Below are 113,263 nucleotides of genomic sequence, written 5' to 3' on the forward strand. Positions count from 1 at the left end.
CCCGCCGTCGTCGTCGAGGCGGATGAAGTTCCAGGAGAAGGCGCGGTCCCGGCCCGGGTCCGACAGCGCCCGGCCGACGCTCTCGTGGTTGAGCACCGGCACCCCGGTCGCCAGCACCCGGCGCATCAGCGCCTCGATCGGCTCCGCGTTCATGTGCGGCTGGATCTCCCCGATCCGCCGGCCGCGCCGCTGCTCGACGGTGCCGCCGCCGAACTGCTCCAGCGCCGCGTTGGCCCAGACGAACCGCAACTCGGTGTCGAGCACGGCCATCCCGACGGGCGACTGGGTGACCATCAACTCGAGGACGGCCCGGTCCATCGCAGGCCGCCCCGCGGCCGCCTCCACACCGACGGCCAGCACAAGCCAGTCCGTCACCCGCGCCCCCGGCCTTTGCCGCTCCTGTCCCGGCGGCCCTTGCCTCTGCCGCTCCTGTCCCTGCGGCCCTTGCCCCTGCGGCTCCTGCGCCTGCTGCTCTTGCCCCTGCGGCCCTTGCCTCTGCTGCTCCTGCCCCCGCGGCCCTTGCCCTTGCCGCCCCTGCCCCTGCCACCCCTGCCACGGCACGACCTGGGCCTCGATGGCGATGACCCGTCCGTCCCGGTGTCGTGCCGAGAGGCGGCCGGACCAGCCGCCGTCCCTGTGGCACCGCCGGGCGAGGCCGGGCACGCGGGCCGCGTCCTGGGGGGTGAGCAGGGCGGTGACATGCTGCCCGAGGGCGTCCGCGGCCGGGCGGCCGAACAGTTCCTCGGCGCCCCGGGACCAGTGCGTGACGACGCCGTCCGCGCCGAGCAGCAGCGTGGCGGCCCCGGCCGCGTCGGAGGACGCGGGCCGTGCGTGGAGACCGTTTCCCTTGAGCGCCGCCATGTCCAGCGACTCCCTCTCGCCGACTACCCGTCTCGCCCTGATTCTTCCCGATTATGGCGGCTTCTCCCGGACCGGGTCGGCTGAACCCCCTCTGGGGAGCGGACACCCCCTAGGCCGCGCCGGGGACGCCCAGGTCGCCCTCGACGTACTGGGCGCGGCCGAAGCCGAAGGACCAGTCCGCGGCGGTGTTCTCGGCGTACCCGATGAACACGTCCTCCCCGGCGACGCCCACCGTCGCCAGGGACGCGGCGATCGCGGCGTACAGCTTCTGCTTCACCTCGGTCGGGCGGCCGGCCTGCGTGAAGATCTGGATCATGACGAGACCGTCACCGCGGTCGAAGCCCAGCCCCGCGTCGAGCGCGAAGACCCGCCCCGCCTCGTGCTCGGTGACGATCTGGAAGCGGTCCCGTTCGGGGATGCCGAGCACGTCGACGAGGGCGGTGTGGACGGCGTCGGCGACGGCCCGGACCTGGGCGTCGTCGCGGCCCTTGAGCAGGTCGATACGGACCAGAGGCATGGCGGACTCCTTGGCTGTGCGGTGGGTTCGGCTGTGCTTCCAGCGTGCGCCGGAGCGGCCGATAGGGCAAAGACCTGGGTCTTCCCGCACCCATAAGGAATCGGAATAGAGTGTGGTCATGGAGGTCCGCACCCTGCAGTACTTCCTCGCGGTGGCCGAGGAGAGGTCGTTCACCCGGGCCGCGGCCCGCTGCCATGTCGCCCAGCCGGCGATCAGCCAGCAGATCCGCGCGCTGGAGCGGGAGCTCGGCGAGGCGCTGTTCGAGCGGGACTCCCGTACGGTCCGGCTCTCCGCGGCCGGCGCGGCGCTGCTGCCGCACGCCCGCGCGGTCACGGCCGGGGTCGCCGCCGCCAAGGCCGAGTTCGCCGCCCGCTCCGGGCTGCTCACCGGCAACCTCGCGCTGGGCGCCGCCGACGGCGTGGAGCACAGCAGCCTGCCGGCCCGGCTCGGCGCGTTCCACCGGCAGTACCCCGGCGTGAGCGTCCACCTCGTCGACGGCACCAGCGCCAGCCTGGTCCCCCAGGTGCGGCAGGGCTCCCTGGACGCGGCGTTCGTCGCCGTACCGCCCGGCGGCCTCGACGCGGGCTTCGGGCACCGGGTCCTGATCCGGGACGAGATCGTCGCGGTCGTGGCCGCCGGCCGCCCGCAGGCCGGGCGGCTGGAACTGACCCTGGCCGAACTCGCCGGCGTCCCCCTGATCACCTACGGCCCCGACAGCGGCCTGCGCCCTCATCTGCGCGCCGCGTTCGACACGGCGGGCGTGTCCTTCCAGCCGGCCTACGCCACCAACCACGTGGCCCTGCAGATCGAACTCGTCGCCGAGGGCGTGGGCATCGCGCTGGCGGGCGGCGCGGACCCCGCCATCGCCGGGGACCCCCGCGTCACGGCGGTCCCCCTCGCGCCGCGCATCCCCTACGCCAAGGCCCTCATCTGGCGCGCGGGACCGCATGCCTCGGCGCCGCTGCGGGCGTTGCTGACACTGCCCGGCCCGCCCGGTGTGTGACACCGGGCGGGCCTCAGGGGCGGGTCAGGCGCTCAGGCGCAGGTCAGTCGTTCGGCTCCAGCTGGCAAGGGCCGATCTTGCCCTGGAAGAAGGTGTAGGCGACCCCCTGGGCGTAGTTGTCGATCCGCACCGTGTCGCCCTTGTGCAGGGTCCGGTGCCACGGCAGCGGCTTCTGGTTGTCCGCCGGCGCACCGGGGCCGGGGTCGATCCTGAGGATCTGGGCAGCCGGCTGCACGACCCCGGAGTCGTGACACCGCTTCCCCGAGGGCACCTTGTTCACCTGGGTGTGCACGCCCGCGTCCGTCAGCTTCCGCACCAGGTCCTGCTGCTGGGGCCCGCTGAGGGCGACGTCCTGGAGAGTGAAGGTGACGGTGCCGTCCTGGTTCGTGCCGACCGCGTACGCGGTCGTCGTCCCCGAACCCGGCAGGGCGACGGCGACCGCCGCCGCGGCCCCGCAGGCGGCCAGCGCCAGGCCCACCCGGCGCGGGGTCACCACACGGCGCGGGACGACGGCCACGGGCCCGGTCTCGGCCGCCCGCAGCACCACCTCCCCCTTGAGTTCGTCCAGCAGCCGGTCCTCGAACGTCGCGTTCATGCGTTTCCCCTCACGTAGGAAAGTGGATGGGTGTCGGAGCCGGACGGTCCGCCCGGCTGCTCGGTGTGCGGTGCGTGCTTGGCGGCGGCGCGGAGCGCCTTGCGGGCGCGGTGCATCCGGACCCGTGCCGTGACCGGGCGTATGCCGAGCGCCGCGGCGGCCTCCGCGACGGTCAGCTGGTCGACGACGACGAGTTCGACGACCGCCCGCTCACCCTCCGGGAGTCCGGCCAGCGCCGCACGGTGGTGCCGTGCGGCCGCCTCGGCGTCGATGCGTTCCTCCAGCCGTACGACGTCGTCCGGCTCCAGGAGCCGGCGTCCCGCGATACGCCGGGTGGCCTGTGACTCGCGGGCGGCCCGCCGCCACTCGACCGACACGACGTTGCGCGCGATGCCGTACAGCCAGGCCGTCTCGCTGCCGCGGCCGGGGCGGTAGGAGTCCGCGGAGTCGAGCATGGCCAGGAAGACCTCGGCCGTGAGGTCGGCGACCAGGTGCGGGTCGGCGATCCGCCGCGCCACGAACCGTGTCACGCCCTCGACATGGCGCCGGTAGAACTCCTCGAACGCGGCAGGATCCCTGGCTGCGTGCACGCGACCACCCTCTTCACTCATCGCTTCACCGGCCGTGCGGAGGTCCCGCCCGGCGGACGAAGACCGGCTCTGCCCGGGGTGCGCCGGCCTTCGTCCCTTACTTGTCGATGAGCGAATGAGCGTTACCGCTCCGGGGGTTCGGCACCATCACCTCGTCCGGCGGCGGAGCGCCCCGTCCCCGTGGTCTATAATCGATCTAGAGCTGGCCGACCGACTCCGGTCGCCCGGTGCTGCGTTGGTGGTCCAAGGAAAGACGCCCCGCTTCCTGCGGGGAAATGCAGGTGCAAGGCCTGCCCGGCGCTCCACAGACGAGGCCCGTCCGCATGTCGGACGGGCCTCGTACGTTTCCCCGTTCTCCCGAATCCGGCTCTTCGACAGCCTGGTGCACCACGACACGCGCCTGAATCCTCCCTGTGCTGTTCCTGAGTGGGTGCGTGGGCGACTCTCCTCCTCCAGATGACCAGGAGAACGCCTCACCGACGATTCGTACCGAGGCCCGCCGCCCACTTCCGCCTGAGCGAGGCCACCGTGAAAACCCACGTGGCCCGGATCCTCGCCAAGCTCCGCCTGCGCGACCGCGCCCAGGCGGTCGTCGTGGCGTACGAGACGGGACTGATTACACCGGGGAGTGCCCCGTAAGGGGCGCGGGGTTGTATTCATGTGCGGCTACCGCCGCGTGGGCGCGACCAGCCACGACGGCGCCGCAGCCGAACCACGGCGCATCGCGGCACTTCCAGCGGAGCGCCTAGTCGATGTCCACCGGGCCGTCCCCCGACTTGGTGGGCAGCTGCAGCAGCCCCTTGCCCCCGCTCTCCCCGGACCCGGACCGGCCGCCGTCGGGCCGCTGCCCGTCGGAGTCCTGGCCGCCGCCGAGGTTCTGGCGGACCGAGTCGAGGATCGTCAGGCCCTGGGACACCAGGCCCGCGGCGATCTCGCCGAGGCCGTCCGCGCCGTTGAGGACGTTGACGTTGGCGCCCGCGAGCCCGCCCGCGGCCTCCTTGACGATCTGCGGGAGCTGGTCGATCAGCATCCGGTCGAGCGCGACGCGGTCGTACGACGCCGCCGCCTCCGCCTGGATCTTCATCCGCTGCGCCTCGGCCGCCGCGAGGATCCTGACCCGCTCGGCCTCCGCCTCCGCGGGCCGCACGACCTCGGCGACCAGCTGCTCCTGCCGCAGCCTGGCCTGGCGCTGGGCCAGCTCGGTCTGGGCGGCGAGCACCTCCTGCTGGGCGTGCGCCTGCGCCAGCGGTCCGGCCTGTCCGGCCTGCGCCTGGGCGCGGTCCACCTCGGCCGAGTACTCGGCCTTGACGATCGCGGTCTGCCGGGCGTACTCGGCCTGCTTACGGGCCGCCGCCTGCTCCGCCTCGGCCGAGGCCTGGGTGGCCTGCGCCTGCGCGATCTGCGCCTGCCGCTGGATGGCGGCCTTGTGCGGCGCGGACATCGCGTCGATGTAACCGGTGTCGCCGTCGTCGATCGACTGGATCTGCAGCGAGTCGACGATCAGGCCGATCTTCGCCATCTCCGTCTTCGAGGTGTCCAGCACCTCCGCGGCGAGCTTCTGCCGCTCGGTGACGATCTCCTCGACGGTCATCGAGCCGATGATGGCCCGCAGATGCCCGGCGAAGATCCGGCCGGTGAGCACCGACATCTGCTCCTGGTCGGAGAGAAAACGCTGGCCCGCGTTGATGATGCTCTCGTGGTCGTTGCCGACCTTGAAGGCGATGACCGCGCGGACGTGCAATGCGATGCCCTGCCGGGTCACACAGGTCTCGGTGACCTCGGACTCGCACATGGACAGAGTGAGGAACCGGACCTTCCGGAAGACCGGCAGCACGAACTTCCCGTGCCCCGTGACCACTCGGAACGGCGCGCCCCCCAGTCCCCGCCTGCCCCCCGAGATCAACATCGCCTCGTCGGGAGCGGGTACGCGGTATCCGAACATTCCTGTTACTCCTCAGCCGGCCTCGGCGGCATCTCCGCCGAGCGCGTCCAATGGATCCACCCACTCGATGACGCCGACCTCACGGCATCCCCGTGATTCGATCACGAGCACCGTCGCGCCCACGGGCAGGGGCTCCTCCGACCAGGCGAGGAAGGTCTCGGAACCGCCTCTGACCCGGACGAGGACTTCGCCCGGGCCCGCGGAACCGCGAGTCCCGATGAGTACCGTCCCCATGCACCCGATCACGGCCTCGTCCTGCGGCATCACCGGCCGTCCTCCTCGTCCTGGCCCCATGATTCCGACGATAGACCCAGTCCGCCCGGGACCCAACGGGCAGGAGCACCTCGGCCTCCGGCGGGAGCGGCTGCTTCGAGGGCCTGCCGAGCGGACATGCCGGGGACGTGCGGCCGGTGTACGTTCGGGATACGGCGCAGGTGCGGATACCGCAGCCGGAGAACAGGCCAGCGGACGGGCCGGCGGACAGGCCGACGGACAGAACGGTGGCCGGGGTGGGGCCGGGACGCGCCGGGGAGTGCCCATGGCCCAGCAGACGAACATCGCCGCGCAGACCGCTTTCGGGGAGGCCGTCGTGGCCGGCGATCTCGACGCCCTCGACGAGATCGTCGCACCCGGCTCGGTCGACCACGATCCCGCCCCGGGCCAGATGCCGGGGCCCGAAGGGTACAAGGCCATGTTCGGCGAGCTGCGGACGGCCTTTCCCGACCTGCACGTCGAAGTGGAGCATCTGGTGGCCACCGACGACGAGTTGGCCTTCGCGTACGTCATCTCCGGGACGCATCTGGGACCGTTGAGGGGACGGCCGGCGACCGGCAGGAAGGTGCGCTACCGGGGCATGCAGATCAGCCGCTTCGACAAGGACGGCAAGCTCGTCGAACGCTGGGGCAGCAGCGACGAACTCGGCATGCTGCGCCAACTCGGCCTGGCCGAGGCGTGAGGCGGGCCCCGCGGGCGGACGGCCGCACGGTGTCACACGGGAACGACGGAGGGCCGAAGACCGTTCCTCGCGGTCTTCGGCCCTCCGTGGGGCTACAGGGTTGTGGCGGGCCACGCCGGCCATGACGACGGGGCGCGGAGGGTGCGGTCGGCCTCCGCGTGACGGCGCAGCCGCCGGGGCGGGCTAGCGGTGGCCGAAGTAGCGGTCGTGGTCCCGGTACCGGTCGTTGTCCCAGCCGTGGCGCCGGTCCCGGTCCCAGCCGCGGTCCCAGCCGTGGTGCCGGTCGCGGTCCCAGTTCCGGTCCCAGCCGTGGCGCCGGTCCCGATCCCGGAAGTGCCCGTCGTGGTCGCGGCCGTCCCAGCGGTCGTGCGAGTAGCTTCTTCCGAACCCGTGGTCATGGTCGGCTCCGACGGCCAGGGCCGGCAGGGCGGCTGCGCCGACGATGGCGCCCGAAGCCACAAAGGTGGCGATCAGGCGGACTGCCGTACGAGAAACAGACATGGATCTGTCACCTCACGTTCGTGCACACCGCCCCTGGTGGGGGCCTGGCGTGCCTTCCGGAATTCCCGGCTCGGTGCCGAGGTCCCTCACTCTGGTCCGCGGCGGCGACATCCGGCCAACGACATGATTTGCGTTACAAAGTGCAGATATATCCGTAACTCTCCCTTGTAGGGACCATCGATACCGGCGAGGGGTTCGGGCGCCGGCCCCGCCTGACCTGTGAACCACGCCGCGAGCAGGAGGAACGGCGACCGACGGTCCGTGACGGCCGCGGCGGTCCCGTCGCCTCGGTTCCTCCGGACGGCCCAACGCCTTCAGTAACGACGGGGGCGTCTGTTCGGGGGACCCGTAGGATCACCGGCATGGCGTTGCGACCCGTCATGGTGAACATCAAGGCTCTCGACGCCCCGGCGGTCGGCCGGTTCTGGGCGGAGGCGCTCGGCTGGAGTGCCTACAGCCCCGGCGTGACCACCTATGTCGGACCCGCCGGCGGCCTTGTCTGGCCGGACCCGGTCGCCCTCGGCATCGACGTCGTTCCCGTCCCGGAACCCAAGGCGACGACGAAGAACCGTGTGCACCTCGATCTCGCCACCACGTCCGCGGCCCATCAGGCGGAGCTGGTCGAGCGTCTCGAGGCGCTCGGTGCGACGCTGGCCGACGTGGGCCAGGGCGCGGTGCCGTGGACGGTCCTCGCCGACCCGGAGGGCAACGAGTTCTGCGTGCTGGAGCCTCGCGAGATCTACCGGGACACCGGGCCGATCGCCGCGGTGGCGGTCGACTGCGCGGATCCGCGGGCCATGGCCCGGTTCTGGGACGCGGCGACGGACTGGACCCTGCACGAAGTGGCCGACGATCACGCGGTGTTGCGCTCCGCGAAGGGGGTCGGCCCGTATCTTGAGTTCCTCCGCGTGCCGGACGTGAAGACCGTGCCGGACCGCGTCCATCTCGACCTGCTGCCGTACCCCGGTGACGACAAGGCGGCGGAGGTCGCCCGGCTGCGGACCCTCGGCGCCACCGACCTCGACCTCGGCCAGGGCGACGTCCCATGGACGTGCCTGACCGACCCGGAGAACCACGAGTTCTGCGTCCTCGCCCTGTCCTGAGGCCCTGCGACCGACACGGGCGCCGGGCGCCGGACCCTGGGTGCCGTGCCGTGCCGTGCCGTGCCGGGCGTCGGGCCCCGGGCCCCGGGCCTCGGACCCCGGACCCCGGGCGCCGGGTCTCGGGCGCCGGGTCTCGGACGCCGGGCGCCGGACCCCGGGCGCCGGACCCCGGGCGCCGGACCCCGGGCGCCGGACCCCGGGCGCCGGACCCCGGGCGCCGGACCCCGGGCGCCGGGCGCCGGGCGCCGGGTCTCGGACCCCGGGCCTCGGACGCCGGACCCCGGGCCTCGGACCCCGGACCCCGGACCCCGGACCGGGGCCCCGGATGCCGCCCCGCTCGGCCGCCTGCCGTCCGTCGTCCGTCGTCCGTCGTCCGGCGCCCGGCGTCCGTTGTCACATCCCGGTCGTGCCGGTGCCCGTGAGGCCCGGGGCCAGGGCCGGGAGCCAGAAGACGGCGATGGCCAGGGCGATCGAGGCGACCCCCACGGCGCGGGCCACCAGACGGCCGGCCGGAGCGAGTTTCTCGGCGGTGATCACGGCGGCCAGGACCACCATGGCCCACAGGTTCATCACCCCGAACGCCGCCAGCAGCACCATCAGCGACCAGCAGCAGCCCAGGCAGAAGGCCCCGTGATGGGCGCCGGCACGCAGGTCGCGCGAGGGCCCCGGATACGAGGTGTAGCGCAGCATCAGCCCGATCGGCGAGCGGCACCTCGCCAGGCAGCGGTCCTTGAGGGGCGTGAGCTGGTAGACGCCGTTGACCGCGAACACGGCCGCGGCCACCGCGGTGCCCGCCGCGGCGGGCAGGTCCGCCACCCGGCCCAGGCCGGCGGCCAGCCCGTACGCCGGCAGCCCGGCCGCGGCCCAGACCAGCAGGTAGGCGACGGTGAAGACGGCCATGCGCGAGGTCCGGCGCGTGGTGATGGTACGTGCATACAGCGCGGCGACGGGCGCCGTGGCGGGCAGCATCATCGCGGCCATCATCAGCGTCCACACGGCCAGGAAGGCGGGCAGGCCCAGGCCCATGGTGCCGGGCATCGCCGGCATGCCGCCCCAGCCCGTCACCACCCAGATCCAGGCGCCGGCCGCCGCGACCAGCAGCAGCCCGGCGGGGCCCGCCCCCCGGCGGACGGTGGCCGGCCCACCGGTCACGCGGACCACGCGAAGGGCGCCGAGTGCCCGTTGCCGCCGGTGAAGTCCCAGGACCGGCCGTACACGCCCGCGCCCGTGGCCCGGGTGGACCGGGCGATCGTCAGCGTGCTGTTCGCCGGGTGGAACATACCGGTCAGGCCCATGACCGGACCGTCGTCGCCGAACTGCGGGGCGACCTGGTCCTCGATCTCGATGTCGATGGCGTCGCCCACCCGCGCGGCGTGGCGGCGGCCGTCGTCGCGGAAGTCGATGGGGGTGCGCTGCACGCCGAGGACCTCGCCGATGAGGGGGGTGAGCGCCGCCATCGGCCCGCCGGCTCGGCCGGAGAAGACCTTGCCGAGGGCGTCCGCCTGGCCGTCGTCGGCCGAGGCGTCGATGTAGAGCGCCACCTGCCAGTCGCCGTCGGCCATCACCCGGGGCGCGTCGATGAAGACGGCGACGCTGCGGTCGGAGACGTCCACGCCGTCCACGTTCCCGCTGTCCACGTGGAAGGCGAAGGTCACCTGGCAGCGCTCGTGGTCGGCCGGTGCGGTGAGACCCGAGGTGGTGCAGGGGCACACCGTGTCGCAGTTGCAGCTCTCCAGGTACGTGCCGTTCAGATTCCAGGGCATGGCTCTGCCTCCCTGTTCCGCGTCCGCGCGGCGAAGGGAACGCATCGGCATGGTCCGTCCAACGTCCCGGTGCCGCTCCTCTCCAGGCTATTCCCGACGCCCCGCGTCGCGCAGATCCGCCGGTGGAGGAGGCGACGGGGCTGGTCAGGGGGGGCGCGGCTCTGCGTCCCAGGCCCCCGTCGCCACGGTCTCGTAGGCACAGGGCGTTGCAGGGGCGGGGTCGGCTTCACGGTCGCCCGGGTCGGCGGCGTCGCCTTCGGTCTCGCACCGCGCCGGTTCTCTGCCGTACCGCCGCCTGTGCCGAGTGCCTCGGCGAACTCCCCGCCTCCTTGGGCCTGTTGGCCCTCGGCATGGGGCCGTACTGCTCGGCCCTATGCCGAAGACCTGAGCCGGCGCAGGGCAGGCTCAGGTCCTCCGGGGAGTGGGTCAGGACGGGGGCTGGAGGATCGCGTCGATGACGTAGATGGTGGCGTGCGCGGCCTTGATGTTGCCGCAGACGATGTTCGCCTTGCCGTTGACCTTGAAGCTGGTGCCCGAGCCCGACGTGGTCAGTTTGCCGCCCTCCACCGTCGTGAAGGAGCCGTGCGGGAGTTCGTTCGGGGTGATCTGCTTGGCCACGACGTGGTAGGTCAGCACCTTCTTCAGCTGCCCCTGGTTGCTGAGCAGTGAGGTCAGCTGCGACGCGGTCATCTTCTGGAAGGCCTGCTGGTTCGGGGCGAAGACGGTGACGTCGGGCTTCCCGTCGAGGGTGCCGCCCAGCCGTGCCCTGACGACGGCCGAGACCAGCTGGCTGAGCTGCGGATACGCGGCCGCGGCCTCGACGACCCGGTCCTTCGCCGTGTTGGCCTTCTGGGTGAGTGCCGAACAGCCTGGACCGAACATCCCCGACGGGCCGGGAGGAGGCGCCGCCTGCGCCTGGCTCTGCGAGGCCAGACCTCCGAGCGCGAGCGGGACGGCGACCACGACTGCGGCGGCGGCCTTTGCGGTACGCATGCGGGTGAACCTCATCGCAACCTTCCTCCCGTGGAGGCGTGAACACTGAAGAGGTTGGGACTGCGGACGTCTTCGTTGCCGCTGGGCGGGGTGGGGCGGCTGCTCTGCCACGGCCCACGGCCCACGCCCTGGGCCGTCATCGCCATCGTCATCCGGCCACCCAGCGAGCGTATCCAGCAGGTGGCGGTGACCGCATCTCGAAGCCCGGACGCGATGCGGGCCCCGCCCCGCAGGACCGCGCCCGGCTCGCGCGGCTCACCTGCGCCGGGGTTCGGGCAGCTGCGAAGCCCCCGAAACCCGCCCCGAGTCTGTAGCGATCATGACAAAACGGGGTAGTCATGCCGACATGCCTTCACATCGGTTACATCGATCACGTTCGCGAACCAAACACCTCGCCGCGCTCGTCGCCGCCGCCGCTGCGCTGATCCTGGTGGGCTGTGACAACGGCGCCACACCGCACCCGGCCGACGGCCGGCAGCAGCTGACCGTGGCGGCGCTGCCGCTCACCGACTCCGCCGCCCTCTATCTGGCCCGGGACCGCGGGCTGTTCGCCAAGGAGGGCCTGGACGTGCGCATCCAGCCCGTGCAGCAGAGCATCCAGGCGCTGCCCGCGCTGCTCAAGGGCCAGGTGGACGTCATCGCGAGCGCGAACTACGTCACCTACTTCCAGGCGTACGAGAAGGGCACCCTGGACCTGCGGATCCTCGCCGAGGGCGTACGGATCGCCCCGCACATGATGGACGTCCGCGTGCCCGGGGACTCCGCCCTGAAGTCACCCGCGGACCTCGCCGGCAAGAAGGTCGCCGTCGCCGTCCTGAACAACATCCAGTCCCTGACCCTGAACGCGATCCTCGACGCCCGGCACATCGGGCGGCCCGTCTACCGGCAGATCCTGTTCCCGCAGATGGGCGCCGCCCTGCAGCGGGGGCAGGCGGACGCCGTACACGCGGTCGAGCCCTTCGACACGGCCATCCAGGGCGAGCTGGGCGCGAGGGTGCTGCTCGACGGCGGTTCGGGACCGGCGAAGGGCCTGCCCGCCAGCGGGTACATCACCACGGCCGCCTTCGTGAAGAAGAACCCCAAGGCGGCGGCGGGCTTCCGCCGTGCCGTCGAGGCGGCGTCCGAGCTGGCCGCGGAGGACCCGGCGGCGGTACGCGCCGAACTGCCCAAGTACACCAAGGTGACCGCGGACCAGGCCAGGTCGATCCACCTGCCGGCGTATCCGCCCACCGCCGATCCGGCCGCCCTGGGCCGGCTCGTCCGGCTCATGCGCACCCAGGGACTGCTGACGAAGGCCATCGACCCGGCACCCCTGCTGGTGAAATGACGCGGCGTGACATGACCAGGCGTCAGGAACTCCTGCTGGGCCTGCTCGGCGCGGCGGCGGCCTTCGGGATCTGCGAGGCGGTGGCCCGGGCCGGGATCGTCCGGCGCAGCTATCTGCCGCCGGCGTCCGAAGTCCTCGCCCGCGCCGCGAGGTTGGCGGGCGATCCCGCGTTTCTCGACGGGGTCGGGGTGACCCTGCGGGCGTGGGCGCTCGGCCTCGGGCTCGCCTGCGCGCTCGCCGTGCCGCTGGGGCTGCTGCTGGGCACGGTGCCGGTGGTGGAGGCCGCCGCCCGCGCGGTGATCGAGTTCCTGCGGCCCCTGCCGTCCGTCGCGCTGATCCCGCTGGTGTCCCTGCTGCTCGGATCGGGCACCCGGACGGAGGTGACGCTGATCGCGTACGCCTCGCTGTGGCCGGTGCTGTTCAACACCGTCTACGGCCTCGGCGAGACCGACCCGCTGGCCCGGGACACCCTGCGCGCCTTCGGGTTCGGCCGGCTCGCGGTGCTGCTGCGGGTGGACCTGCCGGCCACCGCCCCGTTCATCGCGGCCGGCGTGCGGATCTCGGCCGCGGTCGCGCTGATCCTCGCCGTCGCGACGGAGATCCTCTCCGGCTTCGGCCAGGGCCTCGGCATCTTCATCGCCCAGGCCCAGACCGAGACCGACGGCACCCGCGACGTCCTGGCCGGGGTGGTGTGGGCGGGCACCCTCGGCCTGCTGATCAACAGCGCCCTGACCGCCGCGGAACACCGACTGTTCGCCTGGACACACGAACCCCACCGGGCCCCGCCAAAGCGGAGCCACCCATGACACAACCGGAACGGCAACCGCAGCGGGAGCGGGAGCGGGAGTTGGGGTTGGGGCCGAGGTCGGAGCCGGAGCCCGGGCCGGAGTTGGGGCCGGGGCTGGGAGTGGGAGTAGGGCCTGAGGCACAGCAACCGCACCCGGAGCGGGAGTTGGAGCCGGAGCCCAGGCTGGGGGCGGGGCCTGGGGTACGGCCAGAGCCGCAGTCGGAGCTGGAGCGGGATCCGCAGTCGGAGCTGGAGCCGGAGCCGGGGCCGCAGCCGCAGCCGGAGCGGGAGTTGGATCCGGAGCCCAGGCTGGGGGTGGGGCCTGGGGTACGGCCAGAGCCGCAGTCGGAGCTGGAGCGGGATCCGCAGTCGGAGCTGGATCCGGAGCCGGGGCCGCAGCCGCAGCCGGAGCGGGAGTTGGAGCCGCAGCCCAGGCTGGGGGTGGGGCCTGGGGTACGGCCAGAGCCGCAGTCGGAGCTGGAGCGGGATCCGGGGCCGGGGCCGGAGCGGGATTCGCAGCCGCAGCCGCAGCCGCAGCCGCAGCCGCAGCCGGAGCCGCAGCCGGGGCCGGGGCCGGGGCCGCAGCCGCAGCCGGAGCCGCAGCCGGGGCCGGAGTCTCAGTTGGAGTCGCAGGTGTCGGGCTCCAGGCGGTCCGGGGCAGTGCCCGGCTCCGGGCGGCCCGTCGCCGTGCCGTTTCTGCTGCGGTGGTCCGTGTTTCTCGGTGCCGTTCTGTGCTGGGAAGTGATTGCCCGTGCGCAGCGCAGCGTGTACTTTCCGCCGCCGTTGCGGATCGCCCGGCACGCCCGTGAGCTGTGGTTCTCGGGCCCCGCCCGTCATCTGTTCCTCACCTCGGACGCTGTCGGCACCATCCTGCCGAGCCTCGGCCGGATGGCGGCCGGGTTCGCGCTCGCCGCCGTCGCCGGGATCGCCCTGGGGATCGCGGTGGGCCGCTCACGCCGGGCGTACGCGCTGTGCAACCCGGTGCTCCAGTTCGCGCGGGCCGTGCCGCCGCCCGCGCTGGTGCCGGTGTTCGTCGTCGTCTTCGCCGTCGGCACGCCCATGCAGGTGGCGTCGATCGCGTTCGGCGCCGTATGGCCGGTGCTGGTCAACTCGGCCGAGGGCGCCCGTGCCACCGATCCGCTGCGCCTCGAGGCGGCGGCCGTGCTGCGGCTGACGGCACCCGAACGGCTGTGGTTCCTCGTCCTGCCCTCCGCGCTGCCCCGGATCTTCGCCGGGCTGCGGCTCAGCCTCTCGCTGTGCCTGATCCTGATGGTGTTCTCGGAGCTGCTGCCGGGCAGCGCCGACGGCATCGGGTTCACCCTCACCGACGCCCAGACGCGCTCCGACCTGCTCACGGTGTGGTCGGCGCTGCTGCTGCTCGGCACGCTCGGGTATCTCCTCAACACCGGACTTCTGGCGGTCGAGAAACGGCTGCTCGGCCCCGTATCCCCCGCAGGGAGGACGGCATGACGACGGCCACGACGGTGCGGGAGGCGGTCGTACGACTCCTGCGCGACACCGGTATGACCACGGTCTTCGGCAATCCGGGCTCCACGGAACTGCGGATGTTCCGCGACTGGCCGGACGACTTCACCTATGTGCTGGGGCTGCAGGAGTCCGTGGCCGTCGGCACGGCGGCCGGGTACGCGCTCGGCACCCGGCGGGCCGCGTTCGTCGGCCTGCACTCGGCCGGCGGCCTGGGACACGCGCTCGGCGCCGTCTTCAACGCCTACCGCGACCGCGTGCCGCTGGTGATCGTGGCGGGTCAGCAGGCACGCTCCCTGCTCCAGCTGCGCCCGTTCCTCGGCGCCGACGAACCCGCCCTGTTCCCGCGCCCGTACGTGAAGTCCGCGCGCCAGCCGGAGCGCGCCGAGGATGTGCCGGCCGTGCTCGCCGAGGCGTACCGCATCGCGATGACGCATCCCCGCGGCCCGGTGTTCGTGTCCGTCCCCGAGGACGACTGGGACCGGCCCGCCGAACTCGTCACGCCCCGTACCGTGCACTCCGGGTTCACGGCCGACCCGGACGCCCTCGACGCGCTCGCCGCCCGGCTGGAGACCTGCGCGCGCCCGGCGCTCGTGGTGGGCCCGGGCGTGGACGACGAGGACGCGCTGGACGAGGCCCGGGCGCTGGCCGAACGGATCCGGGCCGGGGTGTGGATCAGCCCCCTCTCCGGCCGCTCCGGCTTCCCCGAGACGCACCCCCTCTTCCAGGGCTTCCTGCCGCCGGTCGCCCGCCGACTCTCCGCGCGGCTCGCCCCGTACGACGTGGTGGTCGCCCTCGGCGCACCCGTGTTCACCTACCACGTGGCGGACGCCGGCCCGCCGCTCCCACCCGGCACCGAACTGTTCCACCTCGACTGCGACCCCGCCCAGGCCGCCTGGCTGCCCACCGGCACCAGCATCGTCACCACCCTGCGCCCCGCGCTGGCGCGGCTCACCGGGCTGCTGAAGGCGGCGGCCGACCGCGACCCGCCGCCGCCCCGACCGGCACCGCCCCCCGCCCGCGCCGAGCGGGGCATCACCCCGGACCTGCTGTTCGACCTGCTGCGCGCCCGGCTGCCGCACGACCGGGTCCTGGTCGAGGAGGCACCGAACCACCGTGACGCCCTGCACGCGCGCGTGCCCGTCGCGTCGGGCGGCGGCTTCCTCACCACGGGCAGCGGGGCGCTCGGCTGGGGCCTGCCCCTCGCGGTGGGCCGGGCCCTCGCCGACCGGCACCGGGTGGTGTGCGTGGTCGGGGACGGCTCGGCGCTGTTCTCGGTGCAGGCCCTGTGGACCGCCGCCCGGCACACGGCACCGGTCACCTACGTCCTCCTGGACAACGGCGGTTACGGGGCCGTCCGCTCGCTGGGCCGCCGTATCGGCATCGCGCCCGTCCCCGGCACGGACATCACGGGCGTCGACTTCGCGGCACTCGCGGAGTCCTTCGGCTGCCCCGCCGCCCGCGCCGAGCACCCCGGGGAACTGCCGGCCGCCCTGGACCACGCACTGGGCCGCGCCGACGACACCGGCCCCTTCCTCCTGCACGTCACGGTGGCCGACAGCACGGCCACCCTGTACGAGGGTGAGTGAGCGATGCTGCGCCTCGACTCCGTCAGCCGGCACTTCGGCGACCAGCACGTCCTCGACGGCATCAGCCTGACCGTGCCCGACGGGCAACTCCTCAGCGTGGTCGGGCCCTCCGGCTGCGGCAAGTCCACGCTGCTGCGCACCATCGCCGGGCTGCTGCCCGCACAGGAGGGCACGGTCACGGTCGACGGGACACCGGTGACCGGCGTACCGGAGCGGCTCGCGGTGGTCTTCCAGGAGTACGGCCGCTCGCTGCTGCCCTGGCTCACCGTCCGCGACAACGTGGCCCTGCCGCTGCGCCGCCGGGGTCTCGCACGGGCGGCGCGGCGCGCCGAGGCGGAGACGTTCCTCGAACGCGTCGGCCTGCACGGAGCGGCCCGGCGCCACCCCCGTGAACTGTCCGGAGGCATGCAGCAGCGCGTCGCCATCGCCCGCGCCCTCGTCTGCCGGCCCTCGCTGCTCCTCATGGACGAGCCGTTCGGCTCCCTGGACGCGGGCACCCGGGAGGACCTGGAGGACCTCCTCCTCGAAGTCCATCGCACCGACGACACCACCATCGTCTTCGTCACCCACGACATCGACGAGAGCGTCTACGTCGGCGACCGCGTCGTCGTCCTCTCCCCGGGCCCCGGCTCCCGCGTCCTCCGGGACCTCCCGGTCGCCCTGCCGACCGAACGGGACCAGATCACCACCCGCAGCTCTCCCGCCTTCGTGACGCTGCGCACGGCGGTGGGACGAGCGGTGCGGGGCGCTCCGCCGGGAGGGCCGGGAGAGCCGGGTGAGCGGGGAGAGCCGGGTGAGCGGGACGGCCGGTGAGGGACGTCTCAAGCTGCGCCCCCCTGCTTGTGGTGAGGAAGCCGCCGCCCGCACCGTCTCCGCCCTGCTGCCGCCCGGCGCGGCCGTCCGTGCCGTGACCGGCTCCCGCCTGCGGCCCCGTCTGCGCCCCCGTCCGGGACCCCGTCCGGGTCGGCGGCACACGCGGGTGACCACCTGACGGGTCAGGGGTCGTGCCTGCGCCGGCGCCGGGTGTCCGGCCGTGGCGCGGGGCCCTGTTCGACGAGGCCGTGGAGGTGGGCGTAGGCGACGGCGTGGACGCGGTCGCGCAGCTTGAGCTTGGTGAGGATGCGGGAGACGTGGGTCTTGACCGTCTCGTCGCCGATGCCGAGACGTCCGGCGATCTCGGCGTTGGTGCATGCCTCGGCGAGCAGCAGCAGCACCTCCCGTTCCCGCGCGGTGAGCTGGTCGAGGTCGGCGGGAGCGGCCGCGGCGGGCGGCGGCGGGGCGACGCCGTCGGCGAGGCGGGTGAGGAGGCGCCGGGTGACGGAGGGGTCGATCAGGGCGTCGCCGCGGGCGGCCACCCGGACGGCGGCGATCAGCTCCTCCGGCGGGAGGCTCTTGAGCAGGAAGCCGCTGGCACCGGCCTGCAGCGCGCGGTGGACGTAGGCGTCCTGGTCGTAGGTGGTCAGCAGGATGACCCGGGTGGTGTTCCCGGGGTCGGCGAGGATGGTCTCGGTGGCGCGCAGGCCGTCCAGCAGCGGCATACGGATGTCGAGGATGGCGACGTCGGGGCGGAGCCGTCGTACCTCGTGCACGGCGCTGCGGCCGTCCGACGCCTCCGCCACGCACTCGATGTCCGGCTGGGTGTCCAGGACGGCACGCAGACCGGAGCGGAACATGGCGTGGTCGTCGGCGACCAGGACGCGCAGCGTCATGAGGGGTCCAGTGGGTCGGGGGGCGCCAGCGGGAAGGTGGCGGTGGTGGTCCAGGCGGTGCCGTCGGGGGTGGGGCCGTACGTGACGGAGCCGTGGAACAGGGCGGCACGGCTGCGCATGCCCTGCAGGCCGCGGTGCGGGGAGTCCGGGCGGACCCGGGGGCCGGCGGGGAGTGGGTTGGCCGTGGTGACGGTGAGCGCGCAGTCGTCGTAGCGGAGTTCGACCTCCGCGGTGCCGCCGGTCCCGTGGCGCAGCGCGTTGGTGAGCATCTCCTGTACGACGCGGTAGGCCGCGATGTCGAGCGACTCCGGCAGCCGGGGCGGGACGCCGTGGACGCTCACCCGGACCCGCAGACCGGCGCCGCCGACGGTGTCGAGGAGTTCGGCGAGGTTGTCCAGACCGGGCTGACGGTCCTCTCCCGTGGGGTCCGGGGCGTAACCGTGCAGGAAGTCCAGCAGCCGGCGCAGATCGATCATGGCGGCGCGGCTGGACGTCTCCACGGCGCTCAGCGAGCCCGCCAGGTCCCTGGTGTCGACGGTGCCCGGGGAGGCGGTCGCCTTGAGGCGGGCGACACCCGCGTGCACGCCGATCGCGCTGACGTGGTGGGAGATCACGTCGTGCAGGTCGCGGGCGATGCTGCTGCGCTCGTCCGCGATGGCCTCGGCCAGTGCCTGCTGCCGGCTGTGCCGCTCGCGCTCGGCGCGCTGCTCCAGCTCGGCGATGTAGGCGCGGCGGGCGGTGGTGTAGCGCCCGACGAGCCAGGGCAGCAGGGCGTTGGCCGTGGCGTCCAGCACGATACGTCCCTGTCCCATGCTCCCCTCGCCGAGGATCCGCCCGGCGACGGCCCCGACCGCGAGGAAGAGGAGGGAGACCACGGCGGGCACCCGGTCCAGCCAGGCACCGGCCCGGTAGGCGGAGATGAGCAGGCCCGCGTCGTTGAGCTGGCGCGGCGGACCGCCGCTGCCCAGGAGCAGCGCGGAACCGGCGATCGCGACCGCGGACTGGGCGACGGCCACCACCCCCGACATCCGCGCCGGGGTGGCCAGGGCCGCGTCCACCACGACGATCGCCGCGAGCACGGCCCAGCGCCACGGCGGCGGGTAGGAGGAGGCGGTCGTCAGCAGGAAGCCGAGGCAGTCCACGACCAGGGTGACCGCGGCGACGAGCAGCGACTGGCGGGCCAGCGAACCGCTGACGTCGCGGCCGGTCGCGGACGCCTGCCCCCGACGGCGCCCCTCGCTCTCGCGCACCCCGCGCTCCTCTCACTCTCCCGACCCTCCCCGGCCGGCCGCCCGAGTGGCTCATGATGCCTGGTCAGAGCCGCGCGCGAGTCCCCCGTCCGGGGGACCGGAAATCCCCTGTCGCCGTGACGACAACGGTAGGGGGCCCTTCCTAGCGTGGACCGCGATGAACGACACCGCCCTTCGTGCGGGGGACGGCCCACCTCCCCGCACGAATCCCCCCACCCGCCGCCTGCGCGCCGCACTGGCCGTCCTGCTGTGCGCCCTCGGCCTGCTGTTCGCCGCGAGCCCCCTGGCCTCGGCGGACTCCCCGTCCGCCGGCAACGACGTACAGGTGGCCCAGACGCTCGGCGACCGGGAACTCACCGTGATCCTGCGCCGGGTCACCGGCGTCCCCGGCCCGTTGCACGTGGACGTGATCACCCACACGGGCACCGCGGCCGGCCGGATCAGGCTCGGGGCGGTGCCCACCGGGGTCGCCACGTCCTCGTCCGCGGGCTCCTCCTCCGGTACGACCACCGACACGGCCGTCGTCACCCTGGGCGCCAGCCCCGGCACCTACTCCGCGCAGCTGGAGGTCGACGAGGTCGGCCCGTGGCAGCTGACCCTGGACGACGGGACGCGGACCGCGGCGATCCCCTTCGTCGTGTCGAAGCAGGTCACCTCGCCGGACGAGAAGGCGGTGTACGGCGGCTTCATCGGCGCCGGGCTCCTCATCCCGGTCACCGTCCTCGTCGCCGTCCGCGCGCGACGCGGCTGGTGGGCCGTGGTGCCGGCCGGCGGGATCGTCGCCGGACTGGCCGTCGCGGTCACCGGCGCGATCCTCTCCGCCACGCTGCCGCTGCCGGCGTCCCAGGGCGGGCAGGTCGACGCCACGATCGACGGCGTCAAGAACCCCTACTCCTCCGTCGGGCAGCAGACCAGCGACTACTCGCGCGAGCCGGCCACGCTGGGCATCCGCTCCTCGTCGGTCCGCGCGGGCACGGTCGACGACCTGACGTTCTCCGTGACCGACACCTCGACGGGGCTGCCGGTGGACGACATCGTCGTCCACGACGGGGCGCTCGTGCACCTGATCGTGATCGGCCCCTCCGGGCAGCTGTGGCATCTGCACCCCGTGATGACCGGCGCCGGCACGTACGAGGTCCCGCTGACCCTGCCCGAGGCGGGCCACTACGCGGTGTCGGCCGAGTTCGCCCGCCGGGGCGGCGGGGTCCAGCTGGTCCGGTCCGCGACCGGCATCGACGCGGCGAACGGCACGGACTCGGGCACGGGCTCGGGCTCGGCCTCGGGCTCGGCTTCCGCCTCCGCCTCGGCCTCCGGTTCGGCTTCCGCCTCCGCCTCCGGTTCGGCCGGGGCCGCCTCCACGGCCGTAGCCGCCGTGCACTCGGGACCCGGTACGCAGACGGTAGACGGCGTCCGGGTACGGCTGACGGCCTCCTCCCTGGTCGCGGGCAAGGCCGCCGTGCTCACCGCCCGCGTCGGAGGCGACGCGACGCTGCAGCCCTGGCTCGGCATGCTCGGCCACATGATCGTCGCCGGTCCGGTGCCGTCGAGCGGGACGGCGGTGGGGCAGGCAGCGCAGAACGCCGAGGTCTGGGCCCACTCCCACTCGATGGGGGCGGTGTCGGACGACATGGCGGGGATGGACATGAACTCCTCCACCGACATGTCGTCGATGAGCGGCCTGACCTCGGTCAACGGGGACAGCACCGCCGACGAGACGGTCGCCGCGTACGGCCCGGACATCTCCTTCGTCTACACGTTCCCCAAGGCCGGCTCCTACCGGATCTGGATCCAGGCGGAGCGGGACGACACCATCCTGACCGTCCCCTACCTGATCCAGGTCACCGGCGCCACGGGGAGCACAGGATGAGCCGGCGCACCCGACGGTCCCTCATCGCCGCAGGTGTCCTGGCGACCCTCCTGCTCACCGTGCTGACACTCGGGTTGATGTCGTCGTCCGGTACGGCGAGTTCCGGGTCCGGTGGCACCACCCTCACCTCCGGCACCGCCACGGACGTGGTGGCCCTGACGGTCCACCGGCCCGAGACCGGCACCACCGCGGTCGACGTCCTGCTGACACCCCGCCACAAGCCGACCTCGGCCTCCCTGTCCGTCACGGTCTCCGCGGTGATGCCCACGACGGGCCACGCCGTACCCGACTTCACCGCCGTGGCCGAGGCGGACCACCGCTACCACGTCGCCGGTCTCCCGCTGATGATGACCGGCCGCTGGGAGCTCCTCGTCGACATCGACGGCAACGGCCGCCACGACCACCTCGTCTTCCCGCTCACCCTCACCCGCTGATCCCGCGCGCTGCGGACCAGCGGACCAGCCGACACAGACCCGAAAGGCACCCGCCATGGCCTCCGTCCCCACCTCCACACTGGCCGGCTCCGGCCAGTCGTCCCCGCCGGGCCGCCCACCGCAACGCCAACTGCCCGCCGCCGCAGGGGCGTTCGTGGTGCTGATCGGCACCGCCATCTCGCTGGTCGGCATCAGCTGGGACATCGAGTGGCACGTCGACGTCGGCCCGGACACCTTCTTCACCCTCTCCCACCTCCTGCTCTACTCCGGCAGCGCGATCGCGGGCGTGGCCAGCCTGGTGATGGTGCTGCGCGCCACCGCCGCGCAGCGCGCCGGCCGCCCCGCCGACCCCGCCGTCGGCGGCAGCCCGGTCCGCGTCTTCGGCGGCACGTTCACCGCGCCGCTCGGCTACCTGGTCTCCGGGACCGGTGCCGCGCTGTTCCTGATGTACGGCCTGATGGACCTGTGGTGGCACTCGCTGTACGGCTTCGACGCCGTCCTCAACTCGCCGCCGCACGTGGCACTGTTCATCTCCATCAGCCTGACCATGGTCGGCAGCGTCATCGTCTTCACGGCGGCCCGCGAGCAGCTGTGGGGGCGGATCGGCGCGGTCGTCGCCACTCCGGTCCTGATGACGTTCTGCCCCCTGACCACCTACGCCTTCCAGGGGCTCTCGGGGACCATCGACCCGCAGCTCGCGGGCAACATCTTCTTCTCCGTCTGCCTGACGCTCACGGTCGCGATCGCCCTGCGCCGCCGGGGCATCGCGCTCGCCATCGCGGCCGTGCTCGGTGTGATGCAGCTGTTCCTGTGGTGGTTCTCGCCGTGGGCGGCCAAGTGGTACGCGGGCTACGTCGGCCTGCCGCTGCGCGACAACCTCATGAGCGCGCCCCCCGTACTGCCCTCCGGCATCCCGATGTTCATGCTCGGCGTGGCCCTGGTGATCGAGGTGCTGCGCCTGATCGGCCGCAGGCAGGGCTGGTCCGGCCGCTGGCTGCCGCAGCTCGTCGGGGCCGTCGCCGGCGTCCTGGTCAGCCTCTCCATGCTCCTGCAGACATCGCTGGTCAACGGCGGTGGGGGTGGTGGCGGGGGAGGCGGTGGCGGGGGTGGTCCGATGGGCCAGTCCGGCACCTCGGCGACCACGCTGATCACCGACGCTCTGCTGGGGCTGGTGATCGGCACCCTGGCCGGCTACCTGGGCTCCCGCTTCGCCGTCCTCCTCCAGCTCAACACGGTCTCCGCCGAGTCCGCCACCCTCACGGTCTCCACCACCTCCGCCGATCAGGAAGGCAGCTGACCGATGCGCCCTCAAGCACGCACCCCGCGCCGCTCGGTACCGCGCCGCGCCCGCGCCCTCGTCCTGGCCCTGTGCGCGATGGCGGGGACGCTCTTCCTCTCGGCCCCGGCCGCCCAGGCGTACGCACCGGTCGACATCGTCCACACCGAGAAGGTGAAGGTCGGCCCCTACAACCTCACGGTCGGCTTCTCCAAGTGGCCGCTGCGGGCCAACCAGTCCCTCGACTTCACCTTCGCCCCCGACGGCGGCATCAAGGGCAAGTCCGGCACCCTCTCCATGACCGCCCCCGGCCGGCAGGCCGGCGGCATGGGAGGCGGCGGAGGCGGGGGAGGCGGCGGCCAGCTGGCCCGCCACCCGCGCAAGCGGTCGGTCTGGGGCCTGGACGTCCAGTCCCTGTCCACGGCCGGCAAGTGGAGCTTCACCTTCACCATCAACGGCCCCCAGGGCCAGGGCACCGGAACCCTGAGCGACATCACCGTCCTCGACCAGCCCGGCCCGCCGTACGCCCTCAGCTGGAGCGTCTCCGCCCTCCCCGTCGTCGGCCTGATCGCCTTCCTGACCGTCGCCTGGCGCCGGCACCGGCCCTCGCGGCAGGTCGCGCTGCTGCGCATCTGACGATCCGGCCGGGAGGGCAGTCCAGGGCTTTCTCCGCTCTCCCGGCCAGTTCGCGGCCCGCGGTCCGACGAACCGCGAGATCGGGGAAGAACTCTTCCGGTGCCCCGGCAGCCGGTGCCGAACGGCGTCGCGGCCACCCTTCTTTTTGCTGAAACGGCATGAACCTTTGCCGTCGCGCGCACCCCGGACGCACGGTGGCGCCATGAGCGACTTCGATGTGACGCAAGCCGACGGGCAGACCTGGGATGTCGTGGTGGTCGGGGGCGGGGCCGCCGGTCTCTCGGCGGCCCTGACCCTGGCCCGGGTACGCCGGTCGGTGCTGGTGATCGACACGGGCGAGCCCCGCAACGCTCCCGCTGTCCATACCGGGGTCCACGGAATCCTCGGCCGTGACGGCATCTCCCCACTGGAGCTGCTGCGGCTGGGCAGGCAGGAGGTCCTCTCGTACGGCGGCCGTGTCGTCTCGGCCCGGGTCGCGCGGATCCACCCGAGCGCAACGGCGTTCTCGGTCGTCACCGAGGGCGGTGAACGCATACGGGCGCGCAGGGTGCTGGTGAGCACGGGTCTGGTCGACGAGCTGCCGGACGTGCCGGGACTGGCCGAGCGGTGGGGCCGGGACGTGGTGCACTGCGTCTACTGCCACGGCTGGGAGGCCCGCGACAGGGCGATCGGGGTGCTGGGCAGCTTCCACCAGGCGCTGCTGTTCCGGCAGATGTCCGAGGACGTCAAGCTGTTCCTGCACACCGGGGCGGAGTTGGCCGACGAGCAGTGGGAGCAGCTAGCCGCCCTCGGCGTCGCCGTCGTGGACGGTGAGGTGACCGGTCTCGAGGCGGACGGCGAGGACCGGTTGGCGGGGGTGCGGCTGGCGTCGGGAGTGGTGGTGCCGGTTCAGGAACTGGTGGTCGCCCCGCGGTTCGTCGCCCGTGCCGGTTTCCTCGACGGGCTGGGCCTGACCGTGCGCGAGCACCCCATGGGCGTGGGTGAGCAGGTCCAGGTGGACGGGTCGGGGTTCACCGGAGTGCCGGGCGTGTGGGCGGCCGGGAACGTCAGCGACGTGCTCGCGGGGGTGCCGGCCGCCATGGCGGCCGGGGTCACGGCGGCGGCCACGATCCACATGGACCTGCTGACGGCCGACGCCAAGTCCGCCGCGTCCCGCGCGGCGGCCGGAACCGCGTTCAGCGGACCGATGGAGGCCGAGGTGTCCCGACGCGTCCTGGGCGTCCGCGCACACGGCCTGGAGCCGCACGCCCACGGCGGACAGTAACGCCCGCCGCCGCGACGGAGCCCCAGGGGGATCCGGCCCTTGAGACGGGCCCGTTCCCCACTTGGCCGCCGAGGCCGGGCCCCCACCGCTCTTGCACGATCGGGTGAATCCCTCAGGTATGCGGCAACCGCATCCCATCTGTACATGTCACACATCTTGTTCTCGACAGCAGACACCTCAGGGGGACCCATGGGCAACCAGCAGCCGCCGTTCCAGCCGCAGCCACCGAAGGAGGGACCCGGCGCGGGGAAGGTCATCGGTCTCGGCTGTCTCGGCCTCGTCGGCGTGGCCGTCGTCATCGGCATCGCCGCCGTGGCCGTCAGCGGCAACAGTTCGAACGACTCCGGCAACAGCGCCTCGAAGCCCGCGTCCACCACCACGACCGGCGACAAGAAGGGCGGCGCCCCGAAGACCGTCGTCTTCAAAGTCTGGGGGACCGCCCCGGCCGGAGCGCTCGGCGGCCTCGACATCAACTACGGCTCCGACAGCGACACCCGCAAGGGCGTGTTCAAGAACGGCAGTTTCACGGCCACCCTGCCCCTGGAGAAGGGGGCGATGTACTACACGCTGAACGCCCAGCTGCAGGGCTCGGGGGACATCAACTGCAGCGTGACCATGGACGGGCAATCGACGTCAGCGCACGCGTCGGGCGGCTACAACATCTGCGCCGCCCAGCTCAGCAGCGACTTCACCGGCGGCTGGCGGTAGGACGGCCGCGGATTCCCGGCAGCCCGTCCTCGAACCGAACAACTGCCCCTGGGGGAACCATGACCGACACCGGCCCACCGCCGATGCCGTCGTACAGCCCGACACCACCGGCCAAGAAGTCCCGCACCAACCTGATCATCGCGGCTTCGGCCGCCGCCGTCGTCGCGACGGTCATCGGCACTGGAATCGTCGTCGTGCACTCCGGCAACGGCAGCAAGCCGGCCGCGACGGCCAAGCCGACGGGCGGCGCCGCGGGGGCGGCCGCCACGGAGACACCGACCCCCACGCCGTCGTACGACGATGTGACCGCCGACAGTTTCACCATCGAGCTGAGAACCACGAAGCGGCAGTGTTTCGGGACGGCCGGCTGCAATGTGACGGTCGAGCCGAGCCTCACCTACCTGGGGGACAGCGAGAGCATCGACCCGGACGCCGTGTACGAGATCACCTACGAGATCCGTGGCGACGAGTCAGGCCCGGTCATCGAGACAGCCGAGCTGTCGGACCGGACGAGCCTGAACTACACGCCGTCCATGATCAGCACTGCTTCGGCGGGCACGAACGTGTCCGTGGAGATCACCGACGTCACGGCCCAGAGAGGATGACGTGCGTCCCGTGCGCTCTGGCGCGAGAGCGGCACGGTCACGCCTCCTGCCTGAGGCACAGGAACTCATGAGCGGGAATGACGGGCTCCCCGGGTGCGGGATCGATGGCACCGATCTTGACGGCCACCCGCTCGACCTCGATCCGGCTGTACGCGGCCTTCCGGCTCATCAGCCGCCAACGGTGCTTGGGCGGCACCTGCTTCGCGGGCATGTCGAACATGGCCAGTTCAACCCAACGGTCATAGTTCGTCGGACAGCACCGCACCGGCGCATGGCAATACCGGCATGTACGGGGCTCGACCCACTCCACGTCATCCGGGTCGAACTCGGGCTCAGGTGCCGCCGTGGCGCCCTCGCACAGCGCAAGCTCGTTGGCGACCTCGTTCCAGCACCTGTCGCAGAGTTCGGCTGACAGGGGAATCATCCGCCCGCGCTCACGAACGTCGGACCCGTTCGAGGAGCACAACAGGCACTCAGGCCGGCCGACACTGTGGAGAACCGCCATTTTCCGAGTGTGAGTGTCCGGTACATCATTCAAACAGGGCGTCTTTCGGCCTTATTCGGCTAAGTCGCACTTCAATAGCCTGATCTACACCCAACTCCCCCTACTGCCTCAATCCATCCCCAGCTCCCCTCCCCTCCCCTCCTCATGTGTTCTGAGTCCGTCCTGGTGAGGGCGCGCCCGGTCGGCCGCTCCTCGGGCGCGGCCTCGGTGCGACCGGCGACTCCGCCTCGTCCTTCCCTGGAGGAGAGAATGGGGGCGGTTCGGGATCGGCGAGGTGGGAGACGGATATGGCGGGCGAGGGCGGTCCGGTGACACTGCGCGGGATCGCGGATCGGCTCGGGCTGCACGTCTCGACGGTCTCCCGGGTCCTCAACGGTCCGTCCGGGGAGCAGGGCCGCGCGGCGTCGGGCGAGACGGCGCGGCGGATCCGTGAACTGGCCGACGAACTCGGCTACCGGCCCAACCCGCATGCCGCCAGCCTGCGCACCCGGCGCAGCAACCTGGTCGGGGTGCTCTTCCCGCGGCTGTCGGAGATCGTCGTGGCCACCATCTACGAGGGCGTGGAGGAGGAGGCCACCCGACGGGGGCTCTCCGCCTTCGTCACCAACACCCACGACGATCCCGCCACCCAGCGCGAGCGGATCGCCATGGTCCTGGGGCGCCGCGTGGACGGCCTCATCATCGGCGACGCACACCTGGACGGGGCCGCGCTGGCCGACCCGGCCCTGGACGGCACGCCCTTCGTGCTCGTCAACCGCCGCACCGACACCGGCCACCCGGCGGTCACCTGCGACGACCGCCTGGGCGGGCGACTGGTGGCCGAGCACTTCCTGGCGCTGGGCCACCGCCAGGTGGCCGTCATCGCCGGTGAACCCTTCGCCAGCACCGGCACCGACCGCACCACCGGCTTCACCGACCGCTACCGCGAGGCCGGCCTGCCCCTGCCCGCCCACCGCGTGCGGCACTGCAGCTTCGACACGGCCGGCGGCCACCGCGCCGCCGTCGAGTTGCTGAGCGGCCCCGACCGGCCGACCGCGATCTTCGCCGTCAACGACCTCGCGGCGATCGGCACCATCGGCGCCGCCCGCGACCTGGGCCTGCGGCTGGGCGAGGACCTCGCGCTGGCCGGGTTCAACGACACCCCCCTCGCCGCCGAACTGCCCGTCCCGCTCACCAGCGTTCACTCGCCGATGGCCGAACAGGGCCGACGCGCCGTACGGCTGCTGCTCCGCCGTATCGCGGGTGAGTCCGTCACCTCGGAGGTGCTCAGGCCCGACCTCGTGGTGCGCGCCTCGACGGGCACACCGATCGCCCCGAGCCTGTACTGAGCGGGAAGCCGTAGCGCGGAACCCCTGATCACCAGTCAGTTCTCCTCCGCCCAAGCCCAGTCGGCATCGTTGCCCAAACGATTGGCGCAAACGATTGGGTAGGGCATACTGACCACTCGGCACGGGTCCGGCCACGGCTGTGGGGGTGGCGTGGTGGGGTGGTTCGGCAGACGACGCGCGACGGCATCGGATCCCTTCGAGGGTTCCCGCGAGGAGTTCGTCGCATCGCTGCGGGAGAGCAGCAGGACGGCAGAACTGACCGGCCGTCAGAGCGGTGCGGAGGAGACAGCCGCACGCTACGTCGTTCTGGTCGCGCGAGCGGAACGCGTCCTGGGCGCGCAGGACACCGACACCTTGGCGCTCAGGCACCACCTGGCCCACTGGACCGGCGAGTCGGGCCAGCCCGAGGCCGCGGTCCAGCTGTTCGTCCGCCTGTTGACCGACCGGGAGCGGATCCAGGGGCCACGCCACCCGGACACCGAACTGGCCAGGCACCAACTCGCCCACTGGCACGGCCGGTCGGGCCGCCCCGAGGAGGCCGTACGCCGCTACGAGGCCATGCGCCGCTCCGCCGAGCGCGAGAACCGCACCGAGAAGGCGCTCACCCTGCTGTGCGAGGTCGGCTACTGGCAGCAGAAGAGCGGCGACAACGCGGCGGCGCTCCGCGTGTTCTCCCAGATGCTGGGGACCGCCCAGCAGGAACTCGGCCCCGGCCACCAGCTGGTCACCATCGCCCGCCAGCGCTACGCCGAGGTCGCCGGCGTGCTGCCGTTCGGCAACGAGGACGGCCACGACGGGCTGCGGGACCTCCTCGCGACGGCCGCGGCGGTCGAAGCCGCCGGAGACTTCCCGCGCGCCGGCCGGATGTACGGGCAGATAGCCGTACGGTCCGAGGAACTCCACGGTCCGGCCGCCTCCCAGGTCCTCTCCGCGCGCGTCGCGCAGGCGAAGGCGGCGGTGGCGGCGGAGGACCACGCGACGGCCGTCGACTGCTTCGACAAGGTCCTCGCGTGCATGGAGCTCCAGGGCCACATGCCGGGCTCCTCGGCGGCGTACGACACCCTGCGCGCGCAGCGCGACGAGCTCGCCCGGATGGCCGCGACGGCCGCGACGGCCACCCGCACGGTGCTGCGCATCGCGGAACGGACCGCGACGCTGTTGGGCGAGACGGTGCAGGCGGCGCCGGACACGGCATGCGCGGTGCTGGCCCGCGAGACCGGCGCGGCCGACGCAGCCGCCGCGACCTGCCTCGCGGTCGTGAACGACGGCGGGGACAACGGCGCGAACGACGGCGCGGACGACCCGGCATGGCGCGCATGGACGGCGAGGCAGTGGAAGGACGTGCTGCTGCGGGACCTGACCGGGCAGGGGTACGAGGCGACGGCCCTGTGCTTCGCCCGTGGCGACCTGCGTCCGACGCCGGAAGAGGCCTCCGTGTGCGCGCAGTTGGGGCTGCCGGGCGTCTGTGTGTCCCGCCTGAGCGACGAGAACGTACAGCTTGAGGCGTACGTCTTCGAGGAGGGCGGACGCGAACCGGAGACGGCGCGGATCGTCGTGGTGAAGGACGAGCAGGGCGAGCGACTCACGGCGGCTGAACGGGACGTGCGGAATGAGACGTCCGCAGGGGCAGCGGGAACCGCGGGTGACGGCAGGATCGCGGTGCACCCTCAGGCCGTAGCCCTGGGGAACTGGCGGGAGATGGAGCGGGCGCGGCCCGCGGCCGGGGAGGACGGGGCGGATCGGCCACCGGCTTTCGGCACGTACGAGGTGCTGGAGTGCGTCGGCGAGGGCGGTTTCGGGCGGGTCTACCTGTGCCAGGACCCCGACGGGCTGATGGTCGCGGTCAAGACGCTGCACGCGCACCTCGCGGCGGCTCCCCCGGTCAAGAGGGGCTTCGCCCACGAGGTGCGGGCGGCCCAGCGGGTCGACGGACGGTTCACCGTGCCGGTGATCGCCGCGGACACCGAAAGCCCGACCCCGTGGATGGCGGTGCCGTACGTGGCCGCCCCCTCGCTGCAGGAACTCGTCGAGCGCTGCGGCCGCCTGGAGGCCGACCTGGTGCGCACGCTGGGGGCGGGCATCGCCGTTGCCCTGAGCGCCATCCACGCCGAGGGCATCGTGCACCTCGACCTCAAGCCGGCCAACGTGCTGCTGACCGAGGACGGCCCGCGCGTGATCGACTTCGGTATCGCCCAGATCGAACGGCTCACCGAGCCACGGCGTGGCTTCGCCGGCACCTACGCGTACGCCTCGCCCGAGCAACTGCGCGAGCAACCCACCTTCACCCCCGCGAGCGACGTCTTCTCCCTGGGCACCGTCCTCGCCCGCCTCGCCCTGGGGCGCAGCCCCTGGGGTCAGGACACCCCGTCCGTGGTCGCCGGCATCCGGGCCGGCACCCCCGATCTCGCCGGGCTGCCGCCGGATTTCGCGCAGGTGGTCCGGCGGTGCCTGCGCCCCGACCCGGAGCGGCGGCCGACGGCGGGCGAGGTGGCGGAGGCGCTGGTGCCGGGGGCCGGTGCGGGCAGGATCGATCCGCCGCGGCTGTCCGAGCAGGCACGGGCTCTCGTCACCGAGCACGCCACGGTGCCTGCCACCCGCCGGGACGAGACGCCGGCCTACACCCGAGCCCGTGCCGCCGAGGACACGACACGGGCTGTGCCACGGGCATCCCGCACGGGGACGCTCGACGAGACGGCCGAGGAACCTGCGGCCGAGGAACCGGCGGCCCGGGACCTTCGCTTGTTGTGAACGCCGCCTCCGTCCACCTCGGTGTACGCCCGTCCGGGTCACGACCGCGGTGCCGGAGGTTCTCCACCGGCCGCTGATCCCACCGACCGCTCGTTCGCGTGGTTAGGGTGCGGAGATCGCCCGGGTAGCAGCGGGTCCGTCGGCGGGTTTGTCGGCGGGTTTGTCGGCGAGCCCGGAATGGAGAGCAACGTGACATCCTCGTCGCCGGCCCGCGGGATCCGGTTCGCGTCCCTTCTGCTGGCGACGACGGTCACCGCTGCCTCCGTCGCCGGTTGCACCGCGGAGGCCCGCACCACGACACGGATCGAGGCAACCGCACAGGGCAGATCCTTGCTCGCCGAGGTCGCCCATCAGATCGCCCTGCCGGCGAGGACCTGGACGGCGTCGGGCACCCACACGGCCAAGGGGTACACGACCAAGGCGGCCAAGACCGTCAACGTCGAGGGTATGAAGGCCGACTGCGTCAACATCAACCTCAACAAGAAGCTGAGCGCCGCCTTCCGCAGCGATGTGTTCGGTCCTGGCGTGAAGGGGTTCTTCTACAAGTGCCGGCAGGTCCGGCCGGACACCAACCGGTACTGGTTCACCATCAGTTCCGGTGACCGTACCCAGATCGACCGGCTCTGCGATCCGGCCACCAGGTACCCGATCGTCTACGACGGGCAGTACGACACCTACTGGCTCGACGAGCCGTTCACGTGCACCACCCGGATCGGTCCCTCGTAGGACGTCGGCCCCCTCTACCGGGCCAAGAAACCTGTGGGCCCGGCAGCCCACGGAGTTCCGGTTCCGCGACGTTCATGCCCTGGACACCGGCGACGACCTGCGCGGATGCCACCCGGTGCGATCGTGGGCCACGGACCGCCGAACGCGCTCGCAAGCACACGGGCGCGTGATCCAGGTCGGTCCGGCACCGGCTCCGAAGAGGCCTGAGCGAGGGTGGGGAACCGATGAACCCGAGTGACGTCGACCGTACCGAACACACCACCGCCGAACCGCAGGCCGATGCCGGGGCCAAGCCGCTGCTCGACACCCCCCAGACGGCCGCGGCGGGGGTCGCGATGTGGATCTTCGTCTTCGCCCCGCCGATCTCCCTGATCGCCGTCGTGCCGTTCGCGTGGGGATGGGGCCTGTCCGCGCTGGACCTCGGCATGGCCGTGGTGTTCTACGTCGTTTCCCTGGCCGGTCTCACGGTCGGCTACCACCGTCTCTTCACACACCGTTCGTTCAAGGCACGGCGGGGCCTGCGGATCGCCCTGGCCGTAGCGGGTTCGCTGGGGATCGAGGGCTCGCCGGTCCAGTGGGTGGCGAACCACCGCCGCCACCATGCCTTCGCCGACCGCGAGGGCGACCCGCACTCGCCCTGGCGCTACGGCACCGACACCCGCGCACTGCTCAAGGGACTCCTCCACGCGCACATCGGGTGGATGCTGAAGCGCGAACTGAGCAACCGGGCCAGGTTCGCCCCCGACATCGCCGCCGATCCCGATCTACGGCTCATAGGGCAGCTCTTCGGACCCCTGACCGCCGTCTCGCTCCTGACCCCGGCACTGGTCGGCGGGTTCGTCACCGGCACCTGGACGGGCGCGCTGACCGGGTTCTTCTGGGCCGGCGTGATCCGGATGGCACTGCTGCACCATGTCACCTGGTCGGTGAACTCGATCTGCCACGTCGCGGGCAGCCGCCCCTTCGCCAGCCGGGACAAGGCCACCAACTTCTGGCCCCTCGCCCTGCTGTCCTTCGGCGAGAGCTGGCACAACTCACACCACGCCGACCCCACGGCCGCGCGCCACGGCGTGCTGCCGGGCCAGCTCGACCCGGCGGCCCGCCTCATCCGGATCTTCGAGAAGCTTCACTGGGCCCACGACGTGCGCTGGCCGAGCCAGGACCGCCTCAGCGCCCGGCTGCTGCCCAACCCGGCGGCCCCGCAGGGGACTTCGGGCTGAGGGCGAGGCTCGGCAATCCGCAGCCGGCCACAGAAAGCGGCCGGCCGACCTCTCCGGAGCGCTTGTCCACCCTCCACAAGAACAAGCAGATGGACACCAAGCCCCCGGTCCGCCATGCTGCCTTGGCAGCGACGGCCGGGGGGGACCGATATGGAGCAATCGCAGGTCGAGGTTGTGCCGCCGGAACGCGTCCGTTACCGGTTGACGCACCTCCAACACCTGCTGTCCCTGCTGCCTGCCATCATCGTCACGGGCTCCCAGTTCTTGTTCTGGTGGGGCGGAGAACCGTTCGCTCCCGTACGTGGCTCACTGCTCATCTGTTGTCTCCTGGTGCCCGCGGCGCTGATCGCCTCGTGGCCCTTCGGGGTCACGCTCACCCCGTCGGCGGCCATCGTGCACACCCTCCGCCGCAGGACCGTTCCGTGGTCGAACGTCCAAGCCATCCAGATCGAGTCCCTCCTCGGAAGCCGGACCGTCGTGATCTACGAAGCGGGCGGCCGCACCACCCGCCTGCGGGCGCCGATCACCGGCTTCCTCAACTGGGACCGCGGCTTCGAGGAGAAGTTCCACACCATCGGGCGGTGGTGGCTGGCCCACCGCGGCCCGGACTGGGTCCCCGTCCCGCCACCGGCGGCATGGTGGCACGTCCCCCTGACCCCCGACGGAAACCCGTACGCCCCGCCGTCGTAGCCGCACCCGATCCATGGGCGTTCGACGGTTTGAGGCGCGTCACGTGAGCCCGAGAAAGTGTGACCGCCAGGGCAGTCGAACCTCCCTCCCCACCCGTCTTTACAGGGGAACGAGGGAGGGCACATTGAACGCCGACGAGGAACGTGAGTTCCGCGAGTTCGTGACGGCGCGGTCGAGACCGCTGCTGCACACGGCATATCTGCTGACCGGGGACTGGGAGCAGGGCCGGGACCTGCTCCAGACCGCGCTTGCCTCCACCGCTCGACGTTGGTCGAAGCTGCGTGACCGGGAACAGCCGGAGATCTACGTGCGCCGGGCGCTCTACCACGCCCAGGTGGACCGCTTCCGACTCCTCAGCTGGGGGCGGGAAACGGTCACGGACACCCTGCCGGACCAGCCGTCCGGGCAGGCGGCCGCTGACTGGGCCGACACCGTGGTCCAGCGGCAGGACATCATGGCCGCGCTGCGGCGGCTGCCCAAGCGCCAGCGTGCGGTGATCGTGCTGCGTTACTTCGAGGACCGGCCGGACAACGAGATCGCCGCGATTCTGGGCGTCGCCCAGGGGACGGTCCGCAGCCAGACCCACAAGGCACTCGTCTCTCTCCGCACCACCCTAGCCGAGGCAGGGCCGCCGACCGCCTCCTCCACTGCCTCCGGAAGGGGCGTCGTCGCATGAACGACTCGACCGAACACCCGCTGCACGAAACGTTGCTGCACGATGCCTTGCACGCCCATGTCCGGGAGAGCGGCGCTGACGCCGTCGGTGCCCGTCTGGCCGGCCTGGCCGACGACGCGTTGCGGGTCGCCCGGCGGCGACAGCGGCTGACCCGGGCCGGGGTCGGCGTCGCCGCCGTCGCCGTGGTCGCCACCGCCTGGGTGTCCGTCGCGGACGGGGCGACCCCCCGCGCGCACGTGGTTCAGCCCGCCGCGGGGGGCGGCACGGGGAATTCGGTGAAGGCGGCCCCGGTCTCCCTCCTGCCGGTGACCTCGAACAGGGAGCACGCCTGCACCCGTGGCAGCGGCGGCTACACCGTGCACGCGACCGCGACCCAACCGGCGCTCTGCGTCCTTACCGACCGGACCAAGGGCATGACCGACGTCCATGCCACCTCCGCGAACGCCGAGAAAAGCACCACCGACGGCACCTGGCACGTCGAGGTGACCCTCGGCCCCGCCGACCGGACCCGTTTCGCCGCCCTCACCGGCTCCATCGCGACAGCCCCGGCCCCGCGCAACGAACTCGCCATCGTCATCGACGGCAAGCTCTGGGGCATGCCCTATGTGACCTCCTCGATCACCGGCGGCCGTTTCGAAATCGTCGGAGCCGCCGGGGACCTCACCAGCGCCACCGCCCACGACCTCGCCCAGCGGCTGGATCCCGGCAGATGAGCAATCAACTCCCGGGCGGGTTGGGTGTCCTCGCCGGTCTCTGGGTCAGTACGATCCGCCTGGCCATGAGTCGTTCAGCGGCCCAGGACGTCGCACTCGGGTTCGCCCCGATGCGGAAACCCCGGTTCGAATCCGGGCCATGACCACCTTTGGCGCCTCCACCGGAGACCCGCTCCGACCGTGCAGACCGGGCGGAGCGGCTCCGCCGTCAGCGGTTGCTCGTGGTGCCGATGTCGGAGATGTGGTTGTACCGCTCCACCAGCACGAAAAGCTTGATCTTCTGCGTCGTCTCCCCGCTGCCGAAGGTCAGGGTGACGATGACCTCCTGGGCGTTGCCCACGGCGCCGTTGTCGGTCACCGTCCACTTCCGCGGGACGTTTTGGGCACGCAGGACACCGTCCGCCCCGTTCTTCCTCTCCCAGGCCGCCAGTCGCCTGGCGAAGTCGGGCGTCAGGTAGTGCTTGCGGAGCACCGTTTTCAGCTTGGCGTCCGGGTCCGAGTAGTCGCCGATCGCGTCGATGTACGCGCCGTAGAAGTCGGCGACCCGGGTCACCACTTGGCCGCTCGTGCCGCTGACCGACCGCACTGCGGCGGTGGACGACTTTGCGGGGGCTTGGACGGATGCCTGTGCCGACACCTGTGTCGACACACCGAGCCCGACAGCCAGGACGAGGCCGGCGGCGACGGCCGCACGGCGGCCCGGACGACGGTGTGCGGGGGACTTCCTGTTCATGTGCATCTTCCTTTTCTGGTCCGTATGTGGTTGCTCTCGGCCCGGTGTCTTCGTGCCGGGGCCGTCGTGTGGCTATCGCCTTTTCGGGTCGGCGGGCGCCGCCCTCCCCACCCCCGTGGCGGAGGGCGGCCCCGGTCATGCGGCCGGCGGAGCTTGTCCACGGCCCGTGACGGCCGTCTTCTTGACGGCCGTGTTCTTGAAGGTCTTCACCGGCGCATCCCCGAAGTCGCCCGCCGCCCGCCGCCATGCGCAGCCAGCGGTCCCGTTCCACCGCCTCCGGTACGCAGGAGGTGACCTTGCCGACCGTTCAGGACGAGCCCGTGACGGCGAGTGCGAGGAGCGGGCCTGCTCGGGTGCGCTTGGGCATGGGTGTCCCCCGTGGATGAGTGCATGGGTGTCAGGTGTCGCCCGCCGCCGACTGGTCGGTCCGGTCCTGGTCGGTGCGACACCAAGAGCATCAGCCGTCCCGGCGGCGCGGCGCAACGCCGAACGCCCGTCCGGCGACGGTGGAACCATCCCATCCCGTCTGACGTGCAGGTATATGGACCGCCTGGGATACGGGGACACGTCGGAGGACGGGGGAACGGTGTCGACCGAGGACGATGTCGAGCAGTTCGCGGCGCTCCTGCGCCGGCTGAAGGACCGCACGGACAGGAGCTACGGCTCCCTGGCCCGCCGCCTCAACATGAACACCTCCACGCTGCACCGCTACTGCGCGGGCGAGGCGGTCCCGCAGGACTACGCCCCGGTGGAGCGCCTGGCCGCCTTCTGCGGGGCGACACCGGAGGAACGCCTCGAACTGCACCGCCTGTGGCTGCTCGCGGTGACGGCACGACAGCGGCCGAGGGCGGGTGAGGAGGCGACGGAGCCGGCAAAGACCGAAGGAGCACTGAAGCCGACAGGGGACGAGCGGGCTTCGGGTCCGCACAGCCGGACGGCGGGGCGTGCGGGTGGCAGCGCGCGCGGTGTGGGTGACGGCGCCGACGGCATCGGTGGTGACGGGGGCGGCACGAGCGGTTCACCACCGCGACTCGATGCGGGCGCACCCGACGCCGCGCTGCCCGCTCCCGACGCTCCCGGACCGGGCAGTCGCGAGTCGACGGCCCAGTGGGATGCGGTCCGCCCGCCTGGACGGCCCTGGTACCGCCGTCGCCGCACCGTCGTCGGCGCAGCCACGGCGACCGTCCTGCTGGTGACGCTGGGCAGTATGGCGGCGCTGTCGGCCGGCCGGTCTCACGACAACTCCGCCAAGGCTCCCGGCCAGTCCCGTACGACAGGAACCAGTACGTCGCACGACCCCTCGGCCACCGCGGCCAACCCCTCCCGCAGCGCTTCCTCGGCCTCTCCCTCCACAGGAGTACGGGCTTCAGGGAGCCCCGAGCCGAAGGGCGGATCGTCGGCGGAGACGAAGAGCGACGACCCCGTGCCGCTCGCCTGGACCGCCGACTCGCAGATCTGGGACGGCGGTTGCGGGCACGACTACGTCATCGGGAAGGAGCCGGCCCAGGTGCCCCCGCCGCCGGTACAGCAGGACGCCGGAGTGTGGGCAGCGACGCAGCAGGCGGTCCCTGGGCGGCAGACGATGGTGCAGATCTCGGTGCAGGGGAAGTCGTCCACGGCCGTCGTCCTCACGGCCCTCCGGGTCCGTGTCGTCAGCCGCGGCACCCCGGTCACCGGCAACGCGTACGCCATGGGCCAGGGCTGCGGCAGTGATCTGCCGCCCCGCAACTTCTCCGTGAACCTGGACGTCGACCGCCCGATCGCCCACGCGCGCCCCGGCAACGACAGCGGAAAGCCCGTCCCCGCGGTGCAGTTCCCCTACCGCGTCTCCGCCGAGGACCCGGAGGTGCTGCAGGTCACCGCGACGACCGAGGCCTACGACTGCAACTGGTACCTGGAACTCGACTGGTCGTCCCAGGGCCGCACCGGCACGATCCGCATCGACGACCACGGCCACCCGTTCCGCACCAGCAGCATCAAGGGCCTGCCCCACTACTGGTACGGCACCAACGACCACGGTGTGCGTCAGTGGGTACCCACCGACTCTTGAGGGGAACGTGCTTGCCAGTCACTGTCGCCACACTGGCAACGCGCCCCGACGCAGCCCTGGCCCGTGGGCCACGCGGGCACTCCAGCTCGTTCACGGCACTCACGCTGACCTCTGGCGCGGCAAACGTCTCCGCGCTGCGGCAGGCGGCATGCCGAGCAGGCAGGCGCGATCCTGCGGCCGGGCCGATTTGGCCGCTGCACACTGACCGCCCCTGACGAGCGGTCGGATCTCGTTCCCACGGCGTTCCCATTTCCGCGGGAAAACGAGTCCACCCAACTGCATCGCGGCAAAACCGCAGATCAAGCGTGCCCCCGGCAGGATTCGAACCTGCGACACCCGCTTTAGGAGTGGGATTGGATCTTTGCCAGGCGGTGCTCGGCACTGCCGCGGGGCACTGTTTCGCCTGATCAGCGCCACGCGGCTTCGTGCCTGATCCAGCTCGCGACACCTCGTGCCGGACTCTCCGCTCACGCATCGCTCACGCGTCGGGGTGCCTCTCGCCTACGGTGGATCGCGCACTGGTGCGTGCGATCCCAGCAAGATCTACAAGGAGCTGGCTAGCCGCGCTGACGCAGCTGTTGGACTACCGGCACCACCGCCAGACAGAGCAGCGCGGTTCCTCCGAACGCTCCACCTGCCGAGAGCAGGGCCCCCGAAGCCGGGGTGCCGTCGAGGACCTTGAGGAATCCGACGCATACCGCGACAAGGGCAGAGAACAGCACCATCACCAGGAGCCAGGGAATCCAGGCACTGTTGGCGGGCTCGGAGGCCGACGTGGAAAGGGCCGTCGGAGCGGACGATCGGTGCCGGGTGTTCACAGCGACGCTTCTTTCTCGAATCGGCGGCGAGGGAAGGTGTCAGGGGCGGGTTCGGAGGACGGGCCCAGCAGCGCAGCGGCCAGGGCGATGCGGGTGCGCTGCACCGACGCAGCGACGGTCCGATGGGCGTGGTCCAGCTTGTCAAGGCCGTTCAGCGCGGCCACGATCTCCTGTTGCTCGGCCAACTCCAGGAGCGGAATCCGCAGCGACCCGAGAGATTCGGACCTGAGCGACGGGGCTGCGGTGGCGGCGGCCCGGTCCCGCATCCAGGCGACGGACTCCTCCAGGCACAGGTAGTGGAGCAGGTACTCCGGTAGCACCCGGTCCTCCTGTTCATCCAGCACACGGAGCCGGATGACGTTGGGGCTCATCAGCCAGCCGGCCTGATGCTGCTGCACCAGCGCCGGCGGGACGATCGCGCCGGAGCGGATACACACGATGTCCTTGTGCCGCAGCTCGAAGTTCCGCAACCGACGGGCCGTCTCCTCCGTCACCCGCTCGTCCGCTTCGTCGCTGATACGCCGGTCCTTCAGATGCCGTGGGAACACGACGGGAACCGGGCCGTGGGTGCCGCGCTGCTTCTTGCCGAGCTTGGAATAGGACGGTCCGGCCTGGATCTCGCACAGTGAGTCGAGGTTGGCCATCGAGGTCGGCTGGTTCCTCCGGGGCAGCGGTCCGCGGTTTCCGGCGAACGGTAGCTGAGCGGTGGCTTCCTGTATGTCTCGTAGGTGCTCCTCAGCGTTGCTCAGCTGCTCCCAGGCGGACACGAGCTCGTGCTCGAAGCCCTCCCCTCCGCCGCTCCGGTGTTTGACATGGTCAAGAGGGTTGAGGGAGTAGTCACTGCGCCGTAGTTCTTCCCGGGATACCAAGGCGGCGGGCACGTGTGGCTCCGCGGTCGTAGTTCCGAGGAGAGGTGCGGCCCCTCCCGCGTTTCTGCGAACGCGGTAGGCGTCGAGGAGAGATTCGGCGTCCAGGGCGCTGAGGACTCGACGCGATCCGTTCTTCGCTCCCATGTGCCGTGCGTCGAGGAACAGTGTGCTCTCGCACGGGTTGTTGGGGTGGCGCAGTATCCACACGGAGACCGGTACGGCGGTGCCGGTGAACAACTGGGCCGGCAGGGCGATGACACAGTCGACGACTCCGTTCTCCACCAGATTCCGCCGGATGGCCTGCTCGGCCTTGTGACCGGAGTTGCCTGCCTTGTTGGGCATGATGATCCCGGCTCGGCCCGGCTCGCGAAGCTTGGCCAGGCAGTGTTGGACCCAGGCGAAGTTGTCGTTGTCGAGAGGCGGAGCCCCGAATGCCCACTGCCCCTCGTGGCGCTCTCCGCGGCCGGGGTCGCTCATGTTGAACGGTGGGTTGGTGAGCACGATGTCGAACGACTCCAGCGGAGCCCGCCCCGCGCCGTCGTGCCAGGGGACTGTGCGCTTGAGGTCGAGAGCCGGGGAGACGCCATGAAGAAGGAGGTTCATGGTCGCCAGTCGCCATGTGTCGGCGCGCCGGGTCTCGCCGTACGTCCGGAGCGTCTCGTCGCGCGGCAGACCGTCCTTGTCCAAGGCGCAGGCAGCCATGGCCTCGATGAGGAACCCGCCGTCGCGGGCGTAGGGATCGTAGACGGACTCCGGTTGCCCAGGACCGAACTCCGAGCAGGCCAGCCGCGTCATCAGCCGGACCACAGGGCGAGGAGTGAAGAACTCGCCGCTGCCCAGCGCGGCTCGTTGCTCGTACTCGTCGAGGATCAGCCCGAATACGTCCTCGGTGAGGCGGCTCATCGCATCCACGACACTGCGAAGGTCACGAGCGGTCCGCGGCTCCAGGCGCCCCAATGCCTCCTGCATGCTCGAATGAACGCCGAGGCCACGCAGGTCCTCGTCGGCCGCGCGGCCGACGTCCCGGAGCAACTGGGCCGCCTCGTCGAGACTGCTGAGGGCGCGGGCGCGGGCGGCCAATGTGTCGAAGCGCTCCAGGGCGGCGCCGCGGAGATAGTGGAGACAGAGCAGCAGATTCAGATAGTCGAGCACACTGGCCGCCCCCCGTACCCGGTCGACGGGGCTGCCCATCAGATCGGTTACGATCCGCCGGTTCTCGGGGTGGGGTTCATCGACAGCTCCGGTCGGGATGCGGTACGACGACCCGACGCCGAGATGGTGCCTCACTGCATCGGCTGGGGACTTCCCGGCTTCTTCTCCCTTCCGGACACGGTCCCCGTAGGTGGTGCCGACGGGCTCTCCTGCGACGAGCCGCCCGGACGGCACCGGCCGTCGGTCCAGCCAGTCCATGATTTCCGACCGTCGGAAGTAGTCCTGCCCGTTGGAGCGCCGCGGCGACGGGAAGTCGGTCTCCTGTCTTTCCCAGGCCGTTACGGTCGGTCGGCCTACGCCTGCGAGCGTGGCGATCTGTGCTCGTCCGAGCAGCGATTCGTCACCGGTCGGCGGATACGACATGAGCGCACGGCCCCCTTCAACTGCGCCATGAGCAATGGCTGATGAAGACTGACCTTAGAAGCGCGCGACTCTGCTGAACAACTGCGCACCCGAAGTGCGCAGTCCCGTTGGGGTTGTTTGACCTAAGAGCGTTCGTGGGGCATCGGCCCCTGCGGTAGCGGTCTTGTTGCCGTCTCAGAGGATTTGATCGCCGCGTACCTCTGAACAGGGTGTTATGATGGAGCTGTTCGCTCGCTCGCGCACATGGTGCCTGCCGGAGTGTTCGTCACCGGGTGAACTGCCTTTTGGTGACAGCGGCGCGTAGGCAAGACCCTGCTTCGTCCATGCCGGATGACCATGGGCGCTTCATGCTGACGTGATGGGGCTTTCGTCACCTGAACCGGCTGAACGAACGCGGTCACTGCGTCGTCCGACGAGTGCCCGGGTTGTTCGGGGAGCTGGCGAGTGGTCGGGGTGAGGCGCGGGCGGCTTCTCGTCAGACCTTCTCGACTCGCACGGAGTGTCCCGCGAGGAGTTGATTCATGTCGTCGGTGTCGGAGGTGAAGACGGTTGCCTGGGCTCCCTGCGCGGCTTCCCGTCCGGCCACAGCTGCCAGGACGGCGTCGATGGCGTACTTGTGCCCATGCAGGCCGGCCGCCTTCAGCATGTCGCGCGCCATGGCGATCACCTGGTCGTCCGTGTGCGCGATGCGGATCCGGGACAGCGTCCAGTTCCACAGTGCCTGCCTCGACGTTTCGCGAGGGTCCCATGCCTCCAAGGTCGTGAGCGCCGAGGTGACGATCGGGATGTCGAGCCGTGGAGCCGTCTTGATCAGCGCAGCCATCTCCCGATCGCCCTGAACCGCCTTGGACAGAGCCTCGGAGTCCAACACGAAGACGCGCTGCCGCGGCCGGTGCAGCTTCGCTCGGGTGGTGCCGCTCACGCGGCCTCGTCCGAATGTGATCGCTGCTCGTCGTGCCAGCCGTCGATGGCGGCGATGCGATCCAGCGCTGCTTGCTGCTCGTCGTCTGTTACGGCGCCGTGCTCTTCTTCGAGGCGTTCGGCCAACTCGCGCAGTCGGTCCATGGCGTCCTGATGAGCGGCGGCGGCCGCGATGTAGCCGGACACGCCGCGCGCGTCGACGCGTTCCCTGATCGATTCCACCAGCTCTTCCGGCACGGTGATGGTGATCTTCCGGGTTGCCATACTTTAAGTATGCCACGCGCGGTGTGGTGTGACCCGCTCTTCTCGGAGAGGTTGCCGCGGGGGTGCAGGAGGGTGGGAGATGCATCGTCCGATGCTGATCCGGTGGGTGATATTCGGGAGATCAGCTTCCCATCCGCTCACGCAAACGGCCCCGGACGAGAAATCCGAGGCCGAATAGAACCCCTCCCTGGGGGAGAAACCCCAGGTCAGAGCGGCAACGCGCAGTGCCCCCGGCAGGATTCGAACCTGCGACACCCGCTTTAGGAGAGAGTCTATTGATCACCCCGTCTGTCCTGATCTTGCCCTGGCTTCACTGTTTCTGCTGGTCAACAGGGTGGAGTCTTCCGGCTTCTTCCGATCGTTCCCTGTCTTTACTCGGCCTTCCGTTCCCATGACGTTCCCATGAGAGGCCGCGAAAGTCCGTGGGGACAGGGGGCCGGGAGTCACCCGAGGCTGGCCGCAGGGTTGGAAGTGGTTGAGCACCGCAGACCCTTTACGCGTCAGAGTCGCTCAGTGCGGTGAGCAGCGGCAGGGTGGACAGGAAGCGTTCCGGGCCGCTGCGTTCGAGGGCCACCCGGTGACCTGCCGCCAGCCGTCGCCGGGGCGGCCGAGCAGGGCGCCGTCGGTCAGTGCGACGCCGCCCAGGTGGACGCGGTTGAAGGTGTGCTCGCCGGTGAGCAGGCGGATCGGCTCGACGCGGACGCCTGGACCGCGCAGGTCGACGATGAACTGGCTGAGTCCGGCGTGCGGGTCCATGGTGTCGGCGGTGCGGGCGAGCACGATCGCGTGGTCGTTGACGTGTGCGCCGCCCGTCCACATCTTGGCGCCGGTCAGCCGCCAGCCGTCCGCGGTCCGCTCCGCGCGGGTCCGGTCTCAACGACAAGCGAACGTCAACCTGCCGTCATGGAGGTGGCGGTCCGGCGCGCAGAGGATGTGGTGCATCAGCGGGGGCGAGAGCAGGGACCATCCGGGAACCCGTCGCTTCCTGTCTGCAGAAGGGACAGCTCCCATGCAGTTCCGCACAAAACTCGCGGTGGCGGCGACGGCCGGTCTGATGGCCTCCGGGCTCGCATTCGCCGGTGAGGCACAGGCCTCCTCCGGGTCACCCTCCGCGCTCTATTCGAAGACGTGCTCCGCCAGCTACGGCTCCCTGCGGACCTTCTACTTCACCAACTACCAAGGGTCCTGCGACGAGTTCTGGGCCACCTGGCACGACACCTCCGGCCTCACCTTCGGCAACGGCGCCACCGTCAACACCGGTGGGGTCTCTAGCGCGGAGAACGACAACTGGCGCAACGCCAACATGTACTCCGCCCCCTGGGGTCAGGGGAACCTGCACATCCAGTACGCCGGAACCTCCAGCAACAACCTCAACGGCCTGGGCCTCCTCGGCTCGCTGAGCTGGACGCCCGACTGGAGCTGACGCCGGTGTCCTGACCCGGTATCGCGGACCGGCCGGCGCGGCGCGCCACGGGGGTGGGCGCCTCGCCGGCCGGTCACGCACCCGCCACCCGCACGTCATGAGGGAGCAGAGGTCCCGCCCGTGATCCCGAAGTCGAACCGCCCTGGCCGCGCCGTCGGCCTGCTTCTGCTCGCGGCCTTGCTGACCGGCGCCGCGACCGCCTGCGACGGCCCCTCGGCGGCAGGGCCCCGGCCCGCAGCCGGGCATGCCACAACCGACCCCACCGACATGCCCCTGCCGGCCCGGGTTCCGGTGACGCCGGTCGGCGCGTCACCGACCGCCTGGCAACTGCCCATGGACGCCTACCAGTACACACCGGCCCAGTCCGCCAAACTCCAGGCCGCCGTCTACTCACTGACCAACTCCTGTATGCGCGGCCTGGGTTACTCCGCCGACCTGCCCACGCGGCTGCGCCCAGGCCCCGACCACAACGCCTTCCGCTACGGACCGGTGACCAACGCCCAGGCGGCGCAGGGTTACCGCTGGATGCTGCGCAAGGCCGCGCCCGCCAGCGCCGGCACCCCGAACCCGACCCGCGAGGAGTACGGCGCCCTGCTCGGCAAGTCCGCGCGGGGGCGCAACGGGCGCCCCGTTCCCGAGGGCGGCTGTTTCGGCTCGGCTCACCGGGCCCTGGACAGCCGGGGCGGCCGCGTCGACCTCCCCGACGTGATCCGCGCCATCGCCGACAACAGTTACGCGCTCTCCCAGCGCACCTCTCAGGTCCAGTCAATCTTCCACGCCTGGTCGGCCTGCATGCGGCAGGCCGGATACCGCTATCCGGACCCGACCGCACCCGCCCACGACGCGACCCTCGTCGGCGCGGCGCCCAGCGGCACCGGCCCGGTCCCGGCGGCGAGCCCGCGCGAAGTGGCCGTGGCCCGCGCGGACGTGGCCTGCAAAAGCCGGGTCGGCGTCCTGCCGGTCTGGTACTCCGTCGAACGGACCCTGCAGACCGAGGCAGCCGCCCGCCATGCCGCGGAACTGGCTCCCGTCCCGGCCGCCATCGCCCGTACCATGCGCAACGCCACGGCCGCCCTCAACTCCGGTGCTCTTCCAGCGGTTTGACCGGTCCGGATTTTGACCGGACCATGCCCTGAACGACCGCTGGGCCGCCTTGCTTTCCCCGGCGGCCGGAACAACAGTTGAACCGGCGCAGCCCACCGGCCCGGAAACGGTCCCACCGGCCTGTGCCGTTTCGGCGGTTGACCATTTTCAGGGGGGAAAATGGGCGGTGGTTCCTTCGGGGAGCTTCTGCGCGCATGCCGGCTCGCGGCCGGCTGGACGCAGGACGAACTGGCCGACCTGTCAGGGGTGTCGGCCCACTCGATCAGCGTGCTGGAAGCGGGGCGAAGGCAGCCGCGGCTCTCCTCGGTGAGCCGGCTCGCCGATGCCCTCTCGCTCGATCAGCGCCGCCGCGAACAGTTACTCGCGGCGGCGCGCACCGTATCCGCCCCGCCCCGCGCGGCCGTCGCCGCGGAAGCAGGGCGGCCGCGTCCGGGCGCGCCCTGCCAACTTCCTTACGACACCCGGCTGTTCACCGGTCGCGCCCGGGAGCTGGACCAACTGCTCGCGCTGGCCCGGTCGGCGCCCGCGGGCAGTTCCTCCGGCATGGTGGTGATCTCGGCGATCGACGGCATGGGCGGCGTGGGCAAGTCCGCGCTGGCCATCCGCGCAGGGCACCGGGTGCGCGCCCAGTTCCCGGACGGGCAGCTCTTCGTAGACCTCCACGGGCACACGGCCGGGATCGCCCCGGTCACCCCCGCCGACGCCCTGGACTGGCTGCTGCGTTCGCTGGGCGTGGCGCCGCAGCAGATACCAGAGGAACTGAGCACCCGTGCCGCCCTGTACCGGGAGCGGCTCGCCGACACCCGCACCCTGATCGTCCTCGACAACGCGGCCAGCAGCGCGCAGGTGCGCCCGCTCCTGCCGGGCACGCCCGGCTGTCTGGTCCTGATCACCAGCCGCAAGCGGCTGACCGGCCTCGACGACGCGCACAGTCTCGCCGTCGACGTGCTCCCGGACGCGGACGCGGTGGCGCTGCTGCGCGAGGGCGCGGGCCCCGGTCGTGTCCCCGCCGGCCATCCGGCGGCCGACGAACTCGTCCGGCTCTGCGGCCACCTGCCGCTGGCGATCCGTATCGCCGCCGCGCGGCTGCGCCATCATCGCGGTCTGCGGCCGGAGGACCTGGTGGCCAGGCTCCGCGACGAGCACCAGCGCCTGTCCCATCTGACGGACGAGGACCGCAGCCTGACCGCCGTCTTCGCGACCTCCTTCGCCTCTCTCGCCCCTGACGAACAGGACCTGCTGCGGCTGCTGGGCCGCTTCCCCGGCTACGACGTCGACGCCTGCGCCGTCGCCGCCCTGGCCGGCGCCGACCGCCGCACCGCGGAACGGCTGCTGGAGTCCCTGCTCCACCACAACCTGCTGATCCAGCGCACCCCCGGGCGCTACCTCTTCCACGACCTCGTCGGTCTCTACGCCCGCTCGAAGGCGGGGGAGTTGACCGGTGAGAGGGACCTCGACGCCCCACTGCGCAGGCTGGCCGGGTACTACCAGCACGCCGCCGCGCGGGCCAACGAGCACCTGGCGCGCCGTACCCGCCCCGGCCGCCGCCCGGAGCCGGCGGCCCCACCCGCTCTGCCCGCACTCGCCGACCGGGCCGAGGCGCTGGCCTGGATGCGCGGCGATCACCGCAACCTGCTCTCGCTCCTCGGCCACCCCGCCCTCGCGGACGTCCCCGGGTTCACCGTGTCGATCTCCGCCGACCTGGCGGCCTTCCTCCTGCTGGAGGGCCACTGGAGCCAGGCCGCCGCGCTGCACGGGTCCGCGGTGACGGCGGCGGCCACCGGCGACCGCCGTGGCGAGGCGGACGCCCTGTGCGACCTGGGCCGGGTCCGGCACGCGACCGGCGACTACCGCGGCGCCGCGGAGCTGTACGAGAGAGCCCTGGCGATCCACCAGGAGCTGAACGACCGGCACGGCGAGGCCAACGACCTGCACGAGCTCGGCCGCATCCGGCTGCTGACCGGGGACATCCCGGAGGCGGCCTGGCTGCACGAACGGGCCCTTATGGCCTTCCGGGCCCTCGGCGACCGGCTCGGCGAGGCCCGCGCGCTGTGCGACCTCGGCCGGGCCCGGCACTCCTCGGGCGACTCCCCCGCTGCCATCGAGCTGACCTCGCAGGTGCTCGCCCTCTACCGGTCCATGGGAGACCGCCGCGGCGAAGCCGCCGCCCTGCACGACCTCGCGTACATCCTGGACGAGACGGGCGACCGGGACGGCGCAGGGAAGTTCTACCAGGAGGCGCTGACGATCTACGAGGACCTCAACAGCGTGCAGGGCGTGGCCAACACCCTGCGCGGACTGGGCCGGGTTCGGCACGCCGTCGGCGACCACACTGTCGCGGCCGAGTTGCATCAACGCTCCCTGGACGCCTGCCGGGAGGTGGGCAGTCGCCATGGAGAGGCCGACTCGCTGCTCGGCCTGGGCCGGGCCCGCGACGCGCTGGGGGACAGCCGCGATGCCGTCGCCCTGTTCCAGCAGGCGCTGGCGCTCTACCACGAGATCGGCAGCCGCCTCGGGGAGACCAGGGCCCTGCTCGACCTCGGGGCCCTGACCGAACGGAGGGCGGACCCGCGTTCGGCGCTGACGCTGCATCAGCAGGCCTTGGCGCTCGCCCGTGACACCCGCAGGCTGCTGGACGAGGCGCACGCCCTGGAAGGCGCGGCCCGCTGCGCCCTCGCTCTCGGCGACCGCGCGGCCGCCCTCACCGGCCTGGAGGACGCCGTCGCCCTCTACCGTCGGCTTGGCTCAGCCGCCACGGCGGAGGCCGCTGCCCTGCTCTCCGCCCTGCGGGCCGAGCCCGCGCGCCCTGGTGCGGGGCGCGGAGCTCGACCTCATGGGGCGACCGATCCGGGCACCCGCTCCTGAGGAGCGGCTACAGGGCCGGGTAGGCGGGGTCCAGCCGGGCGGCCGCTTCCTTATCTTGAGGCTTGGGACATATGAGCTAGGGCCTGCTATGGCAAAACAGCCCATCTCAGACGCCGCCCAGATCTTCGGGGCCCGGGTGCGCGCCCGCAGGAACGAACTCGGCAAGAGCCAAGAAGGCCTTGCCGACGACAGCGGCATGCACTGGACGTTCATCGGGCAGGTCGAGCGCGGTCAGCGCAATGTGAGCCTGCACAACATCCTCAAGTTGGCCGAGGCACTGGGTGTAGATGCGGCAGAGTTGGTGCGGGGGCTGAAGTCGCCAGACCGCGCCGATAGCGACAAGAACCGAGGGCTGCATGAAGAACAGAGTCGACTGGACTGACGAGCGGCTCGGATCCAACGTCTACGAAGACATGGTCTCTGTCCTCATCAGTCGACTTCATCCGCAAGCCCAGCGCATCGACGGAGCGGGCGGAGACAAAGGGCGCGATGTCCAGGTGCCTCTCCCCACGGGCCTGGAAATCTTTGAGCTCAAGAGCTTTACCGGGCGTCTCGATGAAAGGTCTGGCAGGAGACGTCAAGTTTCTGAATCCCTCAAAAACGCGGCTAAGCATAACCCCGTGGTTTGGTATCTCGTCGTACCCATCAATCACACCGATGGCGAACTCGCTTGGTTCAATGATCTGACTGCCAAGTATCCGTTCCCGTGTGTCTGGCGTGAGAAGGATTGGCTGGATAGCCAGATGGCCTCCCACCCGGAACTCCCACGTTATTATCTAGAAGGTAGTAACGACGAGATCGTCAGCATGATGCGGGAGATTAACCAAGAGCAAGCCGCCCTTACTCGCGGTGTTACTGATCTCGTAGATCGTGTGCGCACGCTTAAGGATCGCCTCAACTCGCTCGATCCGCACTACGAATTCAGCTTCAGTGTTCAGCCGAACGGCTCCGTAGACGTCACAACTCATCGTCGATACCCTGGCGCCGAGAAGGATCGCCCCATTCGGGTCGGTGGTATTTTTCGCTTCCCCGACACTGATGACGGGAAGAAAGCTGCGCAGGCACTACAGGACAGTTTTGACTATGGTACAGCCAGTGTCGTCCCCAGCGAGTTCGTGAAGAACTTTTCCATCGATGCACCCGCCAATTTCGGCGGTAGTTTCGAAGGCGGTGAACTCAAGCTAGGTGGTGCGATTGATAACACGCCGCTGGCAGATGCACGGTTTGCTCTCCGCATTCGGGACGATCAAGGTGTTATCAAAGCTCACCTCCCGCTTGAAGCCAAAGAACGGACTTCAGGCAGGAAGGGAATCGAGCTGAAGCTCGAAGACCTCGGTGGCACGGCGAAGGTCGTTGCGCGGTTTGACGTGTCTATCCATCACGCCAAAATCAACTATTCGTTCCACATGCCCGAGCGCAGCTTGCCCAGCATCCTGTTGCCAGTTGTCCGCTTTCTAGCAGAGGCGAGAGAAGGCCGTGGCGCAACCTTGGTTCTTAATGGCAAGGAAATCGGTCCGCCAATGGATCTCCCCGCCTCAACCCCAAACGTTGAGGAGTCGCTCAAACTTCTTCGTGCCCTCGACGACATTCAGCGCATCAGTGGCGTGTACTTTCCGATTCCTCAGGCCCTGACCGATGAAGAATTTGAGTCAATCAAAGAAGTTCACCGGTACCTAACGAGCGAGACGACCATAGAGCAATGGGATTACGTGTCCTTCACGATCCCGCGGGAGAGTCTGGGAACCCCTGAGCTTCAGCAGCTCCAACAGGGTGACATCCTCCAAAACCTCGTACTAAGGAATGAACTAGTCCTTCACTTGGGCGAGGATTCCTACGACCTGGGATTCCTCAACAGGACGTACGCCTCGGCAAAACTAGAATCCCTGACCGACATTGCTGGTGACTCCGATCTTGAAGATACGGTTGCTGTGAAAATCGTGCCCGGCGACAACACGTCTGCATCAGTTTCTCTGACGTAGCCGCTTCTCACTCCCGAAGCCTTGGCTGCCCTCTGTCGGCTATCGAACTGACCGCCCTACCCTTGAATGACTCACAAAGAGTGGACAGCGGAGCGAAAAGCTGACTCAGGCTGAGGATCATATTGCCCAATGGCGGGGCAATATGAAGAAGCCCGGTAACTTGCTTCAGTTCATGGACCTTTACAACATCCCTGCTTTCAGGCCGATCGAGTTCGTATATTGCCTCGTCTACGGAAGGAGGAAGGGCATATCTAGCACTTCTGCCATGGACAGGCGCAATTCACTGCGCACCGACCACACCGATGTAAAATGGATGACCTACGACCGTCTACGCCCCAACGAGGGTGCGCGCAATTTTCCATGCGTGAAAGTCTCCACGGACAAGGACCTTACGGCCCTGTCTTTCCCGCCGACGACCGAGATCGATCTCTGGAGTATCGCCAACTGGAATAAAATTCAAGGAAAGAGTAAGGCTGTTCTCGCAAGCCCACACTTTGATAAGACACGCCAGAGATTTCTAGCAGATCGCCTCGACTATTGGGATGAGATACTCGCCTCGGGTGTCCAGATTTCACCAGGCGACAACTCCGAAGGTGAATAAGCTGCTACTTCGGTAACTGCTCGGCCTTCATTCGTCAGCTCTCCTGGCTTACCAGAGGCTCTGTCGGCCATGTCCCGCCCGTCCTACCCTTGCCCCATGGCCACCAGCACTGAAGTAACAGTCCGTACCCTCGACGGTCTCCACCTCGCCGGCACCTTGGCCGAACCAGGACAGCCCGTCACCCGAGTCGTGGAGGGTGGTGAGCGTGCGCAGTTCGATGGCGGGCGCCGTGGTCATGCAGCCATCCTCCAGGTGGCGGTGTGCTTGGACGTATGCCAGTAGTTGTGGCCGCCCAACGTCTGAGTCAGGCTCGAAGCTGCCTGACCATGACGGCATACACCGGTGAGTCTGCGAACGGTTGCTGCTCGCCGGTCTTGGCGTACCCCCACGACTCGTAGAGCGCCTGCACCTTGGGGTGGGTTACGTCGACCAGGAGTACGGCGAGGTCTTCCGTCCGCTCCTTCAGGAGCGCTTCGTGGAGTCGTTCGGAGATTCCCTGCTTGCGCCAGTGGGGGCGGACCATGACCTCGGACACGGCGTAGGTGGAGGAGTAGCCGTTGTTCGGCCGGTATCCGGTGGAGCGCCACCATTCGCGGCCGGGCGCGAGCGGAGCGCCGTAGGCGAAGCCGGTCGGTTCTTCTCCGTCGTAGGCGACGACACAGGAGAAGCCGTCCATGCTGGACCAGTGGTCGGCGAACCAGGCGAAGCGTTGGTGGAAGGGGTCGTCCATCTGGTCGGCGTAGGCGTCGGCATGAACGTCGATGAGCATCTGACGGAAGCCCTCGGGGAGACTTCCGTGCTGGAAGTGACGCAGGTCGGTCACGCTCGGCTCCATTCGGTTCGCATGCGGTCTGCCCAGTCTCGTGCGTAGGCGGTGGAGGGAGCCCGGACGAACAGGCCACGGTGGAAGTCGCCGATGAGCGTGCGCATGCGGCCCGGCAGGGGATCACCGTCCATGATCGTGAAGACATCGGAGGCGGTCACCGTGGCCTGCTCGGCGTCGCCCTGGTGGAGCTGGGCGAGGGCGAGCTGCGCGGTGGCGAGGGCCTTGTTGCGCCGGAAAGCCGCCGGGATCTTGGCCAGGGCGCGGTGGGCCATGGCCTCGGCGTGGGCGGGGCGTCCGCTGTTGAATTGCACGATGGCGGCGAGGTGGTCGAGTTCGGCCTGGCCGTAGAAGGCCGTCCAGCGCGGGCGTTCGCGCTCCGCCGTCTTGGTGTAGGTGTCCTGGGCAGATCCCAGGGACCGCAGGCCGGCCCGTCCGTCGCCGAGGGCCGCGTAGGCGAGGGCGGCGCGAACTCGGCCCAGTGAGTCGAAGAAGGGGTCCCGGCGAGCTGCGTAGGAGGCTTGGGCCGCTTGTGCAGCCGCGAGCGCTTCGGGCCAGTTGTGCCGCTGGTAGGCGAGCATGGAGAGGTTGACCCACACCCGCATCTCGGTGGGGCCGTCCTGGGAGAGGCCGGCGTAGGTCGCTGATTCGTTCAGGTACTTCTGGGCCTGGTCGAGGTTGCGGGCGTCGATGCAGGACCAGGCCGCGATGGTGGTGTACTCGGCGGCCAAGGCGTACAGGGCGCGGCGGACGCGTTCGCTGGCGTTGCGCTGTTGCAGCTCCAGGACGCCGTCGCGGCCCGCGGCGGCCGCCCTTTCCAGTTCGAAGTGGCCGCCTTGGCGGTCGTCGGCTTCGACGAGTGCGTTCATTCCGGCGGCGGCGCGTGCCACGTCCGACATGCCGACGGCGCGGCGTTGGGCCACCAAGGGGACGGCTGCGGCTGCGGCTGCGGTCCCGGTGGCCGAGGCGATGAAGGTGCGACGCCGCACGGGATCCTCCTCCTGCGGGTGGTGCATAGTGCGTGGTGCGCTGAACCCTAAGTCCTCGACCGGACAGCCGAACACCCGCTCCAGAGCGGCGCATGTGCGTCCGATGGGTCGGCGCGAGGTTCCGTTCAGCAGGTTGCGGACCGTCCGGGCGGAGACGTCGCCGGGCCGGCCGATGATGTCCGCGAGTGCGGTGTTCATCCGACCTGCTAATTCCTCCTGCGTGAGCCCGAGTTCGTCCATCCGGCTCTTGAGGATGGTGTTCGCTGCCATGTCACCGACGGTAGACCGGCAGCATTGAGCGAACCAGCCCTCAGATCACGGGACCGTAAAGTCTTCCGGTTCGAGGCGACCGGCGAGGGAGCGACCTTTCCTGTTCCCCTCCCCTTCCGGGTCGTTGACTGGTCATCGCCCGTCGGGAGGTTCCGATTCCCCCTTCCTCTCGGCGGCATGGAGAAGAGCCCGTTCCGTCGTCACCCCGTCGGCGGGGCGGGCGTCCCACCCTCGGAGGGATGTTCTCGTGACCATGACCGCAGCCCGACCTACTGCGACCGGCGCGCCCGGGTACACCGAGACGATGCCGTGTGAGCCGGAATCCGCTCGCCGGGCCCGTCTGCTCGTCTCCGCTGCTCTGAATACCTGGGGCATAGGTGAGTTGGCTGGGGACGGTGCCCAGGTCGTCGCCGAGCTGGTCAACAACGTGGTCCGTCATACGCGGTGCCGTGTCGTTCGGGTCCGGGTCACGCGGCCGGCCGAGTGCGTGGTGCGCATCGATGTCGCCGACAGCTGCCGGGACACTCCCGAGCCGGGCAACCTTGATGACGACTCGGAGGGAGGGCGCGGCCTGCTCCTGGTCGAAGCCCTCAGCTGGAGATGGGGATACGACCGTAAGCGCTGGGGCAAGGTCGTGTGGGCCGAGCTGGAAGTGCCGGGCACGGAAGCCCCGGTCGCATGTTGAGGCCCCGCATTTCGTTACGGCTGATGCGGGCAGACGAGCTGGTGGACGATCCGGCCCCGGACGCCTGCGTGGAAGTCACACTCGGTCCCCTCCAGATGGCAGACGATTGCGATTCGTCGATGTTCGCCGAGCCGCTGCGCATCACACCGGCCGATCTCCTCCAGCTGCATATGGAGTCCGACCTGGCGCTCGGGGACATACGCGCCGAGGTCGTTCGAGCGGACAACGCATGGCAGAGGCATCTCGGCCACTGGTACGCCGAGGGCCGAGCCGCCGTCGAGTCCAGGGAGCCGGAAGTAGTCCTGCTCACGCGTGTGCTTGAGGGCCTTCGACGGCAAGTTCTCGCGCCGGTCTGATCCCGTATGACGCCGACCGGCACTCACCGCTCCCGCTGGGCACATGAAAGCCGCAGGTGGCCGGCGGGCAAGCAAGGCAGTCATCACACAGGTACTTCCACCACCGAAAGGAAGATTGTGTTCAACCACATGGATCGCTTTCCCACGGGCAGCCCGCTGCCGCAGGGACACCTGACCGCCGCTCCATGGGGCCTGTGCCGGATCGCCCCGTACCCACCCGTCGAGGATTCTGGTTACGCGACGGTGAAGTTGGACCCGGCGACGCAGACCGCCCGGTACTTCGACGCCTCCGGGGCGCCCACCATGTCCCCCGGCCACGGCACGTCCTCCGGTACGAACCCCAAGACCGGCACGACCGGCCAGGGGGACCGCAACAGCGACTCCCCGGACAGCGACACGGGCAACGACACCGACCAGTGACTGTGGTGACGAACGACGAGCGTCCGGTCCTGGTCGTCACCAACCTTGACGACCCGACCGCGGACTTCGTGATTGCCGAGCTGCACGACCGGGGTGTCCCGGTCGTGCGGTTCGACTCCAGTGACTTCCCGGCCACGCTGTCGTGCTCGGCCGCCATCGGCGGCGACACTGACGGCTGGCGGGGAAGCGTGCAGACCCCGAGCCGACATGCCGAATTGGGCGCCGTGCGCTCCATGTACTACCGGCGCCCCTCCGGGTTCGCCTTCCCCCACCTCGACAGGCAGGACGAACGGTTCGCCGTGGCCCAGGCCCGCTACGGGCTCGGCGGCATCCTGACCTCCCTGCCCGGCTGCCTCTACGTCAACCACCCCAACCGCATCGGCGACGCCGAGTACAAGCCCGCCGGGCTCGCGGCAGCAGCGGCGGCAGGCTTCAAGGTGCCGCCCACGGTCATCACCAACGTCCCGGACGACGCACGGGCCTTCATCAAGGAGTACGGCCCGGCCATCTTCAAGCCGATCTCGGTGCCGCTCTACCTGGTCGACGGCCAGGCCCAGACCGTCCCGGTGACCGAAGTGAGTGCCGACGAGATCGATGACTCCGTGACCGGCACCATGCACCTCTTCCAGAAGCGTGTGGACAAGGTCGCCGACATCCGGGTCACGGTGATCGGTGAGCAGATCTTCGCGGTGCGGATCGACTCCGGTCTCCTCGACTGGCGGACGGACTACAGAACTCACACGTACACGCCGCTTGCGGCCCCGCCCGCGGTGGAGCAGTCGATGCACGCCTACCTGAAGCACTTCGGGCTCGTCTTCGGGGCGTTCGACTTCGCCCTGACCGACTCGGGTGAGTGGGTCTTCATCGAGTGCAATCCTTCTGGGCAGTGGGCATGGATGGAGCTGCCCACCGGTCTGCCAATGACCGCCGCACTCGCCGATCTCCTGGAAGGAGGTGTCCATGGCCAGTGAGCCCGATATCGAGACGGCCGCTGCCGATCTACGGCTTCGGCTCGCCCGCCAGCTGGAGGAGGACGGCCGGCTGCGGTCGCCACAGTGGCGAGCCGCCGTTGAAGCGGTGCCTCGCCACGTGTTCGTCCCGCGCTTCTACCGGGAGAGCGACGCACCCGGCGTCACCACTTGGGAGCCCGTGACGCCCGAGACTGTCGACCAGGACGAGTGGCTCCGGCTCGTCTACACCGACGAGACATGGATGACCCAGTTCGACGGCCACGACATCGACTGGACCGACCCGAAACCGATCAGCAACGCGACCCCGACCTCGTCATCCACCCTGCCCAGCCTCGTCGTCCGGATGCTCGAAGACCTGGACGTGCGCGACGGCATGAACGTGCTGGAGATCGGCACGGGCACCGGCTACTCGACGGCCCTGCTGTGCCACCGGCTCGACAGCGGCAGCGTGACCTCGATCGAAACGGACGAGGGCGTGGCCCGACGCGCCCGTGAGGCTCTCGCCAGTGCCGACTACAGCCCTCACCTGCTGGTGGGGGACGGCCGCGCCGGCCACCCGGACGGAGCGCCGTACGACCGGCTGATCGCCACCTGCGGCTTCCGCAACATCCCACCCTCCTGGCTGGAACAGGTACGGCCGGGCGGCGTGATCTTCACCACCTTGCGCGGCTGGATGCGCTCCCTTGGCCTGGTCAAACTCATCGCCGCCGGCGACAGCGCGAGCGGCTGGTTCAGCGAGGACGACCCGAGCTTCATGATCGCCCGCCAGCAGGATGCGCCGGAGAGCCTCGGCATGGTCCCGGGACCCGCCGACGGAACGAAGCGGAAGGCCGCGTACGGACCGGAGGCACTCACCGACTCCGGGCCGGCGTTCATGGCACAACTCGCCGCACCGGACGCCCGATTCTTCTCCATGGCGGTCGACGGCAGCCTGCTCAGCACATTCGTACTGGACAGCGTCACCGATTCCTTCGCCGTACTCACCGCTACCGACAGCGGCTGGGGGGTCCGGCAGGGCGGCCCCCGACGTCTCTGGGACGTGATCGAGTCGGCCATCGCCACCTGGGAGGAGCACGGCGCACCGAGCACCGCCGCGTTCGGAGTGACCGTCTCCCGCGACGGACAGGTCGTCTGGCTCGGAAACCCGAGCGGCCCGCAGTGGCGGCTACCCTCCTGACACAGCCACCACCGCCGACGCGAGGAACGCAGGATGGACGACGAGCCGCTGAAGGACTGGGCGGAACGCCGCGACGCGAAGATCGGCCGACTCCGCGCCGTACCTGTCGTCTCAGGCGATGGCCCCAGGGCATCCCATCTGAACCCGGACGCACCCCGAGCCATCGAGCGCTGGAACGGACACACGTGGGAGCCGTACGGCTTCGTCGCCAACCTGGCGGAGGCCAAGGCCCTCCTGCATCCCGAGATCAATGAGCCGACGCCGACCGGGCCGGTGCCGAAGCCGCTCGGCTCCGGCACCGGCAAGCACCGCAAACCCCAGTCACCCACTTCAGACGGAGGGGGCCCAGCGCAGAGGTGATCAGCGCCGCCGAGCCCGAGACTGCTCCGGTCGCGGAGCCGTGGAAGGCGCTGCGGTGTGGTGCGCGTGGGCTGCTGCCTGCACGCGTGAGCCTGGCATGTGTCTGTCGGCGAGCTGCGAGTACGAAGGCCTTTCCGCCCGCTGGAAGGAAAGGCCTCTGAACAGGTGTTTCTCTGTGCCCCCGGCAGGATTCGAACCTGCGACACCCGCTTTAGGAGTTCGATCCGTGCCCGTTCCTGGGGCTGTCGACGACTGGTCCGACGGTCGCCCGTGGGTGCTGCTGTGTGCCGCCGTCCGGCCTCGTTGATGTCAGCGGTGGATGTCAGATGTCGGCCTCTGACATCGGCTAACGATTGCCATCGGGATACCTCATCCTTCCAGCACAGCGAAGCCCGCGACAGCCGTCAGGCCCCAACGTAACCCGCACCGTTTTAGGCGAGTGTTTCGTCCCCGGCTCGGCTTTGCGTGTAGCCGTTCGGGTTCCGCGCGTATCTCGCCGCGGACTTCAGCACGAGGGTCTTCACCAGCCGGGGCGCGGTGCCCGCAGGCCAGTCGCGGCCGTAGGTGGCCGCAAGGTCCGAAGCGTCGTCCAGTGCGCCGGCGGCGATGCGCAGCTTGTCGGGATCGAGGTCCGAGTCGAGGCGGCCGTTCAGCTCGTTGAGGGTGGCGTACGCCACCAATGTGCTCCAGGTGGACATGGACAAAATGGAAATAGCTATCAGGTGTGACGAAAAGATTTGACGCCCCCCCGTTCGGATGGACAGACTTTTTCCCGTGAATCTGCGGCACGAGTGGTTTCGCGAGGGCGCGCGCACCTTCCGCGCAGCTCAACGTCTTCTTGGTCAAGAGCACATGCTCCCGCCTGGAGAAGATCTCTATGCCTGCCCGCTGTGCCTGACGTCCATTTGTCGGATCGGGGCTGTCGAGTCCCGCTACCTGACGTTTGAAGACGCACCTCCAAAGTCAGTAGGAGGTCGGCCGCTGGCCCTTACCTGTCAGCCGTGCAACAACAACTCCGGTACGCACTTCGATGCCCACGCTGAGAAGGAGCACAGACTTCTGTCGTTTCTGACGAGTGAGGGCAGCAGTCCAATGAATGCCGAGTTTTCCGTCGGCGGCATTGTGAACCGTGGCAAGATGCATGGTGGGGGTGCAGGCGGGTTCTTCCTGGAGAATGTAGAGAAGAACAACAATCGAGCAGATGTTGAGCGCTTCGACCAGGAGCTGATTGCGGGCTTCACAGTCTGGCCGTGAAATCCGCTTGAGTATAATGCCGCGGGTGAAGTTCTCGCCGGATCGTGCCAGAATTTCATGGGTTCGTGCGGCTTATATCGTTGCGTTTGCTGCTTTCGGGTGGCGTTACACTCTCCAGACTTCACTGAATCCCGTCCGGGCGCAGTTTCAGAATCCCAGCGAAATTACGCTGCCTGACCTCACCCTCTACGAATCCGAAGCCGATCCTTCACGGCGTGAGTTGTTCGTGGTTGACGAGCCGGTCGACTGCCGTAGCGTTGTTGTGCGGTTTGGTCGCCGCACAATATTCCTACCCGCAATCGATAGCGTGCAGCCACTCGATGAGCTTGCAACCGCGCTGCGTGCGTATGCCCCCAATGGGGATAATCCAGAAGGTTATTCGATGTCGGGAACGTTCTTTCGATGGCCTGAGAAGCCCCGATATGCCCTGGATGTTTGTTGAGAAGGGCGGGCAGCGCATAGTTGCTGCCCGCCCAAATCGCTAAACGCGCAGAGGTCAGGCGTTGGCCGGGTCAGTCTCGGCCTTCATGCCGGTCGGGGGCCACACCTTTACGTCCGATACACCGGTGATGGCGGCCAGCTCGCTGCGCCATGAGCAAGCCCCGTGAGTGTCAACAACGCTCGTGACCAGTACACCTAGCGGTTGATCGGGATCTCATAGACGATCTCGCAGTGAGCCGCGGGTACCACGATGTCCGCCGTTTCCACGGGCCGTCCGTCGTCGCTGTAGTACGTCCGCCGGATGTGTGTAACGAGCGCGGCCTTCTGGATGCCCAGTAGTGACGCCTCCTCGGCGCTCGCCTGCCTCGGCTCCGGCTGTTCCACGGCATGGCTGACCGTGACGCCGATCGCGGCCATGCGGTTCACGACCCCGGTACCCGCGTGGGGCCCACCTTCGGGCAGTACGACGAGAGTGCCGGCCGTGAGGTCGTACGGCTCCCAACTCGTCGACAGCTGCACCGGCCTGCCGTCGGCCAGGAACTCATACGTCGTCCGGACGCACAACTCGCCCTCGGCGATTCCGAGTCGCGCCGCGATCTCCCTCGGCGCCAGCACCTTGGCGTCCGTCCGGCTCTCCCAATCCCCTTGCCTGCCGACGGCCTTCATGTCGGCCCGGAACGGCGATCCGCTGGGCTGCTCGCGGGCGGTTGACCGGACGACCCGCACCCGTTGCCGGGGCTCGGCGACGTAAGTGCCCGATCCGGCGCGGCCTTCCAGCACTCCTTGGGAGATCAGCAACTCCTGCGCCCGGCGGACCACGTTCTCACCTACGCCGTACTCCTGGCCGATCTGGGCGCGGGACGGCAGGCGGTCCCCCGGCTCCCATACTTGCTCCGCGATGCGCTGCCGAAGCTCGTCGGCGATGCGGAGATAGGGCGGCTGCTCAGGCATATGGAAAATCTAGTCCACTAGCTCTAATCTAGTTAACTAGCTTCACTCAAAGTGATCGCTGGTGACGGAGGCTGCCCTGTGCCCGCTTCGGGAGTTAGCGCGGCGGCCATCGCCGCCCGGCTGTCCGCTCTCGGGCTCCTCGCGCGGGTGGAGGAACACCCCCGACACACCTCGGTGGAAGCGGAGATACCGGAATCAGTCTCTGCCGAGACATGGCGGGAGGTCCTGGACGTGGTGGCGGAGGCCGATCGGTTCGGGCTCCTCGCCACCAGCTTGAACGGCCGCACCCTTTGGGCGGTCGTACGCAAAACGGTCCCCACGACGGGCGATGTCGGGGGACCGGGCCATCAGCGATAGGAGCTGAACAGCGTGCTCAACCGTATCCGCCGTGCCGTCTCCCTCACCAGAGCGCGGCGCTTCCCGAAGGGCAGGCACCGCCGCCCCTTAGCGCCCGCGCGGCCGTCTACCGCTTCCGCCTCTCCTGTGTCAGCTGACGCCTTGACCGTCGTTCTGAGTCGGGCTTCTGCGGGCCCGGACCACCGACACCCGCTCAGGGGTGAGGACACGGCGCTCGTCCGCCCGTACGTGCTGGCCTGGGAGGCGCGGGTACGGGGGCGCTCGGTAGCGGTCGCTTCCCATGTACCGACCGATACCTGGTCGGTCCTCGCGGGGGTTCGCTGATGTCTTCTCGCCAACAGCCTCGTATCGCGGACACCTCTGCCGCCCCGTACCGATCGATTGCCTGTCACATCGGCACCCATTCCGCCTGCGCGGAGTCCTCCCCGGCCTCACCGTCGGTCGACCTGCCGGTGATCTACGAAGTGTGTGACTGCTCGTGCCACACGGCGCGTGACCAGTCCGCGTGTGCGGAGGTGACCGGGTGAGCGAACGGGTCCCCGGTGGCGTTCTGATCTCCCACATCGAGGTCACTTCGACCACTGTCCAGTGTGGCGACATCATCCAACTCGGGGGCTGCGCCTGCCGGGTGAGAGACCTCCTCCAACTCCCTCACGGCGCCAAGCAACTCGTCTTCGAGTCAGGCGAGTCGCTGACCATACACAGCCGCACCCGACTCGCCGGCGTTCGAATGCTGAGAAGGCGGTGACGGGAATCGTGCCGTCTCGTCACCAAGACATCGCCGAGGACCTGCGGCGCCAGATTACGACCGGTCGGATCCAGCCTGGCGAGCGTCTTCCGTCCGAAGCCGGCCTGGCCGACCAGTACAAGGTCAGCACGGTGACTCTGCGGAACGCCCTCGCGGTGCTCCAAGGGGAAGGCCTCGTCGAGAAGATCCACGGCAAGGGCAACTTCGTCCGCCGCCCGGTGCGCAAGATCATGTACGTCGGCGGCTGGGGCACGCTGGACCCTTGGACCGCCGCCGACGCGCCCTTACGCGTCACCATCCGCAGCGCGACGGTGCAGGCTCACGGGCACCTGACGACCTTGCTGAAGGTGCCCACGGGCAGTCCCCTCGCCGAGTTCACCTGCGTCAGCCTCGAAGGAGACGCACCACACGGGCTGGCCCGTATCTACATCCCGCGTGACCTCGTACCGGCCGGGGTCCTCGACGACGAGTCCATCTGCCGGGAAACGGTCACGAGATTCGCCGTACTGGGCCCGTCGCCGGCCATCGTGAGGGAGACGGTGTGCGCCCGTCAGCCGACGCCGGACGAAGCCTCGGCCCTCCGCATCGGCTCCGTCCCGCCCGTCCTCGCGATCACAAGAGTCGCGACCGACCCCACCGGACGAGTCGTCGAAGCCGCACTACTGGCGTTCCCAGGGGATCGCGTCGACGCGGTCTTCACCATCCACCACATGACCGATGAGAGGCAGACGCAAGGATGACGCCACGGAACGAACTGCGGCTTCTCCCGTGGTCGGGGCCGGAAGGCAAGCCCTGCTACCTGAGTACCGACGACCCGGACGGCTCCATGTCCCGCCTGGCGGACAACATCGAGGCAGTCCAGCTCGGCACGGCGGCCAAGCTGCTGGAACGAGCCTCCGAAGCCCTCGGCGACCAGGGCACGAACCAGGAGGACATGCGGCGCCTGGCGAAGGAACTGACCGGCGCTCTGCGAGACGTCCTCCGAGTCGCGACCAGCCGCGGCCACCTCCTGGCGGTGAGCGAAAGGCAGGGCGAGTGAAAAGGAGCGGGCGAATGGGCACTTGACGATAACGACGGTCCTGGCGGGGAGGGGAGCCTGAGCACCAATCGGGCTCTCCTCCTCGTCGCGTTGTGCCGGCCCCTGTCGATACGCCGCGCATCGATGCGGAGCGGAATCTCTCTGCGACCGTCTGAGCCTCAGGTGACGACAGCCAGCCACAGCGGCGGGCCAGTCGACCAGGCAGGCGCGAGTGTGCCTCGCTGTGCCCCCACCGGTCTCAGTAGACGCTCACCTCAAGGAGGCTCGCGGTTGCGGTCAGACGCTTGGATGATGTGGGCGCACCTTGGCGAGCCGGTTCGAGGGCCTGTGCTGCCACCGTGCCAGGCTGCCGGACACTGCTGCCGTCTGACGTCGCTGCCGTCATTGCTTCGACGGCAGAGTTCTGTGAGCACCCCTTCGGGAGTTTGACGGCACACGGCATGGTAAACCCGCCTGCTTAGCTGGGGTTACACGGAATTTAAGTGCCTATTAATCGAAGGGGTCATCAATTGACGGCCCTTTTTCTATCCGCTTTGCGTCGCGCAACATTGAGAGCCCCCCTTCGCCCATGAAAAATTTCCAGTGCCCATCATTTGTGATCACTTCAGCTCTCAGTTCAGCGTTCCCTCCAAAACTCTCTAAGGTTATGTCCGGAAGTGTCAAAAATATGCTCACGCCCGCGCTTGCCCCGTCGTGTAAGATTTGCAGACACAGCATTGCCGCCTCGCTGCTCTGATTGAACAGGCGGTGGGCTTCCTCGATACCGATGACGATCGCCGGTTTTTCGGCTGTGGGATCGATATATCCACCCTTCCCCTTGCGGAACTCAATAATCCGAACAGCGGCGGAGAGCATATTAACGGCGCTATCCGTATTGTTCCCGACAAACCAATCAACGACTCCAGTGCCTTTCAGCGGCTCATAGTGCTTTTGCTCAGGGGACCAGTCCATGAGCCACAGCACGTATTTTCCGCTGCTCAGTGCGCCGAGGAGCACCAGAGTCATGCTATTGCTCTTGCCTACTGCCTTGCCTCCTGCGATCACGCCATGGCGCACTCCTAGGCCTGGTTTATGGATGGCAATCCGCAGCCGCTCACCATCTCGGGATTGACCGACTGTCACCTCTCCAGACTTGTTATCGTAAAGAGGCGCCGATGGGTCAACTGGAATGGTGACTGAATGGAAATCATCTTGAGATTCTATGTAGCGCCAATATCGAGCGGCCTCATGATCTCCCATCTCGCTGAATATCGCTGCAAGATTTGACGCGGCACTTCCGTTACCGCTCTCGGCAAGGGGCTCCCAGGCTGCAATAGCGAACTGACTCCTTCCCTCCATGTATGCGCCCATACCCATACGCCATAGATCATCGTCATCTGGGCAAAGATGCAGGGATTCTTCCCAGATAAAGTCAGGAATCTCGCCGTGGTCCTTTTTGTTACGTGAGGCGGAGTCGGGGAGATAATCAAAGGCGCGCCAAGTTCCTTCGTACTCGCCGGGAACCAGTAGCCCAGAAACGCCGTACCGAACTTTGGTAGCCCAAGCTACCGCTTCACTCCAAGTTTCCGGTCTCAGTGATGGATCCGGTAGATACCTGGTGTGCAGTTCCTCGAGAACATCGATATCAACAGCTCCGCGGAACCCTGCGCGAGCGAGGTCGACGCTAGCTTGAACTAGAGCTGCGCCTCGGGGGTTTCCATTTACTCGCTGAGCACTGAGCCACGATTGCAACAAGGCTGGTCCGGCCGCTAGGTATTCCGATACACCATATACGGCGCTATGGGTCACTGCGTCAGTCAGTCGCTCGTCGGATGCAGCAGATGCCCTGGCGATTTCGTTAGCACTCCAGAGGCGACCTATTCGGATTGGTTCTACTGCCCGAAGTAGGCGATTGCCTATCTGTCGAGATGCGTCATGCTCGGCATTCGTTTCGGGGGCTTGAATATTCGCATACGTCTCGAATAGATGATCTTGCATGGTTGCGACTATTGCGACGCCGAGCCTTTTGAGTGAATCCAGCAGGGAAGGATTCAGGCCGTCTTTCCCAAGGAAACCCTCCAAGTCGTCCAGCCAGAGAAGGAACGGGCCGTGACTACTGGATCGGATTGCTTGCGGTAGAGCGGATAAGGTGGTGCCCCGCGAGGGTGCATAGATCACGCGATCGGGCATACATCGCTGGATCCCGTGAAATGCCGTCCTGCTCTTACCGGAGGTGGAATCGCCAGTCAGTAGGACCATTCCTCCGTGGGCAGCGATATATTTTAGCTGCCGTGCTACCTCGTAGTCCACGTCGCGCAAAATGTACGGCGGAAGCGAAGTTGCATCAGTGATGGTTCGGGCCCGGTGAACCCCAAGAGTAAGTGCATCGACTTCATGGACTTTGGGCCAGTCGGCTGTATTCAGGGCCTCGGTTTCTTGCAACGTGACGTGTATCTGGGGGTTGGTTATGATAGGAGCCTGAACGTCACCGCCTACGGCAACCGATGCAAGTCCAGATGCTGTGGTGCTCTTCCGTCGCATAGCCTTGCTTAGTCCGTAGTTTCCACGTCTGTGGAGAGATCGCCGGTCGCCTCTCCGCCTATCGCTATACTCCCTGGACCTGCTGCCAGAATTCCTTCGGCGGGGCTTCCTGGTGGAATCTGTTGCGCAGGCCCGCGGGTGTGAGTACTTACGGCGCTACGGGTAGACCCGCCAACCGCTACGCTCCCGGCGCCGGCCGCCCGGATGCTCGCGCCTTGCCCTTCAGTGCTTGTAAGCCAAACCTGGGCTCCCACACCTATAACCAACAAGGTGCCGAGTGAAACCCACCAAGCCAAGCCAGCCTGATTCGTGGCAATGTTCGTGACGATCCCCGTCGCAGCTGCAACCACGACCGATGTTCCTGCCACAAGACCGCGCTTCATAGAAGTTGGCACAGGCCCCTCCCCATAAACCTGACGTCGTGTCGCATACTCACCGTAACTGCTCGGCTTCGCGTTTGACCACCGGCTGGGCATCATCCAAGCGACGAGGTTGGCGGAGCGGCTTTGGGGTGGCGCTGCTTTGGCGCGAGTGATCATGGCCCCGTAAGCTTCCGGCGCGTCGGGCAGTCTGTGGATCTGCCCGGTAAAGCACGACGTTGGGGCCATGATCTTCGAGGCTCGCGCCAAAGTGGCTCCGTAAAGCCGCGGAGCCGACCGCCCCAGCCACGACGTACCCCTTCTCTGGCATCAGGCGACTGATTGCCATGAGCGCGGCACGGGCGCCGGCCGGGCTGGAGCGGGACGAAGGCAGGAGCGCAGGCCCGGACGGGGGCCGGGCCGCGCGCGGGGAGCGGAGCGAGCCGCCTTGATGATGGAGAGAAGGTTTTATCCCGCTGGGATGAGGCGCTTGCCGTCGTGGCTGCGGACGTGGGGGCCGTTGCCGTCCAGGGCGTCGAGGAGTCTGACCGCGTACACCTCGGACATGCGGTCGCTGACCTCGTCGCGGGTGAGCCAGGAGACGGCGGTCGATTCGCTTGAGGTGCGTTCGGTGCCGCCGGAGGGCTTGCAGCGGAAGACCAGGGCGACGATGCCCCGGGTCGTGTTCTTGTAGACCCCGGTGAGTTCGTCGATCTCGACGTGGATGCCGGTCTCCTCCAGGACCTCGCGGGCGACGCCGGCTTCGGGGGTCTCGTTGAGTTCGAGGATGCCTCCGGGGAGTTCCCAGGTGCCGTTGTCGGCTCGGCGGATCGCCAGGAGGCGGCCGTCCTCGCGCACCACTGCTCCGGCTACGGACACGGAGTGCAGGGGGGAGGGTGTCGCTTCCTGTGGTTGACTCATGTAGAGGAGCATAGGAGGCAGGGAAGGACTATGGGAACTGCGGCGGGAGGGGTCGGTACCGGGCCTCGGTACGTGCAGATCGCGGATGAGATCGTGCAGCAGATTCGGGCGGGGGTTCTCAAGCCTGGTGACATGGTGCCGAGTGAGTCCGAGCTGGTGGACCGCTATGGCGTATCCGGCGGGACGATCCGTAAGGCCATGGTCGAGGTGCGGGCTAGTGGGCTGGTCGAGACCCGGCACGGCAAGGGATCGATCGTGAAGAACCGGCCTCCGGTGCGGCATCGCTCCTCCGATCGTTTCCGGCGCTCGCTCCGGCAGGGTGGCCAGGCGGCCTACCTTGCGGAGTCCGCGCAGTCCGGGGCCACGGCCAAGGTGAGCGTCCTCTACATCGGGCCCATGGAGGCGCCCGAGGATGCCGCCGAGCGCCTGGGCGTCCCCGCCGGTACGCAGGTGCTGGCTCGCCGGCGCCTGTACTTCCGTAACGGCACCCCGGTCGAGACCGCCACGTCCTACCTGCCCTGGGACGTCGTGAAGGACATCCCCGAGTTGTTCGCCGAGAACCCCGGCGGCGGTGGCATCTACGCCCGACTGGAAGACCACGGGCATGAGTTCGCGGAGTTCGTCGAGACGCTGCAAGCGCGGCCGGCCTCGAAGGCGGAGGCGTCGGAGCTCGCGCTGAGCCCCAGTGCGCCTGTGGTTCATCTGATCCGGGAAGCTCGTACGGCCGCGGGCCTCGTGGTCGAGGTGTGCGACACCCTCATGGCCGCTGACCAGTTCGTTTTCGAGTACCGGATCCCTGCCGGCGACTGACGCCCGCTCAACTTCTCACAGCCCGTCGCGAGTTCTTCTTCGTGGCGGGTTGACTCATGTACAGGAGTGATGCACTCTTCTTCATGTCACTCATGTACATGAGTGGCGGAGTTCAGCATCTATAGAGGAGTGATCTCTGTGCGTCAGATTCCCGTCGACACCTCCGGCGCGATTGTCATGGTCGCCAAGTCCCCGCAGGTCAAGGTGCGTGACCGCCGTACCGGCGAGATCGCCACCGACACCGAGACCGGAGCGAAGCTGATGACCGTGGACGTGATGTTCGCGGCGAACGAGGAGGTGGAGATCCTGTCCATCACCGTTCCGGAGCCGGGCATCTCCGGTGAGCTGGCCATGGGTACGCCGGTCGCGCTCACGGGGCTCATCGCCCGGCCGTGGGAGAACGACTTCAACGGCCAGAAGCGGCACGGCATCGCGTTCCGCGCGGTCGCGGTGACCTCGCTCGCCAGTGCTGCCGCAGGGTCCAAGGCGGCCTGATCATGAACGGGTTCACGGTCGCTCTGGTGCTGGTCGTCGCTGCCGTGGGTCTCCTGCGGTGGCGGCGCCCCGCCTGGTACTGGTTGACCTTCGGGGTCACGCTGGCCGTGGTGCGGGTCCTGGTCCGGTACAGCTCCGTGATGGACGCGTGCGGGCTGACCGTCCCGCCCGCCCGGTGGCGGCTCGCTCTTGCCCGTGCCGCCAACCGGCCGATACCGGAGCCGCGTCCGCCGCGCATCCTGCGGCTGCGGCCGACCCGTACGGGCCTGGTCCTGCGGCTCAAGCTCCGCCCCGGGCAGGACGCCTTCGACATCGCCGCCGCCTCGGACCGGCTCCGGCACTCGTTCTCCATGTACGGCGTCACCTCGCGGGAAGTGCGCTCCGGCGTCGTCGAGGTGCGGATGACCGGATACGACGTGCTCAAGCGGGTGCAGATGCCGGCCGAGACCGACCCGCGGCCGATGCGGGTGCCGGTCGCACTGCGGCAGGACGGCTCGGTGCACTATCGCGACTACCGTGCGATACCCCACGCCCTCACCCTCGGAGCCACGGAGTCCGGCAAGTCCGTCTACCAACGCAATCTGGTCGCCGGACTCGCCCCGATGGACGTCGCCCTCGTCGGCATCGACTGCAAGCAGGGGGTTGAACTGTTCCCGCTGGCCCGCCGGTTCTCCGCGCTGGCCGACGACCCCGACACCGCCGCCGAAGTGCTCGATGCCCTGGTGGCACGGATGGAGCGTGTGTATCGGCTCATCCGGTCACAGCAGCGGATCACCTCCGACGTACCGGATGCGGAGATCGCCGCCGACATCTGGGACCTGCCCGACGACCTGCGCCCGGTGCCGGTCGTGGTTCTGGTCGATGAGGTCGCCGAACTCGCTCTGTATGCAAGCAAGGAGGAGGAGAAGCGCCGGGATCGCATCGTCACCGCTTTGGTTCGTCTTGCCCAACTCGGCCGCGCGGCCGGCATCTACCTCGAAATCTGCGGGCAGCGCTTCGGCTCCGAACTCGGCAAGGGCATCACCATGCTCCGTGCCCAGCTCACCGGCCGTACCGCCCACCGCGTCAACGACGAATCGTCCGCCAACATGGCCTTCGGCGACATCTCCCCGGACGCCGTCCTCGCCGCCATCCAGATCCCGGCCGAGATGCGGGGCCTTGCCATCGCGGGAGACTCCTCCGGCGGGTGGCACCGCATCCGCGCCCCGCACACCTCGCTTCGCCAGGCCGTGAACATCTGCAACCGGCACGCCGACCGGACCCCGGACCTGCCCGAGCTGGCCCCGTTCCGGCCCGTTCTCCTCGGCTCCGACGCCGAGTCCGTGGCGCTGGTCAAGGCGTCCTCGGCCACCGCCTGATCTCTCACCGCTCCTCACGGTCGGCGTGACCGCCTTCGCGCCGCGTCCCTACCCCGCCATGCCCAAATGAACGGAGACCCGCCATGTGCCCGGACTGCGAGGACTTCGCCCGGACCGTTCTCCTGCTCGGCCAACTCGCCCTCTACGCCGACATGGCCGGCGCCGACCTCGACTTCGTGGACGCCGTCAGCACGTCCCTCGCCGTCTCGCTGCCCGAGCCGCCCGGCATGTTCCCGGACGACCAGGACCACGACCCCGACGGCGGCCGCCCTGCCTCCCCGGGCGACGTCTGATGGGCGCCCGTCACGGTCTCCGGGTCGACGCTGTCCTGATTCAGGCCGTGATCGCCGGTGCCCTGTCCTTCGCCCACCTGCACGACCTGGCCGCCGCTTCCGGACAGAACGGCTGGAAGGCCTGGGCCTACCCGGTCAGCGTCGACCTGCTCTTGGTCGCCGCTTGGCGGCGGCTACGCAGCGAAGGGCCGTCCCGGCTGGCGTGGTGCTGGTTCGTCGTCGCTCTGTTCGCCTCGCTCGGCGCCAACGTCGCCACCGCCGGGTTCCTCGACCTGACCGATCCGCCCGCCCTGCTCCGCCTCGGCATCGCCGGATGGCCCGCGCTCGCCTTCCTCGGCGGCACGCTCCTCGCTCACTCGTCGCCTGCCGAGCGGGAGTCGGAGCCGATTCCGCCGGCCCCCGTCTCGGACACGCCTGGCGCCGAGCAGTCCGCATCGGAAGCCGTGACCGCGCTCGACGTGGCCCCCGCGCCGGAAGTTACGACCGCTGCGGCGCCGGTGCCCCAGGTCCCCGCCGCCCTCGTCGACCACGCCCGCAAAGTCGCCGACGAGTACCGCGCCCGCACCGGATCCCCGATCGACTCCGAAACTCTCCGCTCCCGCCTCGGCGTCCCGCCCCACCTCGCCGACGCCATTGTCGCCCACCTCACCTGATCCCCGAGAGACACCGGAAGGAGGACAACGGATGACCCGCGACCCCGCTGCCCTGACCGCTGCCGACTACCTCGACAGCGCCCGCGAGATGGCCGTAGCCGGTCGGCCCTACCTCGCCCACCTGCTCGCCGAGGAGGCCGCCAAGCGCACCCCCGACCCGGCCACCGCCGCCGGTATCCGCGCCACCTTTCCCGACCCGACGGCCGCCCGAAAGGAGAACGACTGACATGCCCGCCCGCGACAACTTCCACTCCCTGATGCGGATCGGCCCCGTGCAGATCGGCACCCACCGTGACCGCAACGGCCGTACCACACACGCCGCCGTCTGCACCGCCGACCGCTGCGGCTGGTCCTCCGACTACTCCAGCCAGACCGCCGCCCAGCTCGCCGCCCGTACGCATCGCTGCCGCGTCGCCTAGGAGGCCACGGTCCATGCAAGTTCCGCTCTGGTTCGCCTTGTTGGCCGTCGGCTACCTCGGCGTCAAGCTCATCCGCCCGCCCTGGTGGCTGATCTGCGTGCTCCTCCTCGGCGGCTACCTCCTCGCCGACAGCGTCTTCGCCCCACTCATCAACACCGCCGTCAAGTAACCCGCCGCGAAAGGAGAACCGCCCATGCTCCGGCCCAAGCTCCCGACCATGCCCCAGCCCACCGGCCTGACCACCCCGACCGCCGTCATCCACCCGACCACCATCACCCCCGGCACCCAGGCCACCCCGGTCCCGCCGGCACCCGTCGCCGTTCCCGCACCGCCGTCCCGCCCGGTCGTCCAACTCACCCCCGGCACTGCCTTCGCCCTGGTCGGCGGCGGCACGGCCGTCGTCCTGGTCGTCGGTGCCGTCCTTGTCTCCCTGCTCCTGGCGGTCGCCATCACCGGCGCTTCTGTCGCCGTCTGCGCGGTCGTCCTGCGCTCCCTGCTCGCCTCCGAGGCCAAGCGCCGCTGACCGGCCCCCGGGCGGCCTCGATACCGCCAAGCATCCGCCGCCCGGGAGCCGTCCCCACCGATCGATCTCGCAACCGGAAGGAACCCCCAGCATGGCCCACCGGGCCTCACCCGCGACACAGAAGACGCACCCGCCCAACCCGCCGCAACTCGACCCGACCACCCTCCGGGACGTCCTCCGGGTCGCCTCGGCCACCGACTACACCCGCTGGGAAGACCAGATCCGCCGTACCGGCGGCTGCTCCGACCCGATCCACCTCACCGGCTGGACCCTCCACAAGGACAAGACCACCGGCGAGACCCTGCACCACTACTCCACCGCCACCGAACCGGGCGGACGCCTCCGCCTCGCCTGCGGCAACCGTCGCGCCTCCCGCTGCCCTTCCTGCGCCTGGACCTACGCGGGCGACACCTATCACCTGATCCGCGCTGGCCTCGCCGGAGACGACCGCCGCGATATCCCCGCCGCCGTCCGCGACCACCCGCGCGTCTTCACCACCCTCACCGCCCCCTCCTTCGGCCCGGTCCACAACCGCCCCGACCACGGCGGCACCTGCCGCTGCGGCACGCTGCACACCCCCGACGCCTCCGAGCTGGGCACTGCTCTCGACCCGAAGTCCTACGACTACGCGGGCGCCGTCCTCTTCAACAACCACGCCGGTCAGCTCTGGCAGCGCTTCACCACCCGCCTCCGTCGCGAACTCGCCGCCCGCGCCGGCCTGCCCCGCCGTGAACTCGCCGACCACCTCCGCGTCTCGTACGGCAAGGTCGCCGAATTCCAGAAGCGCGGCGCCCTCCACTTCCACGCCGTCATCCGACTCGATGGCCCCGACGGACCCGGCACGCCGCCGCCCGCCTGGGCCACGGTCGATCTCCTCACCGACGCGACCCGCGCCGCCGCCGCGCACTCGTACACGTCCGTCTCCGTCCCGGCCGCCGCCGACCAACCCGCCCGCACCTTCCGATGGGGCCGGCAACTCGACGTCCGTCCGGTCAAGGCCTTCGGTGACGGCTCCGACATCACCGAACAGGCCGTCGCCTCCTACGTGGCCAAGTACGCCACCAAAGCCGCCGAGAACACCGGCACCCTCGACCGCCGTATCGGCGAACTCACCGAACTCGACCGCCACCACGTCCCCGACCACGCCCGCCGACTCATCACCGCCTGCCGTGACCTGGACGCCCTCTACCCGGACCGACGTCTCTGGGCCTGGGCGCACATGCTCGGCTTCCGCGGCCACTTCTCGTCCAAGTCGCGCACCTACTCCACCACTCTCGGCGCCCTCCGCCAGGAACGCGCCGACTACCGCGCCGCCCAAGAGGCCTCCGCCCTCGGCCTCGACGACCGCGAGCCGGACACCGTTCTCGTCCTGACCGACTGGCAATACGCCGGCCACGGCCACACCCCGGGCGAAGCCGCCCTCGCCGCCACCATCGCCCGCGATCTCCAGACCAACCGCGAGACCGCGCGCGACGCCCTGCGCGACAAGCTCACCGAGGAGGGAGCCGCAGCATGACCACCGCCACCGCCGAACTCCTGACCGTGCCGGAGGTCATGGCCCGGCTCAAGCTCGGGCGCTCCAAGGTCTATGACCTCATCCGGTCGCACCGCCTCGTCTCCATCAAGATCGACGGCGCTCGTCGCATCCCCGCTGACGCCGTCCGGGACTTCGTCCGCGGTCAGTTGGAGGAGGCTGCCTGATGGCCACTCAGCGCAAGCGCAACCCGACGGCGCCGGCACCATCACCAAGCGCAAGGACGGCCGCTTCCAGTGCGCGGTCTATGTGCTTCAGCCGGACGGCACCACTGCTCGGAAGTTCGCCTACGGCAAGGACTGGGCGGAATGCGACGCCAAGCGCCGGGCGCTGCTCGACAAGGTGGATCAGGGCATCCCCGTACCCACCAAGTCCGCCAAGCTCTCCGAGTGGCTGCCGTACTGGCTGGACAACGTCATCAAGCCCCGACGGAAGCTCAGCACGTTCGACAAGTACGAGGCACACGTCCGCCTCTACCTGGTGCCCCGCCTCGGTACCAAGCGCCTCGAATCCCTCGGCGTTGCCGACGTCCGCCGCTTCCTCGTCCGCCTGGAGAAGGAGACGACCGCCGCAACTGCCAAGGAATCGCACCGAGTTCTGCGCTCGGCGCTGTCCTCCGCCTGCCGCGAGGAGCTCATCACACGAAACGTCGCCAAGCTCGTCGAGCCGCCCCGCACGGACACACCCGAGCTGCACCCCTGGACCCTGGACGAGACGCTCGACTTCCTCGCGGCTTCCCGCAAGGACCCGCTCTACGCTGCATTCGTCCTCGCCATCGCCATGGGCTTGCGCCGGGGAGAGATCGTCGGCCTCCGCTGGTCTGACCTCGACCTCGACAACCGCGTGCTCTACGTCCGCCACCAGGTCCAGCGCCGCCGTGGAGTCCTGTACGACGACGATCCCAAGAGCCGCCGTCGCCGAGCCGTCCCGCTGCCCGCCCTCTGCATCGCGCCCCTGCGCTGGCACCGCATGCGGCAGTCACACGCACGCGCAAAGGCAGGGGAGAGGTGGCAGGAGTCCGATTACGTCTTCGCCACCCGCACCGGCCGCCCCGTCGAGCCGCGCAACCTCTACCGCTCCTTCACCCGCGTCGCCGAGTCCGCCGGCCTCCGCGTCATCCGGCTGCACGACGCCCGCCACGGCACCGCCACCCTCCTCACGGCGGCTGGGGTCGCGCCCCGCGTTGTGATGGAGATCCTCGGCCACTCTCAGATCAGCATCACCATGGACGTGTACACGCACGTCGTCCAGGACACCCAGCGCGAGGCCATGAGCCACATGGACCGGCTACTGCGAAAGCGGCGTCCCGGTCGCGGCTGACCGCCCCCGTTGATGTCAAAACTGGATGTCAAAGGCCCCGGACCAAGATCGGTCCGGGGCCTTTTGCCTGGTGCCCCCGGCAGGATTCGAACCTGCGACACCCGCTTTAGGAGAGCGGTGCTCTATCCCCTGAGCTACGAAGGCGTGGGCTTGTGGAAAACCTTGGAGAAAACCCAGTGCGTGGATCTTCGGCCTCGGTGTACAAGCCCGCTGGTCAGTGGGGGTGCGCTGGTGCTCGCTTCGGATTCCCGGGCGGGCATCGGGCGCGACCTGACCGCTGACGGGAACAGCGTAGCGGATCGGGGCGGAGCGATGGGATGGAGCACGGGGGCAGCGCTGCTACGCGGTGCGTGACCTGCCGTTCTCCGAATCACGCTGAGGGGTGGGTCGCTTGTTTTCGGGATGAGCGGGGGCCTCTTATGTCCGTTCCGTCGCTGGTGCGGAGCTTGTGTGGTCGCAGGTGCCCGAGGGGTGGCCGTCGGCCGGTCGTGGGTAGTGAGTGGTTGGGTTGGATCTCCTGGTGTCTGGTTGCCGTGGAGGCGTGGATCGCTGCGGGGCCGGGCCAGAGTTGTTGTTGGTCGAGGGCGTTCTCCAGGTGGGTCAAGGGCGACCCGGTCGGGGCGCCGGGCGGCCCGCGCGCCGCCCCAAGCCCGTGCGGGGCACCGCCCCGGACCGCAAGGCCCCGATGCGTGACGCCGCGCCCGCGGTGCCAAGCCGGCCTACGACTACCTCAGCGGCACGACCATCGGTGCGGACGGCACCTTCCTGGGCCGGCTCGGACCGGACGCCCCCACCGGGTCCTTCGTCTCGCGGATCGGCGGCATCTGGCAGCACACCGCTACGTCACCGGCGTACAACCTGGTCACCACCCACGAGGGCGCCTTCTCCAACTGGTTGAACCGGATCTTCACCTCCACCCGGGGCACGGCGCCCCCCACTACGCCCTGCGTCAAACACCCTGGCGGGAGCCGGGGGTACCCCGATGGACTGGTGGTCCATGTCTCCTCCTCTCCGTCGTCGGCAGGACCCCCCTTCCACCGGCAGCGCTCGTGGCTGCCCGCACAACCGACCCGCCGTGCCGACCAGTTGGGACATCAGGACAGTGGCTCAGTCTTGTCGCTCGAAACACGGCACGACCGTCACTGTCCGCCTGTCCGCCTGTCCGCCTGTCCCTCTGTCCGTCTGTCCGCACTGCACGTCTGTCCGCACTGCACGTCCCGGGCATCTTCGCCCGGTGTACGGCGGCCTGGCAGAACGGCCTGGCAGAACGGCCTGGCAGAACGGCCCGGCAGAACGGCCCGGCAGAACGACCCGGCAGAACGACCCGGTCACCCCGCTCTCACCGCAGCGGCCGGCGCCCTGTCGGCTCAGTGCAACTCCGGTTCGGCGGCGGCCGTCTTCGCCTCGGGTGGCCCGGCGTCGGAGGTCAGGCGCAGGCCCCGTGTCTCGCGCGCCAGCGCGACGGCGGTGAGCGTCACCAGGCCGAGGAATCCGATGTAGACGTAGACCAGTGTCATCGAGTCGCCGTTCGCGCCGTAGAGCGCTGTGGCGATGAAGGGCGCGATGCCGCCGGCGAAGACCGCGCCGAGGTTGGCGCTGATGGCGGTTCCGCTGTACCGGAACTCGGTCGGGAAGAGCTCGGCGAACCAGGAGGGTTCCACCGACAGCATGGGGGCCATGCCGAACGCGTAGGAGAGCGCGAACGCCAGCCAGATCAGCGCGGTCCGGCCGGAGCCGATGAGCAGGAACAGGGGTATGTAGAAGGCCAGCAGGAAGCAGGCGCCGCCGGCGAAGACCCGCTTCCTGCCGATCCTGTCGGACAGGTGCCCCCACAGCGGGATCATCGGGATCGTCACGGCCGACGCGAAGACGACGCCGAGGGTGGTGACCGTCTCTGAGGCGTGGCCGGCCGACTGCGCGTAGGTGACGGCGAACGCGGTGATGAGATACGCGGACGCGTTCTCGAAGATGCGCAGGCCGACGACGGTCGCGATGCTCTTGCGCTGCGTCCGCAGTGACTCCCGCAGCGAGGGCGGTTCGATCCCTTCGCTCTGGGCGGCCCGGAACTCGGGCGTCTCCTCGACCGACCTCCGGATGATCAGGCTTGCGACGACCGCGACCATGCTGATCAGGAACGGGATCCGCCAGCCCCAGGACCTGAAGGTCTCGTCGGACATGGTGGCCGACATGAGGGCGAACAGGCCCGCGGCGGGCAGCGTCCCGATGTACTCGCCGGAGTTGATGAGGCTGGTGAAGAACCCGCGTCGACGTTCGGGGGCGTATTCCACGACGAGCACGGCCGAGCCGCTCCACTCGCCGCCGACGCCGATGCCCTGGACGACCCGCAGGAGGATGAGCAGGAGCGGGGCCACGATGCCGACCTGGTGGTAGGTGGGGAGCAGGCCGATCGCGACGGTGGCGAGGCCCATCACGAGGATCGTGATCACGAGCGTCGGGGACCGGCCGATGCGGTCGCCGAGCCTGCCGAAGACGAGACCGCCCACAGGCCTGGCCATGAACCCGACCGCGAAGGTGGCGAAGGACGCCAGCAGCCCCGCGAAGTCGGAGGCTCCGGGGAAGAACACATGGGGGAACACCAGTGCGGCGGCGAGCCCGTAGAGGGAGAAGTCGTACCACTCCAGGGCCTGACCGCTGACACTCGCGATCAGAGCCCGCTTGAACGGCCGCGTGGGCCGGTCTTCCGTCATTGTCAGCAACCGATCCGTCGTTCGGGATGGGGACGACCCGGGGACTGGCGGTCCGGGGAGAGACCGGGCGGGACGTCCACGCGTCCGCTCGTGCCGGGCCCTCGCAGGCGCGAGCCCGGCACGGGAACGTCGGCGAACGTGTCCGCACTCCTCCGGGATTGATCCTTCAGGGGATTGATCCTTCGTACGGGCTGGGAGGGCAGGGAAGGTAGAACATTACCGATAGTCGGTAACCATAGTCGTTGGGGTGTGGGTCGCCAACCCCCCCGTCGTCACTTGAGCGGGCATGCCCTTCGACGTGTCAGCGGGTCTGGAGATCCACCAGGTCCGACACCGTGCGGGCAGTGCCTGCAGAGAGCCGGCCGGCCAGCGCGAGAAAGACCTCGGCCGTGGTCATGGCGTCTCCCAGGGCGTGATGCGGCGTGTGCACGGGCATTCCGAGTGCGGATGCCGTGTACTCCAGGCTGATCGCCCAGCCCGGGCGCCGTGGGAGATCCAGGCAGCGGTACGCAAGGGCGGCGGTGTCGAGGACGGGCTCGTGCAGGGTTACCCGGGCCGGTCTCAGGGCCCGGCCCAGGAACGCCCGCTCGACCCAGGCCGAATGGGCGACGAGGATCCGTCCGGTCATGACCGTCAGCAGTTCCTCCAGGCACTCCTCCATACGGGGAGCGCCGTCCAGGTCGGCCTGGCGCAGGGCGTGGACGCGAGTGGCGGACTCCGCGATGGCGCAGTCGGGTCTGATCAGCTGGTAGAAGGCGTCGGCTGCCCGGATGCGGCCCTGCGAGACGGGCACCGCCCCGCAGGCGATGATCTGGTCGCGGCGCGGGTCGAGCCCGGTGGTCTCCACGTCCAGGACGCAGTAGTCGGCGGCTCGCCACGCGATGCCGGTGTCCGGTGGTGACGCCGCGTACCGGCGGGCCGCGGGGCCCGTGGGTCCGAGCAGGGGCAGTCTCACGCCAGGCCTGGGAGTCCGGCGCTGATGCGGTCCTGTACCTGGGTGATCGCGCGGAAGGCGTTGCGAAGGTGGCGGCGCTGCAAGGGGTCCAGCTGCGCCGACGCGATGAACGTCTCCGGGGCCCGGCCCGCGCGGAGGGCGGTCACCTCCTCCTCGACCAGGAGTGAGTAGCAGAGGGTGAACGCGCCCTTCAGCATGTCCGCCTCGCCGGTGGTCAGCAGTCCCGCGTCGGCCGCGCGGCCGAGCCGGTCGGGGGTCGAGCCGCTGGTGTCCCCCGCTTGCAGAGCCAGCGCCCGGGCCAGCGAGGTGACCGGACGCAGCCCGGCGCGCTTGAGGTCGAGGTGGCCGCGGCGTTCACCGAAGTGCTCCACCACGAAACCGCGGACGAATCCTGCCGGGGGGCGCTCGGTGAGGGCGAACCGCAGCATCGCCTTGAGCAGGTCCTGTCGGCCCGGCCCGGTCAGCAGCTGGGCCGGGACGGCCTGCCCCAGCGCGCGCTGCGTCATGGCGCGGCTGTCCAGCATGGCCGAGACGAGCAGCAGATGGACCGGATCCGCGGGATCACGGATCCACCCGGACACCGTCCTGCGCCAGGACGCGGCGGTCCTGTTGAACAGCGGATGCGAGGCGTTGGCGTCGTTCGGGCACAGGCGGAGACCGCATCTGACGAGGTCGCCCAGGACATCGTCGGCGGCGGACCGGACGGCGTCCTGGCCGGGGGGCTCGGCGGCCGACGGCCTGGGCCGCCACGACAGGGCGGTGTCGATGTCCGAGTCGGGCAACGGCTCCCGCCGCGCGAAGGAGCCCAGCACCATCCACGAGGCGACCAGGTCGGCGAGCGTGCGGTCCTGCGCGTGCAGCGCCACCGCCTTGAGCAGCACCGCGTCGACGATCGCGGTCAGCACCGCGCCGAGATGAGTGGCCGAGACGTCCGCGTCGTGCAGCTCCACGACGGTGGGGCGCAGCAGTTTGCACGCCTCGGCCAGCTCGTCGAGCGAGCGGGCCGACGCGATCGCGCTGCGGACCACCAGCGGGTGCCGTACCTCGGCCGAGGCCATGTCGATGACCCGGGCAACGCCCCGCACGCCGCCGTCGGCGCCGGTGACCACCACGTGGTGGACGCCGACCTCGATCATCCGCAGATACGCGGTGCTGACGCTGACATCGTCCGTCACGGTCAGCGCCGGGGAGCTGGCGATGGCGGAGACCGGCGCGTCCAGCGGCACCTCGCCGGTGGCCACCCGGCGGCGGAAGTCGTCGTCGGTGACGATGCCGAAGCTGTCCCTGAGCCGCATCAGCGCGCAGGACTGACCGGCCGCGGTGACGCGCACGGCGGTCTCGCGCACGGTGTCCTCCGGCCGGCACCACACGACCGGCCGGAGGAACTGGCCGACCGGGCGTTCCAGCCGGTCGGAGGCGCCGCCCGCCGCGATGAGCCGGTCCCGGGCGATCAGGGTCCCGTAGTGCGCGTACGTCAGCCGCTCCGGTTGCCGTACCACCGTGCGCGGGTCCGGGAGCCGGTAGCAGAGGGTCTCCTCGGCGGCGCGCACGGTCAGTGCCGGCGGGAGGCCGGACAGAACGGAGACGTGACCGAACGTGTCGCCCTGCCCCAGGACGTCGACCACCCGCCCCTGGCTGGTGACTTCGACGGATCCGGTGCGCACGACGTAGATGTGGTCCAGGCCCTGCGATCCGCTGGCGACGATGACCTCACCGGTGGTGAAGTACTCGACCTCGACCTCGTGCGCCAGCCGCTCCAGGTCGTCGGGTTCGAGCCGGTCGTAGGGCGCCTGAGCGCCCAGGAACTCGACGAACTCCCTCATGGGCCGTTCTCCTGCCCGTGCTCAGCGGTCGCGCAGGGAGGCGACGACCGGGGACAGCCGCTCCAGTACGGCCCCGCCGGCCGCCTTCATCGGTCGGCGTACCGGTCCCACGGGCCCGGACAGCAACGTCACCGCGGCCTTGACCGTCCCGGTGTAGGCGCTGTCCGCCAGTGCGCCGAACAGCGGTTCCAGGGAGCGGGTGGCGGTGTCGAGCGCGTCGGTGTCCGCGGTGCGGGCGGCGTTGTACGCGTCCGCCAACAGGCGCGGTGCCACATTCCCCGCGCCCAGGATGAACCCCTTCACTCCGGCGTCCAGCGCGGACCGGAACAGCGCCTCCTCCCCGCACCAGACACTCAGGCCCGCGACGGCGCCCGCCGCCAGGTCCAGCAACTGCCGCTCGTCGCCCGAGGAGTCCTTGACGAACCGGACGGCGGGGACCCGCCCGGCCAGCCTGGCAAGGAAGTCGACGCCGAGCGGCACGCCCGAGGCGGCGGGGAAGTTGTAGGCCATCAGCGGAAGGTCGACGGCCTCCGCGACGTCACCGTAGTAGGCGATGATGTCGTCCTCGTCGACCGGCCCGTAGTAGGGCACCGCGAGGAGCAGGGCCGCAGCCCCGTGTTCGGCCGCGTGGCCGGACAGCTCCAGGGCCTCGGCCGTCGACGGTGAACCGGTCTGCGCGATGACCGGGATCCGTCCGTCCACCACCTCGCAGGTGAGTTCCACGACCTCCTTGCGTTCGGCCGTGGACATGGTGGCGAACTCACCGGTGCTGCCGCAGGCCACCAGTCCGTGGATGTCGGCCTCGACCTGGATCTCGATCAGCTGTGCGAGCCGAGCCCTGTCGATCTTGGTGCCGTCCGGGCTGAAGGGTGTCAGCAGTGCCGTGTACACGCCCTCGACCATGTCGTCGTACCTCTCTGGTGCTCGTTGGTCCGGCGTTCCCGCGCGGGTTCCGGAGGGCGGTGTCCATGCACCGCGTACGGGGTGCATGGACATCGGATGCCGTCAGACGGCCGCGGTCAGGGCCAGTTCGACATCCTTGACGACCTGGGCGCGGGTCTCCTCGTCCAGGGGGAGCCGCGGGGGCCGGCACGGACCGCCGAAGCGCCCGGCGACCTCCTGGGACAGCTTGATCGCCTGCACGAAGGTGTGCTTGGTGTCCCACATGAACGCGGGCTGCAGCCGCTCGTACAGCGCGAGCGCCTTGCCGACGTCACCGGTCCGGGCCAGCTCGTAGATCTTGGCGCAGAGCTGCGGCAGCGAGTTGGAGAAGCCGCCGATCCAGCCGACGGCGCCCATGGACACCGCTTCGAGCACGACGTCGTCGGCGCCCGCCAGCACGTCGAGCCGGGGCGCGAGGCGCCGGATGGCGGTGATACGGCGGATGTCCCCGGAGAACTCCTTGACCGCGACGACCTCTTCGATTTCCGCGATCCGGGCGAGCAGCTCGGGGGTGAGGTCGGTGTGGGTGTCGAAGGGGTTGTTGTACGCGACGATCGGCAGGCCCGCCTCGGCTATGTCCGTGTAGTGGGCCACGACCTCCTCGTCGTTGGCGCGGTACGAGTTGGGGGGCAGCGCGAGCACCGCGTCGGCGCCCGCTGCCGCGGCCTGCTCGGTCCAGCGCCGCGACTCCGCCGAGCCGTAGGCGCCGACTCCGGGGATGACGCTGAAGCCCTCGGGAGCCGCCTCGACGGCGAGCTCGACCAGCTTGGCGCGCTCTTCCGCGGTGAGTACCTGGTACTCACCGAGCGAACCGTTGGGGCAGACGCCGTGGCAGCCGTTCTCGCTGAGGAAACGGACGTGCTCCTGGAAGCGGTCGTAGTCGATCGAGAGGTCGTCGTTGAGCGGGAGCGTCGTGGCAACCACGATGCCGTGCCATGGGCGCATGAGGTCTCCTTCGTTAATCTGTAATCGGTAATGTACTACCTCGAACTGTGGGGTGCAACGGGTCCCGTGCGGTCGCCGCAGGGGCGCTTGACAGGGGCGGATCGTCGCCATCTACTGGGGTGGTGGGTAACCGACTACCCATGCAGTGTTTGATCATCTACTGCGAAGGAACTCTCGTGACCTCGACTCTGCCGGCCGCGACGAAGGGCCAGGCTTTCATCAACGGGGCGTTCACCGACGCCCTGTCCGGGGAGACGATCGACTGCGTCTCGCCGGCCACCGGCCAGGTCCTGACCACGACCAGTGCGTGCGGACCGGCCGACATCGACCGTGCGGTGGGCGCCGCCCGTGCCGCCTTCGAGGACGGGCGCTGGAGCCGCCGGGCTCCGGCGGAGCGCAAGGCCGTCCTGCTCCGGTTCGCGGATCTGCTGGAGGCCAACCTTCAGCAGATCGCGCTCCTGGACTCCATCGACGCGGGCAAGCCGATCTCCGACTGCGAGAACCTGGACCTGCCGGACGTGATCGCGACCATCCGCTGGTACGCGGAGGCGGTCGACAAGGTCTTCGGCAGGATCTCCCCCACCGGTTCCGACGCTCTCGGCCTGATCTCCCGCGAGCCGGTGGGCGTCGTGGGCGCGGTCCTGCCGTGGAACTTCCCGGCCGCCACCCTGTCGTGGAAGATCGGGCCCGCGCTGGCCGCGGGCAACTCGATCGTCGTCAAGCCGGCCGAACTCGCCCCGCTGAGTACGATCAGGATCGCCGAACTCGCCGCCGAGGCCGGGCTGCCCGATGGTGTCTTCAACGTCGTACCGGGGCTCGGGCATGTGGCGGGCAAGGCCATCGGCCTCCACAACGACATCGACGTGGTCACCTTCACGGGGTCGACCCAGGTCGGACGGGCGTTCCTGCGCTACGCGGCCGACAGCAACCTCAAGCAGGTCGTGCTGGAGTGCGGTGGCAAGAGCCCGCAGATCGTGATGGCGAACAACGCCCACCGGCTGGAGCTCATCGCCGAGGACCTGGCGGACGCGGCGTTCTGGAACGCCGGCCAGAACTGCACGGCGGGGTCGCGGATCCTGGTGGACAACTCGGTCAAGGCGGAGTTCGTCGACCTGCTCACCGCGCTGGCGGCCGAGCGCAAGGTGGGCGACCCCTCCGACCGCTACACCGAAATGGGCCCGCTGATCGAGCCCTCGGCGCTCGACCGGGTGATGCGCTACGTCGAGCAGGCGCAGAAGGACGGCGCGACGGTCCGCTCCGGCGGCACCCGGCTGTTCGAGGAGACCGGAGGCAATTTCGTCGGGGCGACCGTGATCGACGACGTCGCGCCCTCGATGGCGGTGGCCCGCGAGGAGATCTTCGGCCCGGTCGTGTCCGTGCTCGGCTTCGACTCCGAGGAGGAGGCCGTTGCCCTGGCCAACGACACCGACTACGGCCTGGCCGCGACCGTCTGGTCCAAGGACATCGACCAGGCGCTGCGGATGGCCCGCGGGGTCCGCGCGGGGACCGTCGCCGTCAACGGCTACAGCGAGGGCGACATCACGACCCCGTTCGGCGGCTACCGCACCTCGGGCTTCGGCGGGCGGGACAAGGGCCTCGAAGCCTTCGACCAGTACACCGAGCTGAAGACGATCTGGGTGACGTTGCGATGACCGGCTCTGTGACTGATGCCTCGGCCGGCACGCTGACCAGCCGCAGCCCCCAGCGGCCCCACGAGGTCGTCTTCACCCAGCGGGCCCAGACCCCCGACGACGCCGCCGCGGCCGTGTCGTCGGCCCGTACGGCGGCCCGCGCCTGGGCCGTCGACGCACCCGCGCACCGCGCGGCCGCGCTGCACACCTTCGCGAACCTGATCGAGGAGAACGCCTCCGCGTTCACCGACCTCATCGTGCGCGAGGTCGGCAAACCCCTGGCCGAGGCGACCGGTGAGGTGGCGCGCGCCGTCGCCATCGTCCGCTACTACGCCCAGCAGGTCTTCGACCCCACCGGCTCGACCTTCCCGTCCGCCGGAGACACCCTGGCCTACACCCGGCGCAGGCCGCACGGTGCCGCGGCGCTGATCACCCCGTGGAACTTCCCGCTGGCCATTCCCCTGTGGAAGGCCGCGCCCGCGCTGGCCGCGGGCAACGGAGTCGTCCTGAAGCCGTCCCTCGACGCCCTCGGCGTCGCCGACGAACTGGCGCGTCTCGCCCGGGCGGCGCTGCCCGGCGACCTCTTCCAGGTCGTGGCCGGAGAACGAGAGACGGTCGAGGCGCTGATCGACGCCGCCGACGTGGTCTCCTTCACCGGCTCGACCCGGGTGGGGCGAAGCGTCGCCCAGCGTGCGACGGCGCGCGGCATTCCCGTACAGGCGGAGATGGGCGGCCAGAACCCGGCCGTCGTCCTCCCGGACGCCGACCCCGAGCACACGGCGCGCACCCTGCTGCCCGCGGTGGCCGGCTACGCCGGGCAGAAGTGCACCGCGACCCGGCGCATCGTCGTCGTCGGTCACGACAACCCTGTTCTCCCTGCACTGCGCACCGCTCTGGCGGGCATGGAGCCCGGTGATCCCGTGAAGCCGGACACCGCGGTCGGCCCCCTGATCGACGAACAGGCAGCGAAGACGTTCACCGCGGCGGTCGCCGAGGCGGCCTCCGACGGAGCCGAAGTGCTGCAGACGGCGCGCCCGCTCCCCGACGCCGGCTGGTACGTCCCACCGACCCTGGTGTTCGGCCTGCCCGCAGCCCACCGGCTGCTGCACGACGAGGTCTTCGGCCCGCTGGCCGCCGTCGTCACCGTCGATTCCGTCGAGGAGGCGGTCGCCGCCGCGAACGACGTCGACTACGGCCTCGTGGCGTCGGTGCACGGCCGGGACATCGAGGCGCTCCTGCGCGTGGCGAACCAGCTTGAGGCGGGCATGGTGAGGGTGAACGCCGCCACCACCGGCGTGGACTTCTACATGCCCTTCGGCGGGGACAAGGATTCCAGCGCGGGACCCCGTGAGCAGGGTAAGGCCGCACTCGACTTCTACACCGGGACGCAGACCGTGACCGTTGCCCCAGGCCCCCGCCAGACGTCCTAGATCTCCAGGCGCTGCCCGCCGCGAGGGTACGGAGCGGGCGTCCCGGTCGGGTCCGGTAGTATGTAATCCACCAGTAACTCGAACCCGAGGGGGCACGGTGCCGCAGGCGGTGGGTCGGCTCACACGTTCGAGTCTGCGTGACCAGGCACTCGTGATCCTGCGACAGCGCCTGGTCTCCGGTGATCTGAAGCCCGGAGAGATCTACTCGGCCCAGGCGCTGGCCGCGGAACTCGGCGTCTCGGGCAGCCCGGTGCGCGAGGCCATGCTGACCCTGGTGAACCAGGGGCTGATGGAGCCCGTGCGCAACCGCGGTTTCCTCGTCGTCTCACTCAGCGAAAAGGACCGCCAGGACATTCTGGAGCTGCGGGTCATGCTCGAGGTGCCGGCCATGGTCCGGCTCGCGGGCAGGGCCGAAGTGGCCGCGGCGCGAGCGGAGTACCAGGCGGTCGCGGACCTGATCGTGAGCGCTGCCGAAACCGGTGACGTGGTCGAGTACCTGGAGCAGGACCGGGTGTTCCACCTGGGGCTGATCGGCATGCTCGGGAACCCGCGGCTGACCCAGGCCGTGGAGAACCTGCGTGACCAGACCCGGTTGTTCGGTCTGCAGTCGCTGATCGAGAGCGGTACGCTCACGGCCTCCGCGCTGGAGCACGCCGAGATCCTCGCGGCCATGGTCTCCGGCGACCAGGCCGCCACCGAGGCGCTCATGTCCCGTCACCTCGAGCACGTCCGCGGCGACTGGGCCGGCTGAGGACCCATCAGCCGCCGGGAGCGGCCGTCCTTCGGGCGGCGCTGACTCCTGCGCTCCGTCCGGCCTGCCCCATCGCAATCGCATCACCAGAGGGTTTCCAGCTCTAGTAGTACGTAGTATGCTACCCACTACCTAATACCATGCCGCCAGGATGGCTCGTGCTGCCAGGACATCCCCACGAGGCGGGTCGGACGCTCATCAGCCTGTGAACCCGCATGCGCGACCGCCTTCTCCAGCTTCTCCAGCGGACGGCAGACGAAGGGAAACTTGACCATGAAGATCGACGCAGTCGACTGTTTCGGTTACGACCTGCGCTACGCGCACGGCGAGTACGTCATGTCGGGGAACCGCGCCGCCACCTCCGAGATCGGCACGCTGGTGCGGCTGCGCACCGACGCGGGGGCCGAGGGCTGGGGTGAGATCACTCCGCTCGGCAACCGCTACCTGCCGACGCACTGGGCCGAGGTGCGGGCCGCCCTGAACACCCTGGCGCCCGCCCTGATCGGTCAGGACCCGACCAACGTCAACGGGATCCGCCGCGTCCTCGACGACGTCCTGCTGGGCGGCGACTACGCCAAGGCCGCCATCGACGTCGCCTGCTGGGACCTGCTCGGCCAGTCCGCGGGACTGCCCATCTCGGCCCTGCTCGGCGGAGTCCTCCAGGACGACTTCCCCCTCTACGAAGCCGTCCCGCTGGCGGCCCCGGAAGCGATGGCCGACTTCGTGGTCCGGCGCGAGGCGGCGGGCATCAAGCGGTTCCAGCTGAAGGTGGGCAACGACCCCTTCGACGACGCCGTCCGCACGAAGGCCGTCGTCGACGCGGCTGCCTCCGACACACTGGTGGTCGCCGACTCCAACGGCGGCTGGAACCTGCGGGCGGCCCAGATCGCGCTGCGGGAGATGGCCGACCTGCCGATCTTCGTCGAACAGCCCTGCCGGGACACCGACGACTGCGTCTTCGTGATGCGCCACTCGTCGCTTCCGCTGGTGCTCGACGAGTCCATCCTGACCCTCAAGGACGTCTTCCGTGCCAAGTACGACGCCGGTGCCGTCTCGGTCAACATCAAGATCAGCCGGGTCGGCGGCCTGACCCAGGCCGCCCGGATGCGGGACCTGATGCAGGACCTCGACATGATGATCTCGATGGAAGACACGTGGGGCGGTGACGTGGTCAGCGCCGCGGTCAGCCACCTGGCGGCCAGCACCCGTCCCGAGAACTTCCAGAACGCCTCGTTCATGAACGACTGGACCGACGGCCACGTCGCCGGCTACCACCCGCGCTCGCAGAACGGCCGCGGCTCCGCGCCCACCGGACCCGGGCTCGGCATCACCGTCTCGACCTCCGGGCTCGAAAACGTCTTCACCGTCCGCTGACCGCCTTGTGAGCACCGCGAACCCGCAAAGGACCCACCTCATGCCGACCCGGTTCCAGAACATCGTCAACGGCAGACCGACGCCTGCGAGGGCCTCCGGCGATCGGGCGGTGCTCAACCCCTCGACGGGGGAGACCATCGTGGAGGTGGCGGACTCCTCACCGGCCGACGTCGCCGACGCGGTCGCCGCCGCCGACGCCGCCTTCCCCGGCTGGTCGCGGCTGACCCCGGCCGGCCGGCACAAGGTGCTGACCCGGCTCGCGGACGCGCTGGAGGACAACGCGGCGGACGTCGTCGACCTGGAGGTCGCGAACGCCGGCAAGCCCGTCTCCGCCTTCCGCGACGAGGAGTTCCCCGACTGCGTCGACGGCATCCGCCTCTCGGCCGCCGCGGGCCGCAGCCTCACCGCCAACGCGTCGGGGGAGTACCTCGACGGAGTCACGTCTTCCTTCCGGCGGGAACCCATCGGTGTCGTCGGTGCCATCACCCCGTGGAACTACCCGCTGCTCCAGGCGATCGCGAAGATCGTCCCGGCGCTGGCCGTGGGGAACACCATGGTCATCAAGCCGTCCGAGCTCACTCCGCTGAGCACGGTCCGGTTCGTCGAGATCGCGAACGAGATCCTGCCGCCCGGCGTGCTCAACGTGGTCATGGGCGACGGACCCGGCGCCGGAGCAGCCCTCACCGCCGACCCCCGGGTGGGCGTCGTCAGCTTCACCGGTTCCGTGGCCGGCGGGCGAGCCGTCGCCGTCGCAGCCGCCCAGGGGCTGCGCAAGTCGGTGATGGAACTGGGCGGGAACGCGCCGGCCGTCGTCTTCGCCGACGCCGACATCCCGCGCGCCGCCCGGCTGCTCGCCGCCTCGGCCCTGTTCAACACCGGCCAGGAGTGCATGGCCTCCAGCCGCATCCTCGTCGAGGAGTCCGCCCATGACGAACTCGTCGCCGGCCTGAAGGCCGAGCTGGAGAACGTACGGCTGGGCGACGCCCGCGACGAGGCGACGACGCTGGGCCCGATGATCTCGCAGAAGCAACTCGACCGCGCCCTGGGGCTCCTCGACCGTCGTTCCGGTACGGCCGAGGTCCTCACCGGCGGCAAGCGGCCGGAGAGCGACGGCTTCTTCCTCGAGCCGACCCTCATCACCGGGCTGCGGCAGGACGACGAACTCGTCCAGACCGAGGTCTTCGCGCCGGTCGTCACCGTCCAGCCGTTCCGGGGCGAGGAGCAGGCGCTGGCCATGGCGAACGGCACCCCCTACGGACTGTCGGCCTCGGTCTGGTCGTCCGACACCGGGCGCACCGCGCGCTTCGCCCGCGACCTGCGGGCCGGCATGGTCTGGGTCAACGAACACCTCCTGTTCGGACCCGACTGCGCGGTCAACGGATTCGGCGAGTCCGGATTCGGTATCGAGAACGGCCTGATGGGTGCCACCGAGTTCACCCGGCTCAAGCACGTACTCACCAGCCACCACTGAAACCGAAGGACGAGGACGCGGACGTGAACGCAACGACGCCGACACCGAGCTGGCGCAACTGGGGTCTGAACCAGAGCTGTGAACCGGCCAGGATCGCCGACCCCGCCACGCCTGACGAGGTCGCTCACGAAGTCCGGCAGGCCCTCGCGGCCGGCCGCACGGTGCGGGCAGCGGGCTCCGGGCACTCGATCATGCCGATCGTCCCCACCGACGGCCTGCTCATCGACCCGTCGCGGCTGAAGGGCATCACCAGCATCGACACCGACGGCCAGAAGGCCACCATGCTCGCCGGAACCCCGCTGCGCGAACTGGGCCCGAAGCTGTGGGAAGCCGGGCTGAGCATGGCGAACCAGGGCGACATCGACATCCAGACGATCACCGGCGCCACCAGCACGGGCACCAAGGGATCCGGGGTGAACCAGACCAACCTGGCGGCCCGGATCAGCATGACCGAACTCGTCGACGCCTCCGGCGAGCTCCGGCGGATCGACTCGGGCGACGAACTCGCCGCCGCGCAGGTCTCGCTGGGACTCCTCGGCATCATCACCCAGGTCGAAGTGCGGATGGAACCGCGCTACTTCCTGCGCGAGCAGTACCGGATCATGGCCTACGAGGACATCCTCGACCGGTGGGACGACCTCAAGGCGGCCCACCGGCACTTCTCCTTCTGGTGGATGCCCAACGAACGCGCCCACGCCCTCTACGGGTTCGACCCGGTGCCCACCGACCACGCCCTGGTCAAGCTTCTCGACAAGGTCGACATCGACGACTCCTACGAACTGCGCCACACACCCGAGGGCCGGATCGGACGCAGCTACCTCGTCTACCCCGACACCACCACGGACCCCACCTTCCACGAACTCGAATACATGCTCCCGGCGACCCGCGACAGGGACGGCTTCAGCGCCCTGCGCGACCTGATGCTGACCAAGCACCCCGACGTCGACTCGCCCGTCCAGATCCGCTGGCAGAAGCAGGACGACGCCTGGCTCTCCCCCCAGCACCGCCGCGAGACGGTCTCCGTGTCCGTCTCGGGACTCATCGGCACCGACTACACGCCCTTCTTCAACGAGGTCCAGGCACTCCTCCAGCCCATGGAAGCCCGCCCGCACTGGGGCAAGTGGAACTCCTTCACGGCCGAGGACATCGCCCACGTGTACCCGCGCTACGAGGACTTCCGCCGCCTCCGCGCCGAGTTCGACCCCGAGGGCCGGTTCGCCAACGACTATCTGCGCCGGCTCTTCGAGATCGGCCGGTAGCGGCTCGTTCCGCCCTGCCGGCCGGGTGACCGACTTGACGCGCTCTCAGGACCTCGGACCAGAGAGCGCGTCAGCAGGAGCCTTGTTTCCCATTTCTAAGACAGTTGACTTATTCGGTGATCCGTGCTGACATCGGCACATGGGTGTGCGGACCCGCCGGCACCCCGTTGCCGAGCAGGGAGCCGTATGGACACGTTGCGGAACGCGGTCGCCGTCATCACCGGCGCGGCCGGCGGGATAGGCCGCGCCACCGCCCACTCCCTGGCCCGGCGGGGAGCGCACATCCTCGTGGCCGACATCGACGCGCCCGCTGCACAGACCGTCGCCGAGGAGCTCGCGGCCTACGGAACCGGTGCTCTCGCCGTGTGGTGCGACGTCGCCGGTGAGACGGCCTTCGACGAGCTGAAGGCATCCGCCCTGGACCGTTTCGGCAGGGTCGACATCGTGATGAACAACGTCGGGGTGCTCACGCGCGGCCGTCCGGAGCACATCCCGGTCGAGGAATGGCAGCGCGTCATCGACATCAACCTCATGTCGGTCGTCCGCAGCAACGCCGTATTCCTTCCCTACCTCCTCCAGCAGGGGCGTGGACACATCGTCAACACCGCGTCCTTCGCGGGCCTCTACACCTACGCGTACGACCGACTGCCCTACGCGGCGTCCAAAGCGGCCGTCGTGCAGATCTCCGAAGGCCTGCGGGTCTACCTCCAACCCCAGGGGATCGGGGTGACGGTGCTGTGCCCGGGACCGGTGAAGACGAACATCGCCGCTTCGCTGGGCCCCGGCTTCGGCCCCGCCGTCGCCACGCGCGGCCCGGGTGGGCAGTTCGCCGTCCTGGACGCGGACACCGTCGGCGAGCAGGTGGCCGAGGCGGTGGTGGACAACACGTTCATGGTCTGCACGCACGAACACGTGCGTGACGTTCTCGTGGAGCGAGCGAGTGACTGGAACGCGTTCATCGAGCGGCAGACGGCCGCCATGACCGACCGCTGAGCAGCGGCGCACGACTCAGGAGGAGCGGGGAACGCCGTGGACGGAACGCACGGGAGCGGGCGGCCGGACCGTCGGCTCGCGGTGGTGGCCCGGCGGTTTAGTCATGGTCACCGGGTGCTGGTTGCGGACATCGACGGCGGGCGGGCGGAGTCTGTCGCCCGGGTGCTGTCCGAGGTCTTCGCCCGGACCCCGCTCGCCCGCCAGGGCACGATGCTGGAGATCGCGGACGCGGTGGAGTTCCTGGCTCTGGTGGTACTCAGGCCGTGGGGGCCTCGGGCGGGGCCGGGTCCAGGACTTCGCGGCCGACGGCTCCCGCGAGTGCGGCGGCCGGGAAGCCCGCGTAGGCGGCGGAGTGGAAGACGACCTCTTCGAGTTCCTCCCGTGTGAGGCCGTTGCGCAGGGCGGTGGGGAAATGGATCCGCAGCTCGCTGTCCGCGCGCAGGGCGATGAGGATGCCGAGGGTCACCAGGCTGCGCGCACGCAGGTCGAGCCCGGGCCGCACCCACAGCCGGCCGAACACGGTCTCCAGGCTCTGCTCGCCCAGGGCCGTGGCGAACCCCTCCCCGATCGTGAGGTCGTCGCTGTCATGGGCCGCCAGGTCCGGGATCATCCGGCGCAGGAGATCCATACCGTCATCACGTGCGCTGCTCATCGCTCTCCGATCACCAGATCCACTAGGTCCGTCAGGTCCGTCAGATGAAGGGCGGCCAGGCCACTCCGGCCATCTCGTCCTCGGTGAGGGGCACGAGCGACTCGGGGGACGGGGTCGCCAGGAGTGATCCGACGAGGCTGTCGACCAGGTCGGCGAGCTCAAGGCCGAAGGGCGGCACGGGCCGGCCCAGGGCCCGGGCACGCTCGCGGTCGGCTGCGGTTTGCACGATCAGGGTCATCGCCCGGGCCAGCCGGTGCGCCCGCAGGTGCACCGGCAGATGCGGCAGATGAACACCCAGCCGCTCGTGGAAGTCGTGCAGCACCGCCCGCACCTCCTCGGGCAGCCGGTCCAGGAGCTCCTGGTGTCCCTGCTGGCGCAGGGTGACGATGAAGCCCAGGTAGTGACTGCCGGGCTGGTCCCCCTGCTCCAGGATGGCCAGCGCCTGACACATCAGCAGACCACGCAGGTCACCGGGGCGGTGCCGCTCCAGCAACTGTGTCCGCCGCGCATGCAGAGCAGGCAGACGGAACTCGATGACCGCATCGATGAGCCGGTCCTTGGAACCGAAGTGATACTGGACCGCCGAATTGTTCCCGGCCCCCGCCTCGGCACCGATCTGCCGCAGGGACACACCCTCGATGCCGTGCAGTGCGAACAGGCGTTCGGCGGCCGTCACGATCTCGGCCTTGGTGGAGCTCAAACTCGTTCCGGTCACACACCCATGGCAACACGCTCAATCGACTAAGTCAATCGTCTTAGGGTTAAGCCGTCCATGGGCGGGTGCTCGACTCCTGAGGCCAATCGGGTGCCTATACGGAGTTGGAGTCGGCGGGCGTCTCTGAGGATGACGCGACCTCGGAGGCGTGCTCGGGCAGGATGCCGATCTTCTTGCGCTGGGTGAACCAGTACACCCCGAACGAGAGGGTCAGCAGGACGACGGGGAAGAGGAGGCCGCCCCACTGCAGGTACCAGTGGAAGGGCGGGGCGGGGTTGTACAGGACCCGGCGCGGCCAGACGACGTTGACGACCATGACGCTGGCCCAGACGAGCGCGGCGAGGCAGATCGGCAGGCCCAGCTTGCCGAGGCTGAAGTACCGCGGGTCGGGCCGGCCCCAGGAACCGTTCATCTTGGCACGGGTGAAGGGCGCGACGACCAGGATGTAGGAGACCAGGGCGAAGACGATGGTCGTGCTGGTGACGGTCAGGAAGATGGCCGGCTGCCCGATGTTGTAGACGAGGATGGCGACCGCCACCACGGCCACGATGATGGGCGGGATCACGGGAGTCTTGGCGCGTGCCGCCACCCTCGCCAGGCCGGAGGAGCCGGGCAGCGCGTTGTCGCGGGCCATCGCGAACATCATGTTGACCGCGCCGGTCTGGTTGGCGAGGCCGCAGACGAACACCGCGATCGCGGCGCAGACCAGCATGACATCGCCCAGGGTCTCGCCCAGGACGCTCTTGACCACGTACGCCAGGCCCTCCTTGGAGATCCGCTCGCTCTTCAGGTCGTCCACCGACATGACCGCGGTCAGGATGAGCAGGGCCCCGAACACGCCCGAGGCGACGACGGCGCGGATGATGGCGCGCGGGCTGGTCCGCTTCGGGTCGATGGTCTCCTCGCTGACCGAGCCCGCGGTGTCGAAGCCCCACATGACGATCAGGCCGAGCAGCATGCTCAGGAGCAGGGCCCCGAGGTAGCCGGCGCTGTAGTTCGCGCCCGTGCCGTTGGTCTCCAGTACGGCCGCCGGTCCGCGCTTGGTGTGGACGAGGAAGCCGACGATGAGGACGACCGAGCCGATCAGCTCGACCGACACCCCGACGTTGTTGACGAAGGAGCGGACCTTGCTGCCCGCCAGGCTGACCACGGTGGTGAGCGCGATCATGATCGTGCCGAGGATGACGCCGTTGATCGAGCTGTCATGAGCGCCGCTGCCGTCGCCGTAGATCCAGAACGCCGTTGATATCGCCGGGAGGATGGTCTGCATGGTCAGCGCGACGGCTGCCGTCGACATGACCAGGGCCAGGATCATCGAGACTCCGGCCATCCAGGAGACCCCGGTTCCGCGGGTGAGCTGCTTGGTCCAGTTGTAGACCGACCCGGCGAGCGGGTAGCGGACCGCCAGTTCGGCGAAGGCCAGCGCGAAGAGCAACTGCCCGACGACGGCGACGATCCAGGCCCAGATGGAGGCCGGACCACCGCTCCCGTACACGAAGCCGAACAGCAGGAACATGCCGGTCAGGATCGAGATGAAGGCGAACCCGGTGGCGAACGTCGAAAAGCTCCCGAGAGTCCTCGTGAGTTCTTGCTTGTATCCGAACGCGGCGAGCTCGCGATCGTCGGACGAGTCGTGGAGGCTCACACTGGACTCCCATCGATTGGCTACCGGTAAGCGGTAATGTGTTACTGAGCATGCTCGCGCCTATCGATCGTGTCAATGGCCGAAACGAGACCTTTCGCGAGGGGTAACAAACAGTGCATATCCGCACTTGACGGACGTCAAGGGACCGCTTCGGGTGCGGCTGTGCGGTCGCCTGCGGAGCGAGAGGGAATCAGACGCGGTGAGGAGCCTGGCCGGTCGGCCGACCGTTCTCGACGGCTCGACGGCTCGACCAAGAGGGCGCTCTCGTCGCTCGCCGCAGGGCCGGCTACGCGATCTTCGTCCCCGGCGGCCTCATCTTCGCGACCCGGGTCTCACGCAGGACGCTTCACTCGGCTTCCCGGTGGGCACGTCCGCAGCAGGTCATCCCGCCCACGCGGTCGACAGGGGCAGCGCGGTAGCGGTCTGCGGCTACGTGGCGTTCCTCGGCATATCGGCGCCGGCCGGTCCGGCGGCCCGGAAGCTCTCTGATCTCGTGTGGTCGACGACCAATACGGGTTTCGGCCGGACCGCCCGTCTGCGCAACGGCTTCCGCTCGAACGCCCGGGGCGGTGCCCTCGTTGATCGCGACGTCGAAGGGCCGAAGGTCCATCTGGCCAGGAAGAACAGTTACGCGCGCCGGGCCCGCCACGGGCGAGAAGCCCCATTGCAGGCCGGCCGCGCTGCTCGTGTGTTCGGCGCTGCCCTGGGACGGCGCCGAACACACGACGTGATCGCCCCACTCAAGGGACGTGGCGGCGGGCGCCGTGTGGCGGCCCGCCGCGTCACCCGGAACCGGTCAGGCGGTCGGCCTCGCGTGGCCCGAGCGGAGTGCCGCGACGACACCGCCGTCCACCAGCAGGTCGGTGCCGGTGATGAAGGTGGCGGCCGGGCCGAGCAGGAAGGCCGCCGCTTCGGTGATGTCCGCCGGGGTGCCGAGGCGCTTGGCCGCCGACGCGCCGATCATCGCGCGCATCGCCGTGCCGCTCTCGCCCGCCAGTTCCTCCTGGCCCATGGGGGTGGAGATGACGCCGGGGCTGATGGAGTTGATCCGTGCGCCTGACTCGCCCCACAGCACGCTCGCTGCCTGGACGCGCAGCTGGTTGGCACGCTTGGCGAGGCCGTAGGCGCCCTGGCACACCGTCTCCGGGGCGGTGAAGGGGAGCTTGAGCAGGTCGTCGGCCGGAGTATGGGCCAGGGCCTGCTCCTGCTCGGCGGTGAGCGGCGGGGCCAGGTGGCCGGCCATGCTGGAGATGACCACGCCCGCCCCGCCCGGGGCGACGACCCTGCCGAACTCCTCCAGTACGAGTGCGACGCCCAGCAGGTCGACGGCCAGGACCGCGGCGGGCGGTGCCTGGACCGGGGAGAGTCCCGCGGTGTGGACGACCTCGACGACGCTGCCGAGAGCCGCCGCCTCGTCGGCCAGGGCGGTCACCGAGTCACGGGAGGAGACGTCGACCGGGTGTACGGCTATGTCGTACCCCTCGCCGCGCAGTGTTGCGGCGGCCGAGTTCAGCAGTTCCTCGTTGAAGTCGGCGAGCAGGACCTTGCGGCCCACGCCCTGCCGCCGGGCGATGCTCAGGCCCATCCCGCCGACCCCGATCACGACCACCACGTTGTGGCTCATGGCGTACTCCCATTTTAATTACGTTCCGTTTCGTAATGTGAGCCTACACCTGGACCTAGGATGGGGGGATGGGAGAGGCGCGTCGGCGGGGCCGACCACGTGACGCGAAGGCGGACCTGGCCATCCTGGAGGCCACCCGGGATCTGCTGATCGAAAACGGATACGCCCGGCTTTCGATGGAGGGCGTCGCCGCGCGCACCGGAGTGGGCAAGCCGACCGTGTACCGGCGCTGGCCCTCCAAAGGCGCTCTCGTCGCCGACGCCCTGCACCACAGCCTCCTGGCCACGACGCCGGGGCACGCCGTCGCTCCCCCCGACACCGGCGACATCGAGCGGGACCTGAGGACCTGGCACGAGGCGTACACGCGGATCACCACGGATCCGCGCAACGTGCCCCTCGTCCTGGCGCTCACCGCGGCAGCGGCCGAGAGCCCGGACGACGCCGACGTGCTCTACCGGCAGCTCTCCGGCCCCCAGCACCAGGCGCTCACCGACCGGCTGCGCGCCGCGGCCGACGCCGGTCAACTCCGTGCCGACGTCGATCCGGAAGGTCTGGCCGCCGTCGCCGATGCGCTCGTCGGCGCCTTGCTCTACCAGCTCCTGACCGGCAACGCCGCGGTCGCCGAACGACGAGCCGCCGCGCTCGTCGGCATCCTTCTCGCGGGACTGCGCGGCTGAACGGCCCGCGCCGTGGCTGTCGCGGGCCTGACGGCTCCGGCCCGCGCGCTCGTGGAGATGGCCGTCCCGTCCGCGGCAGGGCCGGTGCCCGGCGAAGCTCCTCGGCGTCGGCGAGCAGCCTGTACGGGACCGGCAAGCTCCGTGAACGAACTCGGCAGACGGCGCGTGTGCCGGGCACGCGGCAGGTCGGCGACCGAGGACGAGGAGCCCAACCGTGGATCCGCGCACGGATGGTTCCACGTACGGCGCGAGGCCGGAGTCCTCCGGACCGTCGGCGATGTTGTGGAGGTCCGAGAGGAGCCGACCGATGTCCGCGGCCAACGTGGCGGGGGAAAAAAACCGGGCGACGTCCACCGTCGTCGCCCGCCGCGTCGCATCCGCCATGATCTCCACCTCACCCGGCCCGCCGACACCGCGGCATCACGGCGCCCTGCTAGTCCGCCGGCCGGCACACCCTCCGGTACGTCGCGTCCGGTAGGTACGTCCGCCATTGCGCCCTGGTCAGGTCCGCTCCCGCCCTGGCGCACACCTGTCGTACCGCCTGGGCGGGGTCGACGGTGTACCGGTGGAGGGGGACGTGGGTGCCGCTCGCGTACAGGGTGTCGGCGTCGGCGCCGAAGGCGAGGGAGGTGAGTGGTTCGCCCGGGGTCGGGAGGGGGCCGCCCAGGGGCTGCCGGGTCTGGACGTCCCAGAGCTGGAGGGTGCCCGCGTCGCCGCCGACGGCGAGGGTACGGCCGTCGGGGCTCAGGGCGAGCGCGGTGACCGCCTCCGGAGCGTCGGCCGAGGTGTGGAGGAAGGCGTCGTCCAGAACGGCCGCGCGGTCGCGGGGATCGCCGTCCCAGAGGGTGACCCGGCCGGTGAGGCCACCGGCCGCCAGCCAGAAGCCGTCGGAGCCGCCGGAGTCCCCGGAGTCCCCGGAGCCGCCGGTCGTGAAGGCGGTGGCGCGGATGCCGTCCTCCTGCGCCAGGGTCGGGGGGAGCGGGCGAGGCGAGGGCAGGCGGACGGCACGGTCGTCGCCGACCAGGATCCGGCCGCCGGGGCCGAGCGCCAGGTGCCTGCTCGCCAGGCCCTTCACCACGCCGGTCCTGCGGGCACGCGCCGTGTCCCAGACCTCGTCCACGGCCCCGCCGGCGTCCGTGGCACGGGCCGCGTAGAGGGTGCGGCCACCGGGGGCCAGGGCGAGGGAGAGCACGTCGTCGGCGGGGGCTGCGGGTGTCAGCGCCAGGGTGGCCGGCGCGCGGGCGCCGGTCAGGTCGCGGACGACGATCCGCCGGGCCGTGCCATAGGCGAACGTACGTCCATCGGGGCTGAAGGTCATCAACGGCGGCCCGGTGTCCGGGAGGGATGGGAGGGACGGGAGGGGGTGGGCCCGTTCGGTGTGGCCGGTGGAGCGCAGGGTGAAGTGGTAGGCGGCACCGGTGTGTTCGACGGTGGCCAGCGTGTCGCCGTCCGGGGCGAGCAGCGCGGCTGCCAGGGCGTGTGCGCGCCAGGACGATGTCGTCGGTGTCGTCACGTCGAAGGAGCGGACGGTGTTGTCCGAGAGGTGGCGGAGTGTGGGGCGGGCAGGGTCCCAGGACAGGGCGCCGTAGGCCTGCTGGTCGTCGAGGGTGTGGCGGAAGACGGGGGCGCCGGGGGCCGCCAGGCGCCACACCCTGATCTCCGTGGTGTCGGCGGTCGCCAGGAACGCCCCGTCCGGGCTGAACGCGGCGGAGTCCACCTGCGAGTCGTCCGGGGCGGCCAACTGCCGTCCCGTACGGGTGTCCCAGACGTGGACGCCCACCGCCGAGACGAGCGCGAGCCGGTGTTCGGCCACGTCGGAGCCCCGGCCGAACACCAGCCGTACGTCGTCGGCGGCGCACAGGTCCCGGGCGCCCTGCCAGGCGCCGGGGAGCCCGCGGTGCGCGGTCCGGTCCCATACCTCCAGTCCCCGGTCGGGGGTGCATACGGCGATCTGCCGGTCCTCCGGGTCCGGGGCGACGGCGGCCACACCGGGCGCCCGGGTCTCGTACAGCAGCCGGTCGTCGGCCACCGAGCGCAGTTGCAGGCGCCCGGAGTCCTGGTCGCTCAGCAGGTAGCTGCGGCCGCTGCCGCCGAAGGCGATGTCGGTGGAACGGCGCGGGAAGGGTTCGGGGGCGCCGGTCCAGCGGCGCCGCGCGGTGTCCCACAGCCGTATCCCGTCGGGGGTGGAGAGCGCGAGGACCCGGGCGTCGGGGGCGGCGGCGATCAGCTGGGCACCGGCCGGCAGCGTTCCCGAGGCGATGCCGGCGTGCGTGGTCACGTTCCAGGTGTGCCAGGTGGTGCCGTCGACGGTCAGCAGGGTGCGGCCGGAGTCGGCGAGGACGGGGCTCGGGCCGTCCGGCGTGGGGACCGTGAACGCGTCCAGTCCGGGCTGGGCGAGGGCGGCGAGCACGGCGCGGCGGGACTCGGGCAGCGGGGACAGCCGCCAGGCGGCGGCACTGAGCAGCAGCGCCGTGCGCGGGTCGGTCGTCCGCAGGGAGTCGGACACGGCGGCGATCCGGCGGGCGGCGGCCTCGGTGCGCTGGCGGCCGTTCGCGCTGTGCTGGGTCCAGGCCAGCAGCCCGGCCGCCAGCGCCACGGCGAGGACGGCGGACAGCGAGGTGAGCAGGAGCCGGGAGCGGCGGGCGGCCCGGGCGGCCGTACGGTGTTCCGCGTCCCGGGCCTCGCCGGCCCGCTCGATGAACTCCTTCTCGTTCCCGGTGAGTTCGGGGCCGAGCAGATCCTGTGCCCGGTCGAGGCGGGTGCCCCGCCACAGGGCGCCCGTGTCGCGGCCGGCCTCCCGCCAGGCGAGCGCGGCCTCGGTCAGGCGCCGGTGGTCGCGCAGCCGCTCGCGGTCCTCCTCCAGCCAGTCGGCGAGCCGGGGCCAGCAGGTGATCAGCGCCTCGTGCGCCAGCTGGACACCGTCCTCGTCCGCCGTCAACAGCCGGGCCCGGGACAGCAGTTCGACGACACGTGGCACCAACGGATCGGCCCACTCGTCGAGTTCCGCCCGGGGCAGCGGGCGGCGGGTGTCGGGCGTGCCCGCGCCCCGCCCGGGTTCGACCAGCCGCAGCAGCAGCCGTCGGGCTGTCGTCCGCGCCCGCGGGTCCAACTGCCCGTACACCTCCTCCGCACTCGCCGCGATCGCGCCGCGCACCCCGCCCGCCGCCTCGTACGCGGCCAGGGTGAGCATGCGGCTGCGGCGCCTGCGCCAGGTCTCCAGCAGGGCGTGCGAGAGCATCGGCAGCCCGCCGGGCTCGCCCTGGACCTCGTCGACGATGCGGGCGGTCAGCTCCCGCTCCACCAGCAGGCCGGTCGCGGCGGCCGGCCTGACCACCGCCTCCCGCAGTTCCTCGGCCGTCATGGGGCCGAGGGCCAGCGCGGCACCCCGCAGCGCGTCGGCCAGGCCCCGGTGTTCCAGGCAGCGGGCGTAGAAGTCGGCGCGGACGGAGACCAGCACCCGCAGCCCGCTGTCCGGCGCCCGCGCGGCCAGCAGCAGGTCGATGAAACGGGCCCGCTCGGCACGGTCCCGGCACAGCGTGAACAGCTCCTCGAACTGGTCGACCACCACCCAGCTCTCCGGCGCGCCGTCCGCCGCCGGGGCGAGCAGGTGCCCGTAGGCCGCGGCGGGACTGGGCCCGGGCGTGAGGATCCGCAGCACCGCCGGGCCCGTGCCGCCGGCGACCCGCTCCCGCAGCCGGGGGATCAACCCGGCCCGCAGCAGCGACGACTTGCCGCTGCCGGACGCCCCGAACAGCACCGCGAGCCGATGCTCCCCGACCAGCCGCTCCAGCTCCGCCAGCATCCGCTCCCGCCCGAAGAACAGCCCCCGGTCACCGGGTTCGAAGCGGGCCAGCCCCCGGTACGGCGGACTCGCGTCCCGCTCCTCCTCCCGTACGGCGCCGGCCAGCGCCGCCTCCGTCTCCTTCCAGCGGGTCTCCCACTCCGCAGGGTCCCCACCACAGGCGAGCACATATCCCCGTACGGCATTCCAGGTGGGCAGCTGTTCCCCGGCCGCCGCCCGGGACAGTGTGGTCGCGGACACCCCGGAGACCGCGGCCATGCTCCGGTACGACGGACCCCCGGCCGTCCGCCGCAGCTCCCGCAACTGATGCGCGAGCAGCGGCACGGGTCCGGCATCCGGATCGAGAGCACCCTCGGGACGCGCCACTTCGTCCACCTCCTGAGACACGGCGGCCTTCTTTTAGGGGCGCGGGGAACTGCGCGACCAGCCACATCCGTCCCGCAGCGAACCGACGACCTCAACCCACCTGAAAACCAGGCACCGCTCACCACACAAGAGACCGATCCGGCACGGACGGTTCCGGTTGTTTCGGCTGATCAACGGGGGCTGTGCATCAACCCCCGCCCCACAACCCTCGGTACCGACACTCCAACCGAGGGGGAAGCTTGCACAGAAACCTCAAACGCGCCGCGGCCACCGCCGTCGCGTCCGCCGCCGTCGCCGCCCTGGCCACGGGCCTGACCGACCCGCCCCCGGCGACAGCCGCACCGGCCGCGGTGAAGTCCGTCGAGACCCAGGGGAATCACGGCAAGGGCACGCACCTCGTCACCCTCATCACCGGCGACCGCGCCGTCCTGGACGCCAAGGGCCGTTTCCTCGGGCTGCAGCGGGCCAAGGGCCGCGACCGCGTCCCCGTACAGGTCCGCACCGTCGCCGGGCACACCCTGGTGATCCCGATGGACGCGGCCCGCATGGTCGCGAACGGCACGCTCGACCGGCGGCTGTTCGACCTCACGGAGCTCGACAGGGCGGCCGTCCGCGAGAACCAGCGGAACGGCCTGAAGGTCATCGTCGGCTACCAGGGCACCGCCCGCACCGCGAGGGCCGACGTCCGGGAGACCGGCACCCTCTCCGCCACCTTCGGATCCCTCGACGCGGATGCCGTGCAGACCCCGGTCAAGGACACCCCCGAGCTGTGGAAGGCGGTCACCGACGGGGACCGTACCGCCTCCGGCATCGCGCACGTCTGGCTCGACGGGGTCCGCAGGGCGAGCCTGGACAAGTCCGTGCCGCAGATCGGCGCACCCGCCGCCTGGGCCAAGGGCTACACCGGCAAGGGCGTCAAGGTCGCCGTGCTGGACACCGGCATCGACACCGGCCACCCGGACCTGAGAACCCAGGTGATCGCGGCCAGGAACTTCACCGCCGCCCGCGACACGACCGACCACTTCGGCCACGGCACGCACGTCGCGTCGATCATCGCGGGCACGGGCGTCAAGTCCGGCGGCACGTACAAGGGCGTCGCCCCGGACGCGAAGCTCCTCAACGCCAAGGTCCTGGACGACGAGGGCGGGGGCGACGACGCCGCCATCCTGGCCGGCATGGAGTGGGCCGCCGCGCAGGGCGCCGACATCGTCAACCTCAGCCTGGGCGGTGCCGACACCCCGGGCGTCGATCCGCTGGAGGCCGAGGTGAACAGACTGTCCGAGCAGAAGGGCATCCTGTTCGCCATCGCCGCCGGCAACGAGGGCGAGGGCGGCGACTCCACCCTGGACTCACCGGGCAGCGCGGCCGACGCGCTCACCGTCGGCGCGGTCGACGGCTCCGACAAGCTCGCGTACTTCTCCAGCCGCGGCCCGAGCGTCGACGGCACGCTCAAGCCGGACGTCACCGCGCCCGGCGTGTCGATCACCGCGGCGGCGGCCAAGGGCAGCGTCATCGACAAGGAGGTCGGTGAGAACCCGCCCGGCTACCTGACCATCTCCGGTACCTCGATGGCCACCCCGCACGTCGCCGGTGCCGCCGCGCTCCTCAAGCAGGAGCACCCCGACTGGACGTACGCCCAGCTGAAGGCCACGCTCATCGGCTCCGCGAAGGGCGGTGACTACACGCCGTTCCAGGGCGGGGCCGGCCGCATCCAGGTGGACAAGGCCGTCGACCAGACCGTCACCGCCGCACCGACGTCCGTCGACTTCCCGGTCCAGCAGTGGCCGCACACCGACGACACCCCGGTCACCCGGCAGCTGACGTACCGCAACAGCGGCACGGAGGACGTCACGCTGAGCCTGACCGCCCAGGGCTACGACCCCACGGGCAAGGCGGCCCCGGCCGGCTTCTTCACCCTCGGCGCGGACCGGGTCACCGTGCCCGCGGGCGGCACCGCGTCCGTCGGTGTCACCGTGGACACCAAGCCGGGCGGCAGCCTCGACGGCGGCTACTCGGCGCGCGTCACCGCCACCGGCGCCGGCCAGACCGTCACCACGGCCGTCGGCGTCGTACGGGAGACCGAGCACTACAACGTCACCCTCAAGTACGTGAACCGGCCCGGCCGGACCCCGAAGCACGTCGCCTCGCTGATGTCCGTCGACGGTCTGGGCCCGGCCGCCTGGCTGTCGTCCGAGTCGACCGCCGACACCACCGTCGTCCGGATGCCCCCGGGCAGGTACATGCTGGAGTCGGCCAGCGCGCAGGACCTGACGACGTACCAGGGCGGCCTCGACTGGCTGATCCAGCCCGAGCTGAACGTCACCAAGGACATGACGGTCACCCTCGACCTGAACAAGGCGAAGTCGCCCGACATCACGGTGCCGGACCCGGCGGCGAAGCCGAAGAACGCGTGGGTCGGCTACCGGTACTACCCGGGCCAGAACGGCGCGGACGGCAACGGCGTCCTCGTGCGTTCCTTCGCCGACATCCGCGTCGCACACGTCGGCCCCCCGGTCGACCACCTCGCCGAGACCTGGTCCGGCCAGTGGACCAAGGGCGCAAACGCCGAGTACGACACCGCGGCCGCCGCGCCGGTCAAGAGGATCACGGCGTACGTCCGCCACTACCGGGCGAGCGACTTCGCCACGCTGGACATCGGCCTGGGCGCCTCGGCCTCCGGCAAGACCGGCGCCGTCGCCCTCACCGGCTCCGTGCCCAACGGCTACGGCTTCATGTCCGCCGGCGCCGACGCCGTACCGCAGAAGCTGCCCGGCACCCGCACGTACCACGTGTCGGCGGTCGACGGCGTCCAGTGGCGGCCCGACTTCTACCAGTACTCCGGGAGGAAGGACGCCGAGGGCAACCCGGTCCCCGAGGCGGACCTGTGGGCCGACGACTATCTGAACCTCAAGGCGGGCCGCACCTACCGACAGCGGTTCGACACGGGGGTGTTCGGACCCCGGATGAACTCCTCGGAGGGCCTGTTCCGCGAGGGGAACCAGCTGTACGGCCAGCTCTTCCCCTTCACCGACGGCGCCGGGCACGCCGGTGACTCGGACCTCGCCTCGGCGACCACCACCCTCTACCGCAACGGCACGAAGATCGGCTCCAACAGCGACCCGGTCACCGGGAAGGGCCGGTTCAAGGTCCCGGCCGGCGACGCCGCCTACCGGCTGACCGCGTCGGTGCGTCGCGCTGCCGGGGTCGCGAGGGCCGGTTCGCGGATCGACGTGAGCTGGACCTTCCGGTCGAGGAAGCCGTCGGGCGGCCTGCCCGTGCAACTGCCGGCCTCCATGGTCCGTTTCGACGCGCCCACCGCCCTGGACAGCACCGTCCCGGCCGGCCGCACGGCCGTCTACCCGGTCACCGTCCAGGGCGCGGCCAAGGGCGCCAACCTGAGGTCGCTGGCGGTCTGGGCGTCGTACGACCACGGCCGGACCTGGCAGAAGGTCACCGTCACGCACGGCAGGGTGACCGTGAAGAACCCGGCGAAGGGGAAGTCCGTCTCCCTGCGCGCCGAGGTCACCGACAAGAAGAACAACACGTCGACGATCTCCGTCTACGACGCCTACTACGGCAGGTGAGTCTCACCCGCATGTGCGGCAGCCCCGGGCCGATGGCCCGGGGCTGCTGTCGGCCGGCCGGGCCCCCGGCGTACCGGCACGGGAGATCGGGCGTGACCTCTACACGCTCTACGTGCGGACGTACGGCTGGGACTGGCTCGCCCGACTCGCCACCCAGGACCCGCAGTTCGCCCGCGGCAGCTACACGCCGGGCGCGGCCGTCGCCGGCGGGCAGACAGCGGGCCGCGATCCTGAAGCAGGCCGAGAATCCTACCGCCGCCAAGCTCTACCCCAACTGGCGACTCTCCCCGGAACAGCAGAAGGCGGCCACCAACGGCTGGTCCGTCCGCACCGACGTCACCCCGCCGGCCGGACTCAAGCCCATCTGGGAATACCCCGACAACAACCTCGACGGCTTCCCGCGCTTCATGGCCGACCGCGCGGCGATCGAGCGCTGGAAGCAGACCTTCGCCCTGTACTCCGGCGAGGTCGAGGGAGCCCCGTCCCCGGGCCGGCTCGGACTGCACCCGGGAGCCTGATCCGACGGACGTGCCGGTCACCGGCTGGGTGTGAAGCCCGTCCCGGCCGTTCTCCCGCCGGAACGGCACCGGTCGGCTCCGCGCCGGGGACGGCGTTCGCGGCGCCGGCCGGTGGCCTACGCCCCGGTGACGACGCGTACGAAGACGACCGGCTGGGTGTCTTCGTTGCGGTAGGCGTACTGCTGGTCGCTGGCGATGACCGCGCTCTGTCCGGGCGTCAGCACGTGGGGACCGGACTCCAGTGTCAGGGTCAGGCGGCCGGAGAGCACGTGATGGATCTCCTGTGCGCCGGGTCTGTCGGGCTCGGCGGTGTAGGCGCCACCGGGGGCCAGGGTCCAGCGCCAGAGTTCGGCGCGCGGGTCCTGCGTTGCTCCGAGGAGGAGTGCCTGGCTGCCGTCGGGGTCCTGCCATACGAGCGTCCCCTCGACCTCCTCGTCCGCGGTGTCGCGTGCCGGGAGGGCGAGGGCGGCGAAGTCGGTGTCCAGGGCCCGCGCGGCCCGGTCGACGGTGCTGAGGCTCGGATTGGCCTGGCCCAGTTCGATGTCGGTGAGCATGCGCCGGCTCAGTCCGGCGGCCTCCGCCAGTTGCTGCACGCTCCAGCCGCGCTGTTTGCGCAGGACCCTGATGCGCCCGCCGATGCGGGTGACGAACTCCTGCGTGCTGCCGGCGGTGACTTCACTGCTCATGGTGAGCAATATAGTGCACAAAGAGCTTGCCGCGGGTAGGGGTGGGCAATATATTGCTCATCATGCGAGTGATAACCACTCCCCATGTCTCCGAGCGGGCCGTGCTGGCCGCGCTCCGCGAGGCGTTCGGGGATTCTTCCCACAGTGAGCCGGCCGGCCCCGGCCAGTTCGTCGTCGACCTGCCGGGCGGCGGTGACGTCATCCACTACCCGGCCGTACTGCCCGCCGCCGGTGTCCACGCCGTCAAGGTCTCCCCGTACCTGCCGCGGCCCGCCGGCCCCGCGGTGGTCACGGCCTGGACACTGCTGATGAGCCTGTCCACCGGAGAGCCGGTCGCCCTGCTCGACGCCTCCGCCCTCACCGCCGAGCGCACCGCGGCCACCACCGTGCTGGCCGCCGACCTCCTGCTGCCGCCGGACGCCCGCACCGCGGCCGTCATCGGCTACGGCCGTATCGGCCGCGCCCACTCCCGCTATCTGAGCCTCGTCCGCCCCGGCATGACCGTTCGCGCGTTCTCGCCCGTGGGGATCGACGAAGTCGAGGGCGAGGACAAGGCCGTCTCCTCCGTCGAGGAGGCGGTCGAGGGTGCGGACCTGGTGATGCTGTGCACCTCGGCCGCCGACGACGTACTCGATCCTCGTGACCTCGCCGCGGGGGCGGTCGTCACCTCGATCTCCACCAACGCCCCCGGTGCGCGCGAGATCCCGCCCGCGGCGGTGCCGGAACTGGACGTGTACGTGGACGCGCGCACCAGCCTGCGGGTCGCCGCCGAACTGCTCCAGGCCGCCGCATCGGGCTGGGATCCCGCCCTGGTGCGCGGCGACCTGGCCGACCTGGTCACCGGCAGTGCTCCGCGCCCGAGCGGTGAACGCCCCGTGTACTTCCGGTCCGTCGGGCTGGGCATCGAGGACGCGGCCGTCGCCTGGGCCGCCTACGAGAACGACAACGCGACGACCGAGGAACGGCACTGATGAAGATCCGCGAGTTCGAAGTCGAGCGCTGGATGAACGACTACGAGGAGACCTGCCGCTACAACCTGGCCGAGACCTGCGTCCGTTCACTGACCGCCGGCGAGCTGCTGGCCCTGTCCGGCCGGCGCGACGAGGTACTGGCCGAGCTGGCCGCCACCCCGCTCACCTACGGACCGATCCCCGGCAGCCCGCGCCTGCGCGGCCTGGTCGCGGGCCTGTACGCGACGCAGGGCCCGGACAACGTCCTGATCACCCACGGGGCGATCGGCGCGAACGCACTCGTGCACACCACCCTCGTCGAACCCGGCGACCATGTCGTGGCCGTGGTCCCCACCTACCAGCAGCACTACTCCATCCCCGAGAGTTACGGCGCCCGCGTCGACCAGCTGCCGCTTCGCGAGGAGCACGGCTGGCTGCCCGACCTCGACGCACTCGACCGCCTGGTCACCGCGGACACCAGACTCATCGCCGTCAACAACCCCAACAACCCCACCGGCGCGCTGATCGACGAGGCCGGCCTGAAGCGGATCGCCGAGATCGCGCGGCGGGCCGGGGCGTGGGTGCTGTGCGACGAGGTCTACCGAGGCGTGGACCAGGGCGGCGACGGCTTCACCGCCTCGATCGCCGACCTGTACGAGCGGGGCATCTCCACCGGCAGTATGTCCAAGCCGTACTCGCTGGCCGGACTGCGCCTGGGCTGGATCGTCGGACCGGCCGGACTGCTGGCCGACGTCTCCACGCACCGGGACTACACCACCGTCAGCGTCGGCCGCGTCGACGATCTGCTGGCGTCTGTCGCGCTGGAGAACAAGGACGCGATCCTGGCCCGCGCCCACCGGATCACCCGCACCAACCTCGCCATCCTGGACGAGTGGATCGGCGGCCGCGACGACATCGGCTACGTCAGGCCGTCCTCGGGCACCACCGCACTCCTGCGCTACCGCGCCCCGATCGGTTCCTACGAGTTCTGCACCCGCCTGCTGGAGCGGACCGGAGTCATCTTCACCCCCGGCGCCGCCTTCGGCATCGAACACACCGTCCGCATCGGCTTCGCCGACGACACCGAGACCCTGCGTACCGGCCTGGACCTCGTCGGTCAGTTCCTCGACCACCTCGCCCAGTCGTAGTCTTCGTCACCACTCACCGGTCACGGGGCATGTCCCGGTCGGCCGACGGTGCGCCGCTGGAGGAACAACTGTGTGAGCGCACGCGTCGCAGTCGAGGAATCGGCGGTGCGCACGGTGAGGTGGATGTCCCGGGCCACCCCCGCCGGCTCCACGATCTCCAGGTAGGTCACGCCGGCCCGTGGCACAGCCGCGAGCCCGGGAACGAGGGCCACGCCGAAGTCGGCGGCCACCATGTCGAGCAGCATCTCGTAATGGTCGGAGCGGAAGGCGATCTCCGGTTCGAAGCCCTCGGAGCGGCACAGGAGTTCGGTGACCGCTTGGAATCCCTCGCTCGGCACGGTCGACAGCCAGACGGCGCCGGCATAGTCGCGCAGCCGTGCCGTCGTCCGTCCCGCCCGGTGCAGATGCGGAGGAACGGCGAGCAGCAGCCGGTCGCGGTGGAGATGGAGCTGTTGCAGCCCGCGCAGATCGGGCCGCGGCAGTCGCTCGTACTGATGGGTGACGGCGAGGTCGATCTCCCCGGCCGCCACAGCGGGGATCGCCTCCTCGGGCTCGACCTCCCTGAACGTCAGGGAGACCTCGCCGTGCCGCTGCCGGAAGGCCATGAGGGCGGGCAGGACCAAGGTGGAGGCGGCGGTGGCGAACGCGGCGACGCGCACTCTGCCCCCGTGCAGACCGGAGACGGCGCGGACGGCTTCCTGGGCGGCGTCGAGTTCGGCCAGGACGCGGTTCGCGTGCTCGGCCAGGATGCGGCCCGCCTCGGTCAGGCGGACACTGCGCGCGGAGCGTTCCAGCAGGGCGACGTCCAACTCCTGCTCCAGGGCGGACAGTTGCTGGGAGGCGGCCGAGGCCGTGCACCCCGCGAGCCGAGCGGCGCCCGCGATGGAGCCAGACCTGGCGATGTCGCGCAGCAGGCTCAGCCTGCGAGGATCGAGCATAAGAAAAGCATAAGCTCAGATGAAGCAGAAGGATATTTCCTGATGCTTCCCGGCTGGGAGAACGTGACCGGACACCACGATGACCTCCAGGAGAACCATGTTGTCCACACCTCCCGACTCCCAGGCGGACCAGCCCGCCCCGCGCCTCGTCCGGCCGCCGTCGCCCGCTGACCTGGACCATGCGTGGCGGACGGTCAGTACCCGCCTGCCTCCCACCCCGGTCGACCTCGGTGCCGGATCCACCGGCAGCACGCACTTCGCGCTCAAGCTGGAGTCCCTGCAGCCCACGGGTTCCTTCAAGGTCCGCGGAGCGCTCGCCGCGCTCTCCGCTCTCCCCGAGGGCACCCGTGTCGTCACCGCGTCCGCCGGCAACCACGGGGCGGGCGTGGCCTACGCGGCCCTCGCGCTCGGCCGCCCGGCCACCGTCGTGGTCGCCGAGAACGCCTCCCCGGCCAAGGTCTCCCTGCTGCGCCGGCTCGGCGCCGACCTGGTGCAGGTCGGACGCTCCTTCGACGAGGCCGAGGCGCATGCTCTGGCCCTCGCCGAGCAAGGTGCCCACTATCTGTCCGGATACAACGATCCGCACGTCATCGCCGGTCAGTCGACCATCGGCCGGGAACTGGACACGCAGCTGGACGGCGACCTGACAGTGGTGTGCGGCGTCGGCGGGGGAGGGCTGGCCTCCGGCCTGGGGCTGTGGGCCGCGACCCGTCCCGGCGTCCGGGTGGTGGGCGTGGAGGCCGAGGTGTCCACGGCGGTGAGCGCGGCCGTACGGGCCGGTCGGCAGGTCACCGTGAGCATCGGGGAGACCCTCGCCGACGGCATGGCCGGCAACATCGAGCCCGGCTCGGTGACGCCCGGCCTGATCGCCCGGCACGTCGAGGCCATGGTGACGGTCACCGAGGCCGAGATCCGCGCGGCGATCCGCTACCTGGTCACCGAACGCGGCTACGTGGCCGAAGGCTCCGGCGCGGCCGCCGTCGCGGCCCTGCTCGCGGGCAAGGTGCCGGTCCACGGCCGCGCCGTGGCCGTCGTCTCCGGCCGCAACATCACCCTGCCGGCCCTCACAACAGCCCTGGAAACAGCCGCCTGACCTGCGCGACTGGCTCCCTCGCACGCCTGTGGGCCCAGGGGCACAACTCCTGGCGCTCCCCGGCGAGCATAAGTACCGCTTACGTACAGCGACAGCAGCACAGTCTCCTTGCCCGACCGGCGGGACCCCTACCCTCTTGCCACCAGTCGGCCGAGTTTCGGCCACAAGGCGCGAGTCCGACGACACCGCCGACCGCACCGCCGACCGCACCGCGGCCGGCGTCCGCAGCCCCACCGTGGGGACCACCGCCTTCCTCCGGTGCGCGCCCGACCTCCCGGCCGGCCCTCACCGCTCCGCTCATGCACTCCCCGCCCCGCGCAGTGCCCCCAAGGAGAAACCATGTCCACACGCACAGCCGCGTTGCCTCGGCGACGCACTCGCCCGGGTATCCGAGCAGTCCTGGCGACGGGCGTCGTCCTGGCCCTCGCCCCCGCCTGTGCCAACCCCGACGACGCCGGCACCGCCGCCTCCGCGTCGGCCGCCGGCCAGGCCGGGGCCCAGGTGTCGGTCAAGCGCGATCCCGCGCTGTACGCCATGGTGCCGGACAGCTACAAGAAGGCGGGCCGCATCCAGGTCGCCACCAACGCGCCCTTCCCGCCCTTCGAGATGTTCGCGGCGGAGAAGAAGCTCACCGGTCTGGAGATCGACCTCGGCCACGCCCTGGGCAAGCGGCTGGGGGTGCCGTTCGAGTTCTCCCAGCAGCCCTTCGACGGCCTGCTTCCCGGCCTGCAGGCGAAGAAGTACGACGTGCTGATGGCCGGTCTGTTCGACACGAAGGAACGGGAGAAGACCGTCGACTTCGTCGACTACGCCCGCTCGGGCTCCGCCATCCTCGTGGTCAAGGGCAATCCCGGCGGGATCAAGACGCTGTCGGACCTGTGCGGCAGGACGGCAGCGGCGCAGACCGGCGCCCAGCAGGTGGCCCTGTTGAACAAGCGGAGCCGCACGTGCAAGGCCGCCGGCAAGCAGGCTGTCACGGTCAAGACCTTCCCGCAGTTCTCGGACGCGTTGCTGGCGATCAAGACCGGCAAGGCCGACACGATCCTGGGCGACCTGCCGGCCCTGCGCTACTCCGCGCAGAAGGACGACTCGGTCGAGGTCCTCACGGACCCGGCCGCACCCAACGGCTATGACGCCGTGCCGATGGGCATCGGACTGCCCAAGGACCAGCCCGTCCTTCGCGAAGCCGTCCGCAGAGCCCTGGCCGGCCTGATCAAGGACGGTACCTACGGCAAGATCCTCGACGCCTACGGCGCCGGCCACATCGCGGTGAGCGCTCCCTCCGTCAACAAGGCGGAGGACTGACCCGATGACGTCCGTTCCTTCCACCGCCATGCCGTCGGCTGTTCACGACGCCGACCTCCCCGTCCGCAGACTCCGCAGGCCGGGCCGTACCGCCATGGCCGTCGCGGCCGTGCTCTGCGCCGCCGGCATCGTCTGGAGCTTCGCCACCAACCCCAACGTCGACTGGCACACCGTCGGCGCCTACCTGTTCGCCCAACTCACCGTCAAGGGCGTGTGGGTGACGTTCTACCTGACCGTGATCAGCATGCTGATCGGCGTGGTCGGCGGCACCCTGATCGCGGTCATGGCACTGTCCGACAACTACGTGCTGCGCGCGATCGCGGCCTCCTACACCGCGCTGTTCCGCGGCACGCCGGTCCTGGTGCAGATCATCTTCTGGGGCTTCATCGGGGCGTTCTTCCCCCACCTGACCATCGGGATCCCCTTCACCGACGTCGTCCTGTACTCGGCCCCGACCAGCAGCCTGGTCTCGGCGACCACCGCCGCGATCCTGGCGCTCGGCCTCAACGAGATCGCCTACGCCGCCGAGATCGTCCGCGGCGGCATCGACTCCGTGGACCCCGGCCAGCGTGAAGCGGCCTGTGCCCTGGGCCTGACTCCGGCCACGACGATGCGCCGCGTCGTCCTGCCGCAGGCGATGCGGGTGATCGTGCCGCCGATGGGCAAGGTCATCCCGCTCCTGGTGGTGGCTTCCCTCTGGTACCTGGCGCTCACCGCCCTGTTCACCCTCGGCCAGCGTCAGCTGGAGAAGTACTACGGCCGCGGCACCCTGCCGGGGTCCGCCCGCAAGGGGCAACCCTCCAAGAACTCCGAGCGGGCCGCAGCGGCCGGGAGGTCACGATGAGCACGCCCATGGTCAGCGCGATCGGCGTACACAAGGCGTTCGGCCACAACGAGATCCTCAAGGGCATCGACCTCACCGTCGAACAGGGCGAGGTCGCCTGCCTGATCGGCCCCAGCGGTTCCGGCAAGAGCACGTTCCTGCGCTGCATCAACCACCTGGAGCGCATCGACTCCGGACAGCTGTACGTCGCCGGTGAACTCGTCGGCTACCGCCGCCACGACGGCTACCTCCAAGAGCTCTCCGAGAAGGAGATCGCCCGTCGCCGCAGCCGCATCGGCATGGTCTTCCAGCGCTTCAACCTCTTCCCGCACATGACGGCGCTGCAGAACATCACCGAGGCCCCGCAACGGGTTCTGGGCCGCACCCGGGACGAAGCCGAGGAGGAGGCCCACACCCTCCTCGCCCGTGTCGGCCTCGCCGGCCGGGAGAACCACTACCCCTCCCAGCTGTCGGGAGGCCAGCAGCAGCGGGTCGCCATCGCCCGTGCCCTCGCCATGCGGCCGGAACTGATGCTCTTCGACGAACCGACCTCCGCCCTCGATCCCGAACTCGTCGGCGAGGTACTGCAAGTCATGCGGGACCTCGCCGAGTCGGGAATGACCATGGTGGTCGTCACCCACGAGATGGGCTTCGCCCGTGAGGTCGCCGACCAGGTCGCCTTCCTCGACGGCGGCTGCGTCATCGAGCACGGCTCCGCCAAGGACGTCCTGACCACTCCCGGCCACGAACGCACCCGCGCCTTCCTCGCCCAGGTCCTGTAGGAGGCCATCCATGATCACACCAGACGCCACGGCCGTGGAACCGGACCAGCGGGGACTCGACGAAGTGGTCGAGTTGTGCCGGGACCTGATCCGCATCGACACCAGCAACTACTTCGACGGCACCGGCCCGGGGGAACGGCAGGCGGCCGAGTACGTCGCCCACCGGCTGGACGAGGTAGGCATCGACAGCACCCTGCTCGAAGCCGGCCCCCGTCGCACCAGCGTGGTCGCGAGGATTCCCGGACGCGACCGCTCGCGCCCGGCCCTGCTCGTGCACGGACACCTCGATGTCGTGCCCGCCGACCCGCACGACTGGTCCGTCGACCCGTTCGCCGGGGAGATCCGGGACGGCTGCCTGTGGGGTCGAGGCGCCGTCGACATGAAGAACATGAACGCGATGATCCTGGCTGCCGTGCGACGGCTGGCCCGCAGCGGTGAACTGCCCGCCCGGGACATCGTCCTGGCGTTCCTCGCGGACGAGGAGGCCGGCGGTGACCTCGGTTCACGGTGGCTCGCCACCCACCATCGCGATCTCCTGGACGGCTGCGACCAGGCCGTGAGCGAGTGCGGCGGATTCTCCATCGACGTGCCCGGCGCCGACCGGCGCGTCTATCTCATCGAGACCGCGCGCAAGGGCGTCGCCTGGCTGCGTCTGAGGGCCCGCGGCACGCGCGGCCACGGCTCGATGATCACCAACGACAACGCCACCGCGCACCTGGCTGCGGCCGTGACCCGGCTCGCCCGGCACACCTGGCCGCTCGAGCTCACCGCGACCACCACCCGCATGACGAACGAGCTGCGGGATCTGACCGGGATCGACGTGACGGAAGACGACCTCGGCGGCACCCCCCTCGCCCCCGTCGCGGGGATGATCAGCTCCTCCCTGCGGCACGTGGCCAATCCGACCGTGCTGCGGGCCGGAGACACCGTCAACGTGGTCCCGTCGCACGCGGAAGCACTGGTGGACGGACGCTTCGTCCCCGGCCTTCACGAGGAGTTCCTGCGCACCGTCGCCGACGTCGTCGGACCCGGCATACAGGTCGACGTCATGGATTTCACGGCCGCGGACGAGGTGGACCCCAACGGCTCGCTGATCTCCGCCATGCACCAGGCCCTGAGTGCCGAAGACCCCACAGCGACGGTGATCCCGTACTGCTCTTCCGCCTCGACCGACAACGCCTCCTTCGCCCCGCTGGGTATCCAGGGGTTCGGTTTCGCCCCGCTGCAACTGCCCCCGGGCTTCAACTTCGCGGCCATGTTCCACGGGACCGACGAGCGTGTCCCTCTCGACAGCCTCCGCTTCGGAGCCCGCACTCTGCACCGGTTCCTCACCGACAACTGAAATCCGGACAACTGAAATCCGGACTGAAAGCCTCAGCACCCACAACCCACAGGTAGCCATGAACGAGTCCATCCCGAACGGATCCAGCATCCGTCGCCGCAACGGCGGCGACCTCGTCGTCGAATCCCTGGAGGCCCTCGGCGCCTCCACCGTCTTCGGCATCCCCGGGCAGCACGCCCTGGGGCTGTTCGACGCGCTCAGGCACAGCAGCCTGCGTTTCGTCTCCAGCCGAGTCGAGAACAACGCCGCCTTCGCGGCCGACGGGCATGCCCGTATCACCGGAGTGGTCACCCCGCTGCTGCTGTCGACCGGACCCGGCGCTCTCACGGCACTGGCAGGCCTGCAAGAGGCCATGGCGGCCTCGGCGCCGGTGCTCGTGATCAGTAGTCAGATTCCCTCCGCGGGACTCGGCGGCGCCCGGCGCGGCTTTCTGCACGAGCTGCCCGATCAACAGGCCATCGCGCGGGGAGTGGTCAAGTCCACCCGGATCGCGCGTACCGCCTCGCAGATCCCCTCGGCGATAGCCCAGGCATGGCAGGAGGCGGCAACCGCCCCCACCGGCCCGGTCTGGGTCGAAGTGCCGCAGGACATCCTCCTGGCGCCGGTCACCGTTCCGCCGGTCGACAACCTGACGGCACCGGCGCTGCCCGTGCGCCCGCGCGCCGAGGTCATCACGGAAGCGGCCCGCATCCTGGACGCGGCCGACCGCCCGGCGATCCTGGCGGGCGGAGGCGTGGTCCGTGCACAGGGTCAACAGGCCTTGCTGGACCTGGCAGAACGACTACAGGCCCCGGTGGCGACCACGTTCGGCGGGAAGGGAGCCTTCCCCTGGAACCACCCCCTGTCCCTGCAGTCCTGGCTGGAGGACCGCCACCTCACCGAATTCCTGGAGAACGCCGACGCCCTGCTCGTGGCCGGCACCGGCCTGGGTGAACTCTCCAGCAACTACCACACCTTCGCCCCCAAGGGCCGCCTCATCCAGATCGAGGCCGACCTGGGCAAGCTGGAGTCCAACCACCCCGCACTCGGTATCCACGCCGACGCGCGCACCGCCCTGGAACACCTCGGCACGGCCGTAGCCCCACGCGGCCGGCACGCCCAGCCCCAGGACGCGGTCGCCGACGTGCTGGCGCGCATCGGCGCACGCATCCGAAGCCAGGATCTCCGGTTCGAGGAGCAGGTCCTGGCCGCCGTACGCGAAGCCCTGCCCGATGACACCCCCAGCTTCTGGGACATGACCATCCTCGGCTACTGGGCCTGGTCCGCCTTCGACCCGCGCGGCGGCGCCTTCCAATCGGCGCAAGGCGCCGGCGGTCTCGGCTACGGACTGCCCGCCGCCATCGGCGCGGCCGCCGCTCTCGACGGCGCACCCGTCCTCGCCGTCAGCGGCGACGGCGGCGCCATGTACTCGCTGGCCGAACTCGCCACCATCCGCCAGCACAACCTGCCCGTGACCTGGCTGATCATCGACGACGGCGGCTACGGCATCCTCCGCGCATATATGGCCGACGCCTTCGGCCAGGCCACAGCCACCGAACTGGCGCGCCCGGACTTCGAGGTCCTGGCGCAGTCATTCGCCATCCCCGCGGTCACCACCACCCCCAAGCGCCTTGAGGCCGACCTCGCCAAGGCCCTCGCCTCCGGGCAGCCGCACGTCGTCGTACTCCCGGCCCGGCTGCGCATGTTCGCCCCCACCCACCTGGAGCCCGCATGACCGCCGTGCCCCAGCACGTCATGAGCGCGACGCGTTCCGCCTGACCCGACAGCCCCGGCCGCCGCGCGTTCCGGCCCCGCAACCGTTCCTCACCCCTCTGGGAGACACCATGTCCTACACGACCATCACCACAGCGGCAGCCCCCACGCCGGGCGGCGCCTACAGCCAGGGACGCCGCATCGGCCCCTTCCTGCAGGTCTGCGGCCAGCTGCCCACCGATCCGTCGACCGGAACAATGCTGGCAGCCGACGTGGCCGACCAGACCCGACGCGTGCTCGAACAGGTACACGCTGTCCTCGCGGCGGACGGTGCCGACTGGCAGGACGTCCTGATGGTTCGCGTCTTCCTGGCCGAAGACGACGACTTCGAGGCGATGGACGACGCCTACCGCAGCGTCCTGCCGACGCCGTACCCACCGCGCGCCACCGTCACCGCGGGCCTGGCGCCCGGCGCGCTCGTCGAGATCGACGTACTGGCCGTCCGAACCTGACGAAACCCAGGAGGACGTGTCCGAGCGGTTGTGAAGCAGGAAATGGAGCGGACGGCGCCGCTCGGTCGAACGTGCCGGTCGTCCGGTACCCGGGTACTACGCGCGCGGCCGTACATCGGCACGCCGGTACCTGGGTGCGTCGAAGATCGCCACTAGCTTGAACTTCGGTCGGAGCAAGGCGAGTTGACGGTGCGTTGTGGTTCCGCGGCCATGGTCGGCCGCCTCTCCGGCATGCGCTCGGCTCATCGATCGTACGGAGGTTTGGCCATGTCCCGGACAGCAATCCCGGCCCCTGGGCCCACGCGGTCCGCAAGCGCGGGCAAGGGGGAGGGGGACAAGTGACGGACAGGAGGATCCGGCGCCGCAGCCTGCTGCTCGCCGGAATGGCGATGGCCGCCGGGGTCGCGACCCAACGGCCGGACAGGGCGACGGCGGCCACCGCCGACGACACCGCCACGACCGGCGGCGACCAGAGCTACGACGATCAGTCTTACGACGACATCTACGACGCGT

General features: G+C 70.2%; 108 protein-coding genes, 2 tRNA genes and 3 pseudogenes (2 of these 113 running past the window's edge). 75 read left to right on the top strand and 38 right to left on the bottom strand.

Features of this window, described 5'->3' with window-relative positions; all coding sequences use genetic code 11:
• On the bottom strand, positions 1-861 hold the 5' end (the start) of the coding sequence (locus AB0D85_RS39470; protein ID WP_362331578.1) for a SpoIIE family protein phosphatase. Its footprint begins 1,797 nt before the window's first position; 861 of the gene's 2,658 nt are visible here — the first part of the coding sequence; its start codon is at positions 859-861; its stop codon lies off the left edge, out of view.
• Between the two features lie 109 nt (positions 862-970).
• Positions 971-1,378: a tautomerase family protein gene (locus AB0D85_RS39475; protein ID WP_362331581.1), complete on the bottom strand. Its 408-nt coding sequence runs from the start codon at positions 1,376-1,378 to the stop codon at positions 971-973.
• Positions 1,379-1,496: 118 nt separating this feature from the next.
• On the opposite strand from AB0D85_RS39475, the gene AB0D85_RS39480 reads away from it, so the two are divergent.
• Complete coding sequence (locus tag AB0D85_RS39480; protein WP_362331584.1) at positions 1,497-2,381, top strand: LysR family transcriptional regulator; 885 nt, start codon at positions 1,497-1,499, stop codon at positions 2,379-2,381.
• A 43-nt stretch (positions 2,382-2,424) separates the two neighbouring features.
• On the opposite strand, the gene AB0D85_RS39485 is transcribed toward AB0D85_RS39480, so the two are convergent.
• Positions 2,425-2,976, bottom strand: coding sequence for a hypothetical protein (locus tag AB0D85_RS39485; RefSeq protein WP_362331587.1), 552 nt, complete (start codon positions 2,974-2,976; stop codon positions 2,425-2,427).
• Complete coding sequence (locus AB0D85_RS39490; protein ID WP_362331590.1) at positions 2,973-3,587, bottom strand: RNA polymerase sigma factor; 615 nt, start codon at positions 3,585-3,587, stop codon at positions 2,973-2,975. The genes AB0D85_RS39485 and AB0D85_RS39490 overlap by 4 nt, the downstream gene beginning before the upstream one ends.
• Positions 3,588-4,073: 486 nt before the next feature.
• On the opposite strand from AB0D85_RS39490, the pseudogene AB0D85_RS39495 reads away from it, so the two are divergent.
• Positions 4,074-4,205, top strand: a pseudogene (locus AB0D85_RS39495) (LuxR C-terminal-related transcriptional regulator); the annotation flags it as partial.
• Between the two features lie 106 nt (positions 4,206-4,311).
• Here AB0D85_RS39495 and AB0D85_RS39500 read toward each other — a convergent pair.
• Positions 4,312-5,508, bottom strand: a complete 1,197-nt coding sequence (locus AB0D85_RS39500; RefSeq protein WP_362331593.1) for an SPFH domain-containing protein — start codon at positions 5,506-5,508, stop codon at positions 4,312-4,314.
• A 12-nt stretch (positions 5,509-5,520) separates the two neighbouring features.
• Positions 5,521-5,772, bottom strand: a complete 252-nt coding sequence (locus AB0D85_RS39505) for a hypothetical protein (protein WP_362331596.1) — start codon at positions 5,770-5,772, stop codon at positions 5,521-5,523.
• A gap of 274 nt (positions 5,773-6,046) precedes the next feature.
• On the opposite strand from AB0D85_RS39505, the gene AB0D85_RS39510 reads away from it, so the two are divergent.
• On the top strand, positions 6,047-6,463 hold the full coding sequence (locus AB0D85_RS39510; RefSeq protein WP_362331599.1) for an ester cyclase: 417 nt from the start codon (positions 6,047-6,049) through the stop codon (positions 6,461-6,463).
• 183 nt (positions 6,464-6,646) lie between these two features.
• On the opposite strand, the gene AB0D85_RS39515 is transcribed toward AB0D85_RS39510, so the two are convergent.
• Entirely contained in the window at positions 6,647-6,964 is a 318-nt protein-coding gene (locus AB0D85_RS39515; protein ID WP_362331602.1) for a hypothetical protein, read from the bottom strand.
• Positions 6,965-7,326: 362 nt separating this feature from the next.
• Between AB0D85_RS39515 and AB0D85_RS39520 the strand changes: the two genes are divergently transcribed.
• A complete protein-coding gene (locus AB0D85_RS39520) occupies positions 7,327-8,067 on the top strand; it encodes a VOC family protein (protein ID WP_362331605.1) in 741 nt (246 codons plus the stop codon).
• A 393-nt stretch (positions 8,068-8,460) separates the two neighbouring features.
• Here the strand turns inward: AB0D85_RS39520 and AB0D85_RS39525 are convergent, their stop codons facing one another.
• From AB0D85_RS39525 to AB0D85_RS39535, 3 genes are all read right to left on the bottom strand, one after another.
• Entirely contained in the window at positions 8,461-9,219 is a 759-nt protein-coding gene (locus tag AB0D85_RS39525) for a DUF2182 domain-containing protein (RefSeq protein WP_362331608.1), read from the bottom strand.
• Positions 9,216-9,830 carry a DUF1326 domain-containing protein gene (locus tag AB0D85_RS39530; RefSeq protein ID WP_362331611.1) on the bottom strand — a complete coding sequence of 205 codons (615 nt, stop codon included), beginning with the start codon at positions 9,828-9,830 and terminating at the stop codon, positions 9,216-9,218. Before AB0D85_RS39530 ends, AB0D85_RS39525 begins: the two co-directional genes overlap by 4 nt.
• A gap of 426 nt (positions 9,831-10,256) precedes the next feature.
• A complete protein-coding gene (locus tag AB0D85_RS39535) occupies positions 10,257-10,823 on the bottom strand; it encodes a fasciclin domain-containing protein (RefSeq protein WP_362331614.1) in 567 nt (188 codons plus the stop codon).
• 346 nt (positions 10,824-11,169) lie between these two features.
• Between AB0D85_RS39535 and AB0D85_RS39540 the strand changes: the two genes are divergently transcribed.
• From AB0D85_RS39540 to AB0D85_RS39560, 5 genes are all read left to right on the top strand, one after another.
• Complete coding sequence (locus AB0D85_RS39540) at positions 11,170-12,150, top strand: ABC transporter substrate-binding protein (RefSeq protein ID WP_362331617.1); 981 nt, start codon at positions 11,170-11,172, stop codon at positions 12,148-12,150.
• An 11-nt stretch (positions 12,151-12,161) separates the two neighbouring features.
• Positions 12,162-12,956, top strand: coding sequence for an ABC transporter permease subunit (locus tag AB0D85_RS39545; protein ID WP_362331620.1), 795 nt, complete (start codon positions 12,162-12,164; stop codon positions 12,954-12,956).
• A gap of 746 nt (positions 12,957-13,702) precedes the next feature.
• Complete coding sequence (locus AB0D85_RS39550; RefSeq protein ID WP_362331623.1) at positions 13,703-14,407, top strand: ABC transporter permease subunit; 705 nt, start codon at positions 13,703-13,705, stop codon at positions 14,405-14,407.
• Positions 14,404-16,011, top strand: coding sequence for a benzoylformate decarboxylase (gene mdlC, locus AB0D85_RS39555; protein ID WP_362331626.1), 1,608 nt, complete (start codon positions 14,404-14,406; stop codon positions 16,009-16,011). Before AB0D85_RS39550 ends, mdlC begins: the two co-directional genes overlap by 4 nt.
• A gap of 3 nt (positions 16,012-16,014) precedes the next feature.
• Positions 16,015-16,824, top strand: coding sequence for an ABC transporter ATP-binding protein (locus tag AB0D85_RS39560; RefSeq protein ID WP_362331629.1), 810 nt, complete (start codon positions 16,015-16,017; stop codon positions 16,822-16,824).
• A 182-nt stretch (positions 16,825-17,006) separates the two neighbouring features.
• Here the strand turns inward: AB0D85_RS39560 and AB0D85_RS39565 are convergent, their stop codons facing one another.
• Both AB0D85_RS39565 and AB0D85_RS39570 read right to left on the bottom strand, forming a co-directional pair.
• Complete coding sequence (locus AB0D85_RS39565; protein ID WP_362331632.1) at positions 17,007-17,720, bottom strand: response regulator transcription factor; 714 nt, start codon at positions 17,718-17,720, stop codon at positions 17,007-17,009.
• Positions 17,717-18,970, bottom strand: coding sequence for a histidine kinase (locus tag AB0D85_RS39570; RefSeq protein WP_362331636.1), 1,254 nt, complete (start codon positions 18,968-18,970; stop codon positions 17,717-17,719). The genes AB0D85_RS39565 and AB0D85_RS39570 overlap by 4 nt, the downstream gene beginning before the upstream one ends.
• Before the next feature lie 157 nt (positions 18,971-19,127).
• Between AB0D85_RS39570 and AB0D85_RS39575 the strand changes: the two genes are divergently transcribed.
• The 7 genes from AB0D85_RS39575 to AB0D85_RS39605 all read left to right on the top strand — a co-directional run bounded on the left by AB0D85_RS39575 (position 19,128) and on the right by AB0D85_RS39605 (position 25,760).
• Positions 19,128-20,837, top strand: a complete 1,710-nt coding sequence (locus tag AB0D85_RS39575; RefSeq protein ID WP_362331639.1) for a hypothetical protein — start codon at positions 19,128-19,130, stop codon at positions 20,835-20,837.
• Entirely contained in the window at positions 20,834-21,271 is a 438-nt protein-coding gene (locus AB0D85_RS39580) for a hypothetical protein (protein ID WP_362331642.1), read from the top strand. The genes AB0D85_RS39575 and AB0D85_RS39580 overlap by 4 nt, the downstream gene beginning before the upstream one ends.
• Positions 21,272-21,326: 55 nt before the next feature.
• Positions 21,327-22,568 (top strand): hypothetical protein, encoded by a 1,242-nt coding sequence (locus AB0D85_RS39585; RefSeq protein WP_362331645.1) that lies wholly within the window; start codon positions 21,327-21,329, stop codon positions 22,566-22,568.
• Between the two features lie 3 nt (positions 22,569-22,571).
• The gene (locus AB0D85_RS39590; protein WP_362331648.1) at positions 22,572-23,183 is read left to right on the top strand and encodes a hypothetical protein; all 612 of its coding nucleotides are present in this window, start codon (positions 22,572-22,574) and stop codon (positions 23,181-23,183) included.
• A gap of 202 nt (positions 23,184-23,385) precedes the next feature.
• The gene (locus AB0D85_RS39595; RefSeq protein WP_362331651.1) at positions 23,386-24,447 is read left to right on the top strand and encodes an NAD(P)/FAD-dependent oxidoreductase; all 1,062 of its coding nucleotides are present in this window, start codon (positions 23,386-23,388) and stop codon (positions 24,445-24,447) included.
• A 189-nt stretch (positions 24,448-24,636) separates the two neighbouring features.
• Positions 24,637-25,155 carry a hypothetical protein gene (locus AB0D85_RS39600; RefSeq protein ID WP_362331654.1) on the top strand — a complete coding sequence of 173 codons (519 nt, stop codon included), beginning with the start codon at positions 24,637-24,639 and terminating at the stop codon, positions 25,153-25,155.
• A gap of 59 nt (positions 25,156-25,214) precedes the next feature.
• The gene (locus tag AB0D85_RS39605; RefSeq protein WP_362331657.1) at positions 25,215-25,760 is read left to right on the top strand and encodes a hypothetical protein; all 546 of its coding nucleotides are present in this window, start codon (positions 25,215-25,217) and stop codon (positions 25,758-25,760) included.
• A 37-nt stretch (positions 25,761-25,797) separates the two neighbouring features.
• Here AB0D85_RS39605 and AB0D85_RS39610 read toward each other — a convergent pair whose 3' ends face one another.
• Entirely contained in the window at positions 25,798-26,265 is a 468-nt protein-coding gene (locus tag AB0D85_RS39610) for a DUF6083 domain-containing protein (RefSeq protein WP_362331660.1), read from the bottom strand.
• 287 nt (positions 26,266-26,552) lie between these two features.
• On the opposite strand from AB0D85_RS39610, the gene AB0D85_RS39615 reads away from it, so the two are divergent.
• From AB0D85_RS39615 to AB0D85_RS39650, 8 genes are all read left to right on the top strand, one after another.
• Positions 26,553-27,593 (top strand): substrate-binding domain-containing protein, encoded by a 1,041-nt coding sequence (locus AB0D85_RS39615; protein WP_362331663.1) that lies wholly within the window; start codon positions 26,553-26,555, stop codon positions 27,591-27,593.
• A gap of 150 nt (positions 27,594-27,743) precedes the next feature.
• Positions 27,744-30,341, top strand: coding sequence for a protein kinase (locus AB0D85_RS39620; protein WP_362331666.1), 2,598 nt, complete (start codon positions 27,744-27,746; stop codon positions 30,339-30,341).
• A 189-nt stretch (positions 30,342-30,530) separates the two neighbouring features.
• Complete coding sequence (locus AB0D85_RS39625) at positions 30,531-31,067, top strand: hypothetical protein (RefSeq protein ID WP_362331668.1); 537 nt, start codon at positions 30,531-30,533, stop codon at positions 31,065-31,067.
• Positions 31,068-31,291: 224 nt separating this feature from the next.
• Positions 31,292-32,287, top strand: coding sequence for a fatty acid desaturase (locus AB0D85_RS39630; protein ID WP_362331671.1), 996 nt, complete (start codon positions 31,292-31,294; stop codon positions 32,285-32,287).
• A 150-nt stretch (positions 32,288-32,437) separates the two neighbouring features.
• The gene (locus tag AB0D85_RS39635) at positions 32,438-32,977 is read left to right on the top strand and encodes a hypothetical protein (RefSeq protein WP_362331674.1); all 540 of its coding nucleotides are present in this window, start codon (positions 32,438-32,440) and stop codon (positions 32,975-32,977) included.
• A 124-nt stretch (positions 32,978-33,101) separates the two neighbouring features.
• Positions 33,102-33,653: a SigE family RNA polymerase sigma factor gene (locus AB0D85_RS39640; protein ID WP_362331677.1), complete on the top strand. Its 552-nt coding sequence runs from the start codon at positions 33,102-33,104 to the stop codon at positions 33,651-33,653.
• Positions 33,650-34,366: a hypothetical protein gene (locus tag AB0D85_RS39645; RefSeq protein ID WP_362331679.1), complete on the top strand. Its 717-nt coding sequence runs from the start codon at positions 33,650-33,652 to the stop codon at positions 34,364-34,366. The genes AB0D85_RS39640 and AB0D85_RS39645 overlap by 4 nt, the downstream gene beginning before the upstream one ends.
• 61 nt (positions 34,367-34,427) lie before the next feature.
• Positions 34,428-34,512, top strand: a tRNA-OTHER gene (locus tag AB0D85_RS39650).
• 62 nt (positions 34,513-34,574) lie between these two features.
• Here the strand turns inward: AB0D85_RS39650 and AB0D85_RS39655 are convergent.
• A complete protein-coding gene (locus AB0D85_RS39655; RefSeq protein WP_362331682.1) occupies positions 34,575-35,099 on the bottom strand; it encodes a hypothetical protein in 525 nt (174 codons plus the stop codon).
• Between the two features lie 541 nt (positions 35,100-35,640).
• Here AB0D85_RS39655 and AB0D85_RS39660 point away from each other — a divergent pair.
• Positions 35,641-37,149, top strand: a complete 1,509-nt coding sequence (locus tag AB0D85_RS39660) for a helix-turn-helix transcriptional regulator (RefSeq protein WP_362331685.1) — start codon at positions 35,641-35,643, stop codon at positions 37,147-37,149.
• Positions 37,150-37,963: 814 nt separating this feature from the next.
• On the opposite strand, the gene AB0D85_RS39665 is transcribed toward AB0D85_RS39660, so the two are convergent.
• The 4 genes from AB0D85_RS39665 to AB0D85_RS39680 form a co-directional block, all read right to left on the bottom strand.
• Positions 37,964-40,027 (bottom strand): N-6 DNA methylase, encoded by a 2,064-nt coding sequence (locus AB0D85_RS39665; protein ID WP_362331688.1) that lies wholly within the window; start codon positions 40,025-40,027, stop codon positions 37,964-37,966.
• Positions 40,028-40,886: 859 nt separating this feature from the next.
• On the bottom strand, positions 40,887-41,333 hold the full coding sequence (locus tag AB0D85_RS39670) for a hypothetical protein (protein WP_362331691.1): 447 nt from the start codon (positions 41,331-41,333) through the stop codon (positions 40,887-40,889).
• Positions 41,330-41,596 carry a hypothetical protein gene (locus AB0D85_RS39675; RefSeq protein WP_362331694.1) on the bottom strand — a complete coding sequence of 89 codons (267 nt, stop codon included), beginning with the start codon at positions 41,594-41,596 and terminating at the stop codon, positions 41,330-41,332. Before AB0D85_RS39675 ends, AB0D85_RS39670 begins: the two co-directional genes overlap by 4 nt.
• 510 nt (positions 41,597-42,106) lie before the next feature.
• Entirely contained in the window at positions 42,107-42,415 is a 309-nt protein-coding gene (locus tag AB0D85_RS39680; RefSeq protein WP_362331697.1) for a hypothetical protein, read from the bottom strand.
• A gap of 190 nt (positions 42,416-42,605) precedes the next feature.
• Between AB0D85_RS39680 and AB0D85_RS39685 the strand changes: the two genes are divergently transcribed.
• From AB0D85_RS39685 to AB0D85_RS39710, 6 genes are all read left to right on the top strand, one after another.
• Positions 42,606-43,019, top strand: a complete 414-nt coding sequence (locus AB0D85_RS39685; RefSeq protein WP_362331699.1) for a hypothetical protein — start codon at positions 42,606-42,608, stop codon at positions 43,017-43,019.
• Positions 43,020-43,139: 120 nt separating this feature from the next.
• A complete protein-coding gene (locus tag AB0D85_RS39690) occupies positions 43,140-44,123 on the top strand; it encodes a hypothetical protein (protein WP_362331701.1) in 984 nt (327 codons plus the stop codon).
• Between the two features lie 159 nt (positions 44,124-44,282).
• Positions 44,283-46,988 carry a tetratricopeptide repeat protein gene (locus tag AB0D85_RS39695; RefSeq protein WP_362331703.1) on the top strand — a complete coding sequence of 902 codons (2,706 nt, stop codon included), beginning with the start codon at positions 44,283-44,285 and terminating at the stop codon, positions 46,986-46,988.
• Between the two features lie 88 nt (positions 46,989-47,076).
• Positions 47,077-47,370, top strand: coding sequence for a helix-turn-helix transcriptional regulator (locus tag AB0D85_RS39700; RefSeq protein WP_362331706.1), 294 nt, complete (start codon positions 47,077-47,079; stop codon positions 47,368-47,370).
• Positions 47,345-48,967 (top strand): hypothetical protein, encoded by a 1,623-nt coding sequence (locus AB0D85_RS39705; protein ID WP_362331709.1) that lies wholly within the window; start codon positions 47,345-47,347, stop codon positions 48,965-48,967. Before AB0D85_RS39700 ends, AB0D85_RS39705 begins: the two co-directional genes overlap by 26 nt.
• A gap of 265 nt (positions 48,968-49,232) precedes the next feature.
• Positions 49,233-49,568 (top strand): hypothetical protein, encoded by a 336-nt coding sequence (locus tag AB0D85_RS39710; protein WP_362331712.1) that lies wholly within the window; start codon positions 49,233-49,235, stop codon positions 49,566-49,568.
• Between the two features lie 304 nt (positions 49,569-49,872).
• On the opposite strand, the gene AB0D85_RS39715 is transcribed toward AB0D85_RS39710, so the two are convergent.
• A complete protein-coding gene (locus tag AB0D85_RS39715; RefSeq protein ID WP_362331715.1) occupies positions 49,873-50,403 on the bottom strand; it encodes a GNAT family N-acetyltransferase in 531 nt (176 codons plus the stop codon).
• Positions 50,388-51,650 carry a helix-turn-helix transcriptional regulator gene (locus tag AB0D85_RS39720; RefSeq protein WP_362331718.1) on the bottom strand — a complete coding sequence of 421 codons (1,263 nt, stop codon included), beginning with the start codon at positions 51,648-51,650 and terminating at the stop codon, positions 50,388-50,390. The genes AB0D85_RS39715 and AB0D85_RS39720 overlap by 16 nt, the downstream gene beginning before the upstream one ends.
• 253 nt (positions 51,651-51,903) lie before the next feature.
• Between AB0D85_RS39720 and AB0D85_RS39725 the strand changes: the two genes are divergently transcribed.
• From AB0D85_RS39725 to AB0D85_RS39750, 6 genes are all read left to right on the top strand, one after another.
• The gene (locus AB0D85_RS39725) at positions 51,904-52,335 is read left to right on the top strand and encodes an ATP-binding protein (protein ID WP_362331905.1); all 432 of its coding nucleotides are present in this window, start codon (positions 51,904-51,906) and stop codon (positions 52,333-52,335) included.
• 23 nt (positions 52,336-52,358) lie between these two features.
• Complete coding sequence (locus tag AB0D85_RS39730) at positions 52,359-52,691, top strand: hypothetical protein (protein WP_362331721.1); 333 nt, start codon at positions 52,359-52,361, stop codon at positions 52,689-52,691.
• A 117-nt stretch (positions 52,692-52,808) separates the two neighbouring features.
• The gene (tgmA, locus tag AB0D85_RS39735; protein ID WP_362331724.1) at positions 52,809-53,111 is read left to right on the top strand and encodes a putative ATP-grasp-modified RiPP; all 303 of its coding nucleotides are present in this window, start codon (positions 52,809-52,811) and stop codon (positions 53,109-53,111) included.
• Between the two features lie 5 nt (positions 53,112-53,116).
• Positions 53,117-54,082, top strand: coding sequence for an ATP-grasp ribosomal peptide maturase (gene tgmB / locus AB0D85_RS39740; protein ID WP_362331727.1), 966 nt, complete (start codon positions 53,117-53,119; stop codon positions 54,080-54,082).
• On the top strand, positions 54,072-55,259 hold the full coding sequence (gene tgmC / locus AB0D85_RS39745) for an ATP-grasp peptide maturase system methyltransferase (protein ID WP_362331730.1): 1,188 nt from the start codon (positions 54,072-54,074) through the stop codon (positions 55,257-55,259). Before tgmB ends, tgmC begins: the two co-directional genes overlap by 11 nt.
• Positions 55,260-55,292: 33 nt before the next feature.
• Positions 55,293-55,619, top strand: a complete 327-nt coding sequence (locus AB0D85_RS39750; protein ID WP_362331733.1) for a DUF6087 family protein — start codon at positions 55,293-55,295, stop codon at positions 55,617-55,619.
• Positions 55,620-56,050: 431 nt separating this feature from the next.
• On the opposite strand, the gene AB0D85_RS39755 is transcribed toward AB0D85_RS39750, so the two are convergent.
• A complete protein-coding gene (locus AB0D85_RS39755; protein ID WP_362331736.1) occupies positions 56,051-56,317 on the bottom strand; it encodes a hypothetical protein in 267 nt (88 codons plus the stop codon).
• A gap of 76 nt (positions 56,318-56,393) precedes the next feature.
• Between AB0D85_RS39755 and AB0D85_RS39760 the strand changes: the two genes are divergently transcribed.
• Both AB0D85_RS39760 and AB0D85_RS39765 read left to right on the top strand, forming a co-directional pair.
• Positions 56,394-56,873: a hypothetical protein gene (locus AB0D85_RS39760; protein WP_362331738.1), complete on the top strand. Its 480-nt coding sequence runs from the start codon at positions 56,394-56,396 to the stop codon at positions 56,871-56,873.
• 25 nt (positions 56,874-56,898) lie between these two features.
• Positions 56,899-57,315: a hypothetical protein gene (locus AB0D85_RS39765; RefSeq protein ID WP_362331741.1), complete on the top strand. Its 417-nt coding sequence runs from the start codon at positions 56,899-56,901 to the stop codon at positions 57,313-57,315.
• 194 nt (positions 57,316-57,509) lie between these two features.
• Here AB0D85_RS39765 and AB0D85_RS39770 read toward each other — a convergent pair whose 3' ends face one another.
• Positions 57,510-58,265 carry a GntR family transcriptional regulator gene (locus tag AB0D85_RS39770; protein WP_362331744.1) on the bottom strand — a complete coding sequence of 252 codons (756 nt, stop codon included), beginning with the start codon at positions 58,263-58,265 and terminating at the stop codon, positions 57,510-57,512.
• 78 nt (positions 58,266-58,343) lie between these two features.
• On the opposite strand from AB0D85_RS39770, the gene AB0D85_RS39775 reads away from it, so the two are divergent.
• The 4 genes from AB0D85_RS39775 (at position 58,344) to AB0D85_RS39790 (ending at position 60,409) form a co-directional block, all read left to right on the top strand.
• A complete protein-coding gene (locus tag AB0D85_RS39775) occupies positions 58,344-58,622 on the top strand; it encodes a hypothetical protein (protein WP_362331747.1) in 279 nt (92 codons plus the stop codon).
• A 523-nt stretch (positions 58,623-59,145) separates the two neighbouring features.
• Positions 59,146-59,370, top strand: coding sequence for a hypothetical protein (locus tag AB0D85_RS39780; RefSeq protein WP_362331750.1), 225 nt, complete (start codon positions 59,146-59,148; stop codon positions 59,368-59,370).
• Positions 59,367-60,110 carry a GntR family transcriptional regulator gene (locus AB0D85_RS39785; protein WP_362331752.1) on the top strand — a complete coding sequence of 248 codons (744 nt, stop codon included), beginning with the start codon at positions 59,367-59,369 and terminating at the stop codon, positions 60,108-60,110. The genes AB0D85_RS39780 and AB0D85_RS39785 overlap by 4 nt, the downstream gene beginning before the upstream one ends.
• Positions 60,107-60,409: a hypothetical protein gene (locus AB0D85_RS39790; RefSeq protein ID WP_362331754.1), complete on the top strand. Its 303-nt coding sequence runs from the start codon at positions 60,107-60,109 to the stop codon at positions 60,407-60,409. The genes AB0D85_RS39785 and AB0D85_RS39790 overlap by 4 nt, the downstream gene beginning before the upstream one ends.
• Before the next feature lie 489 nt (positions 60,410-60,898).
• On the opposite strand, the gene AB0D85_RS39795 is transcribed toward AB0D85_RS39790, so the two are convergent.
• Both AB0D85_RS39795 and AB0D85_RS39800 read right to left on the bottom strand, forming a co-directional pair.
• Entirely contained in the window at positions 60,899-62,566 is a 1,668-nt protein-coding gene (locus tag AB0D85_RS39795) for a hypothetical protein (RefSeq protein ID WP_362331757.1), read from the bottom strand.
• 1,190 nt (positions 62,567-63,756) lie between these two features.
• On the bottom strand, positions 63,757-64,221 hold the full coding sequence (locus AB0D85_RS39800) for an NUDIX domain-containing protein (RefSeq protein WP_362331760.1): 465 nt from the start codon (positions 64,219-64,221) through the stop codon (positions 63,757-63,759).
• A gap of 18 nt (positions 64,222-64,239) precedes the next feature.
• Between AB0D85_RS39800 and AB0D85_RS39805 the strand changes: the two genes are divergently transcribed.
• The 12 genes and pseudogenes from AB0D85_RS39805 (at position 64,240) to AB0D85_RS39860 (ending at position 71,614) form a co-directional block, all read left to right on the top strand.
• Positions 64,240-65,019 carry a GntR family transcriptional regulator gene (locus tag AB0D85_RS39805; RefSeq protein WP_362331763.1) on the top strand — a complete coding sequence of 260 codons (780 nt, stop codon included), beginning with the start codon at positions 64,240-64,242 and terminating at the stop codon, positions 65,017-65,019.
• Positions 65,020-65,157: 138 nt separating this feature from the next.
• Positions 65,158-65,514 carry a hypothetical protein gene (locus tag AB0D85_RS39810; RefSeq protein WP_362331766.1) on the top strand — a complete coding sequence of 119 codons (357 nt, stop codon included), beginning with the start codon at positions 65,158-65,160 and terminating at the stop codon, positions 65,512-65,514.
• A gap of 2 nt (positions 65,515-65,516) precedes the next feature.
• On the top strand, positions 65,517-66,872 hold the full coding sequence (locus AB0D85_RS39815; RefSeq protein WP_362331769.1) for an FtsK/SpoIIIE domain-containing protein: 1,356 nt from the start codon (positions 65,517-65,519) through the stop codon (positions 66,870-66,872).
• Positions 66,873-66,955: 83 nt separating this feature from the next.
• Positions 66,956-67,165 carry a hypothetical protein gene (locus tag AB0D85_RS39820; RefSeq protein WP_362331772.1) on the top strand — a complete coding sequence of 70 codons (210 nt, stop codon included), beginning with the start codon at positions 66,956-66,958 and terminating at the stop codon, positions 67,163-67,165.
• Complete coding sequence (locus AB0D85_RS39825) at positions 67,165-67,818, top strand: DUF2637 domain-containing protein (protein WP_362331775.1); 654 nt, start codon at positions 67,165-67,167, stop codon at positions 67,816-67,818. The genes AB0D85_RS39820 and AB0D85_RS39825 overlap by 1 nt, the downstream gene beginning before the upstream one ends.
• 31 nt (positions 67,819-67,849) lie before the next feature.
• Complete coding sequence (locus AB0D85_RS39830; protein ID WP_362331778.1) at positions 67,850-68,044, top strand: hypothetical protein; 195 nt, start codon at positions 67,850-67,852, stop codon at positions 68,042-68,044.
• Between the two features lies 1 nt (position 68,045).
• The gene (locus AB0D85_RS39835; RefSeq protein WP_362331781.1) at positions 68,046-68,237 is read left to right on the top strand and encodes a mobile element transfer protein; all 192 of its coding nucleotides are present in this window, start codon (positions 68,046-68,048) and stop codon (positions 68,235-68,237) included.
• A gap of 13 nt (positions 68,238-68,250) precedes the next feature.
• Positions 68,251-68,406, top strand: coding sequence for a hypothetical protein (locus AB0D85_RS39840; protein WP_263209767.1), 156 nt, complete (start codon positions 68,251-68,253; stop codon positions 68,404-68,406).
• A gap of 24 nt (positions 68,407-68,430) precedes the next feature.
• Positions 68,431-68,760 carry a SpdD-like protein gene (locus AB0D85_RS39845; protein WP_362331786.1) on the top strand — a complete coding sequence of 110 codons (330 nt, stop codon included), beginning with the start codon at positions 68,431-68,433 and terminating at the stop codon, positions 68,758-68,760.
• A gap of 91 nt (positions 68,761-68,851) precedes the next feature.
• Complete coding sequence (repSA, locus tag AB0D85_RS39850; protein ID WP_362331789.1) at positions 68,852-70,276, top strand: replication initiator protein RepSA; 1,425 nt, start codon at positions 68,852-68,854, stop codon at positions 70,274-70,276.
• Positions 70,273-70,461, top strand: a complete 189-nt coding sequence (locus AB0D85_RS39855; protein ID WP_362331793.1) for a helix-turn-helix domain-containing protein — start codon at positions 70,273-70,275, stop codon at positions 70,459-70,461. Before repSA ends, AB0D85_RS39855 begins: the two co-directional genes overlap by 4 nt.
• Positions 70,461-71,614 (top strand): annotated as a pseudogene (locus AB0D85_RS39860) (site-specific integrase). Before AB0D85_RS39855 ends, AB0D85_RS39860 begins: the two are co-directional and overlap by 1 nt.
• 68 nt (positions 71,615-71,682) lie before the next feature.
• Here the strand turns inward: AB0D85_RS39860 and AB0D85_RS39865 are convergent.
• The 7 genes from AB0D85_RS39865 to AB0D85_RS39895 form a co-directional block, all read right to left on the bottom strand.
• Positions 71,683-71,758: transfer RNA gene (locus AB0D85_RS39865), tRNA-Arg, on the bottom strand.
• Positions 71,759-72,339: 581 nt separating this feature from the next.
• Positions 72,340-72,540 (bottom strand): hypothetical protein, encoded by a 201-nt coding sequence (locus AB0D85_RS39870; protein ID WP_362331796.1) that lies wholly within the window; start codon positions 72,538-72,540, stop codon positions 72,340-72,342.
• Positions 72,541-72,981: 441 nt separating this feature from the next.
• A complete protein-coding gene (locus AB0D85_RS39875; protein WP_362331799.1) occupies positions 72,982-74,322 on the bottom strand; it encodes an MFS transporter in 1,341 nt (446 codons plus the stop codon).
• Between the two features lie 301 nt (positions 74,323-74,623).
• Positions 74,624-75,277, bottom strand: a complete 654-nt coding sequence (locus tag AB0D85_RS39880) for a 3'-5' exonuclease (protein WP_362331802.1) — start codon at positions 75,275-75,277, stop codon at positions 74,624-74,626.
• On the bottom strand, positions 75,274-77,100 hold the full coding sequence (locus AB0D85_RS39885) for a putative nucleotidyltransferase substrate binding domain-containing protein (protein WP_362331805.1): 1,827 nt from the start codon (positions 77,098-77,100) through the stop codon (positions 75,274-75,276). Before AB0D85_RS39885 ends, AB0D85_RS39880 begins: the two co-directional genes overlap by 4 nt.
• Positions 77,101-77,121: 21 nt before the next feature.
• Complete coding sequence (locus tag AB0D85_RS39890) at positions 77,122-78,003, bottom strand: dihydrodipicolinate synthase family protein (protein ID WP_362331808.1); 882 nt, start codon at positions 78,001-78,003, stop codon at positions 77,122-77,124.
• Positions 78,004-78,105: 102 nt separating this feature from the next.
• A complete protein-coding gene (locus tag AB0D85_RS39895) occupies positions 78,106-78,987 on the bottom strand; it encodes a dihydrodipicolinate synthase family protein (RefSeq protein WP_362331811.1) in 882 nt (293 codons plus the stop codon).
• 176 nt (positions 78,988-79,163) lie between these two features.
• Here AB0D85_RS39895 and AB0D85_RS39900 point away from each other — a divergent pair, with 176 nt between their 5' ends.
• The 7 genes from AB0D85_RS39900 to AB0D85_RS39930 all read left to right on the top strand — a co-directional run bounded on the left by AB0D85_RS39900 (position 79,164) and on the right by AB0D85_RS39930 (position 87,896).
• Complete coding sequence (locus AB0D85_RS39900) at positions 79,164-80,639, top strand: aldehyde dehydrogenase (RefSeq protein ID WP_362331814.1); 1,476 nt, start codon at positions 79,164-79,166, stop codon at positions 80,637-80,639.
• A gap of 8 nt (positions 80,640-80,647) precedes the next feature.
• Positions 80,648-82,048: an aldehyde dehydrogenase family protein gene (locus AB0D85_RS39905; protein ID WP_362331817.1), complete on the top strand. Its 1,401-nt coding sequence runs from the start codon at positions 80,648-80,650 to the stop codon at positions 82,046-82,048.
• A gap of 151 nt (positions 82,049-82,199) precedes the next feature.
• Entirely contained in the window at positions 82,200-82,799 is a 600-nt protein-coding gene (locus tag AB0D85_RS39910) for a GntR family transcriptional regulator (protein WP_362331820.1), read from the top strand.
• A 273-nt stretch (positions 82,800-83,072) separates the two neighbouring features.
• Positions 83,073-84,173, top strand: a complete 1,101-nt coding sequence (locus tag AB0D85_RS39915) for a mandelate racemase/muconate lactonizing enzyme family protein (protein ID WP_362331823.1) — start codon at positions 83,073-83,075, stop codon at positions 84,171-84,173.
• Between the two features lie 40 nt (positions 84,174-84,213).
• A complete protein-coding gene (locus tag AB0D85_RS39920) occupies positions 84,214-85,644 on the top strand; it encodes an aldehyde dehydrogenase family protein (RefSeq protein ID WP_362331826.1) in 1,431 nt (476 codons plus the stop codon).
• A 23-nt stretch (positions 85,645-85,667) separates the two neighbouring features.
• Complete coding sequence (locus AB0D85_RS39925; RefSeq protein WP_362331829.1) at positions 85,668-86,903, top strand: D-arabinono-1,4-lactone oxidase; 1,236 nt, start codon at positions 85,668-85,670, stop codon at positions 86,901-86,903.
• Positions 86,904-87,089: 186 nt separating this feature from the next.
• A complete protein-coding gene (locus AB0D85_RS39930) occupies positions 87,090-87,896 on the top strand; it encodes an SDR family oxidoreductase (protein ID WP_362331832.1) in 807 nt (268 codons plus the stop codon).
• A gap of 256 nt (positions 87,897-88,152) precedes the next feature.
• Here the strand turns inward: AB0D85_RS39930 and AB0D85_RS39935 are convergent, their stop codons facing one another.
• From AB0D85_RS39935 to AB0D85_RS39950, 4 genes are all read right to left on the bottom strand, one after another.
• Positions 88,153-88,548 (bottom strand): carboxymuconolactone decarboxylase family protein, encoded by a 396-nt coding sequence (locus AB0D85_RS39935; RefSeq protein WP_362331836.1) that lies wholly within the window; start codon positions 88,546-88,548, stop codon positions 88,153-88,155.
• 40 nt (positions 88,549-88,588) lie between these two features.
• On the bottom strand, positions 88,589-89,263 hold the full coding sequence (locus AB0D85_RS39940) for a TetR/AcrR family transcriptional regulator (protein ID WP_362331839.1): 675 nt from the start codon (positions 89,261-89,263) through the stop codon (positions 88,589-88,591).
• A gap of 94 nt (positions 89,264-89,357) precedes the next feature.
• Positions 89,358-90,908 (bottom strand): amino acid permease, encoded by a 1,551-nt coding sequence (locus tag AB0D85_RS39945; RefSeq protein WP_362331842.1) that lies wholly within the window; start codon positions 90,906-90,908, stop codon positions 89,358-89,360.
• A gap of 796 nt (positions 90,909-91,704) precedes the next feature.
• Positions 91,705-92,532 carry an SDR family oxidoreductase gene (locus AB0D85_RS39950; protein ID WP_362331845.1) on the bottom strand — a complete coding sequence of 276 codons (828 nt, stop codon included), beginning with the start codon at positions 92,530-92,532 and terminating at the stop codon, positions 91,705-91,707.
• Positions 92,533-92,600: 68 nt separating this feature from the next.
• On the opposite strand from AB0D85_RS39950, the gene AB0D85_RS39955 reads away from it, so the two are divergent.
• On the top strand, positions 92,601-93,209 hold the full coding sequence (locus AB0D85_RS39955; RefSeq protein WP_362331848.1) for a TetR/AcrR family transcriptional regulator: 609 nt from the start codon (positions 92,601-92,603) through the stop codon (positions 93,207-93,209).
• A 433-nt stretch (positions 93,210-93,642) separates the two neighbouring features.
• Here AB0D85_RS39955 and AB0D85_RS39960 read toward each other — a convergent pair whose 3' ends face one another.
• Positions 93,643-97,398: a hypothetical protein gene (locus tag AB0D85_RS39960; protein WP_362331851.1), complete on the bottom strand. Its 3,756-nt coding sequence runs from the start codon at positions 97,396-97,398 to the stop codon at positions 93,643-93,645.
• A gap of 218 nt (positions 97,399-97,616) precedes the next feature.
• Here AB0D85_RS39960 and AB0D85_RS39965 point away from each other — a divergent pair, with 218 nt between their 5' ends.
• A complete protein-coding gene (locus AB0D85_RS39965; protein WP_362331854.1) occupies positions 97,617-100,961 on the top strand; it encodes a S8 family peptidase in 3,345 nt (1,114 codons plus the stop codon).
• Between the two features lie 97 nt (positions 100,962-101,058).
• Positions 101,059-101,479: pseudogene (locus AB0D85_RS39970) on the top strand (ABC transporter substrate-binding protein); the annotation flags it as partial.
• Between the two features lie 116 nt (positions 101,480-101,595).
• On the opposite strand, the gene AB0D85_RS39975 reads toward AB0D85_RS39970, so the two are convergent.
• Positions 101,596-102,165: an XRE family transcriptional regulator gene (locus tag AB0D85_RS39975; RefSeq protein WP_362331857.1), complete on the bottom strand. Its 570-nt coding sequence runs from the start codon at positions 102,163-102,165 to the stop codon at positions 101,596-101,598.
• Between the two features lie 62 nt (positions 102,166-102,227).
• On the opposite strand from AB0D85_RS39975, the gene AB0D85_RS39980 reads away from it, so the two are divergent.
• Both AB0D85_RS39980 and AB0D85_RS39985 read left to right on the top strand, forming a co-directional pair.
• A complete protein-coding gene (locus AB0D85_RS39980; protein WP_362331860.1) occupies positions 102,228-103,136 on the top strand; it encodes a hypothetical protein in 909 nt (302 codons plus the stop codon).
• Positions 103,136-104,263 carry an aminotransferase gene (locus AB0D85_RS39985; protein ID WP_362331863.1) on the top strand — a complete coding sequence of 376 codons (1,128 nt, stop codon included), beginning with the start codon at positions 103,136-103,138 and terminating at the stop codon, positions 104,261-104,263. Before AB0D85_RS39980 ends, AB0D85_RS39985 begins: the two co-directional genes overlap by 1 nt.
• Before the next feature lie 20 nt (positions 104,264-104,283).
• Here AB0D85_RS39985 and AB0D85_RS39990 read toward each other — a convergent pair whose 3' ends face one another.
• On the bottom strand, positions 104,284-105,201 hold the full coding sequence (locus AB0D85_RS39990) for a LysR substrate-binding domain-containing protein (protein ID WP_362331866.1): 918 nt from the start codon (positions 105,199-105,201) through the stop codon (positions 104,284-104,286).
• A gap of 97 nt (positions 105,202-105,298) precedes the next feature.
• Between AB0D85_RS39990 and AB0D85_RS39995 the strand changes: the two genes are divergently transcribed.
• The 8 genes from AB0D85_RS39995 to AB0D85_RS40030 all read left to right on the top strand — a co-directional run.
• A complete protein-coding gene (locus tag AB0D85_RS39995) occupies positions 105,299-106,294 on the top strand; it encodes a pyridoxal-phosphate dependent enzyme (RefSeq protein ID WP_362331869.1) in 996 nt (331 codons plus the stop codon).
• A 339-nt stretch (positions 106,295-106,633) separates the two neighbouring features.
• Positions 106,634-107,599: an ABC transporter substrate-binding protein gene (locus AB0D85_RS40000; protein ID WP_362331872.1), complete on the top strand. Its 966-nt coding sequence runs from the start codon at positions 106,634-106,636 to the stop codon at positions 107,597-107,599.
• A 4-nt stretch (positions 107,600-107,603) separates the two neighbouring features.
• Positions 107,604-108,443: an amino acid ABC transporter permease gene (locus AB0D85_RS40005; RefSeq protein WP_362331875.1), complete on the top strand. Its 840-nt coding sequence runs from the start codon at positions 107,604-107,606 to the stop codon at positions 108,441-108,443.
• The gene (locus AB0D85_RS40010) at positions 108,440-109,204 is read left to right on the top strand and encodes an amino acid ABC transporter ATP-binding protein (protein WP_362331878.1); all 765 of its coding nucleotides are present in this window, start codon (positions 108,440-108,442) and stop codon (positions 109,202-109,204) included. Before AB0D85_RS40005 ends, AB0D85_RS40010 begins: the two co-directional genes overlap by 4 nt.
• Before the next feature lie 10 nt (positions 109,205-109,214).
• Positions 109,215-110,546, top strand: coding sequence for a M20/M25/M40 family metallo-hydrolase (locus AB0D85_RS40015; protein ID WP_362331881.1), 1,332 nt, complete (start codon positions 109,215-109,217; stop codon positions 110,544-110,546).
• A 58-nt stretch (positions 110,547-110,604) separates the two neighbouring features.
• Positions 110,605-112,260, top strand: a complete 1,656-nt coding sequence (locus tag AB0D85_RS40020) for a thiamine pyrophosphate-binding protein (RefSeq protein ID WP_362331884.1) — start codon at positions 110,605-110,607, stop codon at positions 112,258-112,260.
• Positions 112,261-112,369: 109 nt separating this feature from the next.
• On the top strand, positions 112,370-112,750 hold the full coding sequence (locus AB0D85_RS40025; RefSeq protein ID WP_362331887.1) for a Rid family hydrolase: 381 nt from the start codon (positions 112,370-112,372) through the stop codon (positions 112,748-112,750).
• Between the two features lie 338 nt (positions 112,751-113,088).
• On the top strand, positions 113,089-113,263 hold the start of the coding sequence (locus AB0D85_RS40030) for a DUF1214 domain-containing protein (RefSeq protein WP_362331890.1). The gene runs 1,304 nt beyond the window's last position; only the first 175 of its 1,479 coding nucleotides appear in the window; the start codon lies at positions 113,089-113,091; its stop codon lies off the right edge, out of view.

The organism is Streptomyces sp. NPDC048277, assembly GCF_040652235.1.
GTDB lineage: Bacteria > Actinomycetota > Actinomycetes > Streptomycetales > Streptomycetaceae > Streptomyces.

Coding starts and splice junctions, on each gene's coding strand:
- AB0D85_RS39895 (WP_362331811.1), bottom strand. CDS start 78,987: ATGCGCCCATGGCACGGCATCGTGGTTGCCACGACGCTCCCGCTCAAC.
- AB0D85_RS39825 (WP_362331775.1), top strand. CDS start 67,165: ATGGGCGCCCGTCACGGTCTCCGGGTCGACGCTGTCCTGATTCAGGCC.
- mdlC (WP_362331626.1), top strand. CDS start 14,404: ATGACGACGGCCACGACGGTGCGGGAGGCGGTCGTACGACTCCTGCGC.
- AB0D85_RS39935 (WP_362331836.1), bottom strand. CDS start 88,548: ATGAGCAGCGCACGTGATGACGGTATGGATCTCCTGCGCCGGATGATC.
- AB0D85_RS39675 (WP_362331694.1), bottom strand. CDS start 41,596: ATGGCAACCCGGAAGATCACCATCACCGTGCCGGAAGAGCTGGTGGAA.
- AB0D85_RS39540 (WP_362331617.1), top strand. CDS start 11,170: ATGCCTTCACATCGGTTACATCGATCACGTTCGCGAACCAAACACCTC.
- AB0D85_RS39615 (WP_362331663.1), top strand. CDS start 26,553: ATGGCGGGCGAGGGCGGTCCGGTGACACTGCGCGGGATCGCGGATCGG.
- AB0D85_RS39645 (WP_362331679.1), top strand. CDS start 33,650: ATGAACGACTCGACCGAACACCCGCTGCACGAAACGTTGCTGCACGAT.
- AB0D85_RS40010 (WP_362331878.1), top strand. CDS start 108,440: ATGAGCACGCCCATGGTCAGCGCGATCGGCGTACACAAGGCGTTCGGC.
- AB0D85_RS39705 (WP_362331709.1), top strand. CDS start 47,345: ATGAAGAACAGAGTCGACTGGACTGACGAGCGGCTCGGATCCAACGTC.
- tgmC (WP_362331730.1), top strand. CDS start 54,072: ATGGCCAGTGAGCCCGATATCGAGACGGCCGCTGCCGATCTACGGCTT.
- repSA (WP_362331789.1), top strand. CDS start 68,852: ATGGCCCACCGGGCCTCACCCGCGACACAGAAGACGCACCCGCCCAAC.
- AB0D85_RS39805 (WP_362331763.1), top strand. CDS start 64,240: ATGGGAACTGCGGCGGGAGGGGTCGGTACCGGGCCTCGGTACGTGCAG.
- AB0D85_RS39505 (WP_362331596.1), bottom strand. CDS start 5,772: ATGCCGCAGGACGAGGCCGTGATCGGGTGCATGGGGACGGTACTCATC.
- AB0D85_RS39985 (WP_362331863.1), top strand. CDS start 103,136: ATGAAGATCCGCGAGTTCGAAGTCGAGCGCTGGATGAACGACTACGAG.
- AB0D85_RS39480 (WP_362331584.1), top strand. CDS start 1,497: ATGGAGGTCCGCACCCTGCAGTACTTCCTCGCGGTGGCCGAGGAGAGG.
- AB0D85_RS39840 (WP_263209767.1), top strand. CDS start 68,251: ATGCAAGTTCCGCTCTGGTTCGCCTTGTTGGCCGTCGGCTACCTCGGC.
- AB0D85_RS39490 (WP_362331590.1), bottom strand. CDS start 3,587: ATGAGTGAAGAGGGTGGTCGCGTGCACGCAGCCAGGGATCCTGCCGCG.
- AB0D85_RS39820 (WP_362331772.1), top strand. CDS start 66,956: ATGTGCCCGGACTGCGAGGACTTCGCCCGGACCGTTCTCCTGCTCGGC.
- AB0D85_RS40020 (WP_362331884.1), top strand. CDS start 110,605: ATGAACGAGTCCATCCCGAACGGATCCAGCATCCGTCGCCGCAACGGC.
- AB0D85_RS39565 (WP_362331632.1), bottom strand. CDS start 17,720: ATGACGCTGCGCGTCCTGGTCGCCGACGACCACGCCATGTTCCGCTCC.
- AB0D85_RS39635 (WP_362331674.1), top strand. CDS start 32,438: ATGGAGCAATCGCAGGTCGAGGTTGTGCCGCCGGAACGCGTCCGTTAC.
- AB0D85_RS39585 (WP_362331645.1), top strand. CDS start 21,327: ATGGCCTCCGTCCCCACCTCCACACTGGCCGGCTCCGGCCAGTCGTCC.
- AB0D85_RS39790 (WP_362331754.1), top strand. CDS start 60,107: ATGACGCCACGGAACGAACTGCGGCTTCTCCCGTGGTCGGGGCCGGAA.
- AB0D85_RS39950 (WP_362331845.1), bottom strand. CDS start 92,532: ATGAGCCACAACGTGGTGGTCGTGATCGGGGTCGGCGGGATGGGCCTG.
- AB0D85_RS39715 (WP_362331715.1), bottom strand. CDS start 50,403: ATGGAGCCGAGCGTGACCGACCTGCGTCACTTCCAGCACGGAAGTCTC.
- AB0D85_RS39885 (WP_362331805.1), bottom strand. CDS start 77,100: ATGAGGGAGTTCGTCGAGTTCCTGGGCGCTCAGGCGCCCTACGACCGG.
- AB0D85_RS39695 (WP_362331703.1), top strand. CDS start 44,283: ATGGGCGGTGGTTCCTTCGGGGAGCTTCTGCGCGCATGCCGGCTCGCG.
- AB0D85_RS39980 (WP_362331860.1), top strand. CDS start 102,228: ATGCGAGTGATAACCACTCCCCATGTCTCCGAGCGGGCCGTGCTGGCC.
- AB0D85_RS39730 (WP_362331721.1), top strand. CDS start 52,359: ATGCGGGCAGACGAGCTGGTGGACGATCCGGCCCCGGACGCCTGCGTG.
- AB0D85_RS39875 (WP_362331799.1), bottom strand. CDS start 74,322: ATGACGGAAGACCGGCCCACGCGGCCGTTCAAGCGGGCTCTGATCGCG.
- AB0D85_RS39685 (WP_362331699.1), top strand. CDS start 42,606: ATGCAGTTCCGCACAAAACTCGCGGTGGCGGCGACGGCCGGTCTGATG.
- AB0D85_RS39890 (WP_362331808.1), bottom strand. CDS start 78,003: ATGGTCGAGGGCGTGTACACGGCACTGCTGACACCCTTCAGCCCGGAC.
- AB0D85_RS39500 (WP_362331593.1), bottom strand. CDS start 5,508: ATGTTCGGATACCGCGTACCCGCTCCCGACGAGGCGATGTTGATCTCG.
- AB0D85_RS39610 (WP_362331660.1), bottom strand. CDS start 26,265: ATGGCGGTTCTCCACAGTGTCGGCCGGCCTGAGTGCCTGTTGTGCTCC.
- AB0D85_RS39755 (WP_362331736.1), bottom strand. CDS start 56,317: ATGTCCACCTGGAGCACATTGGTGGCGTACGCCACCCTCAACGAGCTG.
- AB0D85_RS39995 (WP_362331869.1), top strand. CDS start 105,299: ATGTTGTCCACACCTCCCGACTCCCAGGCGGACCAGCCCGCCCCGCGC.
- AB0D85_RS39665 (WP_362331688.1), bottom strand. CDS start 40,027: ATGGGCAGCCCCGTCGACCGGGTACGGGGGGCGGCCAGTGTGCTCGAC.
- AB0D85_RS39815 (WP_362331769.1), top strand. CDS start 65,517: ATGAACGGGTTCACGGTCGCTCTGGTGCTGGTCGTCGCTGCCGTGGGT.
- AB0D85_RS39835 (WP_362331781.1), top strand. CDS start 68,046: ATGCCCGCCCGCGACAACTTCCACTCCCTGATGCGGATCGGCCCCGTG.
- AB0D85_RS39720 (WP_362331718.1), bottom strand. CDS start 51,650: ATGGCAGCGAACACCATCCTCAAGAGCCGGATGGACGAACTCGGGCTC.
- AB0D85_RS39725 (WP_362331905.1), top strand. CDS start 51,904: ATGACCGCAGCCCGACCTACTGCGACCGGCGCGCCCGGGTACACCGAG.
- AB0D85_RS39535 (WP_362331614.1), bottom strand. CDS start 10,823: ATGCGTACCGCAAAGGCCGCCGCCGCAGTCGTGGTCGCCGTCCCGCTC.
- AB0D85_RS39955 (WP_362331848.1), top strand. CDS start 92,601: ATGGGAGAGGCGCGTCGGCGGGGCCGACCACGTGACGCGAAGGCGGAC.
- AB0D85_RS39510 (WP_362331599.1), top strand. CDS start 6,047: ATGGCCCAGCAGACGAACATCGCCGCGCAGACCGCTTTCGGGGAGGCC.
- AB0D85_RS39930 (WP_362331832.1), top strand. CDS start 87,090: ATGGACACGTTGCGGAACGCGGTCGCCGTCATCACCGGCGCGGCCGGC.
- AB0D85_RS39595 (WP_362331651.1), top strand. CDS start 23,386: ATGAGCGACTTCGATGTGACGCAAGCCGACGGGCAGACCTGGGATGTC.
- AB0D85_RS39920 (WP_362331826.1), top strand. CDS start 84,214: ATGCCGACCCGGTTCCAGAACATCGTCAACGGCAGACCGACGCCTGCG.
- AB0D85_RS39590 (WP_362331648.1), top strand. CDS start 22,572: ATGCGCCCTCAAGCACGCACCCCGCGCCGCTCGGTACCGCGCCGCGCC.
- AB0D85_RS39975 (WP_362331857.1), bottom strand. CDS start 102,165: ATGAGCAGTGAAGTCACCGCCGGCAGCACGCAGGAGTTCGTCACCCGC.
- AB0D85_RS39680 (WP_362331697.1), bottom strand. CDS start 42,415: ATGTGGACGGGCGGCGCACACGTCAACGACCACGCGATCGTGCTCGCC.
- AB0D85_RS39485 (WP_362331587.1), bottom strand. CDS start 2,976: ATGAACGCGACGTTCGAGGACCGGCTGCTGGACGAACTCAAGGGGGAG.
- AB0D85_RS39530 (WP_362331611.1), bottom strand. CDS start 9,830: ATGCCCTGGAATCTGAACGGCACGTACCTGGAGAGCTGCAACTGCGAC.
- AB0D85_RS40015 (WP_362331881.1), top strand. CDS start 109,215: ATGATCACACCAGACGCCACGGCCGTGGAACCGGACCAGCGGGGACTC.
- AB0D85_RS39655 (WP_362331682.1), bottom strand. CDS start 35,099: ATGAACAGGAAGTCCCCCGCACACCGTCGTCCGGGCCGCCGTGCGGCC.
- AB0D85_RS39520 (WP_362331605.1), top strand. CDS start 7,327: ATGGCGTTGCGACCCGTCATGGTGAACATCAAGGCTCTCGACGCCCCG.
- AB0D85_RS39600 (WP_362331654.1), top strand. CDS start 24,637: ATGGGCAACCAGCAGCCGCCGTTCCAGCCGCAGCCACCGAAGGAGGGA.
- AB0D85_RS39855 (WP_362331793.1), top strand. CDS start 70,273: ATGACCACCGCCACCGCCGAACTCCTGACCGTGCCGGAGGTCATGGCC.
- AB0D85_RS39915 (WP_362331823.1), top strand. CDS start 83,073: ATGAAGATCGACGCAGTCGACTGTTTCGGTTACGACCTGCGCTACGCG.
- AB0D85_RS39830 (WP_362331778.1), top strand. CDS start 67,850: ATGACCCGCGACCCCGCTGCCCTGACCGCTGCCGACTACCTCGACAGC.
- AB0D85_RS40000 (WP_362331872.1), top strand. CDS start 106,634: ATGTCCACACGCACAGCCGCGTTGCCTCGGCGACGCACTCGCCCGGGT.
- AB0D85_RS40005 (WP_362331875.1), top strand. CDS start 107,604: ATGACGTCCGTTCCTTCCACCGCCATGCCGTCGGCTGTTCACGACGCC.
- AB0D85_RS39750 (WP_362331733.1), top strand. CDS start 55,293: ATGGACGACGAGCCGCTGAAGGACTGGGCGGAACGCCGCGACGCGAAG.
- AB0D85_RS39845 (WP_362331786.1), top strand. CDS start 68,431: ATGCTCCGGCCCAAGCTCCCGACCATGCCCCAGCCCACCGGCCTGACC.
- AB0D85_RS39700 (WP_362331706.1), top strand. CDS start 47,077: ATGGCAAAACAGCCCATCTCAGACGCCGCCCAGATCTTCGGGGCCCGG.
- AB0D85_RS40025 (WP_362331887.1), top strand. CDS start 112,370: ATGTCCTACACGACCATCACCACAGCGGCAGCCCCCACGCCGGGCGGC.
- AB0D85_RS39560 (WP_362331629.1), top strand. CDS start 16,015: ATGCTGCGCCTCGACTCCGTCAGCCGGCACTTCGGCGACCAGCACGTC.
- AB0D85_RS39800 (WP_362331760.1), bottom strand. CDS start 64,221: ATGCTCCTCTACATGAGTCAACCACAGGAAGCGACACCCTCCCCCCTG.
- AB0D85_RS39475 (WP_362331581.1), bottom strand. CDS start 1,378: ATGCCTCTGGTCCGTATCGACCTGCTCAAGGGCCGCGACGACGCCCAG.
- AB0D85_RS39515 (WP_362331602.1), bottom strand. CDS start 6,964: ATGTCTGTTTCTCGTACGGCAGTCCGCCTGATCGCCACCTTTGTGGCT.
- AB0D85_RS39770 (WP_362331744.1), bottom strand. CDS start 58,265: ATGCCTGAGCAGCCGCCCTATCTCCGCATCGCCGACGAGCTTCGGCAG.
- AB0D85_RS39545 (WP_362331620.1), top strand. CDS start 12,162: ATGACCAGGCGTCAGGAACTCCTGCTGGGCCTGCTCGGCGCGGCGGCG.
- AB0D85_RS39990 (WP_362331866.1), bottom strand. CDS start 105,201: ATGCTCGATCCTCGCAGGCTGAGCCTGCTGCGCGACATCGCCAGGTCT.
- AB0D85_RS39660 (WP_362331685.1), top strand. CDS start 35,641: ATGGACCGCCTGGGATACGGGGACACGTCGGAGGACGGGGGAACGGTG.
- AB0D85_RS39580 (WP_362331642.1), top strand. CDS start 20,834: ATGAGCCGGCGCACCCGACGGTCCCTCATCGCCGCAGGTGTCCTGGCG.
- AB0D85_RS39630 (WP_362331671.1), top strand. CDS start 31,292: ATGAACCCGAGTGACGTCGACCGTACCGAACACACCACCGCCGAACCG.
- AB0D85_RS39575 (WP_362331639.1), top strand. CDS start 19,128: ATGAACGACACCGCCCTTCGTGCGGGGGACGGCCCACCTCCCCGCACG.
- AB0D85_RS39605 (WP_362331657.1), top strand. CDS start 25,215: ATGACCGACACCGGCCCACCGCCGATGCCGTCGTACAGCCCGACACCA.
- AB0D85_RS39710 (WP_362331712.1), top strand. CDS start 49,233: ATGGACAGGCGCAATTCACTGCGCACCGACCACACCGATGTAAAATGG.